Origin of the sequence: Cupriavidus sp. DF5525 (assembly GCF_040149425.2) — a bacterium.
GTDB lineage: Bacteria > Pseudomonadota > Gammaproteobacteria > Burkholderiales > Burkholderiaceae > Cupriavidus > Cupriavidus pickettii_A.
The window spans coordinates 2,609,126-2,720,960 of sequence record NZ_CP168266.1 but is presented as its reverse complement, the minus strand read 5'-3'; the positions used below and the strand labels follow the sequence as shown (position 1 = coordinate 2,720,960).

Here is a 111,835-nt window from a genome sequence, read left to right as displayed (position 1 = left end):
GCCACTGTCCGGGCGACGCAAAAAGGCGGTGGCGCCAGCACTGCCAACGGCTTCGGGGCCGACTACGGCACGCCTGCCTGTTCAATCCACGTGCGGGAAAGCGCATAAATCTGCTCGCGGATCGAGCAGGCGCCCAAATCATGGCCTAGTCAAAAACTAGAAACATGCACCTGTTGACCGTGTCATCGGTCAGCTACATTGAAGCCTGCACAAACCAGCATTGATCGGCACCATGGCAAACAACCTGATTCTCAGACATGCGGAGACGGAGGCGGACATCCGTGCCTGTTTCCCTGTCATGCGGCAACTGCGTCCCCAACTGCAAACCCCGGAAGACCTCCTGGCCAATGTCACGCTGCAGGGCGAGCAAGGATATCGGCTGCTCGCGGTCTGGGACGATGGCAAACCTGTTGCGCTGGCCGGATATCGCCGTCTCGACAACATGATCCACGGGCGCTTCCTGTACGTCGACGATCTGGTCACCGACGCCGAAGGCCGGGGCCAGCGCCACGGCGAACGTCTGCTGCAAGCGCTCGGCGAGCTTGGACGCGCCGAAGGCTGCCAGCAACTTGTCCTGGATACCGCGCTCGCGAACGCGCTGGCCCAGCGTTTCTATTTCCGTTCAGGCCTGCTCGCCCGGGGCCTGCACTTCAGCATGGATCTGCAATGATCCCCCTCAACCTGCTGCTGCTCGATTGCAGCCCGCGCCGTGACTATTCCACGAGCCGGCACCTGACCGAGCAACTGCTGCCTGCGTTGTCCGCGCATTTCGGGCGCGAGATCCATGTCAGGAGACGCAACCTTGGTACCGAGCCGCTACCGGCCATCACCGCTGAATACGCGGAGGCGCTGCTGCTGTCCGCCGCCGAGGCAAAGGAACGCCATGGCGCAGCGCTTGCCGTGTCGGACGCGTTGATCCGGGAGCTCGAACAGGCCGATCTGCTCTGGATTTCCACTCCGGTGCACAACTTCACGGTGCCGGCCGTCCTCAAGCACTGGATCGATCTCGTGGTTCGACGCGAGGTGACCTTCACCAACACGCCCACAGGAAAAGTTGGATTGTTGCGTGATCGCCCGACCTTCGTGGCGGTAACATCCGGCGGCGCCATGTTCCGCGATCCGCCGGTCCAGCCCGATTTCTTTCGCCCGTACCTGACGGCAGTGCTTGGCATCATCGGACTCAAGGACGTCCGGTTTACGCACGCGACGGGTCTGGCCTCTGCGGAAGTGCCTCGATCCGTCATCGAGGCCCTGGCCACGCAATCGTTGCGCAGCGGCGCGCTGACTGCTTGACGTGCATGTCGAGGCAGGACGCGCATCCTGCCAGGCGGCCGGCGACCGCCGGCCCCTGGCACATCCGCGTCAGGCAGGTACGGCTTCCCGTTCGGGATGCAAGGCCAGCGCAACGGACGTCACCCGGCGGCCCTGGAATCGCGCCACGGCAAGGTGGTCTTCATCCGGCTTGTCGGCGTCGCGGTTCGAGACGTGCGTGGCGCCGTATGGCGTGCCGGCCTTGAACATCACCGCATCGGCATAGCCGAGCGGCACGATGATCAGCCCGAGATGCGCCATCGGGGTATAGATGGAAAGCAGCGTCGACTCATTGCCCCCGTGCAGGGAGGACGTCGATCCGAATACGGAGCCGACCTTGCCGTTCAGCTTGCCCTGGAACCAGAGGCCGCCGAGACCATCGATATAAGCCTTCAGCTCCGTGGAAATCGAGCCGAACCGTGTCGGCGTACCGAACACGATGGCATCCGCCCATTCGGCGTCCGCCTCCGTCGGCGCTTCGTAGCGCGCGTTCATTGCGTTGGCGTTCTCCAGCCAGCCCGGCGCCTGGCGCATGACCTCCGGGCCCACCACCTCCCGTGCGCGCCGCAGGCGCACTTCCGCACCAAGCTCCATGGCGCCTTCGGCAACGGCTTTGGCCAACAACTCCGTCGAGCGATTACGGGAGTAGAAGGCAACCAGAATTTTAGGTTTTGACATTGTGTGTGACTTTCGTTTTCAGGTTGTGTCGGGGGCTTACACGGCGATCGGCTCAAGCCGGCCGAGCAACTCGTCCTTGCGGCTTTTCAGCCAGGGCGGCACCTGGAACTCCTCGCCAAAGTGTCCGGGCTCCTCATCGATCGCGAAGCCGATGTCGGTCGTTGTCGCTTCGAACATCACACCGCCTGGCATCTTGAAGTACATGGAGCGGAAGTAGTTCCGATGGACCGACTCGGACGTATCGATATGGCCCATTGCCATGAACCGCTCCTTCAGGATCATCTGCTGGTCCATATTGTCGACGGCAAAGGCCACGTGATGGACGGTACCCTCGCCATAGATGGACGAGCCCTGGTGACGCTCGGGCTCATGCAGAAACTCAACCACCATGCCCGGGCCACCCGTGCTGGTCTCGAAACGATGGTATGGACCGGCGTCACCGACATGGCGAAAATCGAGTGCATCGGTCATGAAGATGATCGATTCGGCGACCTCGCGCAGCGACAGCGTGACGCTGTGCACGCCGCGAATCGCCACCCCATCGGGAATATCGTCTGCCGCACAGGCGGGCCGCGCATCCTGATCCGTTTCCACGAGGTCGAATTCAATGCCGCAGGGGTGGAAGAACCGCTGCCGCCTTTCGCCAAAGCGCTCGGTCACGTCCTGGGCATACGACACCCCATGCGCACGGAACCGGTCTCGCCAGAAATCCAGCGAGTCACGCGGTACCGAGTAGTTGATGACGCGAACCTGTCCGGATCCGGGCCTGGCCTTCACGCCCTTTTGCCTGAAGGGAAACGAGGTCACCAGGGTACCGGGATCGCCATTGGCGTTGCCGTAGTAGAGGTGGTAGATCGGGTCTTCGCCATCGAGCAGCACGGTCTTCTTCACCAGGCTCTGTCCGAGCAGCTTGACATAGAAATCCACGTCTTCCTGCGCGCCGCTGACACCGGCCGTCAGGTGATGAAATCCTTTGATAATCGACATTTAAATCTCCCGCTCAAGGTTGAGGGATGTGAAAAGACACGGCATCTGCCGTCAGGGAATGCATCGGCACTTCTGTCGCATCACGCTTCGACGACCGATACGAATTCATCAAGCTCGAGCTTGTGCATGCGCATGTTGTTCTCTGGCAGGCTGTCGTCGGCGTAGCCGAGCGACATCCCTGCGATGACCATCTCGGTTTCAGGGATGTCCAGATGCTCCCGCAGCACGGGGAACTGCAGCGACCAGATCTGCTGTGGACAGGTATCCAGGCCCCTGGCCCGGGCGGCCAGCATGATGCTCTGCAGGAAGCAGCCGTAGCAGATGAAGCTGGCCCGCTCCAGGCGCCGGTCCATCGTGAAGATGATGCCGATGGGCGCGTCAAAGAACCTGAACTGGCGCTCCACATCGCGCCTGCGTCCGACCTTGTCGCTCCTGTGGACACCCTGTGCATCGCCGAGTTGGCCACGGAAGGTGTTAAAGCGTTCCGCGTAAGGCTCGTGCAGTGGGTTGGGAAAGAAGGGGTATTCGGGCGCCAGGTCTTCCGGGTCGGCCCGGTATGCCTCGACCGCGGCCTCGACGATCCGGTCCCTGGCCTTGCCGACGACGATGTAGCAGCGCCAGGGCTGGGTATTGCTCGAACTCGGCGCGTACTTCGCCACGGAAAGAATCTCGCGCACGGTGTCGAGGGGCACCGCCTGATCGAGAAAACCGCGTTTGGTCTGGCGCCCGCGGATCAGCGCGTCGACAACAACAGCTGCATCCATCTTCATGTCTCCTCTTTTAATGGAACAGAGCTTAGTCGCTCCATTTCATTTGAGAAGGCCTGGTGCTTGTACGCTGGGTTCAAGGGACGCGAACGATCGGCTGGCCCAGGCGCGCGGAACGGGCGCACTGTCTTCTGTACGGCCGAGGGGTGCGCTGGCGGAAGGCATGGCAATGGCGGTCGATGGCGGTGCCGGACCATGGCACCGCGCGTACCCCATGCAGTACCATGCGATGGACACACACGATCGGACCAACCGCTACCAAGGCCGCCTGATGCTGGACCTGAAAGACATTTATTACTTCGTGCAAGTGGTCGACCGCGGTGGCTTCACCTCTGCCGGTAACAGCCTGGGAATGCCCAAGTCGACGTTGAGTCACAGGGTCAAAGAACTGGAGGCGTCGCTGGGCGTGCGCCTGATCAACCGGACCTCGCGACAGTTCGCCGTGACCGACGTGGGCGCGGAGTTCTACCAGTACGCTGTCGCCGTGTTGCAGAGCGCCGATGTCGCGGAACAGGCGATGCGCCAGAGGCTTGTGGAACCCAGCGGCATCATTCGCGTGACGGTAGCGGTCGAGCTTGCGCAGTTTGCGCTGCGCGAGATCCTGCCGACGTTCCTGAGCAGCAATCCCAAGGTCAGCATCGTGGAATTTGCCACGGACAGGCTCGTCGACGTCGTCGGCGAGGGCTTCGACCTGGCAATCCGCGGGCATACCTCGGCACTGCAGGATTCCAACCTGGTGCAACGGCCCATTGCCAGGGCGCCGTGGTGCCTGTTTGCGGGTGCCGACTACCTCGAACGGATGCCACCCCTGGAGGAACCGGAGCAACTGGCAACCCATGCCATCATCTCGGCGGTGCGCAAAGGGCCGCCGCAGTGGCAATTGCACGGCCCCGACGGCAGGCTCGTCACCATCCCGATCGAGCCACGATTCCAGAGCAACAGCATGATGTCCGTGAAGGAGGCTGCCTGCGCCAACATTGGCGTAGCAGCCCTGCCCGGGTATATCTGCCGCGCCGAGCTGCAGTCCGGCATGCTGCGGCAAATACTGCCGGGCTGGATCGCCGCGGATGCGCGCATCTCCGCCCTGATTCCCTATCGGACCGGCCTGCTTCCCGCGGTGCGGTCGCTGGTCGATTTCCTCGCCATAGAGCTGCCCAAGGTCATCGCGTTCGACGGCCGCTGACCCGGCACGACCTCCTTCCCCTCCAACGGTACGCGGGCCATGCCCGCTGTGGCCCGCCGCGGCGTTCCATATTCATGGACGCTGCGTTCGGCGCCAGCCAGCTTCCAATGCCGGGCAGATCAACTATCGTTTCCAACCAGGGATAAGCCAACCGCAACGTCACCCTGGAGTGGAATACATGAACCAGCTGAACTGCCTGCCACAAGACGCGATCTTCTGGGGCCACGACATACTTCCGACGGCTGTCGCGTCGCTCGACCAGCACGGCATCCGGCGCCCGCTGACCTTTACCGTCGAGCCGCTGCGGGACTTCCACGCGCAACACCTGCAGGCGCACGTGAAGGGAGGCGTCGGCGTCTTTACCGACCTGCCGCCGCATGCGCCGGATTTCGGGGTGCGTCGCGCGCTGGGGGCGTGCCTGCATGCCGGTGCGGACTCGATCATCGCCCTGGGCGGCGGCTCCGTGATTGACGCCGCGAAGGCTGTCTCCCATCTCCACCATCAGGAGACCGGCCGCCACCTGGCCATCGCCGCCTTTCCGACCACGTTGTCGGGCTCCGAGTTCTCGCACTATTTCGGCATCACCGAGACCACGGGACCCCAGCCGTTCAAGCGAAGCTATGCCGTGCGGGAGACGGTGCCGAAAGTCGTTGTGCTCGACCCGAAGCTCCTGCTCAACACCCCGCGTGAATTGCTGCTGTCCTCGGCAATCAAGGGCATCGATCATGCCGTGGAAGGCATGCGCCAGGTCACCGTGGACCACCCGCACGCCATCCTGGCGGCGGCTGGCGTGGAGCGCTTCTTTGCCGTGCTGGAGAAATGGCCGCAGCAACTCGATACGCAGCGGGCGCTGCGCGAAGGGCATGCCAGCACCGATGACCTGCTGCAACTCCAGCTTGCCGCCTGGCAGTCCTACTTCTTTCCCGCATCGGTCATCTATGGCCTGAGCCACCGCATCGGGCACATCCTGGGTGGAACCTTCGGCCTGCCACACAGCATCACCTCCTGCATTACCCTCGCCCCGGTCCTGCGGGCCTGCGCGGAATGCTACGGCGACAAGCTCCAGGTTTTCTGCCGCGGCTACGCCACCAGCAACGCTGCGGCACTGCTGGCCGACAGGATCTCCAATGTGGTGGAGCACCTCGGACTTCCAGACCGGCTTCGCGCGCTGGACTTCGACCGCGCACAGCTGCCGCAAGTCGCCGCTTTGCTGCAGCAAAACTATAGGAACGAAGTCGGCGATCTGGGCGATGGCCATGGCGCGACGCTCCATGGCTTCCTGGAGAGCCTGTGGTGATGGAAAAAGACTACGGACCGTCCAGCGCATCGGCGCCAGCCGTGGGGCTTCGCGAGACGCTCGCGAACCTTGGCAGGGGACGTACGACGGCCTATGCACTGACGGAACTGGCGCTTGCCCGGGCCGAAGCCAGCAAGAAGGATTTCAATGCCTTCTCGGTCATTGACTGGGACCGCGCCCTCAAGGCTGCCGCGGAAAGCGACAGGCGCTACGCGGCAGGCCGGCCGAGGCCGTTGGAAGGCCTGCCGGTAGCGGTCAAGGACCTGATCGATACCAGAGGCATCGAGACACGCTACGGCTCCCTGGCCTACATGGGTCACGTTCCGAACGCCGACGCCGACGTTGTCAAGGCGCTCGTGGACAAGGGCGCGATCATTATCGGCAAGACCACGACCCATGAGTTCGCCTGGGGGGTAACAACTTCCAGTGTCGCCTTCGGAGACACCCTGAATCCCCTGGACAAGCGACTGATTCCGGGCGGATCCAGCGGCGGTGCCGCCGCGGCCATCGCCGCCGGCGTGGTTGCGGCAGGGCTTGGCACCGATACCGGCGGCTCGGTGCGGATTCCCGCCGCCCTTTGCGGGGTCGCGGGCTTCAAGCCGACACTGGGCACACTTTCCACGCGCGGCATCTTTCCGCTGGCGCCCTCGCTGGACCATCCGGGCATCCTCGGACAGGGCGTCGACGACATCACGGTGCTTGCCGAGGCCTTCGACATTGCCATTCCCGAAAGCGACGTCTGGCTGTCAGCGCGGCTCGGCGTCATGGAGGGCATTCCGCCGGTGCCGGCCGAACCGGCGGTTTCCGCGGCATTCGCCAATGCCATCGAGACACTCCGGAAGATATTCGCGTGCGAGTCCGTAGACTCGGCGGACCTGTTTGATGGTGTCTACGACGCGTTCGCATCCATCGTCCTGACCGAAGGCAGCATCGAACACTTCAGGCGAAACGACGAGGCCCGCATTGCCGGACACTACAGCCAGGAGACCCGGCAGCGCCTGGACCTGGCAAAGGGCATGGTGGTGCGGGACTATGCCGGCGCCCAGCAAACGCGGCACGGGCTGAGACGCCGGCTCGAGGCGAGGATGGCAACGCTGGACTACCTGGTGTTGCCCACCTGCCCGTGCCTGGCACCGGCGCTGGACGCCAGCGACATTGCCATCGACGGGTGGTCCGGTACGGTCCGCCAGGCACTGATGAGCTATACCTCGCCGTTCAATATCGCGGGCTTTCCTGCCATCTCCATCCCCTTGTTCTCCACCAGGGGCATGCTGCCCGCGGCCATGCAGATCGTTGCCCACCCCGGTGACGACGGCGCGCTTTTGAAAATCGCCCTGGAAATGGAGCGCATGCTCCAGCCCGATGCCAGTTCCGTCACCAACAACGCCTGAAGAGCATTGCCAACCCGGAGGAGTACAACATGCAACAAGCACAAGCGACAGCAAACGACCCGTCCATCGAAAGCGCGACCGGACACACGCCGTACAGTTCCTGGCTGCAGACCGAAGCGCTGCACACACTGCAGCGCCCGGTCAGCGACCATCCCGGCGAGTATGGATTCATCGTCGTCGCCCAGATCTCTGAACTCTGCTGGATGCTGATCATCCGGGAGATCCAGGCGGCGCAGGCCCACTTGCGCGCGAACAATCTCATCGAAGCGCAGCGCGCGCTGCTGCGTGTCGTTGCCCACCATGAACCGCTCAATGCCACATGGCGCTCGATCGCCTGGATGACGCCAACCGATCTGCTTTCCATCCTGTCGCGTGTCGGCGCCCGGCATGGCCAGGACACGGCGCTCCAGGGCTGGACATACCGGCACATGGTGTACTTGCTGGGGATCAAGCAGGCCGAGCATCTCCAGCACTTTGTCCCCCAGCCGGAGCGCCGGGCCCTGCTGAACAATGCATTGTCCGAGCCGAGTCTTTACGACGACGTGCTGGCGTACTTGTCCCGCGCAGGCATGAAGCTTCCGGAGACGTTGCTGACCCGAAGCCTGAGCGAGCCATACGTGCCGCAAGAGGAAGTCGAACAGGTATGGCGAACCATCTACGCCGACCAGGCAGGCAATGCCGGGTTGGTCCAACTCGGCGAAACGCTGGCGGATATCGCCGAAGCCTTTACGACCTGGAAGTTCCGTCATCTGATGGCCACTCGCCGTACCTTCGGCGCCCGACCTGCCTACTTTGGCACCGAAGGCATTGCCTGGCTGAAGCCAACGCTGGACGAACTCCCGTTTCCCGAGTTGTGGTCGGCCAGGGGGTTCATCGGCGAACCGCCCGCAGGCTGCCCGCACCATATCAAAAAGGAAGGCTGATTCCTGCTAAGCCAGCCTTCTCACGGCTATGAAGGAGCCCGCCGGAAACGTTGCATTGATTACCGGCGGGCGGGATCACGCCCGTTGCCTTCGCGGAGCGCTTGAAAACGCTGCCACCAACAGCGGTAAGCCGTGGCGATGCCGGCGAACTCGCCTTGCGCGATCCCGGAAAGCATGTACTTTCGCCCTGGCGAGCGCTAACAGCGTCTTGATGCCTACCCATGGATTCCATAAGCACTGGCGTACCTGCTCGCTCCGCCCGACACCTGACACACACCATGTGCAAAAGTGTTCGCAGTTATTGGTCAGGAACTGATATTGGTCTTCGCCAAGGCGGGCCTTCGCCCTCTCCACCACATCGATTCCGGCATAAACGGCATCCGGCTCGGACTTGATTTTTATAACCCTTCCTGCCGCGAAGGCGCGCAACGCTATGTATTCTATGGGGCGCCGTTTTGCCGAATGATCAAAGCCCCCGTAGTGAATGACCTGCCCATCTCCCACATAAATGCCGTGGTGGGTGTAGCCATCCCGCTCGCTAATAAGATGGGCACCAGCTTCGATCGTACGTTCCGTGCTGTCCAACTCTGGCGAAGTCGTGTGCCAATCAATAAACAGAGTTTCCATGGCGTGCCACTATTCTTAAAAGCGATGTAAGTACCGCTGGTGAACCTCATGGATAAACCCATCGGCGCGGAAATGATCCTTCCCCCTGTCTGAAGGCAAAACGAGTGCCTCCGAGGAGGTTCCTCCCAGGAAAAGTGCTCACTGCATCACGGTTGGCTTACGTTCACCCGCCGGCGCCGACTAAATGACAGTCAGGCACGGATTCGCTGGCAAAAATGGATCGCGATTTGGGGGCGGATATTGGATTTCAGATCAAGCCGCTGAGCGCGGCTGCCATGGCAAGCCCGACATTGGCCGCTACCAGCATGATCCAGCTTGCTAACCAGAACAGAGGTCCGAGACGAAACATGATTGCTCTCCCATAACGGACTCAACGACTCGTCAACTCATTCGGTCGAGCTGCGTTGCTTGTCGGCATAGTAGGTCCCGGGTCCCTGGCGGAGTAGATATGCATCCGACCACTCGCCGTTTCCGTCGCGACAACAATGCGCACGGCCATCGCCAGTCGTGAATCCACACCTCCGAGCGTCATGGATACTCCAGCTTCATCCGCCTTCTGGATTGGTGCAAAACCGGAAACACCCTGAGTCCTTCCCCGGCGCTACCGCCACGATCCGCAGTGGCCTAATATTAACTTGGGTTATCCCGAAGTCTCCTCAACGTTCGAGGTGCATGATGGACAACGAGAAGCTGCAAGCTCCGCCGGTTTCCCTCCTCGACAGGTATCGGGGCCGGGATTTCGAGCCCTTGTACACAACGACGGTCACCGTTTCCGGCGGCCAGACGGGACACGGCCGCGCGTCTGGCGTGGCCCGTTCGGATGACGGAAATCTCGATGTGGATCTGCGCCTGCCCACGGAACTCGGAGGACCTGGCAGCGGGACCAATCCCGAGCAGTTGTTCGCCGCGGCCTTTGCGGCTTGCTTTCACGGGGCGCTGAATTTGCTCGGAAAGCGTATCAACAGGGAGATCAACGACACCACTGTCGAGGCAGAGGTTGCGTTTGGCCGTGATCCAATGGATGGAGGCTACGCATTGATCATCGATATCCGGGTCCGGATGCCGGGCGTTGAGCGAAACGTGGCAGAAGAGCTGGTTCGAAATGCGGAGCGCCTATGTCCGTATGCGAAGATGGCCAGGCAAGGGACTGTCAATATCGTGGCTGTTGTCGACTAGGGAAGGCTACTTTGGCGAGAACGTGCGGATCGGAGTGGTCAAGCGCTGTCAGTTCCCTTTTTGTCCTGGAAGTCGCTCAGACACTGCAAATCGAGGGTGCGGATCTCCTCCGTCATGAAGTCAATGAAGACGCGAATGCGGGTCGGCAGGTGTTGCCGGCTCAGGTAGCAGATGTAGTGCCCGCGATCGTCTGGGGCATGCTTCGCCAGAGCCACAACAAGCTCATCGGCCGCGATGTGGTCGCAGATCTGATAGCCGGGCATCTGCGCGATGCCCCGTCCCTGCAGCACCGCCCGCAAGACCAGGTCCGAGTCGTTGAACGCGAGCCGGGCCTTCGGATGGTATTTCCGTACCTGACCGTCGACCTTGAACTCCCATTCGAATACCCGGCCGTTCGGAATGCGGAAGTTGATGCACTCATGCAGGCTCAGGTCCTCCAGCGTTTGCGGCAGGCCATGCGCTTCCACATAGGACGGGGCAGCGCAAAGTGCCATTTGCATCGGAATCAGCTGCTTGGCAATGATGCTGGAATCCTCGATGCGGCCATTGCGGAACGCGACGTCGATCTGCTCGGTAGTAAAGTCAGTCAGCCGGTCGTCGAGCAGCAGATCGACGTCGATGTCGGGGTAGGCTTCCACGAACTTTGCCAGCAAAGGCGCAACGACCTTCCTGCCGAAGCCTACCGTCGCGCTGATGCGGACCAGGCCGCGTGGCGGGCCCTGGCGAAGCTCGAGCATGTCGTTCATGGCCTCCACCAGATGCGTGACACCCTGGTGGCAGTTCTCGAAGAAGCGTTCACCTTCGCGGGTCAGTTGCGTGGTGCGCGTAGTGCGCAGCAGCAGCCGGGTACTCAGCTGCGCTTCGAGCTTCTGGACATTCCTGCTCACCGCCGAACGGCCGATGCCAAGGCGCTCGCCGGCCTTGGCGAAGCTGCGCTCGCTGGCAACGGCCATGAACGCCATGATCCCTGCATAGCTTGCTGCAAAGCTCGTAGACAACGCATCAGCGCGATTCGGCAAGGTGAGACGGAAGCCATTCTCCGATGTGTCCGATTGATCCATTTCTGGTGTTCCCACAGATTTCCGATGTTCGACCGGGTTTCCTCCGCTGCGTACGCAGCACAGGCCGTCGCGCGCCCTCCTGACTACTACGGGCGTCTCCTTGTGGGTGAATGAGCTTCGGAGACGAGGCTGCTGCGCTGCAGTGCAGGATCAACATCGACATTCGCAGCCATGGTGTTTACCGGGGCCAGGCCGAATGCCTGTTGGTTGCGCAGCTGTCACGTTGAGTCAGACGAAAGGGGGTTCGTGCTCACAGGCCGGCCTGCCGAGAGCCACTTCGGCAAAATGCGTGCCTGGCATCTCGCAATTGACTGACGCCGGCCCCAACCGCTCACCCACTTGCCGACGAGTCTTGGATGTTAATAACGCCCTCATGCGTCGTAAATGACAGCGTTCCCAAATTTTCTGCCAGACTGCCAGCCCCGCTCTGCGCGCCCTCGCGGATCTGATCGGCGATTGGTGCGTAAATGGAAACGCAGCCGCCCACCCTGCCGTCTTGACCCCTTGTATCGGGGGTATCTAGACTCACTCCCTACGCCCTGTCGCGACGGCGACTTCCGGCAGAGCACGATGCAGCTTGCCAGGCGCATGCCTTGATCATGCGCGGAAGCACCGGATTCGATCCATGACCTCATTGTCTTCCATACTCTCTCGCAGTCCGGCGAGCGCCCGAACCGATGGTGCGCGTCGGCCGGCCCGGTCCCGGCGGGGTGACCATCGCGCGGCATCGCGCCGTGCCGAGGCCAGTCATGCCACGTAATATTCTCTTCGTGGCCTATCCAGATGTGAGCCTGCTCGATCTCGCTGGCCCCCAGACGGTGTTCTGGGCTGCGTCGAACTACGCGCGGGAGCGAGGCATGCCCGGCTACCGCTGTCATACCGCCAGCCTGTCTGGCGGCACGGTCGCGGCGATGGAAGGGACGACGCTGCAGACCGCGGCCATAGCATCCTTCGACATGCGAAGCATCGACACGGTCGTTGTCCCGGGCTCCGCGAACATCATCCAGGTCGCGAAGAACTCCGCGTCGCTGATCGAGTGGCTGCGCACCGTTCCCCGCGAAGTCCGGCGCGTCGCCTCGGTATGCAGCGGTGCATTCCTGCTGGCCTACGCGGGATTGCTCGACGGCAAGCGCGCTACGACCCATTGGCAGATGCAAGACCATTTTCGCGCACTGTTTCCCACGGTAGACCTGGACCCAGAAGCCATCTTCGTGCAGCAAGAGAATCTCTGGACCTCGGCCGGCGTCACCACTGGCATCGATCTCGCGCTTGCCATGGTGGAGGCCGACTATGGCCACGAGGTTGCGCTGAGTACAGCGAAGGAACTTGCGGTCTTTATGAAGCGGCCCGGGGCGCAGCCCCAGCTCAGCGAGATCCTCATCACGCAAAGCCGGCAGGTGCCGGTCTTCGAGACGCTGCATCTCTGGATCATCCAGAACCTGTCCAGGGAAGAGCTTTCCGTCGAGCAGCTTGCGGACCACGTAGGCATGAGCCCGCGGAACTTTGCGCGGGTCTACAAGCAGAAGACCGGGCGCACGCCCGCCAAAGGCGTCGAGCATTTCCGGGTGGAAGCCGCCCGCCGATTGTTGCAGGACCAGACCCGGCCGGTCGACCAGATCGCGCGTGAGTGCGGCTTTGGCAGCGAAGAGCGGATGCGGGTGACATTTCAAAGACACTTTGGGCTTTCTCCCAGCGAATACCGGTTGAAGGTGAATCGCTAGGTCCACGGCTTCCCGCCACACAGCCTTACCCACTCGCATTCTCCCCATCGACGACAAGCAGGCAGCTGCCCCGCATCCGGATTGATGCCAAACAGGAAACACCGTGCGTTCCGAGTCGATCTGGCGCGGGGACACCACTTTACCTACCATGGTCTCGTGGATTCTTCCACCTTCCACCTGGAGAGGCATCATGAAGATTGTTGTCATTGGCGGTACCGGTCTGATCGGCAAGAAGGTTGTGGCGCGACTCGCCGCACAGGGCCATGACGTGGTCGCCGCCGCACCGCAAACCGGCGTCAACGCGTTGACGGGCGAAGGCCTGGCGGGAGCGCTGGCCGGCGCGCAGGTCGTGGTGGATGTCGCGAACTCCCCTTCGTTTGAAGACAACGCCGTCCTGAACTTCTTCGAGACGTCGGGCCGCAACCTGGCGGCAGCCGAGAAGGAGGCGGGCGTCTCCCACCATGTCGCGTTGTCCGTTGTCGGCACCGACAAGCTCTCGCAGAGCGGCTACTTCCGCGCCAAGATTGCCCAGGAGGCGCTGATCCGGAATGCCGGCATTCCCTATACGATCGTCCGCTCGACGCAGTTCATGGAATTTCTCGGCGGCATCACGCAATCCGCTGCGGAAGGCGACACCGTACGACTCTCTCCCGCAATGATCCAGCCGATCGCTTCGGATGACGTCGCGCACGCCGTGGCCGACAGCGCGGTTGCCGATCCGGTCAACGGCATCGTCGAGATCGCCGGGCCGGAGAAATTCCAGATGAGCGCCCTCGTTCAACGTTATCTCAAGGCGATTGGCGACTCCCGGACCGTAGCGGCCGATCCTTCTACGCGCTACTTCGGTGCCGAGCTTCAGGAGAATACGCTCGTACCGGAAGGCAAGGCGCGCCTCGGGCGCATCGGCTTCGAGGCATGGCTGAGTCAATCGCAACAAAAATAGTCCGGTGCCCAGCCACGGCGATGCATGACGCGGCGATTGGTGCCGACGTGACAACAACGTGGGCACCTTGGCGGTACTACCGGCATGCCGTACCGAAGTCTAGGATTCACCCCAAGCCGTTCCTGCGGCAAGCACTGCAGCGCAGGTTCGGTGAACACCACCCCGATCAGCCCATCAGGAGATGTCATGACGCAACGCGTAAACTACTTTCAGCAATCCCCGGAACTGGTCAAGAAGCTCGTAGAGTTCGGCGGGCTGTTCCAGAAGACCACCATTGAGGAGCCCATTCGCGAACTCGTCGAGATTCGCGCATCGCAGCTCAACGGCTGCGCGTTCTGCGTCGACATGCATATCAAGACGGCAAAGATCCACGGCGAGCGCGAATTGCGCCTGCACCACGTGGCGATCTGGCGCGAGTCGACGCTGTTCTCGCCGCGCGAACGCGCCGCGCTGGCCTGGACCGAGGTGCTGACCAACCTTCCCGGCCATGGCGTGCCCGACGACATCTATGAGCGCGTGCGCACCCAGTACAGCGAGAAGGAGCTGTCGGATCTCACGTTCCTCGTGGGGGCGATCAATACCTGGAACCGCCTGAACGTGGCGTTCCGCACGGTGCCTGGTTCCTTGGACAAGATGTTCGGGCTCGACAAGGCCAATCTGGAGTGATGCCATGAAGACGGTCGTTTCCATTGCAGCAACCCTGATCGTGTCGTGCCTGATGGTTGCACCGCCGGCAGTCGCCTCACCGGATGTGAGTGTCAAGCAGCTGCGCACGGAGCCGTTGCCCGAGTATCCGGGGAAGGAAGCCGAGATGATCGTCGTGGAGTACGCGCCGGGCGCTGCCGATCCCGTGCATCGCCATGACGCGCACGCCCTGGTCTATGTGCTCGAGGGCAGCATCATCATGGGCCTCAAGGGCGGAAAGGAAGTGACGCTCAAACCGGGCGATACCTTCCACGAAGGCCCCAACGATATCCACACCGTCGGGCGCAATGCCAGCAAGACGCAGCCGGCAAAGTTTGTCGTGTTCCTGATCAAGAACAAGGGCGCACCGATCCTGACGCCGGTGAAGTAGCCGCGGCCCATTCAGGCACCGGCAACGCCGGTGCCCGCCATCCTGCCGGCAAGAACGGCGCCACTGCATGTTCTTGCCGCGCCCGCTGTTTTCCAGAGTTGCGATCCATCGGTCCGCGCGTGACCCGCGGCCGGCGGCCGCCCTCTGCCAGTCGAAATCGGCTGCCGCGCCTCTGAGGCCGGCAGTATCCAGCGTAAGAAGAGAGGTAACCACTATGAAACGAAATATCCTGATTGTTGGCGGCGGCTTTGCCGGGCTTTGGGCAGCGCTCGGTGCGGCGCGTGTCATCGATATGGAGCGCGAAGCCGGCTCGGATGTCGAAATCACGCTGGTGTCGCCCTACCCCGAGCTTCACGTACGGCCGCGCCTGTATGAAGTCAATCCCGAGCAGATGGCGGTGCCGTTCCTGCCGTTGCTGGATGCCGTCAACGTGAACTTCATTGAAGGCACGGTCGAGCGTATCCATCCCGCGGACCACTGCGTGGATGTCACCACGGCGGGCGGCGAGACGAAATCCGTCAACTACGACCGTCTGGTCCTGACCAGCGGCAGCCGCCTGTTCCGTCCGCCACTGCCCGGCCTGGCCGAGCATGCATTGGCCGTGGACCAGCTCGGCGACGCCGTCGAGCTGCGCGAGCACCTGGAAAGCCTGGCTTCGAAGCCGGACACTGCGGCCCGCAATACCTTCGTTGTCGTGGGCGGTGGATTCACGGGGCTTGAAGCGGCAACGGAACTGCCGGAGCATCTCCGTACCGTCCTCGGCGAAAACGTCCGCCCGCGCATCATCATCGTGGAGCGCTCGGACGCCGTCGCTCCGGATCTGGGCGCCGGTCCGCGGCCGGCGGTCATCGAGGCACTGAATCATCTCGGCATCGAAACCCGCGTAGGCGCGGGCGTGGTGTCGGTGGATGCCGGCGGGGTCGTCACAGCTACCGGCGAGCGCATCGACGCCAACACCGTCATCTGGACGGGCGGCATGGTGGCCAGCGGATTGACCGCGCAGGTATCGCCGAACGTTGATCGCCAGGGCCGCATGGAAGTGACTGGCGATCTTCGCGTGACCGGTGCGAAGGACATCTTTGCCGCAGGCGACGTGGTGCGGGCACTTACCGACGACGAGGAGCACTACTCGCTGATGTCGTGCCAGCACGCGCTGTTCATGGGCCGATTCGCCGGCTATAACGTTGCCGCCGACCTGCTTGGCATCCCGACCATCGAGTACCGCCAGCCTTTCTATGCCACCTGCCTGGATCTGGGCGCGTGGGGCGCGGTCTATACCGAAGGCTGGGACCGGCACGTCAAGCTGACCCACGCGGAAGGCAAGGCGCGCAAGCAGATGATCAACACACAATGGATCTACCCGCCTGCTCCCGATCGCGAGCAGGCGCTTGCGGCAGGCAATCCCCATATCAGCTACGAATAAGACGTTCTACTTTCTCCCTGTTGGCCGACGCCTTCCCCTCCGGGGCGTCGGTTTTTTCTTGCCCTCCGTCTGGCATCGAGGCAATCGCCGTTCGCGTACCGCTGAAAGGGCCGTGGATCGGCAAGCCGCTTTACCGGATCGTCACATGTCAGCAGCCCGGGCGGCGTACTCCCACCACCCGGGGCACCGGCCAGGTTACAGCAGGCAGATCCCCAACTTCCCGTATTACCTCGTTGCCATACGGGCGCAAGCCAGCCGCCCGTGAGAGCGCGTTCGTCCCTGCGTCCTGAAGTCATCTGTCAGGCGTTGGCCGCGTGCGCGCTGTTTCCGGGCCAATCAGTTTTGCCACCGTGATGGGCGCACGCAAGAAGTACTAAGGAAGCACAGCCCCTCTCATGCAGTTCGAATTGGCAATAAGCGCGGGCGTAGAATCTCACCTGAAGACGCCATCGAGAGACGTCACGTCATCGACAATCATTTGAGGAGATTCCATTGAAGCCGTCGAGGAACCACTTGGTTGCGCTGCTGCTGGCCATGTCCAGCACCGCCCACGCCAGCTATCCGGACCGCCCCATCAAGCTGATCGTGCCGTTCCCGCCCGGACAGGCCACTGACATCTTTGCACGCGCCCTGGCCGAGAAGCTTGGCAAGCAGCTCGGTCAGTCAATCGTGGTGGAAAACCGCGCCGGTGCCGGCGGCAACATCGGCATGGAAGTGGCTGCGAAAGCCCCGGCCGATGGCTACACGCTTGTCATGGGCGGCAGCGCAATGGCCATCAACCAGACGCTTTACAAGAAGGTTAACTACGATCCACGCCAGGACTTCGCGCCGATCTCGGGTGTGTTCTCGGTGCCGTTGATCTTCCTGGCCACGCCGCAATCGGGCTTCACGTCATTGCGCGACCTGATCGCCAAAGCCAAAGCCGCGCCGGGCAAGTACAGCTACGCCAGCGCCGGCATCGGCGGCACTCAGCACCTCTCTGCAGAAATGCTCAAGGCACAGACCGGCGTGTTTATCGTGCATATTCCCTACAAGGGCAGCGGCCCCGCGCAGGCGGACTTCCTGGGCAACCAGATTCCGCTGATGGTCGATTCCGTCACCGCCGCGATGCCGCTGATCCAGACCAACAAGGCCGTGCCGCTGGCCGTAACAACGTCAAAGCGTGTGCCGCAGTTGCAGTCGGTGCCGACTGTGCGTGAAGAAGGCGTACCGGGTTTCGAAGCGCTTGGATGGGCGGTGATAATGGCGCCCGCGGGCACGCCGCCGGCTATCGTCAAGCAACTCAATGCGGAGACGGTGAAGGCGCTGCAATCGCCTGATCTGCACAAGTTCATTACCGACCGAGGTTCGGAGCCGATGCCGATGACGCCGGTTGAGACGGGAAAGTTTGTGGATAGCGAGATTCGGAAATGGGCGACGGTAGTGAAGCGGTCGGGAGCAACGGCCGATTGAGGGCCCATTGGTTCAGAGCGCGGCGGCGATTACGCCGAAGGCATAGACGAGCTGGTGTTCATGGCTGCCTTTCTTGAGAGCGAGAGCCTCGTGCTACCCGGCGGCGCTGGCACGCTTGCACGCATGAACCATCGCGGGCCCGGCAGGCCGCCGATCGGTTGCAGCGACTGCTTTCAGAAAGGACCCAGCGACGAGGCCGCGACCAAGGTGCTTGGCACTCAGAAGTTCGCCTCGATGGCCATCCTGGCGCCCTCGGGCACCTCGTTCGGAATGACCCGGTGCGCAAGAATCGCGTAGCTTCGAGCAGCCGCCACTGCCGTGGGATTCACCAGCCGCTTCGGGCCTCCCAACCACGCAAAATGATCTCTCCCGTCGTCACTACTGAACCAGGCAAAGTCGCCGATGCAGTCAAGGCCGCGCTTCACCATCTTCAGCAGCGCCAGTGCTTCCTCTGAAACACCTAGGTGCCGTCCTGTGTCATGAATGACCGTGGCCAGATTGCGGAGCTTGTTGGTCGAGGTGCCTTCCCCGTTCGCCTGGCCAGGTAACAGCTCGACGACCAGAATCCCCCTGTGCGCAGTGATGCGTGCATGCTGCATAGATCCTCCCAACGGATGCCTGTCGCCTTACGACCTTCTGCATTGACCTAGCAAGTTTTCGGCCAGGCCTTGCCAAATGTGCAGCTTACAGTCCCTGCATGACATTACGACGCGGCGTTGACATGCGGACGCGGCATGGGGCGCGGCGATCGACGGCCGGCGGGCCCCGCCAGGCCAAGCCGATTGCTGACGCCGGTGTGGCGGGATTGGTGCGGTGTTGGTACCGGCCCGGCAGTTTCCGCTGACCGTTGGACTGCAGGCGACTCGCCCTGCTGGCCGGGAGCGAATGGATCTCGTTGTTTGCCGTCGTCGTGACGGCAAAGCAGGCACGAAATTGGTGCACTCATTCAATGCAGCTGGGAGAAGTCCCAGCATCGAATGCGCCCGCCCTCGCAGCCGACTTGGTGCACAAGACGTGCGCCAAGGCGGCCCGCAAATCACACCAGCGCAACCCGTCACTCCTATGGCAAGGCACTGCCCTATCCTTGCTATTGGAGGCTGCGCGCGGCAATCCTGCCGTCGGGCATAGGAATAGGCTGTTAATCAGGATCGCGTCAAGAAAGCGAGGGAAATCGGCCCTTTGCCGATTTCCCCGAGTCTTGCCGCCAGGCCCGCAGGCGAGCCGGTTCGCTCGCCACCCGACCCTTCCTGGAGGATTCGAATGACAATCGCTAGCGCAGTTTCCGCTCCGCTAGCCGGGGCGTTGATGTGCCTGTGCATCGGCAACGCCAACGCCATCGGCATGCAGGTGTCGTCCACTTCGTACGCCGAGGGAGCCACGATCGCTTCGCTGTATGCGCATGATGGCATTGGCGGCGACCAGAAGCCCTGCGGTGGCAAGGGCGTGTCGCCGCAGGTCTCGTGGTCGAAGCTTCCCGCGGGCGCAAAGTCCGTCGCCATCCTGATGTATGACATGGACGGCGCCGCCGGTCTCGGGGTCTCGCATTGGGTCGCCTACAACATTGCCGCGAATCGCGGTCAGCTGAAGGAAGGCGAAGGCAAGGCGGACGGGCCTGGCATCGCAGTCGGCAAGAACGTGCGTGGCGAGGCGGCGTACCGCGGTCCCTGCGCGCCAACCGGCGAGACGCCCCACCATTACGTCGTTACGGTCATCGCGACGGATCTGGAGCCGAACCTGCCTCCTGGCATGACGCGCGACGAACTGATGGCTCTGCTCAAGGGGCATGCCCTGGAGGCCCAGAGCTTTGTCGGACGGTTTGGGCGGTGAAGGGCCCGGAGCTTCCGCTTCGGCCGAACTTCAGTCGCGCATGGAAGTATGTGCGAACGTCTGTAAATCGATAGCAGGCGGCAGGTGTGCTGCTGGTCAGCTAACGTCATTTTCTACCGACGAGATACTGCACCCCTTCCAGGCCAGATCGCTCTGAGTGCCGGACGGTGGCAACGGGACCACTTGCCGTCTGCTGCGCCACCATGGGGCGACATACGAGCTTTATGTTTGAAAATTCTACGGCACCGTGTTCATTGGCATGCGCCTATGGCAAACGATGCTATCGCCGCTGCCATGGCGCCATTGGGCTAGCGCCGGATCGCCTTGCACGTTGACCCCCAGGGCCACCACGGCCAGGTCGCCAGCCATTGCGCGCATCGGGGCCGGCGCAATGCCCGCCGCCAGGGCATCGCCGAGTTGATGCACCCATGGCTCCCGAACTCTCCCCCTGGCTGCCGGCGACCAGGAGCAGGCCCGTCGGTTGCGATACTGCCGCGCAGCCATCAGTTGCCACGCAGTGGGGTTCAGCATATCGTGGAAAACCGATATCTCGACGCCGGCACTATCGAAATCGACTGCGGTTCGCGCTGACAGCGCGACTGACTCGCCGTTCAAAGGAGATATCCATCACCGCCCCTTGCGTGAAGCGCTCCCGGGGATAGTGTTCAAGTGCGACACGCGTCGCACTTGAACACTAGTTGCCTTCAGGGTCGACGCTGGCATTATGTTTGCCACTGGATTTCCTCACCACCTCAGTCTTTGCGTCGTTCTGGCACGAGGCATCCTGCAACGTGACATGCCCCGTGGCGCTTCGACATTAATAGATGGCCTGGCCCGCGGCATTTGTGGCCATGACGAACATCGCGATTATCAGATGTCTCAGAGCGCGAACCCCTCGTCAGCCATCGCGACCCGATATGGCCATCTCGCTTGAATGGTCTAGAGGACAATACCGTGCTCGGCCGTTGGCGCGGGGAAATCGCGCTTCTCGCCAAGCATGTCCATGAGTTCGTGTTCGATCTTCCGGCAGATCTGTGCCATGGGCACATCATTGGCGTTTCCTTCGAACGGGTTCTCCGTGCTTTCGCCCACTTGCTCCAGCGCGAGGCACATCCACGAGATCATCGTGCTGAATGGAATGACCAGCCAGATCATGTTGCCATGCATGATGCCTGAAACGTTGGCATTGAGCTTTTCGAACTCCGTAAGAATGCCAAAAGGCAGCAGCAGGCAAAAGGTACGGACAAAGAGCTTATTGATGACCGCATATTGCCTGGGATACGGAAAGTCCTTGATACGCTCCGCCCGTCCTTGCTGCGCGAAGAAGCCCCTGAGCGATCCTGCCAGCTCCAAATAGAAGGCATTGCCGATTTCGCCGGCGTCAAGCAACCACTTGATCCTCGCTGACTGCGTTCCGAGCAACCGGGTTGTCTTGATCTCGGCGTGCAAAACCGAGTCGAGCTCGGCCTGGGGCAGATACCGCGCAAGCGCCTGTTCCAATGGAGTCTCCCATTCTGGGACCCGGTAGTACTTCCGGTACTCCAAGTTGGATACCTTGCCCGCATTTTCCCAGATCCTTGGGGTTCTCAGTTGATAGCGGAGCGCCGTCAGCCACGCGCAATGCCGGAGAATCAGTTCCCGCCCGGCCGCCTGCCCTGCCAGAAGGTCCCGGCTCATCACACCCAGAAACCGGCTGCCATTCAGGATATCAGTCCAGATCTGCTGTGCCTCCAAGGCCCTGCTGTAGGTCTGCACGTTCCGGAAACCCACGATGAATGACGTGGCGGTGCCCAGCAGCACCACAACCGAGACCGGGATCGACAGCCATTTCAGCCCGAAGAACTGATAAAGGACAACGGGCAGCGAACCGCATGCCAGCGAAGCATAAAGTTGCCGTCTCGACCAGAACGTGAACTCGGATAATGTGTACGATTTTCCCAGGTGCATGGTGCGCATCTCGCGGCGGTGTGGCAAGTCGCAGGGAAAACGGCCGAACCGTCTCAGTCAGCGGACCTCGTTCACCGACGCCGAAATGGAGCGTCGCGAGCGTTCTCTGATCTCATGTTGGCAGACAAGGTGTCAATCAAGGGGCAAGAAGCCTCATTGCCATTGGCGTGGCATTGCCCAATGAGATTCTTCAGTTCCGCTCGCAATCGTCGCAAATCCTTCAATCTTTCCTCCACAAGACTGAGCTTTTGCTCGGCCAGTGCGCGGGCTGTGCTGCACGTGCCGCCATCGTTCTGTCGCAGCAGTACTCGGACTTCATCCAGGGTGAACCCGAGCGACTGGGCCTGGCGAATGAAATGAAGCCGCTGCAAGCTCTGTTGCGAATACTGGCGAATGGCGCCATAGGCACGCTCTGGCACCGGCAGCAGCCCGCACCGATGGTAGTAGCGTACCGTCTCCACGCCAACACCAGCCGCCTTGGCCAGCTTCCCGATTGTCAGTGTGTGCTCCATCGCTTGACTCCGTACCTTGGTACGGACCTAGGCTATTCCTAAACCGCACATAAGGGAAGGGCGAATTGCATTTCGATGGGCAACGCCGGGGATCAGGTCGCCAGGCACGGTGACCGTCTACTGCCCATCGGCAGTGATGGCAAAGGAAAATGATGAGCGCCGTCAAGCTGCAGTCAATCATCACCTGCCCCAAGTGCGCGCATGCAAAAGAAGAAACTATGCCCATTGATGCCTGCCAGTGGTGCTATGAGTGCGAGCGCTGCCACGCGGTACTAAGGCCCAAGGCCGGTGATTGCTGCGTCTTCTGCTCGTATGGCACCGAAAGGTGCCCGCCCATGCAGCAACAGTCTTGCTCGTGCTGTTCGCCGACGTCTGGGACTTCTCGCTGAATCGCATCACTCACGCAGGCCATTGCTGTTCCAGGCCAGAATTCGACGGGCGCGATCAACGAGATCAGTGGACGAAATGGTAGCTCTTCTGTTGCCGGCGCAGGCACAGCGATGCATGACGTACCCTCGATGCGGCTTCTCCCGGATGACCAGCTCTTACCCAGCCACGCTTGTCCGCGGGAACGTGTTTTTGCTCGACAGTACGCGGCGACGCCCGTTACACGTCGCGGGAAAAATTTAGAGAGGGGTCATTATGCAATCGCGGATCATTCGCGTTCTGCCCGCAGAACATGGTTGGGCATTGGAGTTCGGCGAACTCAATATAATGGCCCAGAGATTTCCGACCATGGAAGCGGCAATCGCTGCGGGTTGGGACGTGGCCAGGCGAGAGAACGCCGAATTGCACATACATCGTCACGACGGGGATGTGCACTTGCACAACGCGTGCGGCGACAAGCAACGGGAGCCGCAGCGGTGACGCCGCACTAGCCCGCCGGAAAAATTCCGCCAATCAGTCCAAAATTGGCCAATGGCCGCGTTGACCGAAGCTTCGGTCGTTCGCAGAGTGGGCGTGCGAACGTCCGTAGGGGTCGGGAAGCGCCGACCGGCGCCCTCCACTCAGTTGGCCGCAGTCGGCCCCCATCGCTCTCACCGCCGCCGCTATTCTGAAAAGCAACCCGCCGGATTTTTGCAAGTGGGTGCCGGGACTCGTTCGCCGATGGTGTCCGCCCTGCTGGCCGGCACCGTCCGGACCCGCGCGGGCGCAACTGGCAACGTGGCTCGGGAAGTACTATCCTCCCATGGGCTCAGGTAAGGAGGCCAGATGTCGCAAAGTTCTCGGCATTTTCGCAAAGCGAATCTCACTGTTCTCTGCGTGGCAGGCTTGCTCGTTTCGTGTACCACACCGAGGCTATCGGCTCCGCCCGAACTCCAACCCGCCGACGCGCGTGGAACGATCGCGGTGCTGCACGCATCCGGTGTACAGATTTATCAGTGCAAGCGCGCGAGCGACGGCCGGTTGCTATGGACCTTTTCGGCCCCGGAAGCAACCCTGAAGGACGACACCGGACAACTCGTCGTCAAACACTACTCTGGGCCGACCTGGGAAGCGCCTGACGGCAGCAAGGTGACCGGCAAGGTGCTGCGACAGACGCCCAATGCGCAGGAGCCGGACAGCATTCCACTCTTGTTGTTGCAGGCAACGAGCACCGGCGGGGCTGGCCTGCTTGCGAGGACGCGTTACGTGCAACGGCTGAATACGCAAGGCGGACAGGCCCTCCCTCAGGCCTGCACCCAGGAGGGACAGGAGAATCGCATGCCGTATCGGTCGGACTACGTCTTCCTGGAATAGGCAAGGTGAGGCTGGCAGGTGCCGTGCCGGTTAGGTGCTGCCCGCTGGCAGTGGCCTGCTGGTTGTACAGTTTGGTGACACCGCAAGTCCCGTAGTATTGAATCAACCAGGGCACTGTCGCTACGTTCAGAATCGCATCCTTTCAATAAAGACGAGAAACCCGCGCCCGGCTAGGCGGCGCGGATATCGTCAACGCATGGGCTTGGGAGGCTCAGAAGGGCTGGTGTTCAGAGGACGAACTAGATTGGCTCATCCGACGGCTCGGCGTGCTGCTGCAGGCAAAAGCAGATGGCTAGGAGGGAAGCGTGCCGCTTCAACTGAAGGATGCCATCGACAAGCTGTACCGCCCGCCGAAGGACGGTACACGCCAGGTGTTGGCTGTGTCGAGGGATGTGGCGGAGAGGCTGCCGCGATTGGGGTCGGTTGCAGTCATCTCCGTGACTGCGCCTGGAAGGCCACCGGCTAGCCTAGGTGGTTTCGAGCGCGTCCTACGGCAAAGTTTCGCGGACGTAGACTTCATGAACCCGGACCTTTCGGCTAGGGCCAAGGAGAAGCTCGCATATGCCTTCCGGCCGGAGCATGCAGAAGCGATTCGGGAGTTCGTGCAGGAGCTACCGGCGCAGGTGACAACTATCGTCGTGCACTGTGAAGGCGGGTATTCGAGGTCGTGCGCAATCGCGCTGGCACTGAACCGGCTATATGGCTACTCCACCGAGATAGAACGCACTGCCCATGCGAATCAGTCAGTCGCGAATCTGCTCATGCAGATCCACACCCGCCGTGGCGACTGACCTCACCTTTTTGCCGCGTGGGTCCGATGGTGGTATATATTGAAAAAGACGCATTGAGGTTTGGCTACCTCTCGACTCGTCCGACGGGAGCGCGTCCGTAATGACGGCGCAAGGGTCGAGAAGGTAAGCGGAAGCCACATTTCGGAGCCGTATCAGTCGACTTCCAAAATGTGCCTAAAGGTTGAGAAGCCCATACGCGGCGCGGGTTTCCGGGCGATTTTGGCCTCCCCTCTCAACCTTTAATAGGTTGCTTCTCAACCTTTAATACTCCGGCACAACGGTTGCCGGCTATGAGATAAGCCGCAACCTACAGAAACTTAAATAAATTCATCCCCTGAATCTGCATAAACGACTGCTGCGCCCCCTGCAGCGCCATCTGCCGCTGGTAGTACTCGGTAATCGCCGCCGCATAGTCCAGGTCCTGGATACCAGATAGCGTCTGCGAATATGTCAGGTCGCGGTTGGTCCCCACATCATCCAGCGCATCCAGCTCCTGCATGCGCGAGCCCACCGACGAACGCACCGTCAGCACATTGTCGAGCGAGTTGGAGAACTGGCGCGTGGCGGTGGCCAGCACGTTGTTGAGGTTGGCCTGGCTGCTGGCGGTGGAGTTGGGCTGGCGCAGCGTGTCGATCACGGTCTGCAGGTTGGCGAACATGTCGGTGCCGGCCTCGCTGGCGGGCTGCATGGTCAGGGTGTCGCCGTTCTTGGGATCGCCTGTGACGTTGAAGCTGACACCGCCCACTTCGATATGTGCCGGCGAGTTGTAGGCGAGAGGGCCCGCCACCACTGGCGGCGGAGCCGGCACTGACAGGTCGGTGACGCTGTATTCCATCTGGCCGGCGGCGTTGGCCTGGAAGGTGACCTGCAGCGAATGGCCGTACAGCGCATTGCTCGGATCGGTGGTGGATACCGTGCCAAAGCTGGCGCTGCCGGTATTGGCGCTGTTGCCCTTGACCACGTAGCCGGCGCCGCCAGTCACGCTCATGAAGACCTCGCGGCCGTTGTTGCCGGCCGGCATCTGGCGGGCCACGTCGACCTGCAACAGTTGCTGGCCGGTGTCGCCGATGTAGTTGCCGGCACCAGTGCTCTGCGTGAACGGCGCATTGCCGGAGCGGGTGCCGCCGAACAGGTACTGCCCGTTGCCGTCGTCGGAGTTGGCCAGGCCGAGCAGCTGGTTGTACAGGCCTTCGAGCGAGGTTGCCACCGAGGCACGGTCGCTGTCGCTCATGGTGCCGTTGCCGGCCTGCACCAGCAGCGTCTGGATATTCTGCGTGATGGTGGTGACCGACTGCAGCGCGTTCTCCTCTGCGCTCAGGGCGATATTGGCCTGGTTGCGCGAGGTGGCGTACTGGCCGTTGACGGCCTGCGCCTGGCTAACGCCCAGCGCGCGCGTGGCGCCGACCGGGTCGTCGGAGGGCGTGAGGATGCGGCGGCCGGTGCCGAGCTGCTGCTGGATATGCAGCAGCGAGCCCTGCTGGTAGTTCATCGACGCCAGGCCTTGCTGGTACAGGGTGGAGCTTGCAACGCGCATGGTGATTTACCTCTCGAATCCGTAGGGCTTGAACGATTCAGACGCCGATGCCGATGATGGTGTCGAACAGCGAGCTGGCGGTCTGGATGACCCGCGCGTTGGCCTGGTACAGCTGCTGGAAGCGCAGCATCGACACGGTTTCCTCGTCCATATTGACGCCGGACACCGACTGCTGCGCGGTCTTGATCTGGGTGGTGATGCTGTCCTGCGAGGCCGAGGCGATCTTGACCGACTTGGCCCGCGTGCCGACGTCGTTGACCAGCTGCGCATAGGCTTCGCTGAAGCTGGACACGCCGCCGATGGTCTTGGCGTTCTGCAGCTTGGCCAGCGTCAGCATGTTGCCGTTGTCCTTCACCCCGCCGGCATTGCTGCCCAGCGTGAACGAGTCGCCCGCCTTGGGCGCGCCGCCGAAGCTGAACGTCAGGCCATTGATGGTGTAGTCGGTATTGCTGCCGTTGGGCACGCCGACCGGCGCCGGCACCAGCGGCGCACCGCCGGCGTCGGTGAAGACGTAGTTGGTGCCATCGAAGGTGGCGGTGATCTTGCCGGCCGGCAGCGTAAAGCCCGGGGCGACATTGCTCAGGCTGGCGGTGCCGCTGCCCTTGTTGGTGGCCGCCGCATCGGCGCGTGCCGGCGAGGCCGCGGCGATCTTGGCCGGGTCGGTAATCGCCATGTCGAAGCCAGTGGCGGCGTTGCGCGTGGGCTGGATCGTGAACGAATCGTTGGTGCCCATCGCCGCGTTGATCTGCACGGAGAAGCCGTCGGCGGTGAACGCCAGCGGATAGGTCGCGCCGCCCCCCGGTACCGGCGTGACCACCTGCTTGTTGTCTGACAGCCGCGTCAGCGTGTAGTTGGTGCCGTCGAAGTGCAGGGAGTAGTCGCTGGTGGTCAGCGCCGAGGCGTTGTTGATCGTGGCCGTTGCGACCGTGGTAATGGCGGTGTTGTTAGCGTTGGGCAGCACGGTGGCGGTGCCCAGCTTGAACATGTCGGTGCCGACGGCGCCGTTCAGGTCCATGCCCAGCTTGTGCTGCGCGTTGAAGCTCTCGCCGATCGCCAGCGACAGGCGGCCGATCGCGCTCTGCGCAGCATCCAGGGTCTCGGTGCGGAACTGCAGCAGGCCGCCCAGCGAGCCGCCCTTGATCGCGCCCGCCTCGCTTTCATACACGCTGCCGTTGGGCAGGGTGTAGGCGACGACGGTGCGGTTTGGATCGGCTGCCGAGGGCACGGCCTTGAGGTCGTACGAGTCGCTGCCCATCACCAGCGGCTGGCCGTTGCCGACGAACACGTTGTAGGTGCCGCCGTCCTGCACCACCACCTTGGCGCCGACCAGCTTGGTCAGCTCGGCCACGGCCTGGTCGCGCTGGTCGAGCAGGTCGTTGGGCGGCTGGCCGCCGGAAGCGGCCTTCAGGCGCGTGATTTCCTGGTTCAGGTTGGCGATCTGCTTGGTGTAGGCATTGACCTGTGAGACCGCGGTGCCGACCTGGTCGTTGACACCGGACTGCAGCTGCTTGAAGTAGTTGCTGGCCGAACGAACCTGCCCCACCAGCGCCTGGCCGGCCGAGAGCATGCCCTGGCGCGCGGCCGGATCGGCCGGCGTGTCGGCCACGGCCTGCACCGCCGCGAAGAATTTCTGCATCAGCGGTGCCAGGCCGCCCTTCTGGTCGGCCAGCAAGTTGTCGATCTGCGCGATCTGGTCCGAGTACGCCGCCAGCGATGCGCTGGCCGAGGTGGCGCCGCGCAGCTGGCCGGTCAGGAACTCGTCATAGACGCGGATCACCGTGGTGGTGTTGGAGCCGTAGCCGTAGAAGCCCTGGCTGGTGTACTGGCCGCCGGCCGAGGCCACGATGGTGTTCTGGCGCGAGTAGCCCTCAGTCGCCGAGTTGGCGAAGTTGTGGCCGGTCGTCGTCAGCGCGTTCTGCGCGGTGTTCAGGCCGGAAAGACCAATACTGAAGAGAGACATTGTGCAATGACCCTGGTTTTGTTGGACTGCCGCGGCGTGGGCCGGCGGTGGTGGATGTGGGAGATATCGGCTGGTTGGGGGCGGGACTTTAGTGGGGCGAGTGGAAGATTGGGCATGTTTGCTTAGCTGCAAACGGCGGCGCGTGGCAGGCGCTCGGCCAGGACGCCATCACGTCGCGCCCTGCAAGTTTGCCCCCCTCTCCCGCAGCTTGCCTTTACCCACATCTCGACAGGAAAGGTTGTAAACCGGATTGGACGGTGTTAACTTCGGGTGAAGTTGACAATCAGTGGTGGCAATTTTGCCTGATACGGAAGATCTGGAAGACTGGGCCAGCGACGAATTCGGTGGCGCTCAATTGGGCGATGCACGTCGCACGCAGCGCCTTGTGGCATTGGCGCGCGGACTGGCGCAAAAAGCCCATGTTTCGTTCCCGCAGGCCTTGAGTGGTGCCCAACTCAAGGCAGCATATCGCTTCTTTGATAATGAGGCGGTTGACCCGGACGGAATACTGGCGAGCCACGTCACTCAAACCGTGGGTCGCATGCAGCAGGTACCTGTCGTATTGGCGGTGCAGGACACCACGGAATTCAATCTGGCAAATTTGCCCGCGACTGAGGGACTTGGTCACGGCACGGGCGGCAATTTGCACGGATTCATGTTGCACAGCGTGCTGGCGGTGACGCCTGAGGGCCTGCCACTGGGCGTGTTGAGCATGAAGACGTGGGTGCGTGCGCCGCAAGCATCGGGCAAGGCCAGGCAGCGCCGGGCGCTGTCCATTCGTGACAAGGAAAGCGTGAAGTGGCTGGAGGGGCTGGAATGCCTTGAGCCGCTCAAGATGCAGTGTCCGGACACGCACCTTGTTGCCGTCAGCGATCGCGAGGGCGATGTGTATGACGTGTTCCTGGCGCCGCGCCCAGCGGGGGTGGACTGGTTGGTGCGGGCCGCCTGGAATCGGGGCGTGGACCACCCAGAGAAGTATCTGTGGGAGACGGTTGCTGCGGCTCCTGTACTTGGGGAGACCGTACTGCACGTGCCCAGGAGCGGCGCCAGGCAGGCGCGTAGCGCCCGACTGGCTTTGCGCTGTGTGCCCGTCCAACTGCGACCGCCGCGCAGCCGCGGTGCAGAGGCCCTACCGAGTCTCGAAGTATTTGCCATTCACGCGCTGGAACTCGACCCGCCCGAAGGCGTTGAGCCGCTCGAATGGATGTTGCTCAGTTCAATGCCCACCCAAACGCTGGAAGATGTGCTCGAACGGCTGAGCTGGTACGCCCGTCGCTGGACCATTGAATCCTGGCATCGTGTCCTGAAAAGTGGCTGCCAGATCGAAGCCCGGCAGTTCGGGACGCTGGAGCGGTTCCTGCGGGCCACGGCGCTGTTCGCCGTAATCGGCTGGCGCATCTTGTACGCAACTATGCTGGGCCGGCTCGAAGCCGATATCCCTTGCTCGGTGCTACTGCAATCGCTCGAATGGCAGGCCTTGTACTGCCGCACGCACGGCACAACCAAGCCACCAGAGCAGGCACCCAAACTCAGCGAAGCGGTCCTTTGGGTCGCCAAGCTCGGTGGCTACCTGGGTCGCAAAAACGACGATCCCCCCGGTGCTACTGTCCTCTGGCGCGGCTTCCTCGTTTTGCACGAAATCACCGAAATGTATCGGATCTTCCAGAAAAACGAGTAAGCCGCCGGAAGTTGTGGGTAAAGGCAAGCTCCCGCAGGGCGGGAGTGGGGTGGCCTTGTTCAGGCGGTGTCAGCAACGGCTGGCGCTGGAGCTATGGCCCAGCCCTCAGACCGCCACCTTCTTCATGATCTTCACCAGCTTGTGCCCATACGCCGGATCCGTGGCATAACCCGCGCGTTGCAGCCCATGTGCCGCTTCCTCGGCCGATGCCGCGCTCACCACCCCCGCATAGCGCGGGTTGGTGGTCAGCAGGCGCGCGTAGTCGGCACAGGCTTCGTCATACGAGCCATAGGCCCGGAACTTGGCCCGCACCTTCTGCGGCTGGCCGTCGACATATTCCGTGGTGGTGATCTCCGCCACACGCCCCTTCCAGTTCGCGCCAGCCTTGATGCCGAAGACGTTGAACGTGGTGGAGCCGTCCGCGTGCGTGATCTCGCGCTGGCCCCAGCCGGATTCCAGCGCGGCCTGGCCGACGATCAGCCGTGCCGGCACGCCGCTGGCGCGCGCGGCAGCCTCCGCCGGTGCGGCCATGCGAGCCACGAAGGCGCTGACATGCGCCGGCGCGTCGTCCGGGAGCCGGCCAAGCGAGTCTTCACCCTGGCCGCGGTCGGCATAGGACTGCGGCTGGTACTGGCGCAGGCCCGCCATGGGATTCCAGTTCTGCCCCGGCACGATGGTGCCGATGGCCGGAAGGTCGGCGAGTTCTCCGTTGTCGGAAGGCATGGCACCGGCGCCGCGGCTGTCCAGCAGGCGCGCCATCTCGGCATCCGCGGCCTTGCCCGACTCGGCCGGGCTCATCGCATTCATGCCGGCCGGCATCGGCGTGCCGGCCGCGCGCGCCAGCTGGCGCACCATCACCTCGGCCAGCCCGATCCCGCGCGACGACATCTGCTGCGCGAGCTGCTGGTCCATCATGGACATGTAGAGCTTGCTCTGCTCGTTGTCGAAGATGCCGTCCTGCGGCGTGGCGTCGCGCATGCTCTTGAGCACCATCTGCGTGAACACCGCCTCGAACTGCCTGGCCGCGGCCCGCAGCGTGCTGGCATCCGCGCCATTGCGGGCGCTGTGCTTGAGCGCCTCGAAGCCCTGCGTATCCAGCGCGAAGCGCTGCGTCAGCTCCGCCTGCGGAGGTAGTGCCGTGCTCATGTCAGATCACTTCGAGCTCTGCGCGCAGCGCACCGGCCGCGCGCATGGCTTCCAGGATGGTCTGAAGGTCGGCCGGGGTCGCGCCCAGCGCGTTCAGGCCTTTGACCACGGCGGCCAGCGACGCGCCCGCCTTGACCACCTGCAGCGAGCCACCCTGCTGCCGCATGTCGATCTGCGACACCGGCGCCACCACCGTCTGCCCGCCGCTGAATGGCGCGGGCTGGCTAATCACCGGCTGCGTGTTGATCACCACCGACAGGCTGCCGTGCGCCACCGCGCAGTCTTCCACCGTCACCGCCTGGTTCATCACGATCGAACCGGTGCGGGCGTTCAGGATGACCTTGGCGGCCGCCTTGGCGGGGGTCACGTCGAGATTCTCGATGCGGGCCAGGAAGCCCACGCGGGCCGCTGCCGAGGCCGGCGCGCGCACCTGCACCACGCGGCCGTCCAGCGCCGCGGCGACACCGCCGCCCATCGAACGGTTGATGGCTTCGACCACTCGCTCGGCGGTGCCGAAGTCGGTGTCCTTCAGTTCGAGGTTGAGCACGCCGCCGTCCGGCTGGAACGCCGCGACCGCGCGCTCGACGATGGCGCCGTTGGCGATGCGTCCCACCGCCAGCTGGTTGACCTGCACCTTGCTGCCGTTGGCCGACGCGCCCGCGCCGCCCACCAGCATATTCCCTTGCGCGATGGCATAGACCTGGCCGTCGGCGCCCTTGAGCGGCGTCATCAGCAGCGTGCCGCCGCGCAGGCTCTTGGCATTGCCCATCGACGACACCACCACGTCAAGCTGGCTGCCGGGCTGCGCAAAGGCCGGCAGCGAAGCCGTGACCATCACCGCGGCCACGTTCTTGAGCTGCATGTTCTTGCCGGCCGGCAGCGTGATCCCCAACTGCGAGAGCATGTTGGTCAGGCTCTGCGTAGTGAACGGCGTCTGCATGGTCTGGTCGCCGGTGTTGTCCAGGCCGACCACCAGGCCGTAGCCCACCAGCGGGTTCTCGCGTACGCCCTGGAAGGTGGCCAGGTTCTTCAGGCGCTCGGCCTTGGCGCCGGTGGCGAAGGCGCCGAACGCCACGCCGAGTGCCAGGCTGACCACGCTCACGCGCAGCAGGCGGGACAGGATATAGGCGAGCATGGAAGCGGACATGGCGCGGTCAGAACGGAGAAACATTGAGGAAGAAGCGCTGCAGCCAGCCCATGTTCTGCGCTTCGTCGATCACGCCCTTGGCGGTGTATTCGATGCGCGCATCGGCCACTTGCGTGGACAGCACGGCGTTGTCGCCGGTGATCGTGCGCGGGTTGACCACGCCCGAGAAGCGGATGAATTCGGCGCCCTGGTTGATGGCGAGCTGCTTCTCGCCCGAGACCACCAGGTTGCCGTTGGTCAGCACTTCCAGCACCGTCACGGTAATGGTGCCGTTGAAGGTATTGGCCGCGCTGGCGCCGCCGCTTGCCTTCATCGAATTGGCGCCGCTCATGTTGGCGTTCTGGCTCGCACCGAACAGCCCGCCGAGCGCGCGCGGCACCGCGTCGAACGCCAGCGCGCCGCTGCCGGTGCGGCTGGCGTTGGTGCCGGAATTCTTGCTGGCGTTGACGTTCTCGGTGATCAGGATCGTCAGGATATCGCCCACGTTGCGGGGACGGCGGTCCTCGAACAGCGGATTGCCAGCGTACGACGACTGGTAGATCGACCCGGAGGCCGGCCCCATCGGGCGCGGCTCGGCGCGCGCACTGGTGGGCAGTTGCACCAGCGGCTCGCGCGGCACCAGCGCGCAGCCGCCGCTGGCCAGCAATGCCACGCCGGCCAGGCAATACAGCGCACGCGCGCCCAGGCGGGAAAGCAAGGTGGCCATGTTCACTCCAATCAACCGAGCTGCGCCAGGCGCTGCAGCATCTGGTCGGACGACTGCACGGCCTTGCTGTTGATCTCGTACGCGCGCTGCGTCTGGATCATGCTGACCAGTTCTTCCACGACGTTGACGTTGGAGGACTCGACGTAGTTCTGCTGGACCGTGCCGGCGCCGTTCAGGCCGGGCACGGTGGTATTGGGCGCGCCCGAGGCGTCGGTCTGCACATACAGGTTCTCGCCCATGCTTTCCAGGCCGGCCGGGTTCATGAAGGTGGCCAGCTGCAGCTGCCCCACCTGCACGTTGGCGCTCGAGCCCGGCTGCGTCACCGACACCGTGCCGTCGCGCGCAACGGTTATCGTCTGCGTATTGGCCGGGAGGGTGATGGCGGGCTGGATCACGAAGCCGCTGGAGGTCACCAGCTGGCCGTTCTGGTCGACCTGGAACGAGCCGTCGCGGGTGTAGGCGGTGGTGCCGTCGGGCAGCGCCACCTGGAAGAAGCCCTGGCCGATGATGGCCACGTCCTTGGAATTGCCGGTCTGCTGCGGGTTGCCTTGCGTGTGGATGCGCTCGGTCGCGACCGGGCGCACGCCGGTGCCCAGCTGCATGCCCGAGGGCAGCGTGGTCTGGTCCGACGACAGCGCGCCGGGCTGGCGGATGGTCTGGTACATCAGTTCCTCGAACACCGCGCGGCCGCGCTTGAAGCCGTTGGTCGACACGTTGGCCAGGTTGTTCGAGATCACGTCCATCTGCGTCTGCTGCGCATCTAGGCCGGTCTTGGCAATCCAGAGAGAGCGGATCATGTTGGTCCTTGCTGGGGTCTTGTAAGGGCTTTGCTGGCCCGCTTGTCCGGGCCGCTGCGTCAGGCCATCAGTTGGTCGACAGCAGCTGGTTGGCGCGCTGGTCGTTGCTGTCCGCGCCCTGGATCATCTTCATCTGCATCTCGAAGCGGCGGGCATTGGCGATCATCTCGACCATTGCTTCGGTCGGATTGACGTTGCTGCCTTCCAGCGCGCCCGAGATCACGCGCACGGTGGGATCGGCTTCCAGCGCCTGCGCGCCGGCGCGCAGGCGGAACAGGCCGTCATCGCCGCGCGCGATGGCCTCGTTGGGCGGGTTGACCACGCGCAACCGGCCCACTTGCGCGAGACCTGCCGAGGCTTCGCCCGGGCCGCGCGCGGTGATGGTGCCATCGGTGCCGATGCTCACCTGCGAGCCCGGCGGCACCGCCAGCGGACCGCCATCGCCCATCACGGGCAGCCCGGTGATGGTCTGCACCTGCCCGTCCTGCGACACCTGCAGCGCGCCGGCGCGGGTGTAGGCCTCGCCGCCGTCGGGCGTCTGCACCACCAGCCAGCCGTTGCCCTGCAGCGCCACGTCGAGCGCGCGGCCGGTGTAGGTCAGCGGGCCGGCGCGCATGTCGGCGCCCGGCGTCGACGCCAGCGTGAAGGCGCGCGTGCCGGCCTCCGGCCCGACCACCGGCACCGCGCGGTACAGGTTGACCTGCGCGCGGAAGGCCGGGGTCGAGACGTTGGCCAGGTTGTTCGATACCGCCGCTTGCTGGTCGAGTATCTGCTTGGCGCCCGACAGGGCGGTGTAGATCATGCGGTCCATGGCGGCGGCTCAGCTCAGCGTGGCGATCACAGGTTGACCAGGGTCTGCATGACCGTGTCCTGCGCCTTGATGGTCTGCGCGTTGGCCTGGTAGTTGCGCTGCGCCACGATCAGGTTGACCAGCTGGCCGGACAGGTCCACGTTGGAGGCTTCCACCGCGTTCGAGCGCAGCGTGCCCATGCTGCCGCCGGCCACGCCCAGCAGGGCCTGGCCCGAGGAGCCGGTAGCGGACCAGACGTTGTCGCCTTCCGGCTTCAGGCCTTCGACGTTGCCGAACGCGGCCATCACGATCTGGCCCAGCTTCTGGGTCTGCTCGTTGGAGTAGCTGCCGATGATGGTGCCGTCCGAATCCACGGAGTAGCCCAGCAGGCTGCCCGAGGTGTAGCCGTTCTGGACCAGCTGCTTGACGTCGTTGTCGGCGCCGAACTGCGTAGTGCCGGTCAGGTCCAGCTTCATGGCCATCGGTTGCGCGCCACCGGCGGCCGGCTGCGTCAGCGTGATGGCGCCGGCCGCGGGCGCTTGCAGTGCGCCGGCGTTGTCGAACGCCATCGTGAACGGCGCGCCACCGACCATATTGCCGTTGGCATCGGTCACGTACATGTTCCAGTCGGTGCCACCGGGAACCGTCGGGTGCGGCGGGACCGCGGGCGGGGGTGCGTCCGCGACCTTGGCGAAGTACGCCGTCAGCTGCTGCTTGTTGCCCAGCGAGTCATAGACGTTGATCGCCGTGCTGTAGTTGAACATGCTGGTGGTCGGCGGCGTGCCCGGCGCGCTGGCAAAGGGCGTGGCCGGCACCGTGCTGCGCGAATCCAGCTGGAACTTGGCCGTGATGGTGCTGGTGGCCTGCGGCGCCATCTGCGCGTTGCTGATCACCAGCGGCTGGGGCTGCACGCCAGCGCCGGCGGTCACGCCCGCCGGGTAGCCGGTGACCTGCAGGCCCTGCATGTTGGTGATGCGGCCGTCGTCCTGGCGCTGGAACTGGCCGTTGCGCGAGTAATAGATCGCGCCGTCCGGGCTGGTCATGCGGAAGAAGCCGTTGCCGTTGGTGATGGCGACGTCCAGCGAGCGGCCGGAGGCCTCGATATTGCCCTGGTTGAACGACTGCACCACCGAGTTCACGCGCACGCCCAGGCCGATCTTGCTGCCGGCGTAGACGTCGGCGAACTGCGCGGTGGACTGCTTGTAGCCAACCGTGTTCGCGTTGGCGATGTTGTTGCCAATCACATCCAGATTGGACGCGGCGGCGTTCAGGCCGCTTACCCCTTGACCGAAACCCATGGAAACCTTCCTTTGACTTAGCTGTCGTTGAAGCCGGCCCCGCGCTCGCGCGCGACCGGCGCCTGCGATTAGAGAATGCGGCGCACGTCGTCGACGTTGGCGGTCTGGCCATCGCCGAGATTGACCAGCACGCCGGTCGAGTCGCCGCTGATGCTCTGCACCTTGCCGTAGACCAGTGCCACCGGCTGCACCGAGGCGCCGTTGGCGGTGGCGGTGACCTTGAAGGTGTAGTCGCCGTCGGCCACGGCCACGCCCGCATTGTTCTTGCCGTCCCAGGGGATGTCGTGCACGCCCGCGGTCTGGCCCTTCATGTCGATGGTGCGCACCACGTTGCCATCCTTGTCCAGCACGTCGACGGTGACCGATTCGGCGGTCGACGGCAGGTCCACGCCGATCTTGCCCGGCACGCCGCCCTCGACCGAAACCTGCTTGCCCGGCACCATCACGGTGTGGCCGATCAGCGCGGCGGAGTCCATCGCGCGGCTGGCGCTGACCTGTGCCAGCAGCTGCGACAGCGTGGCGTTCATGGTCTGCATGCTGCTCACCGTGCTGATCTGCGCCAGCTGCGAGGTCAGCTGCGAGTTGTCCATCGGGTTGAGCGGATCCTGATTGTTCATCTGCGTGACGAGCATCTTCAGGAAATTTTCCTGCAGCTCGGAAGCGCTGGCGCTCCCGCTCTTGAGGGCGTCATTGATGCCCTGGGTGTTGCTGCTGACCGAGGAGGTGGTTGTCATGTGGCGGTCCGGCCCTTGCGTTCTGTACGATCTGTTGGAGGCAATCGGATGGAGAGGCTCGTCACTGGCCGATCGTCAGCGTCTTGAGCATCATGTTCTTGGCGGTGTTGAGCACTTCGACGTTAGCCTGGTAGGAGCGCGAGGCCGAGATCATGTTGACCATCTCTTCCACCGGGTTGACGTTGGGCATCACCACGTAGCCCTGGGCGTTGGCCATCGGGTGCGTAGGGTTGTGCACCATGCGCGGCGGCGACGGGTCTTCGGTGACGCCGGCTACCTGCACGCCGCCCACGTCGGTCTGGCCGGGTGTCGGCGCCATGCCGAACACGACCTGCTTGGCACGGTAGGCCTGCCCGTCTGGGCTGACCACGCTGTCGGCGTTGGCCAGGTTGGACGCGGTCACGTTCATGCGCTGCGACTGCGCGGCCATGGCCGAACCCGCGACGTCGAAGATGTTCATTGCCGGCATGCGCTCTCTCCTGACTGCTCGATTTATTGTTGGATGGCGGCCAGCATGGTCTTGATCCTGGAGTTCATCACCGTCAGGCCGGACTCGAAGTGCACGGCGTTGTCGGCGAAGGCCACGCGCTCGGTATCCATTTCCACGGTGTTGCCGTCCGCGCTGGACTGCAGCGGGATGCGGTAGGCCAGGTCGAACGCTTCGCGGCCCGGCGCCTGCGCGGGCAGGTGGCGCACCGAGGTGGTCGACAGCGACATCCCTTCGTTGCGATGACCGCGTTCGACGCTCTGCGCCAGCGTGCTCGAGAAATCGAAGTCGCGCGCCTTGTAGCCGGGCGTGTCCGCGTGCGCGATGTTGGAGGCAATCACCGACTGCCGCTGGTTGCGCAGGCTCAGCGCTTCCTGCTGGAAGCGTAGCGCTGCGTCGAGTCTGTCAATCATCCTGGCATCTCCCTGCTTACGGAACGTAAGCGAACACCAAACTAGCGAATAGCGAAGGGACGACCTTCTTCAGGGTTGCCATCTTAGGCGGGGCCTTGTCACGCCAATCGGATGAATAAGGACGGGAAATCCGTGCATTTCGGCCCGCCCTCGCGCGAGGGGCTGCCTACAATCGGAACCCGATGACTGATGTAGACGGGGTGTGCGGCCAATCACGGGGCAGCGCGCCAGGCATGCCAGCGCAGGCCGTGCCGTCCTTGCCGGGAAGTACAGATGAACCCCAACCGCCGCACTCTCCGCCGCTATCTCCGCCGCCATGGCCGCAGCAAGATGCAAGCCCTGCTGACGGCCTGCCTGCTGTGCACCGCCGCGGCCACCGGCGCCGCGCCGGCGCAGGTGACGCCTGTCGCCATGCAGGCGCCGGCCGGCCAGGCCGCCGGCGCTGCCAGCCCCTTTACCGAGGACCCGGCGCGCGTCGCCGTCGAACGCTTCCTGCTGCAGCAGACCGCCGGCCTGCCGGGCAAGGTCAGTGTGCAGGTGGCGCCGCCTTCGGGCGGCCGCGCGCCGGATTGCGTCGCGCCCGATCCCTTCCTGCCCGCCGGCGCATCGCCTTGGGGCCGGGTCTCGGTGGGCGTGCGCTGCGGCGGCGAGCGGCCGTGGGTGCGCTACATGCAGGCGCGCGTCTCGGTGCTGACCGACTATTACGTCGCCGCGCGCGCACTGGGCCCGGGCGAACCGGTCGGCCACGCCGATATCGAAGTGCGCCAGGGCGACCTGGCCACGCTGCCGCGCGCGGTGATCACCGATCCGGCGCAGCTCGCCGGCGCGATCACCACCAACCGCATCGCCGCCGGCTCGCCGCTGCGCGCCGACCTGCTGCGCAAGGCCATCGCCGTGCGCCAGGGCCAGACCGTTACCGTGGCCGTGGAGGGCGACGCCTTCCAGATCACCAGCGAAGGCAAGGTGCTGGCCGACGCTGCCACCGGCAACACCGTGCAGGTGCGCCTGCGCAACGGGCAGGTGGTCAACGGCCTGGTGCGCAGCGGCGACACGGTCGTGCTGCAGTAGCCCCTAGGAAAGTGCCTTAATCGTGGCCAACAGGCTGGAACCAGGCGGCGCCCGGCGTGCGAAAATGCCGCCGGCCCTGCCGCAGCGCGAATCCGGGGCACCAGCCCCTAAAGATTTCGCAGCCGCGGCCGTAATGCCATAGGAAACCAGCAAGGAACGCCCGTGAAGATCAACCACTCCACCTCGTCCCGGCCCGCCGACGCTCCCGCGGGCGACGCCGCCGCCCGGCCCCAGGCCGCGCCGGCCAGCGCCGCCGCGCCGTCCGCCGGCCTGAGCGTCAGCCCGCTGGCCGCCCAGGTGCGCGAGATCAGCGCCCGCCTGACGCAGGAAACCGACGACGATATCGATACCGCCAAGGTCGAAGAGATCCGCCAGGCCATTGCCGAAGGCCGGATCAAGATCGACCCGGGCAAGATTGCCGACGGCCTGCTCGCCACCCTGCGCGAGCTCGGCCAGGCCGACCCGACCTAGTCCACTGAATCATTGAAATGGTCGGTGAAGGACATGTCAGGCGGGATTCAGCGCTAAGGGCAAAGCGCAGCAATAGCACAGCTATTGCGAGCATTTGCAACGACGCGAGGTGCCCGCCTGACATGGCAGGCACCGACCAATTTCAGTGATTTAGTGGACCTACCCATCATGAGCCAGAGCCTGATCCAGTCCCTGCAGCGCGAAACCGAAGCCATCCAGGCCTTCGGCCAACTCCTCACCGAAGAACGCGACGCTCTCAAGCGCGGCGACTTCCAGTCCCTCAGCGAACTGCTGACGCGCAAGGTAGAACTGGGCCAGGCCCTCTCCCGCCAAGTCAGGGCCCGCGAAGCCCAGATGGGCGCGCACGGCCTGCGCGCCGGCCCCGAAGGCCAGTTGCTCGGCCGCCAGATCGACCCGGCAGTCGCCGCCGCCTGGCGCAAGCTCATCTTCGCCGCACGCGCCACGCGCGACGGCAATGCCCTGAACGGCGCCGTCATCAGCGCGCATCTCGACTTCACCCGCGAAGCGATCCAGGCACTGCGCCAGCATGGCGGTGGTGATGCGGGGTTGTATGGGAAGGATGGGAAGGCGGCGGCGGGGGTTGGTGGGGTCAGTCTGGCGGCAGGCTAGCGTCAAAAGCAGGTTGTGGCTTTGGGTGCTCCAGCAGCACCCGAGCTAGCCTAAGCAAGGTGTTCTCCCTCTCCCCTCAGGGCTTGCCTTTACCCACAACTTCCGGCGGCTTACTCGTTTTTCTGGAAGATCCGATACATTTCGGTGATTTCGTGCAGGGCGAGGAAGCCGCGCCACAGGACGGTGGCTCCCGGGGGATCGTCGTTTTTGCGACCCAGGTAGCCACCGAGCTTGGCGATCCAAAGGACAGCTTCGCTGAGTTTGGGCGCCTGCTCCGGTGGCTTGGTGGTGCCGTGCGTGCGGCAGTACAAAGCCCGCCATTCGAGCGATTGCAGTAGCACCGAGCAAGGGATATCGGCTTCGAGCCGGCCCAGCATGGTCGCGTACATAATGCGCCAGCCGATCACGGCGAACAGCGCCGTGGCCCGCAGGAACCGCTCCAGCGTCCCGAACTGCCGGGCCTCGATCTGGCAGCCACTTTTCAGGACACGATGCCAGGATTCAATGGTCCAGCGCCGGGCGTACCAGCTCAGCCGTTCGAGCACATCTTCCAGCGTTTGGGTGGGCATCGAACTGAGCAACATCCATTCGAGCGGCTCAACGCCTTCGGGCGGCTCGATTTCCAGCGCGTGAATGGCAAACACTTCGAGACTCGGTAGCCCCTCTGCACCGCGGCTGCGCGGCGCTCGCAGTTGGACCGGCACACAGCGCAAAGCCAGTCGGGCACTACGTGCCTGCCTGGCGCCGGACCTGGGCACGTGCAGTACGGTCTCCCCAAGTACAGGAGCCGCGGCAACCGTCTCCCACAGATACTTCTCTGGGTGGTCCACGCCCCGATTCCAGGCGGCCCGCACCAACCAGTCCACCCCCGCTGGGCGCGGCGCCAGAAACACGTCATACACATCGCCCTCGCGATCGCTGACGGCAACAAGGTGCGTGTCCGGACACTGCATCTTGAGCGGCTCAAGGCATTCCAGCCCCTCCAGCCACTTCACGCTTTCCTTCTCGCGAATGGACAGCGCCCGGCGCTGCCTGGCCTTGCCCGATGCTTGCGGCGCACGCACCCACGTCTTCATGCTCAACACGCCCAGTGGCAGGCCCTCAGGCGTCACCGCCAGCACGCTGTGCAACATGAATCCGTGCAAATTGCCGCCCGTGCCGTGACCAAGTCCCTCAGTCGCGGGCAAATTTGCCAGATTGAATTCCGTGGTGTCCTGCACCGTCAGGACGACAGGCACCTGCTGCATGCGACCCACGGTTTGAACGACGTGGCTCGCCAGTATTCCGTCCGGGTCGACCGCCTCATTATCAAAGAAGCGATATGCCGCCTTGAGTTGGGCACCACTCAAGGCCTGCGGGAACGAAACATGGGCTTTTTGCGCCAGTCCGCGCGCCAATGCCACAAGGCGCTGCGTGCGACGTGCATCGCCCAACTGAGCGCCACCGAATTCGTCGCTGGCCCAGTCTTCCAGATCTTCCGTATCAGGCAAAATTGCCACCACTGATTGTCAACTTCACCCGAAGTTAACACCGTCCAATCCGGTTTACAACCTTTCCTATCGAGATGTGGGTAAAGGCAAGCCCCTCAGGGGGAGAGGGGAGTCCCACAACGGCAAAATTGACGCCGCACTTCGGTATCAAGGTCTACCGAAACCCCACCACGACCTCATTACTCTTGCCCTGCAACACCGGCACCAGGCCCCCCTGCCCCGGCACCCGGAACGCAAACACAAAACCCTTGGTCGCGTCATCCCCGGAGAACGCATCCGTCTTCCCTTCGGCCTGCGGCAGCAACACGCAGCGCTGCGCATTGCAGAGATACGCCTGCAGTTCCACAGGTGGCGTCTTGGCAAAGCTGTAGCGCCAGCGCACGGAAGTAATGACGCCTTCGGACTGGGGTAACACCCCGGTGGGTTGGATCGGCGGCGACACTACACGCTGCCCGCGGCCGTATAGCGCGGGGCCATTGACCGAACCGATCCACGCATGACGGGTTCCGCCATCCTGCGCAGCCCATGCGCAACACGACACTGCGGCAAGCATCAAGCAAGCGCCGCGCACGGCGCCGACCAACACCCGCATCACAACATCCCGCGCAACTGGTTCCGCAACCGCGTAATCGCCTGCCCGCGGATCTGGCACACGCGCGACTCGGTCACATCGAGCACCGCGCCGATCTCGCGCAGGTTCAGCTCCTGGTCGTAACACAGCGACAGCACCAGCTTCTCGCGCTCAGGCAGGCGATCGATGGCGCGGATCAGCGCTTCGCGCATGCCGCTTTCCATCAGCACGGTCAGCGGGTTGCCGTCATCGCTGCCGCCGAGATGGCGATCGAGGAAGTCTTCTTCGCCAGAGCGTTCGAAATCCTCGTAATGCAACAACTGGCAACCATAGACTTCGTTGAGCAGTTGCTGGTATTCGTTTAGCCCCATCTCCATGGCCTCGGCCACTTCGGAGTCCAGCGGCGTGCGCCCGAGCTTCTGCTCCAGCCCGCGCTGGTTGCGTTCGATGCGGCGCGTGAACTGGCGCAGGCTGCGCGACTGCCAGTCGTTGGCGCGCACCTCGTCGAGCATGGCACCGCGGATGCGCTGGCTGGCATAGGTCTCGAAGCGCGCGCCGTGCGTGTCTTCATAGCGCTTGGCAGCGTCGAGCAGGCCGATCATGCCGGCCTGGATCAGGTCGTCGATCTGCACGCTGGCGGGCAGCTTGGCGGCGAGTTGCAGGGCGATGCGCCGCACCAGCTGTGCGTGCGCCTTGACCACATCGGCCTGTTCGAGCTTTCCCTGGATCGTGTACATGGTGCAATTCTCGTGGATGCTGGATTGCTGGACCGGCACGCCATATGGCGGCCGGCTGGCTCAGGGTCCGGTTCGGTTGGTTGGCATGGGGCGGGCTCAGGCCATCGCGGGCGCCGCGGCAGGTGCGGGCGTATCGGCGCGCAGCGGCCAGCCGCCGATACTGCCGGCGGTGCGGCGCAGCGCGGTGGTGGCGGGCGCGGCCGGAAAGGCTTCGACCACGCAGCGCCCCAGTTGCAAGCCACGGGCCACCAGCGGATCGGCCGGCAGCCAGCCCGCGCAGATCGCCTCTACGCCCAGGTACTGGCCGGCGGTGCGCGCCAGGTTGCGCATGATCGCCTGCACGGCGGCTTCGGTCGCCGCCATGTTGACGATCAGGTGGAAGCGCCGCCATGCGTACAGGTGATGCAGGCGCTTGATGCAGGCGTACGCGGCGGTGATCGACGCCAGCTCCGGGCGCATCACGATCAGCACGTTGTGCGCACCGCCCGCGAATGGCGACAGCCCACCGTCGGCATCGGCTGCCGCATCGACCAGCACGCTGCGAAAGGCGGCCAGCGCCGACGCCGGCAAGTCCAGGCTGGCGCGCTGCCGGCCCGCCGGCAGCAGCGATACTGCAGCGCTGGTACCCGCGCCCGCGGCGGCTTCCAGCGGCATGCGCCCGTCCTGCACGTCGGCGAGGGTCCCTGCCGGGGCGGCGCCGGCCAAGCGCGTCGCGCGCGCCGTAGCCGGGTCTTCGTCGAGCAGCAGCACGCGTTCGCCCTGCATCGCCAGCGCATGCGACAGCCCCAGTGCCACCGTGGTGGCACCGGCGCCGCGCTCGCTGGCGACCACGGCGATGCGGCGGGTCGTGCGCGGGGCCAGCATCCGGCGCAGGCTTTCAGCCTGGTCCATGGCGAGTGCGCTCACTGCAGGACCCCCATCGCGTCGGCGTTCGTGTTGATACCAGCGGCCGACGTGGCAGCGCCGCGGCCCGGGTAGTTCTCCAGCACGTCGAGCAGCGCCAGCATGCGGCCCATGCCTTCGTTGAGCACCGTGCCGGCCACCGGCGCACCCTGGCGCGCGGTGCGGCCCGCCAGGCGTGCGAGGAAGGCGGGTGCGGTGGCGGTCGGCGCGTGTTCCAGGCGCAGCACCGACAGGCCCAGTTGCAGCGCCGCCAGCGCGGCGCCGGCGGCGTGGCCGGCTTCCGCATCCTGCGCGAAGTGGTCGGCGGCATGGCGCAGCGTGCGCAGGCGCGCATCGGCGGTATCGGTCCACGGCGCCCAGCGCGCGACCTGTGCGGCGTCTTGCGCCAGCGCCGGATCGCACAGCAGGTAGCGGGTCTCGAGCAGTTCGCCGGCCGCGCGGTCGACCAGGCGCGCTACCACCAGGCAGGCGTCGATGCCGCCTTCGGGCGCGCCCTTGCCGCGTACCGGGCTTTCCGGCAGGCGCACGTCGGCGCTGGCCAGCCAGCGCACGGCATCGCGCTCGCGCACGGTGGCATCGCCCACGGCGTGGAAGGTGAGCGTGTCGGCCAGTGCATCGAGCTTCCACGCGGCGCCGGCGCTGATTACGCGCGCGGTCTTGCGCGCATTGGCGACCCAACGCTCGCCGGCTTGCTGCCAGCGCGCCAGCGTGGCGGCGGACGGTACCGCTTCAAGCAGGTTGACGACCTTGCGCGCGGCACTCATGGCGGCGCGCAGGTTGGCGGCTTCCGCATCGGCTTCGCCGAGCGGCTGGCCGGCGCGGCCCGTGGCCGTCACCGTGGCCGCCAGCGGCGTGCCGTCGCGGTCAGCCAGCCACAGCGTGTGCTGCATCGGCTGGGGCGCGCGGCGGCCCGGAACATTCACTTGCAGCGTGGTGGCGAGCGCCAGCACGTACTGGTCGCACAGGCGGTTGACGTCGCGGCACACCGCTTCGCGCACCTGCTGCGCCATCGTGCGCAGGGCCGGTGCATCGGCGCCGCGCTGTTGCCACAGCGAGCGGGCGAGGTCGAAGCCGAGGCCCGAGCTGTTGAGTTCAGTCACGCACTGGCCGAGCGCGTCGGCGCTGTCGGTCAGCGAGCGCAGCACATCGTCGGCGCCGCCCTTCGACTGCACGGCATCATCGCCAGCGGCCTGGCGGCGGCGCGCCGCATCGGCATCGGCAAACACCGAGCCGCGGCGCGGCGTGAGGAAAGCGCGCTCCACCAGTGCGGTGCTGCTGGCGAGTTCCAGGTGCTCCGGCACGCGCTGGCCGGTAGAGGCATAGAACACCGGCAGGCGGTGGCGGATCACCACGTCCAGCACCGAGCCCAGGTGCGTGGCTTCATCGAGCTTGCTGATGATGCAGCCGTCGATGCCACCGCTTTCCGGCGCGGTGTCATGACGGTAGGCGTGCACCACTTCATTGAGGGTATCGCCGTGGCTGGCGCCATTGAGCAGCAGCACGCGCTGCACCGGCGCGGGCACGCCGGCCAGCATGGCGATCTGCTCGGACAGGCTGCGGTCGCGCTGGCTCATGCCGACGGTGTCGATGATGACCAGGTGCTTGTCCTTCATCGCCGCCAGCGCAAAGCGCAGGTCGGCGGCGTCCTTCACCGCATGCACCGGCACGCCCAGGATGTCGCCGTAGATGCGCAGCTGTTCGTGCGCGCCGATGCGGAAGCTGTCGGTCGTCAGCAGCGCCAGCTTGTCGGCGCCGTGGCGCAGCACGAAGCGCGCTGCCAGCTTGGCGGTGGTGGTGGTCTTGCCCACGCCGGTGGGTCCGATCAGCGCCAGCACGCCGCCTTGCGCAAACAGGCTGTCTTCATCGCCCACCACCGGCACCTTGCTGGCCAGTTCAGTGCGGATCCACGTCATCGCTGCCGGCCGGTCGTAGCCGAGCGGCAGCCGTGCCAGCAGCATGCGCGCCAGTTGCCCGGAGAAGCCGGCGCCGACCATCCACTCGAACAGCGACTCGCGCAGCGGGTCGCTGGCGGCAACGCCGTGGGCGGCCGCGCCCGCGGCAGGGCTGATGCCGGCCAGCTGTCGCTCGAGCATCGCGCGCATCGACTGCAGTTCGCCGCGCAGGTCGCCGATGGCGACGGGCTCGACCACCGGTGCGGGCGGCACATAGACCTGCGCCGTGGCGGACACACTGCCAAGATCGGTATCGCGCATGGCGACGATCTCGACGCCGCCTTCCACGGTGCGGTTGGACAGCACCACGGCATCCGGGCCCATGGCTTCGCGCACCTTGCGCATGGCTTCACGGCCGTTGGCCGCGACGAATTTGGCTACGCTCATCTCTTGCTCCTCACGCGCCGATCATTGCGGTGATGCGGATATTGCGGTTGTCAGGCACTTCGGAATGCGACAACACCCTCAGCTGCGGCATCGTGCGGCGCAGGAAGCGCGCCATCAGCGGACGCAGTTGCGACGGCACCAGCAGCACCGGGTCCAGCCCCATCTGTTCCTGCCGCGTGACCGCGCCCTGGGTCTGCTGCAGCAGTGCGTCGGCCAGGCCCGGCTCGATGCCGCCGCCGTTGGTCAGCGCCTGCGACAGCACGCGCTCCAGGCCGGCATCCAGGCCGATCACCTGCAGGTCGGCGTTGTTCGGGAACAGCTGCTGCGTGATCGCGCGGCCCAGCGCCACGCGCACCATCGCGGTCAGCTCGTTGGGATCGCTGACCTTGGGGGCGTGCTCGGCCACCACGTCGAGGATGGTGCGCATGTCTCGGATGGGCACGCCTTCGTCCAGCAGGTTCTGCAGGATCTTCTGCAGAGCCGTCAGCGTGATGGTCTTGGGCACCAGGTCTTCGGTGAGCTTGGGCGAGTCCTTGGCGATGCGGTCCAGCAGCGCCTGCACTTCCTGGCGGCCCAGTAGTTCGGCCGCATGCATGTGGATCAGGTGGTTCAGGTGCGTGGCCACCACCGTGCTGGCATCGACCACGGTGTAGCCGTACGACTGCGCCTGTTCCTTGATGCCCGCGTCGATCCATACCGCCGGCAGGCCGAAGGCCGGGTCGCGCGTGGCCGCGCCCGGCAGCATGCCACTGACCTGGCCGGGGTTGATCGCCATCCACTGGCCCGGCATGGCTTCGCCGCGGCCGATCTCCACGCCCTTGAGCGTAATGCGGTAGGCGTTGGGCTTGAGTTCCAGGTTGTCGCGGATATGCACTACCGGCACCAGGAAGCCGATTTCCTGCGCCACCTTCTTGCGGATGCTCTTGATGCGGCCCAGCAGCTCGCCGTCCTGCGCGCGGTCCACCAGCGTGATCAGGCGGTAGCCCACTTCCATGCCGAGCGGATCGACCAGCGTGACGTCGTCCCAGCTTGCCTCGGTCGATTCCTGCGCCACTGCCGGCGCGCGTTCCTCGCGCTGCTTGAGCTGTTCCTGCGTGGCTGCGCGGCGCGACATATAGCGGCCCATCCACACCAGCACGCCCGCCAGCAGCAGGAAGGCGAAGTGCGGCATGCCGGGGATGATGCCCATCAGGCCGATGATGCCGGCGGTCAGGTACAGCACGCGCGGGTTGGCGAAGAGCTGGCCGGTGAGCTGCTCGCCCACGTCCTGCTCGTTCGAGACGCGCGACACGATCACGCCGGCGGCGGTGGAGATCACCAGCGCCGGGATCTGCGCCACCAGGCCGTCGCCGATGGTCAGCAGCGTGTAGTTGTGCACGGCGGTGCCGAAGTCCAGGTCGTGCTGCACCATGCCCACCACCATGCCGGCGGCGACGTTGATGAACATGATCAGCAGGCCCGCCACGGCGTCGCCGCGCACAAACTTGCTGGCACCGTCCATGGCACCGTAGAAGTCGGATTCCTGCGCCACTTCCGCTCGGCGCTTCTTGGCGGCCGCTTCGTCGATCAGGCCGGCGTTCAGGTCGGCATCGATCGACATCTGCTTGCCGGGCATCGAGTCCAGCATGAAGCGCGCGCCGACTTCGGCGATACGGCCCGCGCCCTTGGTGATCACCATGAAGTTGATCACCACCAGAATCGCGAACACGACGATACCTACCGCAAAGTTGCCGCCCACCAGGAAGTGGCCGAAGGCCTCCACCACCTTGCCGGCGGCGTCCGGGCCGGTATGGCCTTCGAGCAGCACCACGCGCGTGGAGGCCACGTTCAGCGACAGGCGCAGCAGCGTGGTGAACAGCAGCACCGCCGGGAAGGCGGCAAAGTCCAGCGGCTTCTGCGTGTACATGCTGACCAGCAGCACCATGATCGCCAGCGCGATATTGAAGGTGAACAGCAGGTCCAGCACAACGGCCGGCAGCGGCAGGATCATCATCCCGAGGATCATGATGATCAGCAGCGGCCCGGTCATGGCCTTGAGCTGGCCGGCCGAGCGCAGGCCTGGCAGGTTGAACAAAGCGTTCAGAGCGTTCATGCGCGACTTTCCGGTACGGCGAGTTCATCGGGCACCGGCAGGTCCGCCGGCGCCTGCGGCTGCGGGCCTTGCGAGTGGTGCCAGTGCTTCAGTTGATAGACCCAGGCCAGCACTTCGGCCACGGCGGTATAGAGTCCGGCCGGGATTTCCTGGCCGAGTTCGACATGGCGGTGCAGCGCGCGCGCCAGCGGCGGCGCCGACATCAGCGGCACACGGTGCTCGGCAGCCACGGCGCGGATGCGCGCAGCGACCTCGCCGGTGCCCTTGGCCACCACGCGCGGCGCGCTCATGCGCCCTTCCTCATAGCGCAGCGCCACGGCAAAGTGCGTGGGGTTGGTCACCACCACGTCGGCCTTGGGCACCTCGGTCATCATGCGGCGGCGCGCCATGGCGCGCTGCTGCTGGCGGATGCGGCCCTTGATATGCGGGTCGCCCTCGCTTTCCTTGAATTCCTGCTTGACCTCTTCCTTGGTCATGCGCAGCTTCTTGAAGAACTCCCAGTACTGCCACGGCACGTCGATGGCCGCCACCACCAGCAGCGACAGCGACACCACCAGGCAGCAGTACATCACCAGGTCGACCATGTGCAGCAGCGCTTCCTGCACCGGCGCGTTCATCAGCGCGATGGCCTCCGGCAGTCGTCGCCACAAGACCCAGGCGCCGACGCTGCCGACCAGCAGCGACTTGGCCACGGCCTTGAGCAGTTCCACCAGCGAATGGGCGGAGAACATCCGGCCCAGCCCCACTATCGGCGACATGCGCGAGAACTGCGGCGCGAACGACTTGGCCGAGAACACCCAGCCGCCCAGCAGCAGCGGCGCGGCCAGGGCGGCCACGCCGAACAGCAGCAGCAGGGGCAGGAAGGCGAGCAGGCTGTCCCACACCATGACGCCGAAGCGCGACAGCATGCGCGAGGTGTCGAACGCCGTATCGCGCTCGAAGCGCAGCGCGCCCTGCATGACCTGGTTCAGGCTGCGGCCCATATGGCCGCCCAGCGTCCACAGGCCGGTGACGCCCGCAATCAGCATGATGAACGTGGCGAGCTCGCGCGAACGCACCACCTGCCCCTCCTCGCGCGCCTTTTCCAGGCGCCGGGGTGAGGCGGGTTCGGTTTTCTCGAGATCGCTTTCTTCGGACATCCACGCTCCGTGCGAAGCGGCAAGCCGCTATTCGTCAGGAGGGATTATCGAAGCGGGGTGGGATTCCCATTCGCGCGAAAAGGCGGGGGAATTGGGTGTTGTTTGGGAAATGGGGGGGCGGTGGAGTTAACGGCGCCCCGGGGATGGACTTTAGTGGAACAGCCCCTCGGGGCAGGCTTGCGCCGCGCGAAGTCGATGGAGCCACCACAGGCCGGTCCCCTCTCCCGCAGGCGGGAGAGGGGAGCAAACCGGCAGCGGGAGAGCCGCCTGCGTCAGCAGGCCTGCCTCGCCTCAGAACCCCAAACTCGCCAACAGATCATCCACCTGCGACTGATCCGACACCACATCCGGCTTGCCCTCCGGGTTGATCTGCGGCCCGTTCATCAGCGTGCCAGCCGACTGCGTCTCCACCCGCCGCTCGGACGGAACATTGTCGATAAGCACCTGCAGCAGCTCCTGCTCCAGCGCGCGGATCATGTCCATCATCTTCTTGATGACCTGGCCGGTCAGGTCCTGGAAGTCCTGCGCCATCATGATGTCGAGCAGGTGGCTGTTGGTGGCGCGCGCCTGGCCGGGCACCCCGGACAGGAAGGCGCGGGTGTCGAGCACCAGCGTGCGGGCGTCGGCCAGCTCCTCCGGTTTCTCGAACCAGGCCTCCCAGCGCTTGTCCAGCGTTTCGGCCTGCTGCTCGATGTCGGACTGGATCGGCTGCGCGAGTTCGACCGCGTTGAGCGTGCGCTCGGCCGCCTGCTCGGTCATGGCGGCGATGTAATTCAGCCGGTCGCGCGCATCGGGGATGGCCTGCGCGGCGCGCTCGATCTCCTTGTCCAGGCCGAGCTCACGCATGTTGTCGCGCAGCATCCGCGTCAGGTTGCCGATGCGCAGGATCAGTTGCTCGGCGGAATCGTTGCTCAGGGTTGGAGTCATGGAAACGCTCCCCTGGCTCAGCCGCCGAGCTTTTCGAAGATCTTGGTGATCTTCTCGTCCAGCGTGGCCGCCGTGAACGGCTTGACCACATAGCCGTTGGCGCCCGCCTGGGCTGCTGCAATGATGTTCTCCTTCTTGGCCTCGGCCGTCACCATCAGCACCGGGGTCTTGCCGATATTGGCATCGGCGCGGATCGCCTGCAGCATGGACAGGCCGTCCATATTGGGCATGTTCCAGTCCGAGATCACGAACTGGAAGCTGCCGTCCCTGGCCTTCTCCAGGCCGGCGGCGCCGTCCTCGGCTTCCTCGACGTTGACGAAACCCAGCTCCTTGAGCAGGTTGCGGATGATCCGGCGCATGGTCGGGAAATCATCCACGACCAGGATCTTGATGCTCTTGTCCACTTTGACGGCTCCAAGTAAATACAGTTATGGCTTGTTGCCAGGGCGGGCGCCGCATGCCGGCATGCATGCGCGCCCTCCCCGATTCATTTACACCCGCTGCGCGCGCGTGCCGTAGGTGGCCAGGCGCGCCATCACGCGCTGGGTCATCGCCGGCAAGGGCACGACTTCATGCACGCCGCCGGCGGCAATCGCCTCCTTCGGCATGCCAAACACGATGCATGTGTGCTCGTCCTGGGCCAGGTTGTAGGCGCCGGCTTCGCGCATGCGCAGCATGCCGCGCGCGCCGTCCTTGCCCATCCCGGTCAGGATTACGCCGATCACGTTCTTGCCGCCATGCTCGGCGGCCGAATCGAACAGCACGTCCACGGACGGGCGGTGGCGATTCACCGGCGCTTCCTGCGACAGGTGCGCGACGTAGTTGGCGCCGCTGCGCGCCAGGCGCAGGTGCGAGTCGCCCGGCGCGATATACGCATGGCCCGGCAGCACGCGCTCGCCGTGCACCGCCTCCTTGACAGTGATGCGGCACAGCCCGTCCAGGCGCTGCGCGAACGAACGCGTGAAGCCGGCCGGCATATGCTGGACGATCATCACCGCCGGGCTGTCCGGCGGCAGCGGCATCAGGAATTCCTTGATGGCCTCGGTGCCGCCGGTGGAGGCGCCCAGGATGATCAGCTTCTCGGTCGACAGCAGCGGGCTGCGCAGCATCGGTGCGGCTTCCGCCGCGGCCGTGGGCTGCGCAGCCGCGCGCACGCGCGCACGCGCGGCGGCGCGCAGCTTGTCGGCGATGGTGTCGGTGTATTCCAGCAGCCCGTCGCGGATGCCCAGCTTGGGCTTGGTGACGAAGTCCACCGCGCCCAGCTCCAGCGCGCGCATGGTGATCTCGGAGCCGCGCTCGGTCAGCGACGACACCATCAGCACGGGCATGGGCCGCAGCCGCATCAGCCGCTCGAGAAAGTCCAGGCCGTCCATGCGCGGCATTTCGACGTCCAGCGTCAGCACGTCCGGGTTCAGGCGCTTGATCAGGTCGCGCGCCACCAGCGGGTCGGGCGCGGTGCCCACCACTTCCATGTCCGGCTGGCTGTTGATGATCTCCGTCATCAGGCTGCGGATCAGCGCGGAGTCGTCCACGCAGAGCACCTTGATCTTGGCGGCAGTCATATAAGGTCGTGCTTGGTTGGGTCCAGGGAAGCCTGCCGCGCAAACAGTTCGGGCGTGCGCGGCGGTGCCTTGGCCGAGGTGGCGATGGCGCGCGCCAGCGCGCTTTCTTCGCGCGCCACCGAGACCTGGTCGTCCTGCCGCGTCAGGCGGCGCACCAGCGCCAGCCCGCCGCTCGGGAAATAGCTGACGCGGCGCGCATGCGGGCCGCGCAGGTCCTGCGCCGCGACGCGGATCTCCTCGGCCTTCAGGTAGCGCAGCACGAAGTCCGCGTTGCGGTCGCCGATATTCAGCGTGGTCATGTTGGCCAGCACTGCGCCGCCGCCGAAGACCTTGGCCTCCAGCCGCTCCCGGCGCGCGCCCATCTTGAGCAGCTCGTTGATCAGCACTTCCAGCGCGTAGCTGCCGTAGCGCATCGACGCCGACAGCATGCGGTCGGCGCCGCCGCCGTCATCGTCGGGCAGCATGAAGTGGTTCATGCCGCCGACGCCCGCGGTCTCGTCGCGGATGCACGCGGCCACGCACGATCCGAGCACGGTGGTCAGCACCATGTCCTCGCGGGTCACGTAGTACTCGTTGGGCAGCAGCTTGACCGCCTGCTTGCCGAACTCGCGGTCGAAGTACGTGCGCGTGGCCAGCGCTTCGGGAAGTTGGGGCGTGCGCATCACGGCCTTCCCGCCCTGGCGGCATCCGACGCCAGCTCGTAGACCGTCTGCCCGCGCAGCTGGAAGGCGCGCGTGACGTAGGAAAAGTTCTCCGAGTGGCCGGCAAACAGCAGCCCGTGCGGCTTGAGCAGCGGCACGAAGCGCTCCAGGATGCGTCCCTGGGTCGGCTTGTCGAAGTAGATCATCACGTTGCGGCAGAAGATCGCATCGAACTGCTCGCGGATGCCCCAGTCTGGCGCGAGCAGGTTGAGCGGCTCGAACGCGATGGTGGCGGCCAGTTCCGGCTTGACCCTGACCGAGCCGGCGCGCGGGCCGGTGCCCTTCAGGAAGAATCGCTTCAGGCGCTCGGGCGAGAGCCGCGCGACCTGGTCGGCCGAATACACGGCGCTGCGGGCCTTGGCCAGCACCTGCGTGTCGATGTCGGTGGCCAGCACAGTGGCGGCGCGGTCGCCCAGCGCCTCGGCCAGCGTGATGGCGATCGAGTACGGTTCCTCGCCGGTCGATGCCGCGGAACACCAGACGCTGTACGGGCGGCCGATCTTCTTCGCGTGCTCAGCCAGCAGCGGGAAGTGGTGCGCCTCGCGGAAGAACGAGGTCAGGTTGGTCGTCAGCGCGTTGGTGAAGAACTCCCACTCGGGCGAGCGGTCGTCCGCGTCCAGCAGCGCCAGGTAGGAGGCGAAGTCCGACAGCTGCAGCGTGCGCAGGCGCCGCGCCAGACGGCTGTAGACCATCTCGCGCTTGTGGCTGCCCAGCGAGATGCCGGCGCGCCGGTGGATCAGCGCGCGGATCTTCTCGAAGTCGCGCTCGGTCAGCAGGAAGTCCCGCATCTCATCGCGCCGCAGGGTAGCGGCCGGCGCGGAGACGGCGCCCGGGAAGCCGGTAAGGCTGCCGGGAGCGCTGGCGGCATTGCGGAACGGCGTCATGGCTTCGCTTGGTATTGCAGGTTACGGCGGGGGCGTTGGGAGCGCGGCCGGGATCAGGCCAGTTCGGCCTCGACCAGCTCCATCTCGGCGCTGGTCATCAGCTTCTCGATATCGATCAGCACCAGCATGCGGCCGTCGACGGTGCCCAGGCCGGTCAGGTGCTCGGTCGAGACCGACACGCCGAATTCCGGCGCCGGCTTGATCGCATCGCCGGTCAGCGTCAGCACGTCCGACACGCCATCCACCACGATGCCGACCACGCGACCGGCCACGTTCAGGATGATGACCACGGTCTGGTGGTCGTAGCGCACGTTGCCCAGGCGGAACTTCAGGCGCAGGTCGACGATCGGCACGATCACGCCGCGCAGGTTGGTCACGCCCTTGATGAAATCCGGCGCGCTGGCGATGCGCGTAACGGTCTCGTAGCTGCGGATCTCCTGCACCTTGAGGATGTCGATGCCGTATTCCTCCGACCCCAGCGTGAAGACCAGGAACTCCTGGCCCGAAGCGTCGCTCCCGGGGGTATCGATGTGTCCGATGCCGGCCATGATGTCTTGTTCTCCTGTGATTGGACGATGGGTGTTGGCCGCTTATTGCGCCAGCGCCGGTTCCTGCCGGCGCACGCCGGTGCGCTGCAGCGCGCCGACATCGACGATCAGCGCCACGCTGCCGTCGCCAAGGATGGTCGCCGCGGAAATGCACGGCACCTTGCGGTAGTTGGTCTCGAGGTTCTTCAGCACCACCTGGTGCTGGCCGATCAGCTGGTCCACCAGCAGCGCAAAGCGCTTGCCCTCGGCCTGCAGGATCACGGCGATGCCCTGCGTGGGTTCCTGCAGCGCGTCGGCGACGTTGAAGACGCGGTGCATCTCCAGCAGCGGCAGGTATTCGCCGCGCACGTGCATCACGCGGTCGGAGTTGGCGGCGGTGTGCACGTCCTCGGCCTTGGGCTGCAGCGATTCCATCACGCAGTTCAGCGGCAGGATGAAGGTCTCTTCGCCGACCTTGACCGACATCCCATCCAGGATCGCCAGCGTCAGCGGCAGCACGATGCGGATGGTGGTGCCCAGGCCCGGGCGCGAGCTGATCTCGACATGGCCGCCCATCTCCTGGATGTTGCGCTTGACCACGTCCATGCCCACGCCGCGGCCGGAAACATCGGTGATGACCTCGGCGGTGGAGAAGCCTGGCGCGAAGATCAGCTGCCAGACTTCCTCGTCGCTGATGTTCTCGGACACCGGCAGGCCGTTCTGGATGGCCTTGGCCAGGATGCGCTCGCGGTTCAGGCCACCACCGTCGTCGCTCACTTCGATCACGATATTGCCGCCGTGGTGCTGCGCGGACAGGATCAGCTGGCCGGTCGCATCCTTGCCTGCGGCGATGCGCTTGTCGGGCGTCTCGATGCCGTGGTCCAGGCTGTTGCGCACCAGGTGGGTGAGCGGGTCGATGATGCGTTCGATCAGGCTCTTGTCGAGCTCGGTGGCCTTGCCGAACGTGACCAGGTCGATCTGCTTGCCGAGCTTGCTGGCGAGGTCGCGCACCAGGCGCGGGAAGCGCGAGAACACATAGTCCATCGGCATCATGCGGATCGACATCACCGCTTCCTGCAGGTCGCGCGCATTGCGCTCGAGCTGGCCCATGCCGGAGAACAGGCGGTCGAACAGCACCGGGTCCAGCGACGAGGCGGTCTGCGCCAGCATCGACTGGGTGATCACCAGTTCGCCAACCAGGTTGATGATCTGGTCGACCTTCTCGGTCGGCACGCGGATCGAGCCTTCACCGTGCGCGTGCGCGGCGGCCGGGGCCGGCTTGGCCTTCTCGCGCGCGGCAGCGGCAGGTGCCGGCGCGGGTGCAGCCGCTGCGGGAGCGGCGACCGGAGCCGGGGCCGGGGCCTGGGCCGGTGCGGCAATGGGCGCGTCGCTGGCGGCTTCGATCACGATCTGGTCCATGTCGATCACGAAGCAGCACACCGCAATGATGTCGTCGGCGCTGCATTGCGTGTTGAGCCATACCACCAGCTCGCCGTTGACCTCCTGCTGGCCGGTGATCTCGCCCAGGTTGGCGAGTTCTTCGCGCAGCAGCGCCTGGTCGGCGGCGGAGACCTTGATCAGGCGGATCTTCAGTCCGCCGCCTGCCGGGGCAGCGGCTGGTGCGGCGGCAGCGACAGGCGCCGCTGCGGGAACGGGTGCGGCAACTGCAGCGCCAGCATGCCCTGCGGCTTCCTGCGCCAGCTGCTGCAGCACGGCGCAGATGCGCACCAGCGTTTCCGGATCGGGTTCGGTGCCGTTGCGGTAGGCGTTGAGCTGATCTTGCAACACGTCCTTGGTTTCCAGAAAGGTGTCGATGATGGTCCGGGTCAACGCCAGTTCCTGCCGGCGCGTGCGGTCCAGCAGGTTCTCGAAGATGTGCGTGGTCTCGGTCAGCGCCGCGAACCCGAAGGTGGCGGCCCCGCCCTTGATCGAGTGCGCCGCCCGGAAGATCGCGTTCAGATGTTCGGGATCGGGCGACTCGATGTCCAGGCCGAGCAGCAGCTGCTCCATTTCCACGAGCAGTTCTTCCGCTTCCTCGAAGAAGGTCTGGTAAAACTGTGTGATATCGATATCGACAGACATGGCGTCCTGACTCACTAAATTACTGCGCTAGGCGCGGGCGCCGCCGGGCGGCCGCGCTTCATGGGTTGCTGCTTGGTTTCCTGCATCGATTGCCTGGTCATGGCTTGCTGCTCTTTGGCTCAGGCGTGGCCGCGGGTGAGGATGCGGCCGCCAGGCCGGCCTGCATTTCCTGCGCCGCCTTGCCGGCCTGCGCCGCCACCGAAACTTCAGCGGCGCTGGCGTTCTCGGCCTCGAAGCGCGCCTGGGCCTTCTGGTTGAGCACGACGATGCTGATGCGGCGGTTGACCGGCGCCAGCAGGTCTTCCTTGTCCAGCGGCATGGTCGCGGCCAGGCCCAGCACGCGCAGCACCTTGCCTTCCTGCATGCCGCCGGCGATCAGTTCGCGGCGCGAGGCATTGGCGCGGTCGCCGGACAGCTCCCAGTTGCTGTAGGTGCGCTCGCCGTTGGAATAGTTGGCCGCGTCGGTATGGCCCGACAGGCTGACCTTGTTCGGCAGCTCGTTCAGCACCGGGCCGATCTCGCGCAGGATGGTGCGCATATAGCTTTCGACGGTGGCGCTGCCGGTGCGGAACATCGGGCGGTTCTGCGTATCCAGGATCTGGATGCGCAGGCCCTCGCTGGTGATGTCCAGCAGCAATTGCGGACGGAACTGGCGCAGCATCGGGTTGTTCTCGATGATCTGCTCCAGCCGCTGCTTGAGCGCGCGCAGGCGCTGCGCTTCCTGCTGTTCGTTGCGGCGCTGCTCGTCGCTGGGATCGTTGTCGCGGGCGCGCATGATCTCGCCGTCCTTGCGCATTGCGTCCATGCCGCCGCCCGGTATCACGCTGGGCGACTGGCTGCTTTTCTCGCCGCCGACGATGGCCACCTTCAGCGGCATGCGGAAATACTCGGCAATGCCTTCCAGCGTCTTCTTGTTGGCGCTGGAGAGCAGCCACAGCACCAGGAACAGCGCCATCATCGCCGTCATGAAGTCGGCGTAGGCGATCTTCCAGCTATGGTTGCCGTGCGGCCTGGCGTGCGCCTTCGTCCGGCGGACGATGATCGGACGCATGTCGTGTGCGCTGCTCATGGCGGTGCCCCTTGCTGCTTGCGCGACTTAGTTCAGGCTCTTGACTTCACGCACGTGGTCGTCGAGCTCAAGGAACGACGGCCGCACCGTGGAGTACAGCACCTTGCGGCCGAATTCCACCGCCACCAGCGGCGCGTAGCCGTTCAGGGAGGCGAGCAGCACGACCTTGATGCATTCGTAGACCTTGACGTTCTCGGAGACCTGCAGCTCGATGCGCGCGGCCAGCGGCGAAACAAAACCGTAGGCCAGCAGGATGCCCAGGAAGGTACCGACCATGGCGTGCGCGATCAGCGCGCCCAGCTCGGCCGGCGGCAGGTCGGCCGAACCCAGCGCATGCACCACGCCCATCACCGCGGCGACGATGCCGAAGGCGGGCAGCGCATCGCCGACGCGCGACAGCGCATGGGCGGGGATCTCGGCTTCGTGACGGAAGGTCTCGATCTCGTGGTCCATCAGGGCCTCGATCTCGAAGGCGTTCATGTTGCCGTTGACCATCATGCGCAGGTAGTCGGTGAGGAATTCCATCACCACCGGATCCGACAGAATGCGCGGGTACTGGCTGAAGACGCTGCTGGCGGCGGGGTCCGCGATTTCCTTTTCCAGGAACAGGATGCCCTCGCGCCGTGCCTTGGACAGCAGCACGTACAGCAGCGACATGACGTCCAGGTACAGCTCTTTCTTGTACTTGGAGCTCTTGAACAGGCCCGGCAGGGCCTTGGCGGTGGCCTTGATGGCCTTGCCCGTATTGGTGGCGATGAAGGCGCCGAAGGCGGCGCCTCCGATGATCACAAATTCCGCCGGTTGATATAGCGCGCCCATGTGGCCGCCGGTCATGGCATAACCGCCAAGCACCGCCACTACCACGACGACATAGCCAAGAACTACTAGCACGATCGGATCCCCGTCAAAAAACGCGCGTCAACCACGCACAGTTGCCCGTCGCACGGGCGCACGGAGAGGCCTCCGTCCGCCAGCGCTGCAAGCTTGCCAGCCGGCGGACCTTGACCAGGATCAGGCGTTGGTCTGCTCGGCGGCGGCGTCTTTCGAGAGCTTCTTCACTTTCCCTGCGCGTGAGGGCGGACGGCACAGGCTGCACACGAAGTTCGCGTGCGGCTCATACGCGTGCGTGACGAACTGTCCGCCGCAACACGTGCAGCTGGACAGCTGCAGCATGTTGCTCTCGAAGAACCGTACTAACGTCCAGGCACGCGTGAAACTTAAGACAATTTCGCCGCCCAGCAGCGAAACATGCTCAAGGTACAGGCGGTATGCCGCCACCACCGCACGGATGCCCACGGTCTCGCCTTCCTGCACCATGAACTGGTAGGCAGAGAAGAACAGCGAAGAGTGGATATTCGGCAGCCAGGTGGTGAACCAGTCCGTCGAGAAGGGAAGCATGCCCTTGGGGGGCGAGACGCCGCGCAGTTCCTTGTACAGGCGGATGAGCCGGTCACGCGACAGCGTGGTCTCGGCTTCAAGCACCTGCAGGCGCGCACCCAGGCCGATCAGCTCGATGGCGAGCTGGGTCTGGTTGGCATCCTGGAGAACGCTCTTGCGGGGGGCGGCTGCGGAGGTGGCCGTGAAGCTCCGTGTGGGTTCGGCCTTCAGCAGCGCGGTCAATTGAGGGACTCCACAGGCTGACGTGCCAGCAGGATCGCGGCGTGGATCTGCTGCATGTCATGGCTCTTGGCCGTGTGGGTGAGAGTGGACAGAAGCGCATGGTCGTCGAAGCGGAACCTGCACAGCACCATGTTGGATGCCGCCAGCTTGACGAGTTGCGCGGACGTCAGCTTGCCAAGGATATCGGCGATTTCCTTGCTGACCCCGAGCCGGAACATGGCTTCGACTTGGTTTTCGCGCACCAGGCGTTGCGCGAGCAGCAGATAGGCGAGATTGACCTCCCTGATCTCCTGGAGAACTTCACTGCTTTCCAATTTTTCCCCGCTACCAAAAAACCTGCCATGGCCGCTTGTCCAGCGCTTACCGGAGCCCGAAGGCGCCGGCGACCGGATCGTTTGTATGCGGCTGGGCGGGTACAACGTACGACAAAAGGAACTTCGCCCGTGTCTTACTGTTATCGACTCCGTTACAACTGTTACAGAGTGTAAGTGAGACTGTTACGTTTATATCGGCAATTTGCCTGGAATGCCAATCCCTACTTACGCGGGGGGCAAGCAAATGTCGTGCGAAACAGACATGGAGCGCGTGCATTTTGTAACAAGTCACACGCCTGTCACTTGATTTCGCGCAACGCTGTTCAGCAAAGGTCATATCCGCCAACGCGCCACACCCGTTCCCGGGTGACTGCTGGATTCCTCTATTGACGAGTGGCGCGCATGATGCTCACGGCGCGTGTTTCCGAAATCGCCGTCCAAAAATCACCGCACATCACGATCCGAACATCCGGCGCAGCCACGCCGCCAGCCGGGTAAACACATCGTCAGGCGCCTCACGGAACAACGCCGGGCGCGTGCGCTCCACCTGCTCCAGCACGCGCGACGCTTCTTCGGGCTGCACCGAGCCATACTCCAGCGCCAGCCCCAGCATGCCGCGCAGCTCGCCCACGCGCGCGCGGCCGGCGGCCTCATTCTCTTCGGTCTGCAGTGCGTACATCAGGTCATAGGCGCGCTGGCGCAGGCTTTCCGCCAGCCGCCACGCGGGCGTGCGCATGCGCTCCTCCAGCACGCGAACATCTTCGGCCGAGGCCGCCACCTGGGTCGCCAGCGCTTCAGTAAAGGCGGCGTCGGCGCCGCATTCGGTCAGCACCTGCGCGGCCCATTCGCGCGCATGCGCAAGGCGCTGCTCCGCCGTCCATTCAGGCTGCACCGCCAGGCCAAAGCCGAAGCGCTGTGCATCGCGCATCAGCGCGGCCAGGGCATTGGGCAACTGCTTGTCGAACACGCGCCGCGCCCAGCCATACTCGCCGCCGGCCAACAGCCGCGTCACCGCGCGCTCGGTCAGCGGGCCGTCATGCTGCAGCAGCCGGGCGCGCAGGAAGTCGTTGAACTCGGGCGGCAGGAACTCCCGGTCCAGGCCGGTGGAAACCCCGATGAACTGGTCGAATTCCTTGCGTAGCCGGGCGGCATCGTCATGCGGCAGGGCCAGGGTGATCTCGGTCGTCATTGCATTGCCATCCCGGGCCGCCGCGCGGCCGCTGTTGCCGGTTCTCTGGGTGGATCAGAACGCGCTCCAGTCGCCGTTGTCGGCACCGGCCAGCGCGGGGCGCGGCGTGCGTGCGGCAGCGGGACGCAGGGGCTCGGCGGCGGCATCGACCACGTCGTTGGCTTCGCCCCCGGCGGCTGCGGCCGTTGCCACGGCCGGCACGGCGGCGGTGCGCTTGCGCGAGGCGACCGCACGCACGGCGCCGACCTTGCCCTGCGACGAGGACGACGACGAGGATGAGTGCGAAGACGACAGCGAGAACGAAGCCTGCGCATCCTCGGCCGCCAGGCGGAACATCGACACCGCGCCCTGCAGGCGGCTGGCCTGCTCTTCCAGCGCGCCGGCCGCTGCGGCGGCTTCTTCCACCAGTGCGGCGTTCTGCTGCGTCACCTCATCCATCTGCGCCACGGCCTGGTTGACCTGCTCGATGCCGGAACTCTGCTCGGCGGAGGCTGCGCTGATCTCGCCCATGATGTCGGTCACGCGCTTCACCGCCTGCACGATCTCGTCCATGGTCTTGCCGGCCTGGCCCACCAGTGCCGAGCCGTTGTCGACGCGCTCGACCGTATCCCCGATCAGGCCCTTGATTTCCTTGGCCGCATTGGCGCTGCGTTGCGCCAGGCTGCGCACTTCGCCTGCGACTACCGCGAAGCCACGGCCCTGTTCGCCGGCACGCGCGGCTTCCACCGCCGCGTTCAGCGCAAGGATGTTGGTCTGGAAGGCAATGCCTTCGATCACGCCGATGATGTCGACAATCTTCTTCGAGGCGTCGTTGATCTCGTCCATGGTCTGCACCACGCGCCCCACCACTTCGCCGCCGCGCAGCGCGGTTTCCGACGCATTGGCAGCCAGGCCGCTGGCCTGGCGCGCGTTGTCCGCGTTCTGGCGCACGGTGCTGGTCAGCTCTTCCATGCTGGAAGCGGTTTCCTCCAGCGACGCGGCCTGCTGCTCGGTGCGTTGCGACAGGTCGTTGTTGCCCGCTGCGATTTCACGCGAGGCCGTGCCGATCGACTCCGCCGACTCCTTGAAATCGCGCACCATGTGCGAGAGCTGCTGCTGCATCTGCTGCATTGCATAGACCAGGCTGCTCTTGTCGCCGGCGCGCGTGGCCACCGGCGACGAGAAATCACCCTCGGCGATACGCGAGGCGATCTCCGCCGCATAGCCCGGCTCGCCGCCCAGCTGGCGCGACAGCGCGCGCGCCAGGAACACGCCCAGCAGCACCGACAGCGCCAGGCCACCCAGCACCAGCCCCAGCATCCAGATGCGCGTGGCGTCATAGACGCGGCGCGCTTCTTCCATGTTGCTGCGGGCGCGGTCGTCGCGGCGCTTCACCATCTTGAACATAACCTCTTCCAGCGCATGGCTGTCCTTGAGCAGGTCGGCGCTCTCGGAGAACACCTGGCTCTCGAACTGCGAGGTGTCCAGCGGCTGCTTGCTGACCAGCTCCACGTACTTGTTCATGCGCTCGCGGAAAACCGGCGACAGCTGCTGGTACTGCTTGACCAACGCCTTGCCCTCGGCCTGCTCGAAAGCGCCCACCACCTGGCGGATGCGCTCGTCCATCAACGCGAGCGACTTGGCGATCTGTTCCTTCTCGGTCGCGCGCTCGCCCATGGTCGATGCGGACAGCAGCCCGATCTGCGAGCGGCTGGCATAGACCAGGTTGATGTTGGCGTCCTGCACCGCCTTCAGCGCCTGCAGGTCGCCGTTGTAGATCTTGCCGGTCCAGTCGGCCATGCGCCCCATGTTGATGACGCCCAGCAGCCCCATCACGGCGCCGATCACGGCAACGACCAGGAATCCGGCAACCAGCCTGGTCGTGACGCGCAATTGATTGAACCAATGCATAGCAACTCCCCCTTATTACTGAAAGCCCCGGGCACGGCATGCCGCGCCCGCTTTATGCGCATGCGGGTCATTGCCCGCACCTGCGGATCGGACTGGCCTGGCGCAACGCACTAGGCCCGTGCCAGTGATTGAACGGCGTCGGCGCGCTCGATGCTCTTCTTACGCTGCGGCCTCACCTCGGCCTGCATGCTGACGCGGAACGTGGCGATGGCATCGCGCAGGCGCAGCGATTGCTCTTCGAGCGAACCTGCGGCGGCGGCAGTCTCTTCCACCAGCGCCGCGTTCTGCTGCGTGCCCTCGTCCATCTGCGCCACGGCCTGGTTGACCTGTTCGATGCCGGAACTCTGCTCGGCCGAGGCCGCGCTGATCTCGCCCATGATGTCGGTCACGGACTTCACGGCCTGCACGATCTCGTCCATGGTCTTGCCGGCCTGGCCCACCAGCGCCGACCCGTTGTCCACGCGCTCCACGGTATCGCCGATCAGGCCCTTGATTTCCTTGGCGGCGTTGGCGCTGCGCTGCGCCAGGCCGCGCACCTCGCCCGCGACCACGGCAAAGCCACGGCCCTGCTCGCCGGCACGCGCGGCTTCCACCGCGGCGTTCAGCGCCAGGATATTGGTCTGGAAGGCGATGCCTTCGATCACGCCGATGATGTCGACGATCTTCTTCGAGGCATCGTTGATCTCGTCCATGGTGTGCACCACGCGGCCTACCACTTCGCCACCGCGCAGCGCGGTTTCCGAAGCGTTGGCAGCGAGGCCGCTGGCCTGCCGCGCGTTGTCCGCGTTCTGGCGCACCGTGCTGGTCAGCTCTTCCATGCTCGAAGCGGTCTGCTCCAGCGAAGCCGCCTGCTGCTCCGTGCGTTGCGACAAGTCGTTATTGCCCGCGGCCACCTGGCGCGTCGCCGTGGCAATGCTCGCCATGCCTTCCTGGATCTCGTGCACCACCGACAGCAGGCTGCGCTGCATGGTCTGCATGGCCTGCGCCAGCGCACCGATCTCGTCCTTGCTGCGGTGCTCGAAGCGGGTGGTCAGGTCGCCCGCGCCCATGCGCAGCGCAAAGTCCAGCATGTCGCGCACCGGCCGGTTCACGCGTGCCAGCAGCATGGTGCCGGCCGCGAACGACGTCGCCAGCGCCAGCGCAAAGCCGCTCCACAGCCACGGGCGCAGCACTGCAGCGCCTTCCTTGTCGAGGATCTCAACCGCTGCCAATGCCGCCAGGAACCACACCAGCCCGCCGGCCTGCGCCCACAGGATGCGGCGCTTCAGGTTCATGCGCAGCAGTCGCTGCACCAGCCCGGCCAGGCCGGTGCGCACCACCGCGCCGTCGCGGATCGCCAGCCCCGCCGCGCGGCCCGCGCGAAAACGCGCATACGCGGCGCCTGCGGCCTCGACCTGCTCGCGCGTCGCCATCGAGCGCACCGAGGTGTAGCCCACCACGCGGCCGTCCACGCGCGTGGGCGTGACGGTCGCGCTGACCCAGTAGAAGTCGCCGTTCTTGCGGCGGTTCTTGACCACGCCCATCCAGCTGCGGCCGGCTTCCAGGTTCTGCCACAGGTCGGCGAACGCTTCCGGCGGCATGTCGGGGTGGCGCACCAGGTTGTGCGGCGCGCCCAGCAGTTCCTCGGCCGGATAGCCGCTGGCCTCGATGAAGGCGCGGTTGGCAAAGGTGATACGGCCCTTGAGGTCCGTGCGCGAGATCAGGTAGTCCGACGGGGAGAGCTGGTGTTCGCGCTGCGTGACGGGTTGGTTGTTTCGCATCTATGACAGTACTGCTTGCCCGGGAGCAGCCATGCACGGTGGGATGGCGCGCCAGGCCCCGGGCGGTTTCGATCCGGCTGGCGTGGTTCGGCGGCCGGACGGCGGGGGCGGAGAAAGCGGTAAGACAGGAATCAGGACACGGCTTCGAGCGCCGCCAGTTCTTCGGTATTGAGCAGCTTCTCGATATCGACCAGGATCAGCATGCGTTGCTCGACCGAGCCGAGCCCGCGGATGTAATCGGTGGCCAGTTCGCCGGAGAAGTGCGGCGTGGGCTTGATCTGCGCGGCCGTGAGCGTCAGCACGTCGGACACGCCGTCCACTACGATGCCGGTGGTGCGGTCGTTGAGGTCGACGATGATGACCACGGTGTACTGGTCGTAGCTGACCTTCTGCTGGCGGAACTTGATGCGCAGGTCGATGATCGGCACGATGATGCCGCGCAGGTTGATCACGCCCTTGATGTAGTCCGGCGCATTGGCAATCTGGGTGACGGACTCGTAGCCGCGGATTTCCTGGACCTTCAGGATGTCGATGCCGTATTCCTCCCGCCCGAGCGTAAAGGCCAGGAATTCTTCCACCGCGCCGTCTGCCTTGTCGATGTGCTTCATCGTCTAGCCCCCAAATTTGGCTGATGCTGGTTTTCTGGCGCTGCGGCGGCAGTGGCCGCTGGCGGGCGCCGGGGCGTGACTTCGCCCACCAGTGTTTACGGCAGCCAGGCGGGGTGACTGAAGGGCGACGCCGCGCTTTCCTTACCCTTCCGTGGAGGGGTGCGGGGGCGCCAGCAGCGCGGCCACGGCCTGCATCAGTTCATCCGGATCGAAGGGCTTGGGCAGGAAGCCCGAGGCGCCGGCGGCGCGCGCCTGTGCGCGGATGCTGCCGTCATGCTCGGTGGTCAGCATCAGGATCGGGATGCGCGCGTAGCGTTCGGTGGCGCGCAGGCTGCGGATCAGCGTGAGGCCGTCCATCCCCGGCATGACCTGGTCGGTGACCAGCATGCCGAAGCTGGCGCCGGCAGCGAGCGCATGCGCCTGGTCGCCATCGGCGGCCTCGGTGACATCGAACCCGCCGGCGCGCAGGCACGCGCCGATCATGCGGCGAAGCGAAGGGGAATCGTCGACGACGAGGATGCTGGGCGATGACATGGGACGCCTCCGGTTTGCAGGGCTCGGTTGATCCGCCTGGAAGTTTGGCAGCGTGGACGGCGCGGACGGCGACGGACGGGCCGGCCCGAGAACCAGTCCTCAGGGCTGAGCCGCTGCCAGCGTCGTTATCGGCAGCGCGGCCGGCGTTCTTTAGCCCGAAGTTCACCAGCCGCCTGGGCGAGTTTCCCCTTTTGCGACAACCACTTGTCGTGATTCCCGTGTTCCAGTTTCTGTCTACACGCGGATTTGCTGAAGCAATTCCAGAGCCTGCTTCTGTTTCGCGTTGGCCGTGGTGACGAGTTCGAACGTCGGCACTTCAGCGCCAGCGCTGGGTGTGCGGCAGGTGTTACGCACGATCGTGGCGAGTTCGGCCATCAAGCTCGAGAAGCTGTGCACGGGCGTGCCGTCGTCAAGTGTGTGGCGCGCCGCCTTGGCCAGCGCTGCCGCAGAGCGCACGGCAGGCGCCACCGGATCACGCGTGGCCTTGGCGGCCTGATCCGGGTCGGCGAACATCAGTTCGCGCCAAGCCTCACGCATGTGCCATTCGACGTAGTAGGCCAGCATGCACAGCAGGATATGCGCACGCACCCGATCGGCCGTGCGGTGATGGATTGGCCGCACCTTCAGGTCCACCGTTTTTAGCGAACGGAACGCGCGCTCCACGTTGGCCAGCGCCTTGTAGTTGCGCACGCACTCGGCCGAGTCCATCTGCGCCGCACTCACCGAAGTGCGGATGATGTAGAGGCCGTCGAGCGCCGCCTCGCGGGCGATGCCCTCGCTGTTGCGGCTGAACGTGAAGGCCGCGTCGTCGATACTCAGCGCAAAGTGCTTGGCCACCTTGTACTTGTCGATCACCTTGCCCACGCGCAGGCCGATCTGATCGCGCCCGGCAAGCTTGCCCGCCTGCACGCGGGCAACGATCGGCTGCAGGCACGCCTCGGTGGCCGCCAGCAACTCTTCTCGCTTGTGGGCACGTAGCCTGGCCAGTTCCGGATTGCGGCACGCCACCAGCCGCTCGCCCGGATAGTCCGGTGAACTCAGCTCCAGCAGATTGCGCTCGTCGAACAGGCCAAGCTGCAGTTGCCCTTGCTCGAGCAGCGGGCGGATCGAGGCGCTCTTGAGCGCGGTGATCCAGCCCAGGTCACCGCCTTCACGCATCTGGTCGATGGCCTTGCTGGAGATCATGCCGCGATCGCCCACCATGACCAATCGGGAGAGACCAAATTCCTCTTGCAGGCGCCGCACCTCGGGCATGAAGGTCTGGCTGTCGGCCACGTTGCCCTCATGCACCGACACCGCCACTGGGCAGCCGCGCGCATCGGTGAGCAAGCCGTAGTTGACCTGTAGCAGCCCCTTCTTGCCATCGCGGCTGTAGCCAAGCTTGGCCAGCGGGCAGGTGCTGCCCTCGAAGTAGCTGGAGCTCAGGTCATACAGCACCAGGCCACCGGCGCTCAAGTGGCGCGCGGCGAGCTTCTTCTGGATTGTGCCCTGGCGCGCGAGCAGCCAGTCCATTGCCGCGTACAGGTCGTTCTCGTTGGCCTCGGTCACGCCGAAGTCCTCCGCCAGGGTGCTGGTGTGCCACCAGCGCGTGGTGGCCAGCTTCGTGTGCGGCGCCGCGATGCGCGCGGCCACCATCGCCAGCACCAGGTCGCGCTCGCGCGAAGGCTTGGAGGCGATCAGCGAGGCAAAGCCCAGACGCTGCATGGCCGTGGCCACCGCCTGCACGTGGCCGTGAGCGCGCGAGCGTGTCACCTCGAACGCCTCGCCCAGCGGCACGAAGGTCTCGCCCTTGAGTGAGCGGCGGATGATCTCGATCAGTGCCTCGGGCAAGTGGGACAGGTTGCCCAGCGTCTCGTTCTTGACCACGCCGTCCTCGCGGTAACTGCGCCGCAACAGGTGGGTGCGATAGATCTGGTCCTTGTACTTGCGGGTCGTCGTAACGACGTGAGCGGTTCCGTTTCGTGCTGGCATAGCCAGCAGAATAGGAGAAAACCCGCCAATGTCAAGAACTTTTAGTGACTACAAAATGAGGGCATCGAACGCCCCCCGATGAGCCGATTCCTCAATCGGGAAAAGGGCTTCGCGACGCCGCAGCCGCAGCGTCACCATGGAACTTCGGTTTAGCCGGCGCCGCCCGCCTCACTCCCCCTTCAGCGCGCGCAGCGCATCGGCAAACCCGGCGGTATCCAGCGGCAGCGACAGCAGGTAGCCCTGCACCTCGTCGCAACCCATCTCGTTGAGGATCTCCAGCTGCGAGGCCGACTCCACGCCCTCGGCCACCACCTTCATGCGCAGCTCGTGCGCCAGCGCCACCATCGAGCCGACGATGGCGCGGCCCTGCGCATCGGTATCGAGCCCGCCGATCAGCGTGCGGTCGATCTTGAGCGTGCCCACGCGCAGGCGCTTGAGGTAGCCCAGGCTCGAATAGCCGCTGCCGAAGTCGTCCAGCGCCACCTGGATGCCGAGCGACTGCAGCTCGGCCAGGGTCTCCAGCGACTTGCCGATGTCCTTCATCGCCGCGGTCTCAGTGATCTCCAGCGTGATCGCCGAGGGCGGGATGTCGTGCTGGTGGATCTGCTCGAGCAGGTACTGCGGGAAGTTGCGGCTGGCAAAGCGCAGCCCCGAGACGTTGATCGCCACCGGCACCGTGGGCAGGCCGGCGTCCTGCCACAGGCGCACCTGGCGGCAGACGCTGGTCAACACCCAGTCGTCGAGCTTGTCGATCTGGCCGGACTGCTCGGCCACGGTGATGAACTCGGCCGGGCTGACCTGGCCGAGCGCCGGATGGCGCCAGCGGCACAGCGCCTCGGCGCCGACCAGCGTGCGGCGGCGGGCGTCGTATTTGGGCTGGAACTGCAGCGACAGCGCATCGTCCTGGATCGCCAGCCACAGGTCGCGCCGGATCACGCGGGTGCGGCGCGCGCGCTCGCCGGCGGCGCTGTTGAACAGGCGCACCTGGTTCGAACCGCTTTCGCGCGCCTCGGCCAGGCTGACGCGGGCGGCCTGCATCAGCGCCTCGGAGGTCTGCGCGTCGCGCGGGTAGATGGCGATGCCGATATTGACGCCGATCTGCATCTGCAGGCCGCGCGCGGCAATGAACTCGGCCAGCGAGCCCAGCATGCGCGAGCCCAGCTCCTGCGCGCGGCCGTGGTGGACCAGCTCGGGCACGCCCACGGCAAACTCGTCGCGCGCCAGCCGGGCCAGGAAGTCATGCGGCTCGAGCACGGCCTGCGCCAGCGCGCCGGCGTCCTGGGCCAGGATATCGTCGGCGCGGATCTCGAAGACCTCGTCGACCTCGCGGTAGTCGGCAATATGGATCAGCAGCACCGCGCAACCGGTCTCGGCCAGCCGCGCCTGCGCGATGGCCTGGTCCAGCCAACGGCCGAAGGCGACCCGGTCAGGCATCACCGTGGCGACGCTGTACTCGCCCACCGTGCCCTGCCCGCGCGCGGCGGCCCGCACCGTGAGCCGGCCCGGGATGCGCGCGCCGCGGCGCACCTGGCGCGGCTCGGCCAGCCGGTGCACGGGGAGTTCGTCGGGGGCCTCCGCGGCCAGGTCGGCTTCACTACGCGCCGGTGCCGGCAACCAGCCGCGCGACTGGGCCCGGTGGATGACGAACATCAGCGCGCACAGCGCGGTCAGCGCGCCGGCCAGCCAGGCCGGGTGCGGCAGGCCGGCGGCGTCGATGCAGTGGCGCGCCGTGACCGTGCCGGCGCCGCAGGCACGGCCCAGGTGCGTGCCGGCCGCCGCCACCAGGCCGGCGCCGGCCACCACGGCCATGACCGCAGCGCCGCGCCACAGCCGGGTGCCCTGGCGCAGCCACTGCGCCAGCAGCTTGACGGCGGTGGTGGCCGCGGCGGCGGCGGCAAAGCTGACGGCCAGTTGCGCGGTGTCGTTGGCGACTGGCAGGCTGCCGGAAAACACCACCACCACCACGGGCAGGCTGATGGTCAGCTGCGACAGAAGCGCCGCCGACCAGCTCAGCGCGCGCAGCGACCGGCTTCCGGCTCCCTGGTCCGCCCGCCCGGCGCGGACACCGAGGGCGGCGGCCACGCCCAGCAGGGCGGCAAGCAGCAACAGGACGGAACTCAGGACAATCATTGGGCTGCGCGGTGGAGAAAAGTATGCGCGAAGACGAACCGGACGCGGGGCAAACCCCGCATCATGGCATCTTGCGGTCGTCGTGTGAACAAGACAATACTCAGGACGACGCGATCAGAACGCGCTCCAGTCGTCGGCGCCACCTGCCGTGGCGGCTGCCGGGCGGACTGCGGGTCGGGCAACGGGCGCCTGGCGGGCGCTGGCGGCGCGCGATGCGGCGGCCGCGGGAGCAGCCACCATGGCGGCCGCCGGGCCGAGCGCCGGCGCGGTGCGCGCTGCCGCGGCCGAGGTCCGGCTGCTGGCGGCAACCCGGCCGCCAACCGCGCCAGCCCCCGCACCGAGGGTGAACACCGATACCACGTTCTTCAGCTTCCGGGCTTGCTCTTCCAGCGCCCCGGCCGCCGCGGCGGCCTCTTCCACCAGCGCGGCGTTCTGCTGCGTGACCTCGTCCATCTGGTTCACCGCCTGGTTGACCTGCTCGATGCCGGTGGTCTGCTCCAGCGAAGCGGCGCCGATCTCGTTCATGATGTCAGTCACGCGGCGCACCGCCTGGACGATCTCGCCCATGGTCTGCCCGGCTTCGGCCACCAGTCTGGTGCCGCTCTCCACGCGCTGGCCCGACTCGCCGATCAGCGCCTCGATCTCCTTGGCTGCCGACGCCGAGCGCTGCGCCAGGCTGCGCACCTCGCCCGCCACCACGGCAAAGCCGCGGCCCTGCTCGCCGGCGCGGGCGGCTTCCACCGCCGCGTTCAGCGCCAGGATATTGGTCTGGAAGGCAATGCCCTCGATCACGCTGATGATCTCGACCACCTTGCGCGAGGCGCCGTTGATCTCGTTCATGGTATCGACCACGCGGCCCACCACGTCGCCGCCCTTGAGCGCGATCTGCGAGGCCTCGTTGGCCAGCACGCCGGCCTGGCGCGCGTTGTCGGCGTTCTGGCGCACCACCGTGGTCAGCTCTTCCATGCTGGCGGCGGTCTGCTCCAGCGACGAGGCCTGTTCCTCGGTGCGCTGCGACAGGTCCAGGTTGCCGGTGGAAATCTGCTGCGTGGCCGACGCCATCGAATCGGCGCCGGTGCGCACCTCGGCGACGATGCCCGACAGGCTCGCCTGCATCGCGGCCAGCGCCTGCATCATGCGGCCGACCTCGTTCTTCGAGATGCTGGTGATGCGCGAGGTCAGGTCGCCACGGGCGATGCGCTCGAATACGGCGAGCGCTTCCGCCACCGGCGTGACGATGGCACGGTTGAGCGTGAAGGTGCACAGCGCCGCCACCACCAGCCCCAGCACGATCAGCGCGACCGCGAGCATGCGGATGCGCTCGTAGCTGGCCTGTGCGGCGTCGAAATTGGCCTGGCCGGTTTCCATCAGGAATTTCTGCAGCTTCTCGTGCGCGGCCGACATGCTGCGCTGCAGGTCAGGCAGCACCTTCTTCGCCAGCCGTACCGCCTCTTCCTGGTTGCCTGCGAGCGCGGCCGCCTGCAGCGGCAGCACGCCCTGCTCCATGAAGGCCTGGCGACGCTTGTCCAGTTCGGCGGCCAGCGGCTTCTCCTGGTCGTGCTGCGGCAGGCTGGTGTAGCGCTTCCAGGCCGCTTCCGAGGCTTCCACGAATACCTTGGAGCGGTCTACGTTGACCTTGGGGTCATCCTGCTCGCCCTGCATGACGTTGCGGTCCAGCGCCAGCCGCATGCGCGTGGTAGCCAGCATGGCGTCGCTCAGCGCGGCGGTCGATGCCAGCTGGATCGAATAAGTCTCCCTGAGCGCTTCGTTGCTTTGCGATATCCCGTGCAGCCCCGCCCCCCCGACCAGCAGCAGCAGCAACGACAGCATTCCCATGGCGCCCCGTAGCAGGGTCTTGATCTGGATATTGTTTTGGAAAGACATGATGAAAGGAGACTGTGAGCAATCCACAAGGCCGACCCCTGGCCCCGGTACGGCAGGACCGACACTCCGACGATCCGCCCTGCCCGGATAACGGCGAAGCCCTTCTCATCCTTGAGCAAACGCACCGGCCACCGGGCAAAATCCGCGGGAATTGCTCCCATGTCGGTTATCCGGCACAGTGTTTTTGCTGCAGTGCGGGCGGAAACGCGCTTTCTGCCGTGGGGCTGTCGATTATGGCGATTTGATTTTAGCGTGGGGCTCCGTGGCGGTCTCCGGCATGGCTCGCACTTGGCTCAGACACAAAGCACTCTTTATGTGCAGAGGTTTCGCTGCCGCACCGAAGGCATGGCAGCGCGACGGAAAAACGGCGACCCACATTGACACCGAAAGTTCACACCAATATCGGCATCAAGATTTTTCGCAAAAACGGCGCCGGATAAGCGGAGCGGGATTTGCAGGGCGTCCCTACCCCGTTATAATTGTTTTCGGCATTTCACCGACCGCATACCCTTCGCAGTACCGCTGCACCATAGCAGCATCATCACCGCATTCCACCCTACCGGAAACCGAGGACGCAATGGCGACTTATCAGGAAATCGTTCAGAAAATCAGTGAACTGCAGAAGCAAGCCGAGGAAATCAAGGCACGCGAACAATCCGCGGTGATCGCCGATATTCGCGAGAAAATCGAGCAATATGGCCTGACCGCGGAAGACCTCGGTTTTGGCACCAAGGCACCGGCCGGCAAGAAGGCCGTCAACCGCAAGGTGCCGGTGCGCTACCGCGACAGCGCCGGCAATACCTGGACCGGCCGTGGCAAGCGCCCGGGCTGGCTGACCCAGGCCCTGGCCCAGGGCAAATCGGTCGAAGACTTCCTGATCCGCTGAGCGCACGCTCCGGCAGATGGCAAAACGCCACGGAATTAATCCGTGGCGTTTTTGCTTGGGCGGCCGCAAGGCAGGTTTTGCAGGGTGCCAGGCCCCTCCGGGGGCGCCGCAGAAACGGGTACGCCCGCCTGTTGGCGGGCGCCGACCATCAGGCATCGAACCCCTGCGGGTTCATCGACTGCCAGCGCCACGAGTCCTGGCACATCCGGTCGATGTCGTGCTGCGCGCGCCAGCCCAGCAGCTGGTTGGCCAGCGCCGGATCGGCATAGCACGAGGCGATATCGCCTGGGCGCCGGGCCACGATCTCATACGGCACCGGCTTGCCGCTGGCGCGCTGGTAGGCATTGACCACCTCCAGCACGCTGTAGCCGCGGCCCGTGCCCAGGTTCACGGTCATGCCCTTGCCCTGGCCGCGCAGGTAGCCCAGCGCCGCCAGGTGGCCGTCAGCCAGGTCGCACACGTGGATATAGTCGCGCACGCCGGTACCGTCCGGCGTTGGATAGTCGCCGCCGAATACCATCAGTTTCTCGCGGCGCCCGCCGGCGACCTGCGCCACATAAGGCATCAGGTTATTCGGAATACCGCGCGGATCCTCGCCGATCAGGCCGCTTTCATGTGCGCCGACCGGATTGAAATAGCGCAGGTAGGCAATGCGCCATGACGGATCGGATTTTTCCAGGTCGCGCAGGATTTGCTCGCCCATCAGCTTGGTCTGGCCGTACGGATTGGTTGCCGACAGCGGGAAATCCTCCAGGATCGGCACCGCATGCGGATTGCCATAAACCGTGGCCGAGGAACTGAACACCAGCTCTTTCACGCCGGCAGTGCGCATCGCCGCGCATACCGTCAGCAGTCCGTCCAGGTTGTTGCTGTAATACTCCAGCGGCTGGCTTACGGATTCGCCCACTGCCTTGAGCGCGGCAAAATGAATCACCGCGCTGATGCGGTGTTCGGCAAACAGCCGGTCCAGCAGCGCGCGGTCGCGCACGTCACCCTGCACAAAATGCGGGACCTGGCCGGTAATGGTGGCCAGCCGCTCGACCACCACCGGACTGCTGTTGCACAGATTATCCAGGCCGATCACGTTGTAGCCGGCATTGAGCAGCGAGACCCAGGTATGTGAGGCGATATAGCCGGTGGCGCCGGTAAGGAGCAATGTTTCGGACATGGAAATTGGCGTGGGTGTCGATTTCAGGGCCGGAAGTCGCAGGCCGGCCGATTCAGGAAATGGCGCAGGCGCCGCTTGCCGCCACGGCGGGGCCGGACGAAGTCACATATTATCCACGATGCGCCGCGGCGGCCCGGGCGGCTGACCCATACATGCCGGCGGCAGCAGGCGCGCTAGGGTTGCGCTTCGGCCGTCGCGGACACCAGCCCGGCACGCGCCTGCCAGGCTTCATAGGCGGCGCGCAGGCGCCAGCCCGATTCCAGGTCGCGCATGCCGAGGCATTGCGCCACCTCGGCCGGCGCCGTGCCCGCCTCGAAATGCATCGCGGCGCAAGTATTGCGCAGCGTCTGCGGCGAGGCTCGTTCGCTGCGGCCCGCCAGCACGCCGGCCTCGTCCAGCAGGATCTCCACGCGCCGATAGACCGAAGCGGCATGCATCGGCCGCCCGGCTGGCAGCGCCGGAAACACCAGGCCGCCCAGCGTGCCAGAGACCTCGCGCAGCGCCAGCCATGCCCGCAGCGGCGCATGGGCCAGGGGAAACAGCGGCACCGTATAGGCCCGGCCGTTGTCCGCGCGGACCATGCGCAGCGCCATCCTGCCCGGCGCGCCATCGTCCACCGCATCCACCCGCAGCGCCCGGGCTTCTGCCACCTTCAGCCCGCCACCGAGCAGCACAGCCAGCAGCGCCGTGTCGCGGGCGCGCTTCCATTGGGTAGGCGAGGCCGCCCCGCGCTCGTCACCGGGCGGAGGCAGGCTGGCCGGGCCGAGGATGCGCGCGACCAGCAGGTCGCGCTCGCCGGGCAGCAGGAAGGCGGTGGGGTCGTTCTCACCATCGGCCAGGTGCGCGCGTACCGCCTGGCTGCCGGGGTTGTGCATGCCTTCGCGCAGCCGCGCCAGGTGGTGGAAGACCCGCTCGATCAGTCGCGTGTATCGGTAGCGGTGCGACTTGTGCAGCTGCTGCGCGTCCAGGAATTCGCCGATCTGCTCCGCCGACCAGCTCAGCGGTGGCAGGCCGCGCTCGGCCGACCAGCGCAGCAGCTTGCCCCACATGGCGCGGTACACCACGCTGGTGCCGTGCCGAAAGCCGTGCCGCGCCAGCCACCCGTCGAAGGCACGCTCCGGATGCTCGCGCCAGGCGGCCAGGTCGGCATCGAACAAGGCCGCCTGTTCAGGGTGGGCGGCGCTGGGCTTAGTGGTCACTGACTCTCCTGCTGGGGCCGGCCGGCGGCGGGTTGCGATGCGCCTATTGTAGACAACCCGTCACTGCGCTGGAGGTGGGCGGCGGCGCCTGCCGTCCGTCGCTTGCACGGTGCCACAGACCGTGCTACCTTTCGACTCACTATGCAACTGGTTGCATATAACCCAGACCCGCAGATCCGAAGAGACGCCGCGCACCGACGCCAGCCAAGGAGACCTCCGTGACCACCGCCAACCTGATTCCCGCCGCGCAGGCTTCGCTCGACGCCTGGCACCAGATGATCGCCACCAACTCGATGGCCGGGCTGGACGCCATCGTCGCCGACGAGGTCGTGTTCCGCTCGCCGGTCGCGCACACGCCGTATCCCGGCCGCGCCGCGATCGCGCTGGTGCTGACCACGGTGAACCAGGTGTTCCAGGACTTCCGCTACCACCGCGGCTTTGTCAGCGAGGATGGCCACAGCGTGGTGCTCGAGTTCAGCGCCGCGGTGGAGGGCAAGGCGCTCAAGGGCATCGACATGATCCGCTTCGACGACGCCGGGCGCATCGTCGAATTCGAAGTCATGGTCCGGCCGCGGTCGGGCCTGGACGCGCTTGCCGCCGCCATGGGCGCGCGGCTTGGCAGCCAGAAGGACGTGCTGACCGGCGCGGCCTGAGCCGTCGCCACATCGGCCCAAACCCGCACAGATTTCCGTATCACCGTACCACCCAGGAGACATCTCAAATGGCCCTTCCCGCCCTGCTGCAGAACCGGCTGTCGCTGCCGGTGGTCTGCTCGCCGCTGTTCATCATTTCCAACCCCGACCTGGTGATCGCCCAGTGCAAGGCCGGCGTGGTGGGTTCGTTCCCGGCGCTGAACGCGCGTCCGGCGCCCAAGCTGGAGGAATGGCTGGACCGCATCACCACCGAGCTGGCCGAGCATGACGCCAGGCATCCCGATCGCCCGTCGGCACCGTTCGCGGTCAACCAGATCGTGCACAAGTCCAACGACCGGCTCGAGCATGACCTGGAGCTGTGCGTGCGCTACAAGGTGCCGATTGTGATCACCTCGCTGGGCGCGCGCACCGAAGTCAATGAAGCGGTGCATTCGTACGGCGGCATCGTGCTGCACGACGTGATCAACAACACGTTCGCGCGCAAGGCCATCGAGAAGGGCGCCGACGGGCTGGTGGCGGTGGCTGCCGGCGCGGGCGGCCATGCCGGCACGCTGTCGCCGTTTGCGCTGCTGCACGAGATCCGCGAATGGTTCGACGGCCCGCTGCTGCTGTCGGGCGCGATTTCCAGCGGCGACGCCATCCTAGCCGCGCAGGCCGCGGGCGCCGACCTGGCCTATATCGGCTCGGCCTTCATTGCCACGCAGGAAGCCAATGCGCACGACGGCTACAAGCAGATGATCGTCGACAGCAGCGCCAACGACATCGTCTATTCGAACCTGTTCACCGGCGTGCACGGCAACTACCTGCGCGGCAGCATCGAGCGCGCGGGACTGGATCCGGCCGCGCTGCCGCAATCCGATCCGTCGAAGATGAATTTCGGCTCGGCCAGCGCGAAGGCGTGGAAGGATATCTGGGGCGCCGGCCAGGGCGTGGGCGCGATCAAGCGCGTGGTGCCGGCGGCCGAACTGGTGCGCCGCTTTGCCGAGGAGTATGCGCTGGCGCGGCGCCGGCTGGGCCTGGGCGAGGCCAGCGCGGCGGGTGCGCGCGCGGTGGACGTCGCCTGAGGCGTCGCGACATTTGCAGCAAGCGCCGGCTCGCGAGCCGGCGTTTTACTTTGCGGCGGCAGATTGCCCCAGGGACTTCTCCAGCAAGGGCAGCAGTTCCTCGCCCCAGGCCACCCAGTCCTGCTCGAAGCGGATCCCCCGCCGCAGCAACGCATAGCGCAACTGCTGCGCGCGATCCATGTCCGGCGCCGAGAAATCGCGCCGCTCGATCGCAAGGTAGGTCTCCAGCCGCGCCTGGTGCAGCGCGAGCAGCCGGCGCATCTCGTCGCCCAGGCCAAGCGGCCCGATCACGGCATCGGCGCGCAGCTTGACCAGGATTTCCTCGCGCTGGTCCAGCCCTGCGCCGGGGGCCAGCACCCAGCGCGCCAGCTCGTCGCGTCCGGCGGGCAATACCCGGTAGACCTTCTTGCGGTTCTTGCGATCGGCCGCGGGCCCGTCGCCATCCGCCGCGTCGCTCTCGTCGGCAACGATCCAGCCGCTGTCCGCCATCCGTCCCAGCTCGCGATAGATCTGCTGGTGGGTGGCATGCCAGAAATAGCCGATGGAACGGTCAAAGCGCCGCGCCAGGTCATAGCCGGACGACGGCTTCTCGATCAGGGAAATCAACAAGGCGTGCTGGGTCGACATGCAGCTTGGCAGTGGCCCGTCGGGGACGGTTAATGATTTTTGGATGTGGATGCGGCCGCCAGACACACGCGCCGGCGGTCCGCACTCCGCAAGACAGGCGTAATGTTATCGCACTGGCAGGCGCCCCCGGCAGGTTGCCGGCTGGCTCGCCCGATTTCGGCGGTGAAGTTGAATTTGTCAGTTTCGAAGTTTCCTGGCAGACAGAATTAAAAAACACTGAATAGCATTTTTCTGCCAGCTGCCATACATTCGATACATTGAATCCAGTGCGAGCTAAAAAAACAGCCTCCCGGCCGCACCATGCGCCAACCGTGGACTATGACCATGACCGGAAGACCCATGCTTGCTGAAGACCGCGACGTCGCCTGGGAAGCCGACGCCCAGCGTCCGCTCGGCTTCCTGCCGCCCATGCGCGACAAGGCGCCCATCTATTACCGGCTGCCCGATACGCCGGACGGCCACCATATCAAGGAATTCGCCAGCGGCCTGCGCCAGCTGGTGCGTTTTGTCGGTGTCGAGGAACAGGTCGTCAAATACAACCTGGGATAGACCGCCGCGCGACCCTTTTTCCTGTGGTTGTCTCCTCCGAGCCCGATCCTGCGGGCAGGGACTTGAACCCGCGAAGCTCGCGGGTTTTTTTCTTCAGGCTGAAAAGTCCAGCGGGAACCCGTAGCTATCCCAGCCGTGACCGCACCTGCCCGATCACCTCCCGCCACATCTCCCGTTGCGCCGCGAGGTAGGCCGCCGCCGCGGCGCCGCTCAGCGCCAGCGGCTCCGCACCGTCCTGCCTCAGGCGCTGGCGCAACGCAGGCTGGCCTTGCAGCAGCCGTTGCAGGCGTTCGGCCAGGTCTGCATAGTGCGAGCGCGGCATGCCCGGCGCTGCCAGCAGGCCGTACCACGCCGACTGGACCATGCCGCCGATGCCGGCCTCGGCAAACGTAGGGGTGGACGGTGCCAGCGGGCTGCGCCGTTCGCCGGTCACCGCCAGCGCCCGCACCCTGCCCTGTCGCAACAGTGGCAGCGCAGCCTGCAACGTGCTGACCAGCATGGCGATATGCCCGCCCTGCAGGTCGGTCAGCGCGCGGGCGCTGCCGGGATAAGGGATATGCGCCATGTCGGCGCCCGCCTGCCGGCACATCAGCTCGCCGACCAGGTGAGCGCTGGAATGGATGCCGAGCGAGGCAAAGGCCAGTTGCCCCGGCTGTTGCCGCGCATGTTCGAGCCACGCATGCAGCTCGGCGACCGGCGCAACACCCGCTGGTGCGGCACCGCTGGTCAGCAGCACATGCGGCGTACTGGCGATCACCGCGACCGGATGCAGGCGCTCAGCGCCGGCTGCCTGCTGCGACAGCAGCGGCGCGATGCTGACCGAGCCCACCGTACCCAGCAACAGCATGGGGCGCCCGGCCGGCGCGCGCAGCACTGCTTGCAAGGCGAGCAGGCCAGCGGCACCGGGGCGGTTCTCGACCAGCACGGGATAGCCGTCGGCGGCGAGGCTGTCGGCGACAAGCCGCGCGATATGGTCGGCGCCGCCGCCGGCGCCATAGCCGACCACCAGGCGCGGCAGGTCAGCTGCCGACGCGAGCCGCGGCAATACCAGTCTGGCGGTTGCCGCCAGCATGCCAGCCGCGGCCAGGCGCAGGCATTGTCGCCGGCGCATCGGACCATGGGCGAGGGCGTTGTCGGGATCGCGACCCCGCCGCGCCGCAGCGCGCCGGGCGTCGCGCTGGAACTTGGGCTGGAACAAGCTAAGGGCGAAGGCGCAATTGGCATTGGGACCGGCCAGCGCATCGGCGCGGGCGTCCGCCAGAGGCGGCGGACCGCTGGATGGTAGCACCGCATCGCCGCGCTGGCCGCCCGGGCAAACCCCGCGCTTCGCGCCTCAGAGCTGCGGTGCCCGGCAGGCCGCGCCGTCCTTGTTGGCCGATTCCGGCAGGCCGAACACGGCCTTTGCCCCGCACTGCGAGCCGAACATGTGCGCCTGGTCATGGCCGACGCCCACCACTTCAAAGGCCTGGTGGCGAATCACCAGGCCCGGGCTGGCCAGGTAGCGCTCATAGCGCAGATAGCCGCGCGCGCGCTGCAGTCGCGTGGGGCCTTCAGCCTCGGCGCCGCAGGCCTTGTCGAGCACGCTGTGGTTGGGGTCGTTGTCTTCCGTGCCGGCCAGGTACGTCATCTGCCGTGCGGCGTAGCGCTTGTACAGCGACAGGCCGTTGGCGCCCTGCGCATATGGCACGATGTCCTGCATGCCGTAGCGGTACTTGTCGTAGTCGGGGCAGACGGCCTTGTCATACGGGGCGAACGACTTGCGGTCCGGGCCGGCCGGGCGCACCGGCGTGAAGTAGAGATAGGACGAGGGGTTCGCCACCACGTAGCGCAGGTCGATGCCGCGCGCGCGGATGCGCTCGTCAACATTGTTCAGCACCGCGTAGCGATGCACGATCTGTGCACCGCCCGAGTGCCCCGCCACCGTCACCTTCGCCACCTGCGGCAGGCGCGACTTGTCGGTGACGAAGGCGACCAGGTCGTCCAGCACCTGCAGCGAACTGACCGAGAACGGCGCGTTCACCGCATTCTCGCCGCTCATCCAGCCCTGCACCGACCATTGCGGCATGCCATCGAAGCCCTTGCGCTGGTCGGGCGTGCCGGGGAAGTTGGGCGCGACCAGCAGCACTTCTTCCGGATTGCGGCCGCTTGCCTTCAGCAGCGCGGCGCCGGCGGCGTAGTAATCGTCGCCGTTGCGCTGCAGGCCGTGCTGCATGAAGACGACCTCGCGGATGCGCGACAGGTCGCCATCGAGCGGGTGGTTGGCATACACCGGGAAGTCATAGCCGCCACCCGCGCCAAGATGCACTCGCTGCCAGTGGGGCTTGGCGGCGGCGGCAGCGGCCGGCTTGCCGGCGGCGGGCGGCGCCTCGGGCACACTGGCGCAACCGGCCAGCGCGGCGACAGCGATGGCGGCGCAGGCCAGGCGCCGGGCTGGCTGTCGTTGCACGATGAGAGCGATGGCATCAAGCATGGGATAGCGTCTCCTGTGGAATTCTGCCGATGGTAGGCCAGTTGTAGCGCCTTGAAAAATATATACTTCCTCTCACATTCATATCTATTGCATATACCAGCGTGGAACTCCGGCACTTGCGTTACTTCCTGGCCGTGGCCGAGCATGGCTCGGTCACCCGCGCCGCCGAGCAGCTCGGCATCCAGCAGCCGCCGCTGTCGCAGCAACTCAAGGCGCTCGAGACCGAACTGGGCGTGTCCCTGTTCGAGCGCCAGCCGCGCGGCGTGGCGCTCACGCCGGCCGGCACCGCCCTGCGCGACGATGCCGAGGACCTGATCGACCGCATCCACCAGATGCGCGCGCGCATGCAGCGCCTGGCGCGCGGCGACGAGGGTTCGCTGGCAATTGGCTTCACCAGTTCCGCCGCGGCGCACCGCCTCACGCCGGAAGTGCTGCGCGAGTGCCGGCGCCGCTTTCCACGCGTGGCGCTGTCGCTGACCGAATGCAATGCCGCCGAGGCGATCGAGCGCCTGGCCAACGGCACGCTCAGCGCCGCTTTGCTGCGCGCGCCGGTGCAGCATCCGGAAGGCGTGCGCTTCGACCTGCTCCTGGAAGAGGACATGGTGATCGCGCTGCCGCTGGACCATCCGCTGCTGCGCAAGCGCCAGGCCGCAGGCGCGGCCCCGGCGGCGCCAGTGTCGCTGCGCGAGCTGGCCGGCGATCCCTTCATCCTGGTGCGCCGCCCGGGCGCGCCAGGCATGTACCACGACCTGCTGCGGGAATGCGAGGCGCTCGGCTTCACGCCGCGCGTGGGCGCGGAAGTCGAACGCATGCTGACTAACCTGAACCTGGTGGCCGCCGGGGCCGGCGTCAGCGTGGTGCCGGCATCGATGGCGAGCCTGAACCGGCACGGCGTGGCCTACTGCCGCATGCAGGAAGCCGACCGCCTGCGCGCGCCACTGACGTTGGGCTATCGGGAGGATGCTGCGCAAGGCGGCGACCCCGCGCTGGCCGCGCTGGTGGCACTGACGCACCGGCTGGCGGCTCGCCACCGGCGCCGGCCGGCGAAGACGCTGGCCGACGCCTGAGCCGCCGCGCGGTCAATACATCAGGCCCAGTTCGAAACGCGTGCCCGCGGTACCCGCCAGCACGCCACCGTTGGCCGTATAGAATCCGCTCACGCCACCGCTCGCCGCGATCACGCCCGCCACCGGCTGGTTGTAGGCCAGCGTGCCGCCGGCGCCGGCGCGCGTGACGGTGGTGCCCGCCAGGTCCGCATCGGCCAGCACGCCATCCGTGCCCTGCAGGCGATAGGTGCCATCGGCCGAGCCCGCCGGCAGCGTCGCTGGCTGCGGCGTATAGACGCTCATGCCATAGGCGGTCGCGGAACGCGTCAGCACCAGCGGCACCGGCTTGCCGTTGACAATGCCGCTGATCAGCGACCCGGACAGCGTGCCGTCGTTGGCCGCGATGGTGCCGCCGACCAGATAGTCGAAGGCCTGGCGCGCGGCGTTCCACACGATATAGCCCTTGGTTGTCGCGGTGCATGCCGCGTCATAGACGATAAAGCCGCCGGTGGACGGATCCTGGCAGGTCTGCCACGTGGCCGCCGACGAGCGCAGCCGTGCGGCCCCGTTGCGCACCGTGGCAGTGTTGCCCGCCACCGCGTACTGGATGCCGTTGACGTTGTAGATATCGGCCACCGCCTTGTAGTCGGACGAGACGTCCTGGAACGCCAGCAGCGGCGCAAAGCCCGCGCCCGATGCCGGTACCACGCCACCCGTCACCGCGCCGCCACCGCCGAAGGTGAAGCGCGCGCCGTTCTCGTCGCTGGCATAGGTGCAGCCGCCCTGCGCCACCAGCCGCCCGGTTCGTTTCGTGCTGGCCGGACGCTGCAGGCTGGCATCGATCGTCACCGTGTATTGCAGCGTGGCGGGGTCCACCGTCAGGGTCAGTTCTTCACCCAGCGTGTTGCCACCCTTGAACGCCGTCACTACGGCAGGCAGGTTCAGGCACGCTTGCACGGTGCCGGTCTCGCCTTCGCAGGTGTAGTTGATCGCCGCATCCGCGCTGCCGCTGCCCTTGTACTTTGGCCACGACGGGTACTGGCACAGCGGGCGCGTGCGGCCATAGGTCTGCGCATTGGTATCCATCACCGTGCGCGTGCCCGGCGCCGCGCCGAGCTCGACCCAGTTCTCCAGCGCCGTCAGCGAATTCCACGCCGGCAGGAAGCTGCCGGTGCCGTGGCCCATGCCGGGCACCGTGTAGAAGCGGATGCCCTGGTCCACCGCCCCCTGCCCCACCGTGGCCGTCACCGCCTGGAACCACGCGATGGTGGAATTGGGGCTGATGACCTCGTCGGCCAGCCCGTGCAGCAGGATCAGCCGCCCGCCGTGCGCGAGGAAGGCCGAGATATCCGGATTGGTTGCATCGGTCAGCGCGGACACCGCCTGCGCGCGCGCGGCCCAGCTGCCGGGGTTGGCCGGATCGAAGGTCAGCGCGTCGAAGCCCGCATCGCGCGTGACGAAGTACTTCACCCACTGGTCGCCGGTGACGTACATGTTGGCGTCGGCGGTGGTCGCGGGATTGCCCGGCAGCGGCCGCGTGCCGAGATCGCGCGAGGTGAACGGACCGGCCACCAGCGCGCCTTCCAGCAGGTTGTAGCCGCCCGCCACCGTCACGCCATTGGCCAGCGGATAGGTGAGCTGCAGGGGTGCTTCGATGGTCTTGACCGTGGCGATCTGCGCATCCGACAGGCAGGTGTCGCCGGCGTCCGTGCCGCCCGCACAGCGCAGGCTGGCCAGCACCTGCTGCGCGCCGGCCCGGCAGCCTTCCACATTGCTGACGATCTTGTCGGCCACGCCGTCGAGCCGGTCGCATGCCGCCATCGCGGCATCCTGCACCAGCAGTGTCTTGTTCAGGTTGAGCCACCCCGCGCCGTTGTTCAGGTAGAGCGTGCGTCCCACCGCCACGTTGGAGAGCCGCGTTCCGGTGTAGTTGAGCGCCGGCTCGTTGGCGATCACGCCGTCGTAGTCCGCCGGCCAGCGCTGGATGTAGGTCAGCGCATCGCGCCCGCCGGTAGACGTGCCGAGGAAGTACGCGCGCTGTGGCGCCTTGCCGTAGCGCGCCTGGATCAGCGCCAGCGCCACGTCATGGGTTTTCTTCAGCGTGTCGCCGCCGTAGTTGCGCAGCGCTTCATCGTTGGTGGCAAAGCGCCCGTCGGTGATGCTGCTGCTCTGGTGGCCGGAATCGTCGCCCCAGGTGGCATAGCCGCGCGCCAGCGGCGCGGGATCGTCGGGCATGGCAAAGCGCACGGTCTCGGTGCCGTCGATCAGCTTGCCGTCAAACCCGCCGCCGCCGAACTGGATGCCCTTGTTGTTCCACTGCGTCGGCAGGTTCACCGCAAACAGGATCGACGGCGCCGCCGGGTCGACCGGCGCGATCGCACCGCGCACCTGGCAATACTCGCCCGGCGTATTGCCCGGCGCCGCCGCGGCGATCAGCTTAGCGCCGGTCACGGTGGCGCCGCCCGAGGCCAGCGCGAGTTGCGCGGCCGGGATGGTCATGCCGTTCAGCGCGTTGCACGCGTCCAGCGCCGACAGTGCCGGTGGGTTGCCGCCACTGCTGCCGCCAGCATCGCCGCCATCCTGCGTACCGTTGGACGCGCCGGGGTCTTGCGCCAACGGCGCGTCATCGCCCCCGCCGCAGCCCGCGGACAGCATCACCGCGATCAGGACGGCAGCGAACAGCCGCGGCCCGGTGCGGGCGCGGCGCGAGTCTTGTATTGCCATGCTTGTCTCCTCCGTATGCATTCGCGTCGTGCCATGTGGCCGGGAATGCTGGAGCGAGACGGTATCACCGGGGTCTGCGCGCGTAAAATATATGCTTCACGGCTTATTCATACTTTATAAATATGGATTAAGGCCGTGCAAATCCTTGCAACCCGCATCGGAAGGGATTGCAATCGGAAAGCGATACAAGCCACCCTGATGCCGGGAACGAAGGTTGCAGCGATGCTGCAAGCCACTACCCAGCGCAAGCAAAAGGACGTTCTATGTACATGGTCTACTGGTCCGAGGCCCACGGCGCCGGGCTCAGTCCCCACGCGCAGTCATTCCCCAGCGACGCGATGCGCGAGGCGCTGCACTTTACGGAAGCGCTGCGCCAGCGCCAGCATGCGGGCGAGCCGGTGAGCTTTGTCACGCTGTGCTCGGAGAATCCCAACTCGGTGGGTTGGCCCGGCGTGGCCGACCCACCGCCGGATTACGAGTGGAGGAAAAGGCGGCCTTGAGCCAGCGGTTGGGCGTCATGCGCGCACTGGCACTGCGGCAGGCCGCAGCGCGGCGCGCTACCCTGGCTTGCGCGTGCCCTATGGCGCCCAGTAAGCGCCCACCGGTCAATCACCCGTGGCCGGTCTGGCGCGACGCGATCCGGCGTGTCACGGTCTCGTCGAACCAGCGGTCCATCATCGCCTTCTCGTAGCGCAGCCTGTCTGTGGCATCGTAGATGTTGACGCCTATATTGAAGGTCTGGTCGGCGATACGCTGCTCGCCGCTACCGATCACGGCACCGTCGCTGCCGCGCAGTTCGTAGCGCAGCGTCATGTGCGGCCAGGTGACATCGCGCACGATGCGCACGTTATAGGCCTGGGAACGCCACGGTTCAAAATGTCCGGCCAGGTCGACATCGAGCACTTCAATGCTCAGCGCATAGCCCGGCGGCAGATAGCGTGCCACCAGTTTGTCGAAATGGCGGCGGATATCGTTCATCACCTGCGCTCTTTCCTTGTCGCTGCCGTAGTCGCTGCGGTAGGTGGCGTCGGTGTAAGTCTCCGGATGAACGAAGGTAAGTGTCAGGGTTCCGGCGGGCGGCGCGGCGAGAGCACTCAGGGCACCGAGGACACTAATGGCACTCAGCGCCAAGGGTGCCGCGCAGGCGGCCAGCAGACGGCGGGATCTGGCCATGGCGAACTCCAGGACAAGAGCATTACGCCTCTTGATTGTAGTGCGCCAATGCCCGGCAGGCGGCCGCAGCGGTGTGAGCGGCGCGCGGTATCTTCCGCGCTGCCGCGTTGGCTGGTGCGTTTAGCCGATGATGTTGAACTCGCTGAAGTATTCCTCGTTGAACTCCAGCCCCAGCCCCGGCAGGTTGTCGTCGAGCTGCAGGTAGCCGTTGTCGGGCGCGGGATCGCCCTTGAAGATGTAGTAGAACAGCTCGTTGCCCACCTCGACGTCATGCACCGGGAAGTACTCGGCCATCGGCGACGCGGTCGACGCCATGGTCAGGTGGTAGTTATGCATCTGGCCGGCGTGCGGGATCACGGGCACCGACCAGGCCTCGGCCATGGCGTTGATCTTCTGCGCCGCGGTGATGCCGCCGACGCGGTTGGTGTCGTACTGGATTACGTCCACCGCGCGGCGCTCCAGCAGATCCTTGAAGCCGTGCGAGGTGAACTCATGCTCGCCGCCGGATATCGGGAACGGGCTTGCCTTCTTCAGTTCGACATAGCCTTCGATATCGTCGGCGATCACCGGCTCTTCCAGCCAGCGCGGGTTGAACTCGGCCAGGCGCGGCAGCATGCGGCGCGCGTATTCCAGTGTCCAGCCCATGTAGCACTCCAGCATGATGTCGACGCCGTCGCCCACCAGCTCGCGCAGCAGGCGCACCTGCTCGATGTTCTTCTGCATGCCGGCGGGGCCATCCTTGGGGCCGTAGCCGAAGCGCATCTTCATCGCGGAGAAGCCCTGGTCGAGGTAGCCCTGCGCCTCGGCCAGGAAGGCATCGCGGTCATCGTTGTTGTAGAGCTTGGAGGCGTAGCACCAGATCTTCTCCTTGGTGCGCCCACCCAGCAGCTTGAACACCGGCTTGCCGACGGCCTTGCCCATCAGGTCCCACAGCGCGATATCCACCGCCGAGATCGCCGCCATGCCAATGCCCTTGCGGCCCCAGGCATGGGTGCGGCGGTACATCTTTTGCCACAGGTATTCGTTGTCGAAGGGATCCTGGCCGATCACCACCGGCGCCAGGTACTGGTCGACGATCTCCTTGGCCACGCGCGGGGCAAGCGCGCAGTTGCCGATACCGACCAGGCCTGTGTCGGTCTCGATCTCGACCACCATCCAGCCGTGGAAGCGGAACGAGCCCATGGCGTCGCCGCGTTCGAACAGGATGTCGGTGGCATTGGTGCAGAAATGCGCCTGCGGCGGCACGGTCTTGCCCTTCCATTCGAAGACGCGGGCACGGACGTTGGTGATCTTCATGTTGAGCTCCTGATGGCTTTGCTTTGGCGCGAACGCTCCCCGGCCGCGCCGGGGGCGGTCATGCTGGTTTCGGTGTCGGGTAGACCGCGCCGGCGCGAACCGGCGCGAGCGGGATCGTCAGTCTCTGGCGGCGGCGCGTCGTTGCGCACCCATGCGGCAGGCAATCTGGAAGGCCTGCTGCGTGGCGCCCGGATCGGCGCGGCCCTGCTGCGTGATGTCGAACGCGGTGCCGTGCGCGGGCGTGGCGATCGGCACCGGCAGGCCGCCCTGCACCGTCACGCCGCGCGAGAAGCCCATCAGCTTGATGCCGATCTGGCCCTGGTCGTGGTACATGGTGACGATGGCGTCGAACTGCCGCTGCGCCGGGCCTCCCTGCACCTTCAGGAAGATGGTGTCGGCCGGGAACGGGCCTTGCGCGTTCACACCGCGCTCGCGGGCGGCGGCCACGGCCGGGGCGATCACGTCGATCTCCTCTCGGCCGAAGGCGCCATTGTCGCCGTTGTGCGGATTGAGACCACACACGGCGATACGCGGGCGTTCCATCCCGGCGCGGCGCAGGGCCTGGTCGATCAGGTCGATGGCGGCGCCCACGCTCGGCTGCGTGATCATCGCCGGCACATCCTTGAGCGCGACGTGCGAGGTGACGCGCGAGGTCCACAGGCCGTCGAGCACGTTGAACTCGCAGAAGTTGCCGTGGTAGTCCAGTTGCTCGGCAAACCAGTGCAGCTCGTCGTTATGCGCCATGCCGGCAGCGTGCAGCGAACTCTTGTTGAGCGGCCCGAACAGGATCGCATCGGCCTGGCCCGCCTGCGCCAGCTCCAGCGCCAGTGCCAGCGTGCCCAGGCTGTAGCACCCGCCTTCGGCGGTGGCCACGCCGCGCTGGAACGCCGGCTTCTCCGGCAATTGCCATTGGTACAGGCGCGGCGCGCCTTCGGCAAACGCGGCCACATCGGTCTCCTCAAGGGAGAGTTCGACGCCGGCCACCTGCATGCCGCGGCGCCATTCGTCGCGATCGGCGATCAGCAGGATGTCGGCCTGCTCGCAGGTGGCGGGATCGGCCAGCAGCCTGGCGATCAGTTCGGGGCCGATGCCGGCGGGGTCGCCCAGCACCATGGCAATTCGTGGACGGAGATTCATGAGTCTTCCGGGAAATAGACCTTAATCGAGCTTGACGCCCAGTTCGGCAATCAGCTTGCCATAGCGCGCATACTCGGCGCGCGAGAACGCGTCGAACTGCCCCGCGGTGAGCGCGCCGGGCACGGCACCGACATCGGCCAGGCGGCGCACAGTGTCAGGATCCTTGATGACATTGGTCAGCGCGGTGCCCAGTTTTTGCAGCGTGGCGGGCGGCGTACCGGCCGGCGCATAGACGCCGTACCAGGCGCTCATCTGGATGCCGGGCACACCGGCTTCGGCCAGCGTGGGCACATTGGGCAGCTGCGCCGAGCGCTTGTCCGCGGTCACCGCCAGCGCGCGCAGCTTGCCGGCCTTGATATGGCTGATGACCGACGGCATGGTCTCGAAACTCATGTCCACCTGGCCGCCCATCAGGTCGACCAGCGCGCTGCTGCTGCTCTTGTACGGCACGTGCAGCAGCTTGCCCTGGATCTGCCGCGCAAACGCCGCGCCAGCCAGATGCTGGGTGCTGCCGACGCCCGACGAGCTGTAGCGGAACTTGTCCGGGCTGGCTTGGATCTGCGCCACCAGCGCCTTGACGTCGCGCGCCGACACCTGGTTGTTGACCACCAGCACATTGGGCACCGTCGACACCAGCGCCACCGGCGCCAGGTCCTTTAGCGGATCGAACTGCAGCTTGAGCAGGTGCGGCGCGATCGCCTGCGAGGTCACCACGCCCATCAGCAGCGTGTTGCCGTCCGGGGCGGCCTTGGCGGTGATGTCGGCGGCGATGGTGTTGGATGCGCCGGGGCGGTTGTCCACTACGACGGGCTGCTTCAACTGTGCGGCAAGCTTGTCGGAGACGATGCGCGCCATCACGTCGGTGCCGCCGCCCGGCGCTGCGCCCACCAGCAGCCGCACCGGCCGGGTGTCCTGCGCCAACGCACTGGTCGTCACTGCAGCTGCCACCGTAGCCATGCCGGCAAGCGCGCCGGCGATCCATGTCTTCATCGCTGTCTCCATTTTGCTGTCCGCCTCTGTGGTGCGGATGGGCAGACTATATGGGCATCAGCGATTCGCTACTACTGAGCATTTTTGAACTGGCGATCACCTGGCGTTATACCTCAGGCGCGGCATTCACTGACGTGCGCGGCACTGCCTTCAGGATAGCCACCAGTTGCCGCGCCGAGGCGGACAAGGCGCCGCCGCGCCGCGTGACAATGCCGAAGGTCTCTTGCCGCGACTGCAGCCGCACCGGCAGGATGCGCAGCATCTTCTGGCGCACGAACAACGCCGCCACGCCGGTCGGCAGCAGCGACACCAGGCCGGGGTCGCGCTGCAGCATGGTCACGGTCACGAAGGCCGATGAGGTCGAGATCGCATTGGCGGGGAAGCCGACGCCGGCCAGGTCGAGTTCGCGCTGCAGCAGCGCATGCATTGGCATATGGCCGGCATAGGTGATCCAGCGATAACCCGCCAGGTCGGCAAACCCCATCGATCGCGCACGCGGCGCGGGATGCGAATGGCCCACCACGACCGCGACCTGCTCATCGCCGAGCGGGTGGTAGTGGTACTTGGCCGGTTCGTCGCTGACCAGCGAGCGGCCGATCACCAGGTCCACGTGCCCGTCGTCGAGCAGCCCGAGCAGGCGCAGGCTGGTGTCCTCGATGATGTCCAGCGACAGGTCCGGCTGCGCCTGCCGCAGTTGTTCGAGCGCCGGCACCAGCACCTCGGGCACGGCGCCCATGATCACGCCGATGGCCACGCGCCCGCCGCTGCCGGCGCGGATGCCGGCCACCTCCTCGCACATCGCGCCCAGGTCCGCCACGAGTTGCCGGGCATGCCGGATCACGCAATGGCCGAAGGCGTTTGGGCGCATGCCGCGCCTGGAGCGCTCGAACAATGGCGCTTCCAGCATGCCTTCCAGCTCCTGCAGTGACTTGCTCGCCGCCGACTGGGTCATCGCCATCGCCGCGGCCGCCTGGTGCAGCGACTGGTGTTCGTCCAGCGCAAGCAGCAATTGCAGTTGCTTCATGCGAAGGCGGCCGGTCAAGGTGTCGAGGGTGGATTTCATGGCGGAGATGGTGATTCCTAAAAGCGATCACCAGATGGAAAGGTTTCAATATACAGCCCTCCGGCACGGCCCGTATATTGGCCCGGCGCATTCCGACCCAACACAGCGCCGCGGCCAGGCCGCCGGCACGCAAGGAGGAGACCATGACCCAATCCGCATCCCGCCCGGTGTATCGCGGCGTATTCCCGGTGGCACCGACCATCTTCGACGAACAAGGCGGCCTCGATCTCGACGGCCAGCGCCGCTGCATCGACTTCATGATCGATGCCGGCTCGCACGGCATCTGCATCCTCGCCAACTTCTCCGAGCAGTTCGTGCTGACCGACGACGAGCGCAACGTGCTGATGAAGACCGTGCTGGAGCACGTGGACGGCCGCGTGCCGGTGATCGTCACCACCACGCATTTCAGTTCGCGCATCTGCGCCGAGCGCAGCCGCGCCGCGCAGGACGCCGGCGCCGCCATGGTGATGGTGATGCCGCCCTATCACGGCGCCACCATCCGCGTGCCCGAGCGCGGCATCTACGATTTCTTCGCCACGGTCTCGGATGCCATCGACATCCCGATCATGATCCAGGATGCGCCGGTCAGCGGCACCACACTGAGCGCACCGTTGCTGGCGCGCATGGCGCGCGACCTCGCCAACGTCTCGTACTTCAAGATCGAAGTGCCGCAGGCCGCGGCCAAGCTGCGCGAGCTGATCGAACTGGGCGGCGACGCCATCGTCGGCCCGTGGGACGGTGAAGAAGCCATCACGCTGATGGCGGACCTGGAAGCGGGCGCCACTGGTGCGATGACCGGCGCGGGCTTCCCGGACGGCATCCGCAAGATCCTGGATGCATGGCAAGCCGGCGATGCCGAACTGGCCGCGCAGCACTACCAGCAATGGTTGCCGCTGATCAACTACGAGAACCGGCAAGGGTGGCTCGCGACCAGCAAGGTGCTGATGAAGGAAGGCGGCGTGATTGCGTCGGACGCGGTGCGCCATCCGCTGCAGCCGATGCATCCGGCCACGCGCGAAGGGCTGCTGAAGATCGCGCGCCGGCTGGATCCGCTGGTGCTGCGCTGGGCGCGCTGAGCGGTCAAGCATCCCACATCTCAAGGACAAGGCATGAATATCTCAGGGGAACTGCTGATCGGCCGCCAGGCAGTACATGGCGGCGCAGGCACCATCCACGCCATCGACGCCGCCACCGGCGCCACGCTCGAACCGGCCTTCGGCGGCGCCACGCCGGAACAGCTCGACCAGGCCTGCGCACTGGCCTGGCAAGCGTTCGACACCTATCGCGAAATCTCACCCGAGCGGCGCGCCGATTTCCTCGAAGCGATCGCCGCCAATATCCTGGCGCTGGGCGATGCGCTGGTCGAGCGCTGCGTCAGTGAGAGCGGCCTGCCGCGCGCACGCATCGAAGGCGAACGCGGCCGCACCGTGGGCCAGCTGCGCCTGTTTGCCAGCATGCTGCGCCAGGGCGATTTCCTCGAGCTGCGCGTCGACCCGGCCCAGCCCGAGCGCAAGCCGCTGCCGCGCCCCGACCTGCGCCTGCGCCATATCCCGCTGGGCCCGGTGGCGGTGTTCGGCGCCAGCAACTTCCCGCTGGCGTTCTCGGTCGCCGGCGGCGACACCGCGTCTGCACTGGCCGCGGGCTGCCCCGTCATTGTCAAGGCGCATCCGGCGCACCCCGGCACTTCGGAACTGGTCGGCCGCGCCATCCAGCAAGCCGTGCAGGCGCTGGACCTGCCCGAGGGCACCTTCTCGCTGCTGTTCGATGCCGGGCTCGCCGTCGGCCAAGGGCTGGTGGCGGACCGGCGCATCAAGGCGGTCGGCTTTACCGGTTCCCGCGCCGGCGGCATGGCGCTGATGGCGATCGCCGCCGCACGCGCGGAGCCGATCCCGGTCTTTGCCGAGATGAGCAGCATCAACCCGGTGCTGCTGTTCCCCCACGCGCTGGCGCATCGCGCCACCGCCATCGGCGAGGCCTTTGCCGGCTCGCTGACGCTGGGCGCCGGACAGTTCTGCACCAACCCCGGCCTGGTCCTTGCCGTGGCCGGCGAAGGCCTGGACCGCTTCATGGAGTCCGCGGCGGCAAGCCTGGTTCGCATCGGCGCGCAAAGCATGCTCACCCCCGGCATCCTGCGCGCCTACTGCAACGGCGTCGGCACGCTGGCGCAGCACCCGCGCGTGCAGGCCGTGGCGCGCGGGCAAGCCGGCAACGACTTGCAGGGCCAGGCGGCCTTGTTCTGCACCGATGCCGAGGCCTTCCTGGCAGACGAAACGCTGCGCCACGAGGTTTTCGGGGCATCGTCGCTGGTGGTGCGCTGTCGCGACCTGGCGGAGATTCGACGCGTGGTCGAGTCGCTGGAAGGCCAGCTCACCGCGGCGCTGCATCTCGATGCCGGCGACCATGACGCGGCGCGCACGCTGCTGCCGTCGCTGGAACGCCTGGCGGGCCGGATCCTGCTCAATGGCTTCGGCACGGGCGTGGAAGTGGGCCATGCGATGGTGCACGGCGGCCCGTGGCCTGCCACGTCTGACGGCCGCACCACCTCGGTGGGCAGCCTGGCGATCGCGCGCTTCGTGCGCCCGATCAGCTACCAGGACATGCCGGAAGAGCTGCTGCCGCCCTCGCTGCGCCCAGACAGCCCCCAGCGCCACACCTGGCGCCTGGACGGCAAGCTGCAAGGCCAGGCGGACTGAGGCCTACTTCGACAGCGCCCGCAACGTATCGATCAGCAGGCTCATCGATGCGGTCGGCGGGCGCCCGCGCCGCGTCACGATGCCGTAGGGCCCGAGCTTGCGCGGCAGGGGCAGCGGCAGCACGGCCAGCGCGCCAAGGCGGCCATAAAACGCGGCCACCGATTCCGGCAGCACCGCAATCAGTTCGCTGTCGGCCAGCAGCGAGGTGGTCATCAGCACCGCCGCGGTCTCGATGGTCGACGGCGGCGCCGGCACGCCCGCATCCTCGAACGAGCGGTCGATCAGCGCGCGCATCGGGCTCGGGCGCGGCTGCATGATCCACGGGTAGCCGGTCAGTTCCTCGAACGACAGCTTGCGGCGCCGCGCCAGCGGATGCTGCAGTCCCACCACGATGGCCAGGCCCTCGTCGCCGAGCTGCTCGAACTCCAACCCGCTGCTATCCCAGCCATCCGGCACGCGGCCCAGCACGATGTCGAGCTGGTCGCGCTCCAGCAGCGGCACCAGCAGGTCGCTGGTTTCTACCTGTACCGCCACTTCCAGCCGCGGATGATCGCGATTGAGCTGGCGGATCACATCGGCCAGCAGTCCCGGCGCAGGCGCCATCACCGCCCCGACTCGCACACGACCGATCTTGCCGGACTCCAGCGCCACCAGCTCGTCGCGCAGCCCGCCCATGTCGGCAAATACCAGCCGCGCGTAGCGCGTGGCCGCCAGCCCGAAACGCGTCGCCCGCAGCCCGCGCGCGTGGCGCTCGAACAGTGGCACGCCGAGCAGCTCCTCCATGTCCTGCAGCATCTTGCTGACGGCAGGCTGCGTCAGCGTCAGCGCCTCGGCGGCCTGGCGCAGCGAGCCGCGCTCCTCGACCGCCAGCAGCAGGCGCAGGTGCTGCATCTTCAGGCGGCCGTGGAGGGTACTGACGGGTGGGATCATGGGCGGGATGAAGCGTAGATAAGCGGGAAGGCAGGCTTTCGCCCGCGATCACAAATTCTTATCGCTTCGCCCCGGATGGTCAAGGCGGAGATATCACTGTCAGGCCGTCGGCGCCCGGCACCGGATTACTGCTTGGGCGAATCCACCGAGACTTTCGATGGGGTGATGTCCCCGACATCCTCCCACGCCTTCGTGTCGAAACCGAATTTGGCGACGGCGCAGGTAGGCATGTCGGTGATTTCGTCCGACAAGCGATGCGCGAAGTCAGTGAACTCGGGGTTGTGACCGAACAGCATCACGCAATCGAGCTTCTTGTCGAGCGCACGAACGACGGCCAGCAGCGCCTCCGCGCTGGTGGCATACAGCCGGTCATCGAGCGCGATGTCCTTGCGTGCATAGCCGAGCTCGTCGGCGATCAGTTGCGCTGTCGTCAACGCACGCAGGGCCGGACTCGACAGGAGCAGGTCGGGCTTCAGCTTGCGCTCGGCCAGGCGCTTGCCCATTTCCGGGGCGTCGTGCCGGCCCCGGTCATTCAGGGGGCGCTCACGGTCGGGCAAGGAGGGATCATCTTTACTTGACTTGGCATGCCGGACGAGAAACAAAGTCTTCATAGTCCCTCCTGATCCATCGGGATTGTTGTCGATTCCGCGCATCAGCAGACCGGCAGACTGCGGCTGGCCGCGCCGCTACGTCCGCCCTATAGTGGACTTGGGTGGGGCCAATTGCAACGCGATGAACGGCAAAGCGCCCATCTCTCGGAGGGAAGCGCCATGCGGAGCCATTCAGATGCCATCGAGGTTGTGATCCGCGCCGGCGGCGTGGACCTGCAAGGCATCCTCACCTTGCCCCCGGGCGCCAGCGCATTGGTATTGTTTGCGCACGGCACGGGGAGTTCCCGGCATAGTCCGCGCAATCGCTACGTGGCCGCCGAACTTAATCGCTGCGGCATGGGAACGCTGCTGATGGACCTGCTCCTGCCGGAGGAAGACCAGGTGCAGGCCATCCGCTTCGACGTCGAGCTCCTCGCTGCACGGCTCGCACACGCGACAAACTGGGTGGCGCAGCAGCAAGCCATGCCACGGCGGTTTGGCTACTTCGGCGCCAGCGTTGGTGGCGCCGCGTCGATCCGTGCCGCGTACCAGTCGCCAATCCCGATACACGCCATCGTTTCGCGCGGGGGCCGGGTCGACCTGGCGGGTCCGGACGCCCTTGCGAAACTGCTTGTGCCCACCATGCTGATCATCGGCGGGCTGGATGCGAGCGTCCTGGAACGCAATGAGTCGGCCTTTGCCCAGCTGACCTGCACGAAGAAACTGGTGATCGTGCCCGGCGCCTCCCATTTGTTCGAGGAGCCCGGCGCACTGGAGTCAGTTGCCCGCCTTGCGGCGCAGTGGTTCGAGAGATATCTCTGCCAAGCCTCGCCCTGACCAGGGCTGCCAATCTGCTCCTTTCGTCGACGGTACAATGCCCGGGCCCGGCCTGACGGCCAACCGGGCACTGGCACTTTCGCAAACCTCTCAGGGAACAGGACACCATCCATGCGCGACCCCAGCCGGGCGTTCCTCCTCGGTCCGCTGCTCAAAGGCGTCTCGCGTTCGTTCTACCTCACGCTGCGCGTGCTGCCCGCCCGGATGCGCGATCCGGTCGGCCTGGCCTATCTGCTGGCGCGTGCCGCGGACACGATTGCCGATACCTCGCTGATCCCGCCGGAAAGGCGGCTGGCGTTGCTCCTGTCGTTGCGCGACCAGGTCAACGGCGCGACAGACGGCGGCGAGCTGGTCCGGCGCATCGCAGGGGAGGTCGCTGGCCAGCAACAACAGTCGGATGAGCGCATCCTGCTCGAGTCGCTAGGTCCCGCGCTGGCGGTGCTGGCGCAGCTGGCCCCGGACGACCGGGAGGCGGTACGGCAGATCGTGTCGACCCTGACCGAAGGCATGGAATTCGACCTGCGCACGTTCCCCGATGAATGCGCGGGCCGCCTCGTCGCGCTGCGCGAACCGGAAGAGCTTGACCGTTACACCTACCTGGTCGCCGGCTGCGTGGGCGAATTCTGGACCAGCATGACTGCCTCCCACATGCCCGGCGCGATCGGCGGCGAGCCCGGCACCATGCTGCGCCGCGGCGTTCGCTTCGGCAAGGCACTGCAGATGACCAATGTCCTGCGCGACTGCGGCAAGGACCTGCGGATCGGCCGCTGCTACCTGCCGGCCACGATGCTGCATCGGCATGGCCTGAGTCCGCAGGAGCTGCTGCTCCCGGACGCCTCGACGCGCGCGCGGGCCATGATGCTCGAACTCGTGCGCAAGACGCTGGACCACTTTCGCGAGGCCATGGCCTACACGCTTGCCATTCCCCCGCGCTTTATCCGGCTGCGGCTGGCTTGCCTGTGGCCCGTCCTGATCGGCATGGAGACCCTGCTGCTGCTGGTGCGCAACGACGACTGGCTGGACCCGGCAAAGGCGTCCAGGCTGCAGCGCGGCAAGGTGTATCGCATCCTGGCGTATTCGCTGCCAATGGTCCTGTCGAACAGCCTGTTGCGCATCTGGTTTGCGCGCCAGATGCGCAACATCGATGCTGTCATTGGCTGATTCATTGGCTGGTGAAAACAGTCAGCACCCCCGTGTAGCCGTAGAGGTGATCCCTTGCGATCTCGCCGCCGGCAAAGAAACCGGCCAGCGGCAGGTCGCCCAGCGCGCGGCGCACGGTCTGCAGTTCGGCATGCGGCGCGCCGAAATGCGGCCCGCCCCTGCCTGAGCAGCTGATGTAGAGCGCGCCCCGTGCGCGGCCGTGGCCGCCGTCCTCGATCTCGGTGCGGATCTCGGTGGCGACGCGCACCAGGTCCGCGCGCGCCGCAGTGGCATTGCGCGTGCAGAATGCCAGCCGCATGCCGGGCTCGACCATGTCGGCCAGCGCCAGCACGCGATGCTGTACGTCCAGGCCGATCAGGTGGCGCACCAGCGTATCCGAGCCGAACCTGCCGGGCAGGACCGGGGCATCATCGGTGGCTGAGTTCAGGCCGGCGAGCGTTCCCGAAAGTGCCTCCGCCATGGTCTCCAGCGGGGCGTCGCGTTCGACGCCCAGGTCCTGCAGGATGCAATCCAGGGCCGGCTTGCCATCCAGCGCGAACAGGAGGTTGTGATCGCTGCGGGTCACGGCGCGCACCGGCCCGATCGGCTGGCAGCCCTGCGTGACGCGGGAGACCAGCCCGATTTCGGGGCCGAACAGCACGCCCGACAGCCCGCCGGAGAAGACGCCATCGGCAATGTGCAGGGTACGGTTGCGGGCCGAGGACAAGCCGCCGAAGAGGTAGCCGGTGGCCGTTCGCGCGCTCAGCTCGTGCAGCAGGTCCTGGACATCCGGCGTACTGCCCTCGGCATGCACCAGCGCGGTATGGGGAACGAAGCCGGAAGACGGGGCCGGCAAGGGCTGGCGCCCCGAAAACAGCTGGAAGCTGTCGCGCGGGAACGGCGCCGCCATCAGCACCATGGCCGGCTCGTCGAAGTACTCGACGCCGCTGGCGGATACTCCCAGGCCGACCGTGCCTACCCAGGACACGCCGGGCCAGTTCTGCTGCAGCGCGGCAAGGATCGCCTCGGCGGCCAGCGCGTAGTAGTCGCTCAGGTAGCACCAGCCGAGCGTCAGCGGCGGCGGGCTGTCCGACTTCGCCTGGCGCAGGAAATCCTGCGTGTCCAGCTGGCGCTGGCAGTCGGCCAGCGCGACCTGCCACTCGACGTGGGCCGCGTCAGCGTGAACGAAGGCAAGGTCATGCATGATGGTTCCTCCGTATTCAGGCTGACGACATCCATTGGACCCCGGCCGGCAAGGGGTGTTCAGGTGACGTTATGGCGGCCGATCAGAGGGCGCAGGCGCGTTTCACAATGATCTGGTGTAATGCCAGCGCCGCTTCCCGTGAGCGCGGCCGTTATTCCGCCTTCGCCCCCGAATCCCGCGCCACCTTGCCCCACTTGTCTGTTTCGGCGCGGATAAAGGCGGCAAGCTGCGCCGGCGTCAGGTCGCCGGCGGTCACGCCCTGCTCGTCGAACCGCTTCTGCACATCGGGCGCCTTCAGCAGCTTGCCCAACTCCGCCGCCACGCGCTGCTCGACCGCGGCAGGCGTGCCGCGCGGTGCCATCAGCGCGAACCAGGTGGTGACCTCGTAGCCCTTGATGCCGCTCTCGGCCAGCGTCGGCACGCCGGGATAGGCGCCCGAGCGCTTCGCCGTGGTCACGGCCAGCGCCTTGACCTTGCCGCTGCGTACGTGCGGTGCCGCCGACGGGCTGGTCTCGATCGCCATCTGGATCTGGCCGGCGATCAGGTCAGTCATCATCGGCGCGCCGCCCTTGTACGGCACGTGGGAGATATCGGTGCCGGTCATGGCGCGGAACAGCTCGCCCGACAGGTGCTCGGTGCTGCCGATGCCGGCCGAGCCGTAGTTGACCTTGCCCGGATGCGCCTTGATATAGGCGATCAGTTCGGGCACCGACTTTACCGGGATGGCGGGGTTGACCAGCAGCACGTTGGGGGTCAGCGCGACCAGGCCGACGGGATCGAGGTCGCGCGTGAACTCGTACGGCAGGCTCTTGTAGATGGCCGGCGCCATGGTGTGCGCCACGGTGGCCAGCAGGAAGGTGTAGCCGTCGGCCTGCGCGCGCGCCACGTTGGCCGCGCCGATGGTGCCGCCGGCGCCGGGGCGGTTGTCGACTACCACCGGCTGATGCAGCGCCTCGCCGAGCTTCTGGCCGATGGTGCGGGCGAGGATATCGGTGGTACCGCCGCTGGCGAACGGCACCACCAGCGTGATCGGTTTGGTGGGCCAGTTGTCGGCGGCGATGGCGGTGCCGGTGGCCAGCATGGCGGCGCCGGTAATGCAGGCGGCAAGCGCGCCAACGATGCGCGATACGGGCTTCATGCAGTCTCCTGTGAGGATAAGTCGCGTAGTTCCGGGACAGCGGGCGCCTGCCCGCTTGTTGTGGCCGCGACTCTACGTAGCGCATGGCAAGCCCGCCAGTCGGCATCCGTTAACGGGTCTTCAGGATCTGTGAACCGTCTGGCGGATTTCCGCTACGATGCGGGCAATTCAGGCCAGGCGGCAACAGCGGAGACAAGAGATGGAACTGAGGCAACTGCGCTACTTCGTCAGCGTCATCGAGCACGGCAGCATGGGCAAGGCCGCGCTGGAGCTGGGCGTGGTCACGTCGGCGCTGAGCCAGCAGATCAGCCGGCTGGAGAGCGAGCTGTCCACGCGGCTGCTGCAGCGCACCTCCACCGGCGTGGTCGCCACCGACGCCGGGCTGGCCTTCTGGCGCCAGGCCCAGCTGGCGCTGCGCCATATCGACGACGCCGCACTCGCCGCGCGCCAGGCGCGCCTGTCCGGCCACGTCAGCGTGGGCCTGCCGCCAAGCACCGCAGCGGTGCTGGCGCTGCCGTTCATGCAGGCCATGCGCGAGCGCTATCCCGATGTGCGCCTGCGCATGGTCGAAAGCCTGTCGGGCTACCTCGGCACCATGCTGGGCGCTCGCCAGATCGACCTGGCGGTGCTGTTCAGCGAGGAATCGGCGCAGCGCCGGACCGTACTGCCGCTGCTGGATGAAAGGCTGTTCGTGATCGGCGCCAGCGGGCTGGCCGGCATGCCGCGCGGCAACCGCACCTCGGTAGCCGCACTCGGCAAGCTGCCGCTGATCCTGCCGAGCGGCTCGCACGGGCTGCGCGCGCTGGTGTCGGCGTGCTTCCAGCACGCCGGGCGCGAGCCCCGCGTGGTCGCGGAGATCGACGGCCTGGCAATCCTGATGGACGCGGTGCAGGGCGGCCTGGGCGCCACCATCCAGCCCGGCGCCGCGCTGGCGCGCAGCCAGGGCGCGCCCTACCGCAGCGTGCTGCTCACCGATCCCGACGCGACCCGGCCGAACCTGCTGGTAAGCCTGTCGGACGATGAACTGTCGCCCGCGGCGCTGGCCGCGCGCGTGGTGCTGGCCGACGTGGCCGCCACGCTCGTGCGCGACGGCCGCTGGCCGGGCGCGACGCTGCGGCCGCGCTAGTGGCGGCGGCGTTCATGAAAGCTGAAGCCCTCGCCATTGTGCAGCAGCCTGCTGAAAAATTCGGCGAGGTTCCAGGCTCTCGCCAGCGCGCGCATGAACTCGCGGTTGCGCAGCTCAGGAAACCTCGCACGTTCATCGGAGCAAAAAAGAAAAAAGCCCCCGTGCCGCGAGGCAAGAGGGCTTCCACACGCGGTACATCGCACCGCTGCGACGCGCCGCCGGGCATGCGTCGGATGAAACTCAGTCCACCGTAGCGCCCGAAGCCTTCACCACCTTCGACCACTTGGCCGTTTCCGACTTCATGAACGCAGCCAGCTGCGCCGGCTTTTCGGGGTTGGGCTCGGCACCCTGGTCGGCCATCTGCTTCTTCACTTCCGGCATGGCGAGGATCTTCACCACTTCGGCGTTGAGGCGGTCGATGATCGGTTGCGGCGTGCCGGCGGTGGCGTACAGCGCGAACCACGAGGTGGCTTCATAGCCGGTCACGCCGGACTCGGCCACGGTCGGCACGTTCGGCAGCGCCGGCGAGCGCTTGGCCGAGGTCACGGCGATGGCGCGCAGCTTGCCCGCCTTCACGTGCGGGTACGACGACGGCATGTTGTCGAACATCAGGCCGATCTGGTTGCCCAGCAGGTCATTCACGGCAGGCGCGCTGCCCTTGTACGGGATGTGCTGGATATGCAGGCCGGTCATCGAGTTGAACAGCTCGCCCGACAGGTGCATCGACGAGCCGCTGCCCGACGAGCCGTACGACAGCTTGTCCGGGTTGGCCTTGACGTAGGCGATCAGTTCCTTGACGTTGTTGACCGGCACCTTGGGGTTCACGACCACCAGGTTCGGCACCATCGCCACGCGGGTGATCGGCGCGAAGTCCTTGACCGGGTCGTACGGCAGCTTGGAGTACAGCGACTGGTTGATCGCGTGCGTGCCGATGGTGCCCATGAACAGCGTGTAGCCGTCGCCAGGCGCCTTGGCTGCCAGCGAGGCGCCGATATTGCCGCCCGCGCCCGGACGGTTGTCGATCACGACCGGCTGGCCGAGCGCCTTGCCCAGCTGCAGGCCGACGATGCGGGCCAGGATGTCGGTGGTGCCACCGGCCGAGAACGGCACGATCATGGTGATCGGCTTGGTCGGGTAGCCGCCCTGTGCGTGGGCAGCGCCGGCAAAGCCGATGATGGTGGTGGCCAGCACCACGCCTGCGGCGAGCAGGCGGCGGCGGGTGGTGGAGGTCTGGGAATCGAGTCTCATCGGTATTACTCCGGTGTATGGCTGTCCGGCGGCGATTGGGGGCCGCGCGGGACGTTGTGCTGAAAAGGCGTGATTGCCGTTCCCGAACGGATGCTGCGCACACGCGCGCATCCGGTGGGCGACCCGGCCACGGGCCGCCATGCTGCGTGACGTTTGGTTAACGTCTCTTCTTGTTCAATGCTTGAATACCCGGATCTGGCGCGCTTACACCGGCGCAACACCCAGCGTGGTGCCGCCGCAAACGTACAGCACCTGGCCGGTGACAAAGCCGTTGTCGGGTGACAGGAAGAACAGCGCGGCGCGCGCGACGTCTTCCGGGGTGCCCATGCGCTTGACGGTGATGCTGGCGAGGATGCGTTTGGTCTGTTCGGCGCCTTCCGGGTTGCTCTTGCGGAACAGTTCGGTGGCGATCGGGCCCGGGGCGACGGCGTTGACGGTCACGCCGTCGCCGCCCAGTTCCATCGCGAGCGTGCGGGTCATGCCGATCAGGCCGGCCTTGGTGGCCGAGTACACCACGCGTTCGGGCTTGCCCAGCGCGGCGCGCGAGGCCATGTTGACGATGCGGCCGAAGCCGGCGGCGCGCATCGCGGGCAGGCAGGCTTGCGTGAGCAGCAGCGGGGCCTGCAGGTGCAGGCCGGTCACGTAGTCCAGGTCGGCGACGGTGGCGGTGGCGGCGGTGCCGGGCCGGGTGGCGCCGGCATTGTTCACCAGGCGCGTGACCGCAAAGCGCGAGGTCACCTGTTCCGCCACGGCGCGGGTCGCGTCGGCGTCGGTCAGGTCGGCCTGGAAGAAGGTCATGTTCGGGTGCGACCAGGCCGGTTCGGCATAGTCGACATTGACCACCTGGGTCACGCCATCGGCCAGCAGCATTTCACAGATGGCGCGGCCGATACCGGAACTTGCGCCGGTCACGAGCGTGGCTACGGGAAGGGACATCTTTCACTCCACTACCGGCAACGCAGCGCGCGGCCGGGACATGCAAATGCGAAAAAACGATGGTCGTACGGATTCTTGAATCAGGGTGTCACCCTGACAACTACCGCTAACCGGCTCCCTCTCCCGCTAGCGGGAGAGGGAGCAAACCCTCGGCAATGCAACCTGCTACCTTCAGACGCGCTCGATCACCATCGCGATACCCTGGCCCACGCCGATGCACATCGTGCACAGCGCAAAGCGGCCGCCGGTGCGGTGCAGCTGGTACATCGCAGTCGTGACCAGGCGCGCGCCGCTCATGCCCAGCGGGTGGCCCAGCGCGATCGCGCCGCCGTTCGGGTTGACGCGCTTGTCGTCGTCGGCCACGCCCAGTTCACGCAGCACCGCCAGGCCTTGCGCGGCGAACGCTTCGTTCAGTTCGATCACGTCGATCTGGTCCATGGTCATGCCGAGCTGCTTGAGCAGCTTTTGCGACGCCGGTGCCGGGCCGATGCCCATCACGCGCGGCGCCACGCCGGCGGTTGCCATGCCGACGATGCGTGCGCGCGGGGTCAGGCCGTGTTGCTTGATGCCGGCTTCACTGGCCAGCAGCAGCGCGCAGGCGCCGTCGTTCACGCCCGAGGCATTGCCAGCGGTCACGGTGCCGTCAGCACGGACCACGCCGCGCAGCTTGGCCAGCGCTTCCATGCTGGTGGCGCGCGGGTGCTCGTCGCGCTCGACCACGATCGGGTCGCCCTTCTTCTGGGCGATGGTGACCGGGGTGATTTCCTGGGCCAGGGTGCCGTCGGCCTGCGCGCGCGACGCCTTTTCCTGGCTGCGCAGCGCCATCAGGTCCTGATCTTCGCGGCTGATCTTGTAGTCGGTGGCGACGTTCTCGGCGGTCTCGGGCATCGAGTCCACGCCGTAGGCAGCACGCATGGCCGGGTTGATAAAGCGCCAGCCGATGGTGGTGTCGAAGATCTGCGCATCGCGCGAGAAGGCGCTGGTGGCCTTGCCCATCACGAACGGAGCGCGGCTCATGCTTTCCACGCCGCCGGCGATCATCAGCTGCGCCTCGCCCGACTTGATGGCGCGCGCGGCGGTGCCGGTGGCGTCCATGCCCGAACCGCACAGGCGGTTGATGGTGGCGCCCGGCACGCTTTGCGGCAGGCCGGCCAGCAGCAGCGACATGCGCGCCACGTTGCGGTTGTCTTCGCCGGCCTGGTTGGCGTTGCCATAGATCACGTCTTCAATGGCCGACCAGTCCAGGTTCGGGTTGCGGGCCATCAGCGCCTTCAGCGGCACCGCGCCGAGATCGTCCGGGCGCACCGCGGACAGGCTGCCGCCGTAGCGGCCGATGGGGGTGCGGATGGCGTCGCAGATAAAGGCTTCGGTCATGGTGTGTCTCTCTCGTCTTGGTGTGTGTATCGGTGCGGGCACTAATGCGTACTTATGCGGCCTGCTTCAGCGGAACGCCGGTCAGGCGCTGCAGCTCTTCAAAGCTCAGCCCTTCGACAAGGTCGCGTGCGACCAGCCCGTCGGCGGTCACGTCGATCGTAGCAAGATCCGTATAGATGCGGGTCACGCAGCCGATGCCGGTGAGCGGATAGGTGCACTGCGGCACGACCTTGCTCTCGCCCTGCTTGGTGTGGTGCTCCATCATCACGAACACCTGCTTGGCGCCGATCGCCAGGTCCATCGCGCCGCCCACGGCGGGGATCGCGCCGGGTGCGCCGGTATGCCAGTTGGCGAGGTCGCCCTTCTCCGACACCTGGAACGCGCCCAGCACGCAGAAGTCGAGGTGGCCGCCACGCATCATCGCGAACGAATCGGCGTGGTGAAAGTAGGAGCCGCCCGCCTTGATCGTCACCGGCTGCTTGCCGGCGTTGATCAGGTCGCCGTCTTCCTCGCCCGGTGCGGGCGCGGGGCCCATGCCGAGCAGGCCGTTCTCGCTGTGCAGCAGGATTTCCTTGTCTGCGGGCAGGTGGTTGCCGACGAGCGTCGGCAGGCCGATGCCGAGATTGACCACGGCACCTTCGGGAATGTCTTTGGCCACGCGGGCGGCCATCTGATCGCGGGTCAGGCGTTGCATGTTGGTTCTCCTGTTGCCTGTCGCACTCACGCGACCTTGACGACGCGCTTGACGAAAAGGCCCGGCGTCACGATGTGTTCGGGGTCCATCTCGCCCAGCTCGACCACGCGGCTGACCTGCACGATGGCGCATTTGGCGGCCATCGCCATGATCGGGCCGAAGTTGCGCGCGGTCTTGCGATAGGTGAGGTTGCCCCAGCGGTCGGCGGTGTCGGCCTTGATCAGCGCGAAGTCAGCATGGATCGGGGTCTCGAACACGTAGCCCTGGCCGTCGATGATGCGCGTTTCCTTGCCTTCTGCCAGCGGCGTGCCATAGGCGGTGCGGGTGAAGAAGCCGCCGATGCCCGCGCCGGCTGCGCGGATGCGCTCGGCCAGGTTGCCCTGCGGCACCAGTTCCAGCTCGATCTCGCCTGCATGGTAGAGCGAGTCGAACACGTACGAATCCGACTGGCGCGGGAACGAGCACACGATCTTGCGTACGCGCTTGGCCTTGAGCAGCGCCGCCAGCCCGGTGTCGCCGTTGCCGGCATTGTTGTTGACGATGGTCAGGTCGCGCGCGCCTTGCTCGATCAGCGCGTCGATCAGTTCCGCGGGCATGCCTGCGAGACCGAAGCCGCCGATCAGGATGGTGGCGCCGTCGTGGATGCCGGCTACTGCCGCTTCCACCGTGTCGTATAGCTTGTTGATCACTTGCGTTCCAGGTCGGAAGATCCGCCAGGCCACCGGAGCGGGCCGCAAGGCGCGGCGCATGAAGGACTGTCTCCGGTAGTCCTGCCGGAAAGGATGTTCGTCTCGGCCCCGCGGCTCTTGTGCCGCGTTTGCCGCCCGTTGAACGGTCCAGCAGACTGCGTGGTGTTGTTGCGACTTGTGCGCGCCGCTCGCTCGATACTCGCGAGATGTTCGCAATTCGAACTTGAATTCGCAGAATGAACAGGTTACACCTGCGCGATGGAGAGGGTCAAGCGAGGGCTGAGGGCGAAGATAACGCGGTGGGCGATAAACGCGCAGGGTGATGCAGGCGCCCCGTGTAGGACAGGGCCGACAGGACAATCGGCTCGCACTCGATATGGGCTGAGGGCGGCGCGGGCTATCGTTGAATCAGAGCAAAGGCAGCATCGCAAAGCAGCCACCGGACCACCCGGCTGAGCGCGGTGCCGCAAAGCTGGAAACAAGTCGAGAGCACAAGACAAGGACGAGGAGCCCGCCATGGCAACCGCCAACGTCCCGATTCAATCCACGCATCATGCCGCGCTTGCGCGCATCCTGCATGTCACGGAGCAGGCGTGGGGACTGGGTCAGCAGAAGGATCAACAGAGCGCGATCGCTGCGCAGGACACACGCAAATTGATGCCGTCTTTGTCGCGCCGTGCGCGGCTGGCTCGCGCCGCGGCGCGAGCGCTTGAAGCGCAGGTGATGGCGATTCGTTGCCGGCAGGTGTTTGTGGTGTGATGGGCGTTGTCGCGGGGAAGAGCGCCTGCCCTCTCCCCCGGCCGCTCTCCCGCAAGCGGGAGAGGGGAGCAAACCGAGCGTATAGCGTTTTCTGCGAGCGTCAGCTTTATAACGCTGCGGCAGTTGCGCCCGTCAACACCGTCCGGCTCCCACCCACACCCGGCCTCACTTCCAGCCGCACGTCAATGCGTTCCCGCAGTTCGGTAACGTGAGAAATGATCCCCACCAGCCGCCCCGCCTGCTGCAAGTCCAGCAACGTGCGGATCGCAAAGTCCAGGCTCTCGGGATCGAGCGTGCCGAAACCCTCATCCACAAACAACGTATCGAGCTGGATGCCGCCCGCGCGCGACTGCACCACGTCGGCCAACCCCAGCGCCAGCGACAGCGAAGCCAGGAAACCTTCGCCGCCCGACAACGTGTTGGCCGGGCGCGGTGCGCCGGTGTCGTAGTCGAACACTTCGATATCGAGCCCGCCCGCGCTGCGCTGGTCGCCCAGTTCGCGCACGCGCTGCAGCACATAGCGGCCGCGGCTCATCGCCAGCAGCCGCGCCGACGCGGCTTCGAGCACCTCGTCGAGCAGCGTCGCCAGCACGAAGCGCTGGAACGTCATGCGGCGCGGGTTGTTGCCGTTGGCGACTTCGGCCAGCCGGCCCAGGACCGCATAGCGGGCCTCGATGTCGCGGCCCTGCGCGTCTAGCTGCTGCAGGCGCTGGTGGCATTGCTGCAAGGCGTCGCGCGAACGGCCGCGCTCGGCTTGCTGGCGGACCAGTGCTTCCACTGCCGCGGCTGCCGCCTCCCTCGCCTCACGCAGGCCATCGAGGTCCGGCGCATCGAGCGATTGCGCCGCGGCCTCGGCGCGCTCGCGCCGGTCCGCGGCGGCGGCAAGCTGGGCGTCGAAGGTGCGCAGCGTGGCGTCAATCGCCTGCATCGCATCGTCGGGCAGGCTGTTGGCGGCATGCGCCTGCACGTCGGCAAAGGCTTCCTGTGCCAGCGCTTGCGCCAGCACGCTGTCGGCATCGGCGAGCCGGGTCGCGGCCTGCGACTGCACCTGACGGGCCGACGCCAGCGCTGCCTGCGCACCCGCGGCATCGGCGGCGGCCTGGCGCTCGGCCGCCTGCGCGGCGGCCAGCGCGCGTTCCAGCGTGGCGAGCATGGCCTGGGCCTGGCGCAAGGCCTCAACGAGCGCCGCCGGGTCGCGCGAATCTTCCGGGACTTGCGCGCTGGCGGCCTGCCATTCGCCCTGGCAGCGGGCCAGCGCCTGTGCGGCGGCTTCGGCTGCCGTGGCGGCATCACGGCTGGCGGCTTCCGCGGCATCGCGTGCGCTGCGGGTGGCAACGATGGCGGCTTCGCGTTGCGCCACGCTTGCCGCGGCCTGTTTGCCTTCGGCCAGCGCGCCTTCCAGGGCGGCGATCTCCGACTTCAGGTGGCGCGCGGCCTCGTCCGACACATCGCCCAATGCCTGCGCGATGTCGTCCAGCCGCTCGCGCGCCTGCGCGATGGCTGCCTGCGCGGCCTGATGCTGGCCGGCGCAGCGCACCGCCCGGGACTCGGCTTCCAGCGCGGCCTGGCGGGTCTGTTCCAGCGCTTCGTCCGATAGCGGCGCGGCCACATGCAGCGCCGGCGTCGGATGCGCAGTGCTGCCGCATACCGGACAGGCATCGCCCGACGCCAGGCTAGCGGCGAGGCGCGCGGCCTGTCCGGCGCGCCAGAGGGATTCCGCTTCCGCGAGCGTGCCGCGGCTGCGGTCGCGGGCGCGCAGCGCCTGCTGCGCCGCCGCTTCGGTATCGGCCGCCTGGTTCATCGCGGCGGTCAGCACCCCGGCGGCCTGCGCGTGGCGGCTGAACTGCCGCGCCCGTTCCTGCAGCGCGGCCAACTGAAGCTGCGTCGCCTGCGCCTGCGCGCCGGCAAGCTGCGCCTGGGCGAGCGCGGACTCGGCGGCGACGGCGTCGGCCTGGCGTGCGGCAAGCTGTGCCGTAGCCCGTTCCCGCGCGGTAGCCGTGGCGGCCTGTTTGCCTTCGGCGGCCTGCAATGCGGCCCGCAAGGCGCCGAGCTGCTGCGCGCGCGGCAACATGGCTTCCAGTTGCGAGACGCGCCGCTGCGCGGCCTGGCGCTCGCCGGCACGCGCCGTTTCCGCCTGCAACGCGGCTGCGACCTGTTCCGCCTGTTGCGCGGTACGGGCCGCCTGTTCGCCGGCCTGTGCCAGCGCCGCGCCGGCCGCCGTCTGGTCACGCTGCGCCGTCTGCCATTGCTGCAGCGCCGGCCTGACGCGCGCGGCACGTTGGGCGGCATGCAGGCGTGCGCGCTCGTCTTCGATCGACGGCTGGCGTGCCAGCAGCGCCGCATGCGCGGCCTGCGCCTGCTGGCGCTCCTGCAGGCGCGCCGCCACCTGCTCGGCGGCACCCAGCGTCGTCTGCGCGGTGGCCAGCACAGTGCGCGCGCCCTGCTCCTGCCCGTGCAGCGCCAGCAGTTCCGCCTGCAGCGCGGCGATGCCATCGGTCAGCGCCTGCGCGGACTCCACGCCGGCCTGTCGCAGTGCTTCCTCGCGCTGGATGCCGATGCGTTCGGCATCGCGGCGGATCTCGGCGGCTTGCGCCTTCAGCAACTCTTCTACGCGGCGATACAGCTCGGTGCGGAACAAGCGCTCCAGGATCGCCTGCCGTGCCTGCGAACTGGCCGTCAGCAGTTCACGGAAACGCCCTTGCGGCAGCACGATCACCTGGCGGAACTGCGCGCTGTCGAAGCCCAGAAGATCGCGGATCGCGTCGCTGACCTTGCCCGGCTGGCTGGCCTTGCTGACCCAGCCATTGCCGTCATGCAGGTCCAGCTGCGCCTTGGCGGCCTCGGTCACCCAGCCTTCGCCGCGCTGCTTGGGCCGCTCCTGCGCGGGCGAACGGACCACGCGCCAGCGCTGCGCGCCGAGGCTGAACTCCAGCGTGACCTCGGTCCGCAATCCTGGCGCCGCATTGGCGCTGCGCATCGCCTGCGCGCTGCGTTCGCCGCCGGAGGTATCGCCGTACAGCGCAAAGCAAATCGCGTCGAGCAGCGTGGTCTTGCCGGCGCCGGTGGGACCGTGGATCAGGAAGAAGGCCTGGTCGCCCAGCCGCGTGAAGTCAACCTGCTCGGTCGCGGCAAAAGGCCCGAAGGCCTGCAGGGTCAGATGCAGCGGTCTCATGCCGACTCCCGTTCCGCGGCGGCCATGCCCGCCAGCACCTGGTCCAGCACCTCGCGCTGGCCCGGCTCCAGCTCGGCATTGGCCACCTCGCGGAAGAAGCTGGCGAACAGTTCGCCGGTGCCGAGCTGCCGCAGCTTGCGCCCGGCCTCCGAGGCCGTGCCGCTGCGCGCCAGCACCGTACGCTCGATGGCCAGCGCGTTGGGATAGACCTGGCGCAGCTTCGCCATCGGGTCCAGCAGCGCGCCGGTATCGGTCAGCCGCGCGTGGATGTAGTCGTCGCGTTGCGGATCGGTAGTGCCCGCGTCCAGCAGCGCGGCCAGTTCGCCTTCGACCACGCGCACATCGCGCAGCGGCTGCAGCGGCACGGGCGTGATGGTCACCGCGCCGTCCGCGCCCAGTTCGATGCGCGACACGGATTTGTCATGCGCGCACTCGGACAGCGAGTATTTCAGCAGCGAGCCCGCATAGTGGACGCGCCCGCCGCCCAGCGTCTGCGGCCGGTGCAGGTGGCCCAGCGCCACCAGGTCGAAGCCGGCGAACAGGTCGGCGGCCACGGCGCCGCTGCCGCCGACCGACAGCGGCCGTTCGGATTCGCTGGCCGCGCCGCCCACCACGAAGGCATGGCCCACCACCACGGCGCGCACGCCGGGCGGGTGCACGGCGCGGATGGCATCCAGCTGCGCGCGCAGCGCGGCTTCATGCGAAGGCAGTTCGGTGCCCATCGCATCGCGCACCACGGCTGGCTCCGCATAAGGCAACGCGTAGAGGCGCACTTCGCCATGGGCATCGTGCAGCGTCACGCAGGCGGCCTCGGCCAGCGTGCGGCCGGCCACGTGCAGGCCCTGCGCACGCATCAGGCGCGCGCCGAATTCGAGCCGCTGGGCGCTGTCGTGGTTGCCGGCGATCATTACCACCGGCACGCCGGCATCGACGACGATGCGGCCCAGCACGTCGTCGAGCAGCGCCACCGCCTCGGGCGGCGGCACGGCGCGGTCATAGACGTCGCCGGCGACCAGCACGGCGTCGGGGCGTTCGGTGCGGACCAGTTCGACAAACTGGTCGAGGAGATGGGCCTGGTCTTCCAGCAGGCTGCGGGCATGGAAGAGGCGGCCGAGATGCCAGTCGGCGGTGTGGAGGAAACGCAATCTGGGACCCGATCAGTGAAGGCGCGAAGGCAGCATCATAAAGCGTCGCGCCCCGCGAGCCCGTTCAGCAACGGTTCAGGCGTGCCGGCGCATCATGCATGCCATCGCCCCCGTGATCCCAACCTCAACGGAGAACGCACATGAAACACATCCTGACCGCCACCGCCCTGACCCTTGCATTTGGCCTCGCCGCCGCCGGCGCCAGCGCCCAGTACACCGGCCCCTCGGCCATCCCCGTGATGACCGTCAAGGCCCTGCAGGCCGACGGCAAGGACGACCAGAACGCCGTGCTGCGCGGCAAGATCGTCAGCAGCGTCGGCGACGAGCGCTACCTGTTCTCGGACGGCACCGGCCAGATGAAGGTGAATATCAAGTCTAAGCTGTGGCCCGCACAGAAGCCCGTGGACGCGCAGACCACGGTGGAGCTCGTCGGGGAGTACGACAAGGAGCTGATCGGCGAGTCGCACTTCGACGTGAAGGAGATCCGCCTGCCCTGAGGCGACGAAACCCCGCGCGCGGCGCAATCCGGGTGCGCGCCGCGCGGTGGTGCGGCGGTGTAACGACGGGCGGCGCGGTATGCGCTGCGCCGCGATCAGGTCACGCGGAAACCCACTTTCAGCGTGACCTGGTAATGCGCGATCTTGCCATTCTGGATATGGCCGCGCGTTTCCACCACTTCGAACCAGTCGATGTTCTTGATGGTTTCGCCAGCCTTGGTAATGGCGCTCTGGATGGCCTGGTCGCAACCATCGGGCGAAGAGCCGACGATCTCGACCAGCTTGTAGGTATGGTTGGTCATGTCCCTCTCCTTGGCGGGCGCACCCGCGGGGGTTCCATCCATCATAGGCGCCGCGCGCGGATAGCCCCAAGGCCCGCGCCACGCCACGCAGCGCGCACAGATCCTGTTACACAATCCCCCTTTGCCAGTGGCGTATGCGGCTGCTACGCTGCGGACCCGTCCTGACCGCATGCGGCGCGCGGCGCGCGCACGCTGTCATCCACTGAAGCAAAGATCCGCCGTGACTGTCAGATTCATTCGCCGGGCCGTGCTGGGCCTGGGCCTTGCCGCAGCCGTATCCGCCTTTACTTCTTTCGGCTCGTTCGGCTCGCTGCGTTCATACTTCAACTCGCTCAGCCCGTTCAGCCACCTGATCGCGCAAGCGCACGCCCGTTCGACTTCCACGTTCGACCAGGTCACCGAGACCATCGCCGGCAGTATCAGCGATACCTTCAACGAAGCCGTTACCAAACACTTCCCGGCGCGCAACGGCAATCCCGCACAGCCGCCGGACGCGAAGCCGGTGCCGAGCAAAGCCTTTGCCCAGGGCAGCGGCTATACGCTGTGCTTCGTGCCCGATGGCGCGAGCTGCCAGGCGCTGCTGATCAACGCCATCCGCAGCACGCGCCGGCAGTTGCTGATCCAGGCCTACTCCTTCACCAGCGCGCCGATCGCCGAAGCAGTGGCGCAGGCGCACAAGCGCGGCGTGGACGTGCGCGTGATCCTGGACAAGAGCCAGCAATCGGAACGCTATACCAGCGCCACCTACCTGAAGCACGCTGGCGTGCCGGTGGTGATCGACAGCAAGCCCGCGATCGCGCACAACAAGGTGATGGTGTTCGACGACCAGGCGGTCTTTACCGGGTCGTTCAACTTCACCAAGTCGGCACAGGAGCGCAACGCCGAGAATGGCATGCTGATCCGCGGCGACGCGGCAGTGGTCAAGGCCTACACCGACAACTGGAACACGCGCTATCGGCAGTCAAAGGCGTACTGACGCGTACTGAGGGGCCAGCGCCTGCACGAAGCGGCGCCCGGTGGCACACTTGCGGCTGGCGTGCGGCCAGCGCCGCGCATCCTGCCTACCTGTTAAGAGCCATTCCGGAGAGCCTCCCCATGACAGCCATTCCCGACAGCCAATGGATCCGCGTCGACAGCGCCGCGGGCAGCTTCGACGCCTATCTGAGCCTGCCGCCCGCCGGCGTGCGTCCCGGTGCGCCCGCCATCGTGCTGCTGCAGGAGATCTTCGGCGTGAACGAGCATATCCGCGCCGTGGCCGACCAGTACGCCGCCGACGGCTATGTGGTGCTGGCACCCGACGTGTTCTGGCGCCAGGCGCCGCGCGTGGAACTGGGCTATGACGGCGACGACATGGCGCGTGCGATGACGCTGCGCAAGGCGGTGGACGTGCCAGCCGCGCTGGAGGATATCGCCGCCACCGTGCAGGCGCTGCGCCAGCGCACCGGCGCCGGCAAGGTCGCCGCGGTGGGCTACTGCTTTGGCGGCCTGCTGGCGTACCTGAGCGCGGCGCGCGGCCTGGTCGACGCGGCCGTGCCGTACTACGGCGGCGGCATCCAGAACCAGCTGGAGGAAGCCGTGAACATCCGCGTGCCGGTGCAGTTCCACTACGGCGCGCTCGACACGCATATCCCGCCCGGGGCCGTGCAGGGCGTGCGCGAGGCGACGGCGGGCAAACCCGGCACCGAGATCCACGTCTACCCCAACGCCGACCACGGCTTCAATTGCTGGGCGCGCGCTTCCTACCACCAGCCCAGTGCCGCGCTGGCACACGGGCGCGCGCTGGCGTTCCTGGCGCAATCGCTGTAGGTAGCGGCGCGCGCAGCGCGCCCCCCGCCGCCGCCTTGCCACGGCCGGGCGGCAGCCCTTATGCTCGCCGCTGAGCTTCAAGACCTGCTGGACCCCAAACCATAACGACGGAGACCACCATGCAGTCAGAGCAGCAGCGCGCCCTGCGCAACACCATCCCCGACGCCATCGCCCGCGCCGTGCGGCGCAGCCCGGACAAGACCGCGATCCGCTTCGGCGAACGGGCCTGGACCTACCGGCAGCTCGACGATGGCGCGGCCCGCGTGGCCGGCGCGCTGGCGCAATGGGGGCTGCGGCCGGGCGATCGCGTCGCTGCCTTCGGCAAGAACTCCGACGCCTATGTGCTGCTGTGGCTGGCCTGCCTGCGCAGCGGGCTGATCCATGTGCCGGTCAATTTCTCGATGACGCGCGCCGAGGCCGAGTACATCGTGACGCAGTCGGGCGCCAGCGCGATCTTTGCCGATCCGGCGCTGGCCGAGCGCGTGGATGGGCTGCCGTGCAAGGTCAGCGGCACGCTGCATGGCGGCAATGCGCGCGATATCCTGGCCACCGCGGCCGACGGACCCGCGGCACCGGTTTCCGATGCGCTCACCGACGCCACGCCCGCGCAGATCCTGTACACCTCGGGCACCACCTCCGCGCCCAAGGGCGCCGTGCTGACGCACCGCGCGCTGCTCGCCGAATACGGCAGCACCATTGCCGCCTGCGATATCCGCGAGTCGGACTATTCGCTGGCCGCGCTGCCGCTGTACCACTCGGCGCAGATGCATGTGTTCCTGATGCCGCTGCTGCTGTGCGGCGGCACCACGCTGATCGCCGACAGCCCGGAAGCCGGCTATTGCCTGCGCACCATCCACGGCGAAGGCATCACCAGTTTCTTTGCCCCGCCGACGGTG

General features: G+C 66.2%; 108 protein-coding genes (1 of these 108 only partly in view). 39 read left to right on the top strand and 69 right to left on the bottom strand.

All coding sequences use genetic code 11. The features are described from left to right. Positions 1-232 precede the first annotated feature (232 nt). Both ABNX08_RS33640 and ABNX08_RS33635 read left to right on the top strand, forming a co-directional pair. Complete coding sequence (locus tag ABNX08_RS33640) at positions 233-670, top strand: GNAT family N-acetyltransferase (RefSeq protein WP_041681908.1); 438 nt, start codon at positions 233-235, stop codon at positions 668-670. Then, complete coding sequence (locus ABNX08_RS33635) at positions 667-1,293, top strand: FMN-dependent NADH-azoreductase (protein ID WP_022537513.1); 627 nt, start codon at positions 667-669, stop codon at positions 1,291-1,293. Before ABNX08_RS33640 ends, ABNX08_RS33635 begins: the two co-directional genes overlap by 4 nt. Before the next feature lie 69 nt (positions 1,294-1,362). Here the strand turns inward: ABNX08_RS33635 and wrbA are convergent, their stop codons facing one another. From wrbA to ABNX08_RS33620, 3 genes are all read right to left on the bottom strand, one after another. Continuing rightward, entirely contained in the window at positions 1,363-1,989 is a 627-nt protein-coding gene (gene wrbA, locus ABNX08_RS33630) for an NAD(P)H:quinone oxidoreductase (RefSeq protein WP_022537512.1), read from the bottom strand. Positions 1,990-2,025: 36 nt separating this feature from the next. Next, on the bottom strand, positions 2,026-2,976 hold the full coding sequence (locus ABNX08_RS33625; RefSeq protein WP_022537511.1) for a ring-cleaving dioxygenase: 951 nt from the start codon (positions 2,974-2,976) through the stop codon (positions 2,026-2,028). Between the two features lie 80 nt (positions 2,977-3,056). Next, the gene (locus ABNX08_RS33620; RefSeq protein ID WP_022537510.1) at positions 3,057-3,740 is read right to left on the bottom strand and encodes a nitroreductase; all 684 of its coding nucleotides are present in this window, start codon (positions 3,738-3,740) and stop codon (positions 3,057-3,059) included. A 274-nt stretch (positions 3,741-4,014) separates the two neighbouring features. On the opposite strand from ABNX08_RS33620, the gene ABNX08_RS33615 reads away from it, so the two are divergent. The 4 genes from ABNX08_RS33615 to ABNX08_RS33600 all read left to right on the top strand — a co-directional run bounded on the left by ABNX08_RS33615 (position 4,015) and on the right by ABNX08_RS33600 (position 8,537). Beyond that, a complete protein-coding gene (locus tag ABNX08_RS33615) occupies positions 4,015-4,926 on the top strand; it encodes a LysR substrate-binding domain-containing protein (protein WP_022537509.1) in 912 nt (303 codons plus the stop codon). A 178-nt stretch (positions 4,927-5,104) separates the two neighbouring features. Beyond that, positions 5,105-6,223 (top strand): iron-containing alcohol dehydrogenase, encoded by a 1,119-nt coding sequence (locus tag ABNX08_RS33610; RefSeq protein WP_022537508.1) that lies wholly within the window; start codon positions 5,105-5,107, stop codon positions 6,221-6,223. Continuing rightward, positions 6,223-7,614, top strand: a complete 1,392-nt coding sequence (locus tag ABNX08_RS33605) for an amidase (RefSeq protein WP_041681667.1) — start codon at positions 6,223-6,225, stop codon at positions 7,612-7,614. The genes ABNX08_RS33610 and ABNX08_RS33605 overlap by 1 nt, the downstream gene beginning before the upstream one ends. 29 nt (positions 7,615-7,643) lie before the next feature. Then, on the top strand, positions 7,644-8,537 hold the full coding sequence (locus ABNX08_RS33600; protein WP_022537506.1) for a tryptophan 2,3-dioxygenase: 894 nt from the start codon (positions 7,644-7,646) through the stop codon (positions 8,535-8,537). A 75-nt stretch (positions 8,538-8,612) separates the two neighbouring features. Here the strand turns inward: ABNX08_RS33600 and ABNX08_RS33595 are convergent, their stop codons facing one another. After that, complete coding sequence (locus ABNX08_RS33595; RefSeq protein WP_022537505.1) at positions 8,613-9,164, bottom strand: lecithin retinol acyltransferase family protein; 552 nt, start codon at positions 9,162-9,164, stop codon at positions 8,613-8,615. A 675-nt stretch (positions 9,165-9,839) separates the two neighbouring features. Here ABNX08_RS33595 and ABNX08_RS33590 point away from each other — a divergent pair. Beyond that, complete coding sequence (locus tag ABNX08_RS33590) at positions 9,840-10,340, top strand: Ohr family peroxiredoxin (RefSeq protein ID WP_022537504.1); 501 nt, start codon at positions 9,840-9,842, stop codon at positions 10,338-10,340. A gap of 38 nt (positions 10,341-10,378) precedes the next feature. Here ABNX08_RS33590 and ABNX08_RS33585 read toward each other — a convergent pair whose 3' ends face one another. Then, positions 10,379-11,401, bottom strand: a complete 1,023-nt coding sequence (locus ABNX08_RS33585) for a LysR family transcriptional regulator (protein ID WP_022537503.1) — start codon at positions 11,399-11,401, stop codon at positions 10,379-10,381. A 749-nt stretch (positions 11,402-12,150) separates the two neighbouring features. Between ABNX08_RS33585 and ABNX08_RS33580 the strand changes: the two genes are divergently transcribed. The 6 genes from ABNX08_RS33580 (at position 12,151) to ABNX08_RS33555 (ending at position 18,015) form a co-directional block, all read left to right on the top strand. Further along, positions 12,151-13,122, top strand: coding sequence for a GlxA family transcriptional regulator (locus ABNX08_RS33580; RefSeq protein ID WP_051369994.1), 972 nt, complete (start codon positions 12,151-12,153; stop codon positions 13,120-13,122). A 190-nt stretch (positions 13,123-13,312) separates the two neighbouring features. Further along, on the top strand, positions 13,313-14,065 hold the full coding sequence (locus tag ABNX08_RS33575; protein ID WP_022537501.1) for an SDR family oxidoreductase: 753 nt from the start codon (positions 13,313-13,315) through the stop codon (positions 14,063-14,065). A 186-nt stretch (positions 14,066-14,251) separates the two neighbouring features. Further along, complete coding sequence (locus ABNX08_RS33570; protein WP_022537500.1) at positions 14,252-14,731, top strand: carboxymuconolactone decarboxylase family protein; 480 nt, start codon at positions 14,252-14,254, stop codon at positions 14,729-14,731. A 4-nt stretch (positions 14,732-14,735) separates the two neighbouring features. Next, positions 14,736-15,140: a cupin domain-containing protein gene (locus ABNX08_RS33565; protein WP_022537499.1), complete on the top strand. Its 405-nt coding sequence runs from the start codon at positions 14,736-14,738 to the stop codon at positions 15,138-15,140. A 214-nt stretch (positions 15,141-15,354) separates the two neighbouring features. Next, entirely contained in the window at positions 15,355-16,563 is a 1,209-nt protein-coding gene (locus ABNX08_RS33560) for an NAD(P)/FAD-dependent oxidoreductase (RefSeq protein WP_022537498.1), read from the top strand. Positions 16,564-17,097: 534 nt separating this feature from the next. Then, positions 17,098-18,015: a tripartite tricarboxylate transporter substrate binding protein gene (locus tag ABNX08_RS33555; RefSeq protein ID WP_051369993.1), complete on the top strand. Its 918-nt coding sequence runs from the start codon at positions 17,098-17,100 to the stop codon at positions 18,013-18,015. Between the two features lie 218 nt (positions 18,016-18,233). Here ABNX08_RS33555 and ABNX08_RS33550 read toward each other — a convergent pair whose 3' ends face one another. Continuing rightward, entirely contained in the window at positions 18,234-18,614 is a 381-nt protein-coding gene (locus tag ABNX08_RS33550) for a hypothetical protein (protein WP_041681665.1), read from the bottom strand. Positions 18,615-19,275: 661 nt separating this feature from the next. Here ABNX08_RS33550 and ABNX08_RS33545 point away from each other — a divergent pair. Then, entirely contained in the window at positions 19,276-19,842 is a 567-nt protein-coding gene (locus ABNX08_RS33545; RefSeq protein WP_022537494.1) for a YbhB/YbcL family Raf kinase inhibitor-like protein, read from the top strand. Between the two features lie 237 nt (positions 19,843-20,079). On the opposite strand, the gene ABNX08_RS33540 is transcribed toward ABNX08_RS33545, so the two are convergent. The 3 genes from ABNX08_RS33540 to ABNX08_RS33530 all read right to left on the bottom strand — a co-directional run bounded on the left by ABNX08_RS33540 (position 20,080) and on the right by ABNX08_RS33530 (position 22,301). After that, positions 20,080-20,268, bottom strand: coding sequence for a hypothetical protein (locus ABNX08_RS33540; RefSeq protein ID WP_349607053.1), 189 nt, complete (start codon positions 20,266-20,268; stop codon positions 20,080-20,082). 513 nt (positions 20,269-20,781) lie between these two features. Continuing rightward, a complete protein-coding gene (locus ABNX08_RS33535) occupies positions 20,782-21,789 on the bottom strand; it encodes a bestrophin family protein (protein WP_022537492.1) in 1,008 nt (335 codons plus the stop codon). 71 nt (positions 21,790-21,860) lie between these two features. Next, positions 21,861-22,301, bottom strand: a complete 441-nt coding sequence (locus tag ABNX08_RS33530; protein WP_022537491.1) for a MerR family DNA-binding protein — start codon at positions 22,299-22,301, stop codon at positions 21,861-21,863. Positions 22,302-22,453: 152 nt separating this feature from the next. Here ABNX08_RS33530 and ABNX08_RS33525 point away from each other — a divergent pair, with 152 nt between their 5' ends. From ABNX08_RS33525 to ABNX08_RS33510, 4 genes are all read left to right on the top strand, one after another. Further along, positions 22,454-22,690, top strand: a complete 237-nt coding sequence (locus ABNX08_RS33525; RefSeq protein WP_349607052.1) for a GDCCVxC domain-containing (seleno)protein — start codon at positions 22,454-22,456, stop codon at positions 22,688-22,690. 253 nt (positions 22,691-22,943) lie between these two features. Continuing rightward, positions 22,944-23,168, top strand: coding sequence for a DUF2188 domain-containing protein (locus ABNX08_RS33520; protein ID WP_022537490.1), 225 nt, complete (start codon positions 22,944-22,946; stop codon positions 23,166-23,168). Positions 23,169-23,513: 345 nt separating this feature from the next. Then, positions 23,514-24,041, top strand: a complete 528-nt coding sequence (locus ABNX08_RS33515; protein WP_022537489.1) for a DUF3455 domain-containing protein — start codon at positions 23,514-23,516, stop codon at positions 24,039-24,041. 305 nt (positions 24,042-24,346) lie between these two features. Then, entirely contained in the window at positions 24,347-24,832 is a 486-nt protein-coding gene (locus ABNX08_RS33510) for a hypothetical protein (protein ID WP_022537488.1), read from the top strand. A 307-nt stretch (positions 24,833-25,139) separates the two neighbouring features. Here the strand turns inward: ABNX08_RS33510 and flgL are convergent, their stop codons facing one another. Then, positions 25,140-26,366, bottom strand: a complete 1,227-nt coding sequence (gene flgL, locus ABNX08_RS33505) for a flagellar hook-associated protein FlgL (RefSeq protein WP_022537487.1) — start codon at positions 26,364-26,366, stop codon at positions 25,140-25,142. A gap of 37 nt (positions 26,367-26,403) precedes the next feature. After that, entirely contained in the window at positions 26,404-28,326 is a 1,923-nt protein-coding gene (gene flgK / locus ABNX08_RS33500) for a flagellar hook-associated protein FlgK (protein ID WP_022537486.1), read from the bottom strand. Positions 28,327-28,612: 286 nt separating this feature from the next. Here flgK and ABNX08_RS33495 point away from each other — a divergent pair, with 286 nt between their 5' ends. Beyond that, entirely contained in the window at positions 28,613-30,004 is a 1,392-nt protein-coding gene (locus ABNX08_RS33495) for an IS4 family transposase (RefSeq protein ID WP_374063698.1), read from the top strand. Positions 30,005-30,109: 105 nt separating this feature from the next. Here ABNX08_RS33495 and flgJ read toward each other — a convergent pair whose 3' ends face one another. The 9 genes from flgJ to flgB all read right to left on the bottom strand — a co-directional run bounded on the left by flgJ (position 30,110) and on the right by flgB (position 37,522). Beyond that, entirely contained in the window at positions 30,110-31,150 is a 1,041-nt protein-coding gene (gene flgJ / locus ABNX08_RS33490; protein ID WP_022537484.1) for a flagellar assembly peptidoglycan hydrolase FlgJ, read from the bottom strand. Position 31,151: 1 nt separating this feature from the next. Then, positions 31,152-32,297, bottom strand: coding sequence for a flagellar basal body P-ring protein FlgI (locus tag ABNX08_RS33485; RefSeq protein ID WP_022537483.1), 1,146 nt, complete (start codon positions 32,295-32,297; stop codon positions 31,152-31,154). A 7-nt stretch (positions 32,298-32,304) separates the two neighbouring features. Continuing rightward, positions 32,305-33,003, bottom strand: coding sequence for a flagellar basal body L-ring protein FlgH (gene flgH / locus ABNX08_RS33480; protein WP_022537482.1), 699 nt, complete (start codon positions 33,001-33,003; stop codon positions 32,305-32,307). Between the two features lie 11 nt (positions 33,004-33,014). Next, positions 33,015-33,800, bottom strand: a complete 786-nt coding sequence (flgG, locus tag ABNX08_RS33475; RefSeq protein WP_022537481.1) for a flagellar basal-body rod protein FlgG — start codon at positions 33,798-33,800, stop codon at positions 33,015-33,017. Between the two features lie 67 nt (positions 33,801-33,867). Then, complete coding sequence (gene flgF, locus ABNX08_RS33470) at positions 33,868-34,611, bottom strand: flagellar basal-body rod protein FlgF (protein WP_022537480.1); 744 nt, start codon at positions 34,609-34,611, stop codon at positions 33,868-33,870. Positions 34,612-34,637: 26 nt separating this feature from the next. Then, positions 34,638-35,888, bottom strand: a complete 1,251-nt coding sequence (gene flgE, locus ABNX08_RS33465; protein ID WP_022537479.1) for a flagellar hook protein FlgE — start codon at positions 35,886-35,888, stop codon at positions 34,638-34,640. Between the two features lie 68 nt (positions 35,889-35,956). After that, a complete protein-coding gene (gene flgD / locus ABNX08_RS33460; RefSeq protein ID WP_022537478.1) occupies positions 35,957-36,622 on the bottom strand; it encodes a flagellar hook assembly protein FlgD in 666 nt (221 codons plus the stop codon). A 61-nt stretch (positions 36,623-36,683) separates the two neighbouring features. After that, entirely contained in the window at positions 36,684-37,091 is a 408-nt protein-coding gene (gene flgC, locus ABNX08_RS33455) for a flagellar basal body rod protein FlgC (RefSeq protein WP_022537477.1), read from the bottom strand. 23 nt (positions 37,092-37,114) lie between these two features. Then, positions 37,115-37,522: a flagellar basal body rod protein FlgB gene (flgB, locus tag ABNX08_RS33450; protein ID WP_022537476.1), complete on the bottom strand. Its 408-nt coding sequence runs from the start codon at positions 37,520-37,522 to the stop codon at positions 37,115-37,117. Positions 37,523-37,852: 330 nt separating this feature from the next. Between flgB and flgA the strand changes: the two genes are divergently transcribed. From flgA to ABNX08_RS33435, 3 genes are all read left to right on the top strand, one after another. Beyond that, positions 37,853-38,590, top strand: coding sequence for a flagellar basal body P-ring formation chaperone FlgA (gene flgA, locus ABNX08_RS33445; protein ID WP_051369991.1), 738 nt, complete (start codon positions 37,853-37,855; stop codon positions 38,588-38,590). Positions 38,591-38,752: 162 nt separating this feature from the next. Continuing rightward, positions 38,753-39,061, top strand: a complete 309-nt coding sequence (gene flgM, locus ABNX08_RS33440; RefSeq protein WP_022537474.1) for a flagellar biosynthesis anti-sigma factor FlgM — start codon at positions 38,753-38,755, stop codon at positions 39,059-39,061. 168 nt (positions 39,062-39,229) lie between these two features. Further along, the gene (locus ABNX08_RS33435; RefSeq protein WP_022537473.1) at positions 39,230-39,691 is read left to right on the top strand and encodes a flagella synthesis protein FlgN; all 462 of its coding nucleotides are present in this window, start codon (positions 39,230-39,232) and stop codon (positions 39,689-39,691) included. A 110-nt stretch (positions 39,692-39,801) separates the two neighbouring features. Here ABNX08_RS33435 and ABNX08_RS33430 read toward each other — a convergent pair whose 3' ends face one another. The 26 genes from ABNX08_RS33430 to ABNX08_RS33305 form a co-directional block, all read right to left on the bottom strand. Next, positions 39,802-41,190: an IS4 family transposase gene (locus ABNX08_RS33430; RefSeq protein WP_374063693.1), complete on the bottom strand. Its 1,389-nt coding sequence runs from the start codon at positions 41,188-41,190 to the stop codon at positions 39,802-39,804. Between the two features lie 145 nt (positions 41,191-41,335). Beyond that, a complete protein-coding gene (locus tag ABNX08_RS33425; protein WP_374063734.1) occupies positions 41,336-41,734 on the bottom strand; it encodes a flagellar protein FlhE in 399 nt (132 codons plus the stop codon). A gap of 38 nt (positions 41,735-41,772) precedes the next feature. Next, complete coding sequence (locus ABNX08_RS33420; RefSeq protein ID WP_022537470.1) at positions 41,773-42,489, bottom strand: RNA polymerase sigma factor FliA; 717 nt, start codon at positions 42,487-42,489, stop codon at positions 41,773-41,775. A 96-nt stretch (positions 42,490-42,585) separates the two neighbouring features. Further along, entirely contained in the window at positions 42,586-43,380 is a 795-nt protein-coding gene (locus ABNX08_RS33415) for a flagellar synthesis regulator MotR (RefSeq protein ID WP_022537469.1), read from the bottom strand. Positions 43,381-43,391: 11 nt separating this feature from the next. Further along, on the bottom strand, positions 43,392-45,731 hold the full coding sequence (flhF, locus tag ABNX08_RS33410; protein WP_022537468.1) for a flagellar biosynthesis protein FlhF: 2,340 nt from the start codon (positions 45,729-45,731) through the stop codon (positions 43,392-43,394). Between the two features lie 10 nt (positions 45,732-45,741). After that, the gene (gene flhA / locus ABNX08_RS33405) at positions 45,742-47,823 is read right to left on the bottom strand and encodes a flagellar biosynthesis protein FlhA (RefSeq protein ID WP_022537467.1); all 2,082 of its coding nucleotides are present in this window, start codon (positions 47,821-47,823) and stop codon (positions 45,742-45,744) included. Continuing rightward, positions 47,820-48,962 carry a flagellar biosynthesis protein FlhB gene (flhB, locus tag ABNX08_RS33400; protein WP_022537466.1) on the bottom strand — a complete coding sequence of 381 codons (1,143 nt, stop codon included), beginning with the start codon at positions 48,960-48,962 and terminating at the stop codon, positions 47,820-47,822. The genes flhA and flhB overlap by 4 nt, the downstream gene beginning before the upstream one ends. Positions 48,963-49,253: 291 nt before the next feature. Beyond that, complete coding sequence (gene cheZ / locus ABNX08_RS33395; protein WP_022537465.1) at positions 49,254-49,889, bottom strand: protein phosphatase CheZ; 636 nt, start codon at positions 49,887-49,889, stop codon at positions 49,254-49,256. Between the two features lie 17 nt (positions 49,890-49,906). After that, on the bottom strand, positions 49,907-50,293 hold the full coding sequence (gene cheY / locus ABNX08_RS33390; protein ID WP_022537464.1) for a chemotaxis response regulator CheY: 387 nt from the start codon (positions 50,291-50,293) through the stop codon (positions 49,907-49,909). A gap of 87 nt (positions 50,294-50,380) precedes the next feature. Beyond that, positions 50,381-51,451 (bottom strand): chemotaxis response regulator protein-glutamate methylesterase, encoded by a 1,071-nt coding sequence (locus ABNX08_RS33385; RefSeq protein WP_022537463.1) that lies wholly within the window; start codon positions 51,449-51,451, stop codon positions 50,381-50,383. Further along, on the bottom strand, positions 51,448-52,113 hold the full coding sequence (gene cheD / locus ABNX08_RS33380) for a chemoreceptor glutamine deamidase CheD (protein WP_022537462.1): 666 nt from the start codon (positions 52,111-52,113) through the stop codon (positions 51,448-51,450). The genes ABNX08_RS33385 and cheD overlap by 4 nt, the downstream gene beginning before the upstream one ends. Further along, positions 52,113-53,036: a CheR family methyltransferase gene (locus ABNX08_RS33375; RefSeq protein ID WP_022537461.1), complete on the bottom strand. Its 924-nt coding sequence runs from the start codon at positions 53,034-53,036 to the stop codon at positions 52,113-52,115. Before ABNX08_RS33375 ends, cheD begins: the two co-directional genes overlap by 1 nt. 53 nt (positions 53,037-53,089) lie before the next feature. Continuing rightward, positions 53,090-53,584: a chemotaxis protein CheW gene (locus tag ABNX08_RS33370; RefSeq protein ID WP_022537460.1), complete on the bottom strand. Its 495-nt coding sequence runs from the start codon at positions 53,582-53,584 to the stop codon at positions 53,090-53,092. Between the two features lie 42 nt (positions 53,585-53,626). Beyond that, entirely contained in the window at positions 53,627-55,645 is a 2,019-nt protein-coding gene (cheA, locus tag ABNX08_RS33365; protein WP_022537459.1) for a chemotaxis protein CheA, read from the bottom strand. Between the two features lie 97 nt (positions 55,646-55,742). Continuing rightward, positions 55,743-56,714, bottom strand: a complete 972-nt coding sequence (gene motB, locus ABNX08_RS33360) for a flagellar motor protein MotB (RefSeq protein WP_022537458.1) — start codon at positions 56,712-56,714, stop codon at positions 55,743-55,745. Positions 56,715-56,741: 27 nt separating this feature from the next. Next, positions 56,742-57,605: a flagellar motor stator protein MotA gene (motA, locus tag ABNX08_RS33355; protein ID WP_022537457.1), complete on the bottom strand. Its 864-nt coding sequence runs from the start codon at positions 57,603-57,605 to the stop codon at positions 56,742-56,744. A gap of 120 nt (positions 57,606-57,725) precedes the next feature. Then, positions 57,726-58,334, bottom strand: a complete 609-nt coding sequence (flhC, locus tag ABNX08_RS33350) for a flagellar transcriptional regulator FlhC (protein WP_022537456.1) — start codon at positions 58,332-58,334, stop codon at positions 57,726-57,728. Then, positions 58,331-58,648, bottom strand: coding sequence for a flagellar transcriptional regulator FlhD (gene flhD / locus ABNX08_RS33345; protein ID WP_022537455.1), 318 nt, complete (start codon positions 58,646-58,648; stop codon positions 58,331-58,333). Before flhD ends, flhC begins: the two co-directional genes overlap by 4 nt. Positions 58,649-59,102: 454 nt before the next feature. Continuing rightward, the gene (locus tag ABNX08_RS33340) at positions 59,103-59,837 is read right to left on the bottom strand and encodes a DUF4088 family protein (RefSeq protein WP_022537454.1); all 735 of its coding nucleotides are present in this window, start codon (positions 59,835-59,837) and stop codon (positions 59,103-59,105) included. A gap of 54 nt (positions 59,838-59,891) precedes the next feature. After that, positions 59,892-61,727, bottom strand: coding sequence for a methyl-accepting chemotaxis protein (locus tag ABNX08_RS33335; RefSeq protein WP_022537453.1), 1,836 nt, complete (start codon positions 61,725-61,727; stop codon positions 59,892-59,894). 110 nt (positions 61,728-61,837) lie between these two features. Further along, entirely contained in the window at positions 61,838-63,487 is a 1,650-nt protein-coding gene (locus tag ABNX08_RS33330; RefSeq protein WP_022537452.1) for a PAS domain-containing methyl-accepting chemotaxis protein, read from the bottom strand. 131 nt (positions 63,488-63,618) lie between these two features. Further along, positions 63,619-64,095, bottom strand: coding sequence for a chemotaxis protein CheW (locus ABNX08_RS33325; RefSeq protein WP_022537451.1), 477 nt, complete (start codon positions 64,093-64,095; stop codon positions 63,619-63,621). 141 nt (positions 64,096-64,236) lie between these two features. Beyond that, positions 64,237-64,629, bottom strand: a complete 393-nt coding sequence (locus tag ABNX08_RS33320; RefSeq protein WP_022537450.1) for a response regulator — start codon at positions 64,627-64,629, stop codon at positions 64,237-64,239. 234 nt (positions 64,630-64,863) lie between these two features. Continuing rightward, complete coding sequence (locus ABNX08_RS33315) at positions 64,864-66,600, bottom strand: IS1634 family transposase (protein WP_022534593.1); 1,737 nt, start codon at positions 66,598-66,600, stop codon at positions 64,864-64,866. Positions 66,601-66,768: 168 nt separating this feature from the next. Then, positions 66,769-68,730 carry a bifunctional diguanylate cyclase/phosphodiesterase gene (locus ABNX08_RS33310; protein ID WP_022537449.1) on the bottom strand — a complete coding sequence of 654 codons (1,962 nt, stop codon included), beginning with the start codon at positions 68,728-68,730 and terminating at the stop codon, positions 66,769-66,771. Positions 68,731-68,844: 114 nt separating this feature from the next. Beyond that, positions 68,845-70,614 carry a methyl-accepting chemotaxis protein gene (locus tag ABNX08_RS33305; RefSeq protein ID WP_022537448.1) on the bottom strand — a complete coding sequence of 590 codons (1,770 nt, stop codon included), beginning with the start codon at positions 70,612-70,614 and terminating at the stop codon, positions 68,845-68,847. A 577-nt stretch (positions 70,615-71,191) separates the two neighbouring features. Here ABNX08_RS33305 and ABNX08_RS33300 point away from each other — a divergent pair. After that, a complete protein-coding gene (locus ABNX08_RS33300; RefSeq protein ID WP_022537447.1) occupies positions 71,192-71,500 on the top strand; it encodes an H-NS family nucleoid-associated regulatory protein in 309 nt (102 codons plus the stop codon). A gap of 148 nt (positions 71,501-71,648) precedes the next feature. Here ABNX08_RS33300 and galE read toward each other — a convergent pair whose 3' ends face one another. Together galE and ABNX08_RS33290 are read right to left on the bottom strand one after the other, a co-directional pair. Beyond that, complete coding sequence (gene galE, locus ABNX08_RS33295; RefSeq protein WP_022537446.1) at positions 71,649-72,668, bottom strand: UDP-glucose 4-epimerase GalE; 1,020 nt, start codon at positions 72,666-72,668, stop codon at positions 71,649-71,651. A gap of 173 nt (positions 72,669-72,841) precedes the next feature. Continuing rightward, positions 72,842-73,867, bottom strand: coding sequence for a tyrosine-type recombinase/integrase (locus ABNX08_RS33290; RefSeq protein ID WP_022537445.1), 1,026 nt, complete (start codon positions 73,865-73,867; stop codon positions 72,842-72,844). A 218-nt stretch (positions 73,868-74,085) separates the two neighbouring features. On the opposite strand from ABNX08_RS33290, the gene ABNX08_RS33285 reads away from it, so the two are divergent. Both ABNX08_RS33285 and ABNX08_RS33280 read left to right on the top strand, forming a co-directional pair. Next, positions 74,086-74,520 carry a nuclear transport factor 2 family protein gene (locus tag ABNX08_RS33285; protein WP_022537444.1) on the top strand — a complete coding sequence of 145 codons (435 nt, stop codon included), beginning with the start codon at positions 74,086-74,088 and terminating at the stop codon, positions 74,518-74,520. Between the two features lie 68 nt (positions 74,521-74,588). Then, positions 74,589-75,584, top strand: coding sequence for a nitronate monooxygenase family protein (locus tag ABNX08_RS33280; RefSeq protein ID WP_022537443.1), 996 nt, complete (start codon positions 74,589-74,591; stop codon positions 75,582-75,584). Between the two features lie 45 nt (positions 75,585-75,629). Here the strand turns inward: ABNX08_RS33280 and ABNX08_RS33275 are convergent, their stop codons facing one another. Beyond that, positions 75,630-76,211 carry a PadR family transcriptional regulator gene (locus ABNX08_RS33275; protein ID WP_022537442.1) on the bottom strand — a complete coding sequence of 194 codons (582 nt, stop codon included), beginning with the start codon at positions 76,209-76,211 and terminating at the stop codon, positions 75,630-75,632. 324 nt (positions 76,212-76,535) lie between these two features. Between ABNX08_RS33275 and ABNX08_RS33270 the strand changes: the two genes are divergently transcribed. After that, a complete protein-coding gene (locus tag ABNX08_RS33270; RefSeq protein WP_022537441.1) occupies positions 76,536-76,760 on the top strand; it encodes a hypothetical protein in 225 nt (74 codons plus the stop codon). Between the two features lie 124 nt (positions 76,761-76,884). Here ABNX08_RS33270 and ABNX08_RS33265 read toward each other — a convergent pair whose 3' ends face one another. Together ABNX08_RS33265 and ABNX08_RS33260 are read right to left on the bottom strand one after the other, a co-directional pair. Next, positions 76,885-78,048 carry a tripartite tricarboxylate transporter substrate binding protein gene (locus ABNX08_RS33265; protein WP_022537440.1) on the bottom strand — a complete coding sequence of 388 codons (1,164 nt, stop codon included), beginning with the start codon at positions 78,046-78,048 and terminating at the stop codon, positions 76,885-76,887. A 45-nt stretch (positions 78,049-78,093) separates the two neighbouring features. Beyond that, positions 78,094-79,230, bottom strand: coding sequence for a hypothetical protein (locus ABNX08_RS33260; protein WP_022537439.1), 1,137 nt, complete (start codon positions 79,228-79,230; stop codon positions 78,094-78,096). 101 nt (positions 79,231-79,331) lie between these two features. On the opposite strand from ABNX08_RS33260, the gene ABNX08_RS33255 reads away from it, so the two are divergent. Further along, the gene (locus tag ABNX08_RS33255) at positions 79,332-80,297 is read left to right on the top strand and encodes a LysR family transcriptional regulator (RefSeq protein ID WP_022537438.1); all 966 of its coding nucleotides are present in this window, start codon (positions 79,332-79,334) and stop codon (positions 80,295-80,297) included. Between the two features lie 12 nt (positions 80,298-80,309). Here the strand turns inward: ABNX08_RS33255 and ABNX08_RS33250 are convergent, their stop codons facing one another. Next, the gene (locus ABNX08_RS33250) at positions 80,310-83,000 is read right to left on the bottom strand and encodes a tannase/feruloyl esterase family alpha/beta hydrolase (RefSeq protein WP_022537437.1); all 2,691 of its coding nucleotides are present in this window, start codon (positions 82,998-83,000) and stop codon (positions 80,310-80,312) included. Between the two features lie 263 nt (positions 83,001-83,263). Here ABNX08_RS33250 and ABNX08_RS33245 point away from each other — a divergent pair, with 263 nt between their 5' ends. Next, positions 83,264-83,500: a hypothetical protein gene (locus ABNX08_RS33245; protein WP_022537436.1), complete on the top strand. Its 237-nt coding sequence runs from the start codon at positions 83,264-83,266 to the stop codon at positions 83,498-83,500. A gap of 109 nt (positions 83,501-83,609) precedes the next feature. On the opposite strand, the gene ABNX08_RS33240 is transcribed toward ABNX08_RS33245, so the two are convergent. The 5 genes from ABNX08_RS33240 to ABNX08_RS33220 form a co-directional block, all read right to left on the bottom strand. Beyond that, a complete protein-coding gene (locus ABNX08_RS33240) occupies positions 83,610-84,173 on the bottom strand; it encodes a DUF3016 domain-containing protein (protein ID WP_022537435.1) in 564 nt (187 codons plus the stop codon). A gap of 120 nt (positions 84,174-84,293) precedes the next feature. Continuing rightward, positions 84,294-85,469, bottom strand: coding sequence for an L-rhamnonate dehydratase (locus tag ABNX08_RS33235; protein WP_022537434.1), 1,176 nt, complete (start codon positions 85,467-85,469; stop codon positions 84,294-84,296). 117 nt (positions 85,470-85,586) lie between these two features. Next, positions 85,587-86,606: a 4-hydroxythreonine-4-phosphate dehydrogenase PdxA gene (locus ABNX08_RS33230; protein WP_022537433.1), complete on the bottom strand. Its 1,020-nt coding sequence runs from the start codon at positions 86,604-86,606 to the stop codon at positions 85,587-85,589. A gap of 21 nt (positions 86,607-86,627) precedes the next feature. Next, positions 86,628-87,596, bottom strand: coding sequence for a tripartite tricarboxylate transporter substrate binding protein (locus ABNX08_RS33225; RefSeq protein ID WP_022537432.1), 969 nt, complete (start codon positions 87,594-87,596; stop codon positions 86,628-86,630). Positions 87,597-87,702: 106 nt separating this feature from the next. Beyond that, positions 87,703-88,659 (bottom strand): LysR family transcriptional regulator, encoded by a 957-nt coding sequence (locus ABNX08_RS33220; protein ID WP_022537431.1) that lies wholly within the window; start codon positions 88,657-88,659, stop codon positions 87,703-87,705. Positions 88,660-88,802: 143 nt separating this feature from the next. Here ABNX08_RS33220 and ABNX08_RS33215 point away from each other — a divergent pair, with 143 nt between their 5' ends. Continuing rightward, positions 88,803-89,735: a dihydrodipicolinate synthase family protein gene (locus ABNX08_RS33215; RefSeq protein ID WP_022537430.1), complete on the top strand. Its 933-nt coding sequence runs from the start codon at positions 88,803-88,805 to the stop codon at positions 89,733-89,735. 33 nt (positions 89,736-89,768) lie between these two features. Continuing rightward, positions 89,769-91,352, top strand: coding sequence for an aldehyde dehydrogenase (NADP(+)) (locus ABNX08_RS33210; RefSeq protein WP_022537429.1), 1,584 nt, complete (start codon positions 89,769-89,771; stop codon positions 91,350-91,352). A gap of 3 nt (positions 91,353-91,355) precedes the next feature. Here ABNX08_RS33210 and ABNX08_RS33205 read toward each other — a convergent pair whose 3' ends face one another. Both ABNX08_RS33205 and ABNX08_RS33200 read right to left on the bottom strand, forming a co-directional pair. Continuing rightward, positions 91,356-92,282: a LysR family transcriptional regulator gene (locus ABNX08_RS33205; protein ID WP_022537428.1), complete on the bottom strand. Its 927-nt coding sequence runs from the start codon at positions 92,280-92,282 to the stop codon at positions 91,356-91,358. A gap of 125 nt (positions 92,283-92,407) precedes the next feature. After that, complete coding sequence (locus ABNX08_RS33200) at positions 92,408-92,893, bottom strand: histidine phosphatase family protein (RefSeq protein ID WP_022537427.1); 486 nt, start codon at positions 92,891-92,893, stop codon at positions 92,408-92,410. 159 nt (positions 92,894-93,052) lie between these two features. Between ABNX08_RS33200 and ABNX08_RS33195 the strand changes: the two genes are divergently transcribed. Together ABNX08_RS33195 and ABNX08_RS33190 are read left to right on the top strand one after the other, a co-directional pair. After that, on the top strand, positions 93,053-93,709 hold the full coding sequence (locus ABNX08_RS33195; protein WP_022537426.1) for a dienelactone hydrolase family protein: 657 nt from the start codon (positions 93,053-93,055) through the stop codon (positions 93,707-93,709). Positions 93,710-93,820: 111 nt separating this feature from the next. Beyond that, positions 93,821-94,870 (top strand): phytoene/squalene synthase family protein, encoded by a 1,050-nt coding sequence (locus ABNX08_RS33190; protein WP_022537425.1) that lies wholly within the window; start codon positions 93,821-93,823, stop codon positions 94,868-94,870. 1 nt (position 94,871) lies between these two features. On the opposite strand, the gene ABNX08_RS33185 is transcribed toward ABNX08_RS33190, so the two are convergent. Both ABNX08_RS33185 and ABNX08_RS33180 read right to left on the bottom strand, forming a co-directional pair. Then, complete coding sequence (locus ABNX08_RS33185) at positions 94,872-96,053, bottom strand: FIST N-terminal domain-containing protein (RefSeq protein WP_022537424.1); 1,182 nt, start codon at positions 96,051-96,053, stop codon at positions 94,872-94,874. A gap of 151 nt (positions 96,054-96,204) precedes the next feature. Next, positions 96,205-97,191: a tripartite tricarboxylate transporter substrate binding protein gene (locus ABNX08_RS33180; RefSeq protein WP_022537423.1), complete on the bottom strand. Its 987-nt coding sequence runs from the start codon at positions 97,189-97,191 to the stop codon at positions 96,205-96,207. Between the two features lie 199 nt (positions 97,192-97,390). On the opposite strand from ABNX08_RS33180, the gene ABNX08_RS33175 reads away from it, so the two are divergent. Next, positions 97,391-98,317, top strand: coding sequence for a LysR family transcriptional regulator (locus tag ABNX08_RS33175; RefSeq protein WP_022537422.1), 927 nt, complete (start codon positions 97,391-97,393; stop codon positions 98,315-98,317). Between the two features lie 14 nt (positions 98,318-98,331). Further along, the gene (locus ABNX08_RS33170; protein ID WP_349608692.1) at positions 98,332-98,571 is read left to right on the top strand and encodes a hypothetical protein; all 240 of its coding nucleotides are present in this window, start codon (positions 98,332-98,334) and stop codon (positions 98,569-98,571) included. Here the strand turns inward: ABNX08_RS33170 and ABNX08_RS33165 are convergent. The 5 genes from ABNX08_RS33165 to ABNX08_RS33145 all read right to left on the bottom strand — a co-directional run bounded on the left by ABNX08_RS33165 (position 98,558) and on the right by ABNX08_RS33145 (position 103,258). After that, entirely contained in the window at positions 98,558-99,565 is a 1,008-nt protein-coding gene (locus ABNX08_RS33165; RefSeq protein WP_022537420.1) for a tripartite tricarboxylate transporter substrate binding protein, read from the bottom strand. The genes ABNX08_RS33170 and ABNX08_RS33165 overlap by 14 nt on opposite strands. Before the next feature lie 204 nt (positions 99,566-99,769). Then, positions 99,770-100,501 (bottom strand): SDR family NAD(P)-dependent oxidoreductase, encoded by a 732-nt coding sequence (locus ABNX08_RS33160; protein WP_022537419.1) that lies wholly within the window; start codon positions 100,499-100,501, stop codon positions 99,770-99,772. A gap of 171 nt (positions 100,502-100,672) precedes the next feature. Continuing rightward, complete coding sequence (gene pcaF / locus ABNX08_RS33155) at positions 100,673-101,875, bottom strand: 3-oxoadipyl-CoA thiolase (protein WP_022537418.1); 1,203 nt, start codon at positions 101,873-101,875, stop codon at positions 100,673-100,675. A gap of 52 nt (positions 101,876-101,927) precedes the next feature. Then, entirely contained in the window at positions 101,928-102,569 is a 642-nt protein-coding gene (locus tag ABNX08_RS33150; RefSeq protein WP_022537417.1) for a 3-oxoacid CoA-transferase subunit B, read from the bottom strand. A gap of 26 nt (positions 102,570-102,595) precedes the next feature. Then, on the bottom strand, positions 102,596-103,258 hold the full coding sequence (locus ABNX08_RS33145) for a 3-oxoacid CoA-transferase subunit A (protein ID WP_041681662.1): 663 nt from the start codon (positions 103,256-103,258) through the stop codon (positions 102,596-102,598). Between the two features lie 516 nt (positions 103,259-103,774). Between ABNX08_RS33145 and ABNX08_RS33140 the strand changes: the two genes are divergently transcribed. Beyond that, positions 103,775-104,017 (top strand): hypothetical protein, encoded by a 243-nt coding sequence (locus tag ABNX08_RS33140; RefSeq protein ID WP_022537415.1) that lies wholly within the window; start codon positions 103,775-103,777, stop codon positions 104,015-104,017. A gap of 106 nt (positions 104,018-104,123) precedes the next feature. On the opposite strand, the gene ABNX08_RS33135 is transcribed toward ABNX08_RS33140, so the two are convergent. Both ABNX08_RS33135 and ABNX08_RS33130 read right to left on the bottom strand, forming a co-directional pair. Continuing rightward, a complete protein-coding gene (locus tag ABNX08_RS33135; RefSeq protein WP_022537414.1) occupies positions 104,124-107,189 on the bottom strand; it encodes an AAA family ATPase in 3,066 nt (1,021 codons plus the stop codon). Next, positions 107,186-108,334 carry an exonuclease SbcCD subunit D gene (locus ABNX08_RS33130; RefSeq protein WP_022537413.1) on the bottom strand — a complete coding sequence of 383 codons (1,149 nt, stop codon included), beginning with the start codon at positions 108,332-108,334 and terminating at the stop codon, positions 107,186-107,188. Before ABNX08_RS33130 ends, ABNX08_RS33135 begins: the two co-directional genes overlap by 4 nt. 140 nt (positions 108,335-108,474) lie before the next feature. Here ABNX08_RS33130 and ABNX08_RS33125 point away from each other — a divergent pair, with 140 nt between their 5' ends. Beyond that, positions 108,475-108,831, top strand: coding sequence for a YgiW/YdeI family stress tolerance OB fold protein (locus ABNX08_RS33125; protein WP_022537412.1), 357 nt, complete (start codon positions 108,475-108,477; stop codon positions 108,829-108,831). 95 nt (positions 108,832-108,926) lie between these two features. On the opposite strand, the gene ABNX08_RS33120 is transcribed toward ABNX08_RS33125, so the two are convergent. After that, positions 108,927-109,133 carry a dodecin gene (locus ABNX08_RS33120; protein WP_022537411.1) on the bottom strand — a complete coding sequence of 69 codons (207 nt, stop codon included), beginning with the start codon at positions 109,131-109,133 and terminating at the stop codon, positions 108,927-108,929. A gap of 220 nt (positions 109,134-109,353) precedes the next feature. Here ABNX08_RS33120 and ABNX08_RS33115 point away from each other — a divergent pair, with 220 nt between their 5' ends. The 3 genes from ABNX08_RS33115 to ABNX08_RS33105 all read left to right on the top strand — a co-directional run. Next, positions 109,354-110,109: a phospholipase D family protein gene (locus ABNX08_RS33115; protein WP_022537410.1), complete on the top strand. Its 756-nt coding sequence runs from the start codon at positions 109,354-109,356 to the stop codon at positions 110,107-110,109. Between the two features lie 119 nt (positions 110,110-110,228). Beyond that, positions 110,229-110,939 carry a dienelactone hydrolase family protein gene (locus tag ABNX08_RS33110; RefSeq protein ID WP_022537409.1) on the top strand — a complete coding sequence of 237 codons (711 nt, stop codon included), beginning with the start codon at positions 110,229-110,231 and terminating at the stop codon, positions 110,937-110,939. 119 nt (positions 110,940-111,058) lie between these two features. Continuing rightward, a protein-coding gene (locus tag ABNX08_RS33105; protein ID WP_022537408.1) for an acyl-CoA synthetase crosses the window boundary here: on the top strand, positions 111,059-111,835 show its 5' portion. 768 nt of this gene lie beyond the right edge of the window; 777 of the gene's 1,545 nt are visible here — the first part of the coding sequence; the start codon lies at positions 111,059-111,061; the stop codon falls past the right edge of the window.

Bases quoted from the DNA above. Each gene is read 5' to 3' on its own strand.
- ABNX08_RS33640 (WP_041681908.1), top strand. From the start codon at position 233: ATGGCAAACAACCTGATTCTCAGACATGCGGAGACGGAGGCGGACATC.
- ABNX08_RS33635 (WP_022537513.1), top strand. From the start codon at position 667: ATGATCCCCCTCAACCTGCTGCTGCTCGATTGCAGCCCGCGCCGTGAC.
- wrbA (WP_022537512.1), bottom strand. From the start codon at position 1,989: ATGTCAAAACCTAAAATTCTGGTTGCCTTCTACTCCCGTAATCGCTCG.
- ABNX08_RS33625 (WP_022537511.1), bottom strand. From the start codon at position 2,976: ATGTCGATTATCAAAGGATTTCATCACCTGACGGCCGGTGTCAGCGGC.
- ABNX08_RS33620 (WP_022537510.1), bottom strand. From the start codon at position 3,740: ATGGATGCAGCTGTTGTTGTCGACGCGCTGATCCGCGGGCGCCAGACC.
- ABNX08_RS33615 (WP_022537509.1), top strand. From the start codon at position 4,015: ATGCTGGACCTGAAAGACATTTATTACTTCGTGCAAGTGGTCGACCGC.
- ABNX08_RS33610 (WP_022537508.1), top strand. From the start codon at position 5,105: ATGAACCAGCTGAACTGCCTGCCACAAGACGCGATCTTCTGGGGCCAC.
- ABNX08_RS33605 (WP_041681667.1), top strand. From the start codon at position 6,223: ATGGAAAAAGACTACGGACCGTCCAGCGCATCGGCGCCAGCCGTGGGG.
- ABNX08_RS33600 (WP_022537506.1), top strand. From the start codon at position 7,644: ATGCAACAAGCACAAGCGACAGCAAACGACCCGTCCATCGAAAGCGCG.
- ABNX08_RS33595 (WP_022537505.1), bottom strand. From the start codon at position 9,164: ATGGAAACTCTGTTTATTGATTGGCACACGACTTCGCCAGAGTTGGAC.
- ABNX08_RS33590 (WP_022537504.1), top strand. From the start codon at position 9,840: ATGGACAACGAGAAGCTGCAAGCTCCGCCGGTTTCCCTCCTCGACAGG.
- ABNX08_RS33585 (WP_022537503.1), bottom strand. From the start codon at position 11,401: ATGGATCAATCGGACACATCGGAGAATGGCTTCCGTCTCACCTTGCCG.
- ABNX08_RS33580 (WP_051369994.1), top strand. From the start codon at position 12,151: ATGCCACGTAATATTCTCTTCGTGGCCTATCCAGATGTGAGCCTGCTC.
- ABNX08_RS33575 (WP_022537501.1), top strand. From the start codon at position 13,313: ATGAAGATTGTTGTCATTGGCGGTACCGGTCTGATCGGCAAGAAGGTT.
- ABNX08_RS33570 (WP_022537500.1), top strand. From the start codon at position 14,252: ATGACGCAACGCGTAAACTACTTTCAGCAATCCCCGGAACTGGTCAAG.
- ABNX08_RS33565 (WP_022537499.1), top strand. From the start codon at position 14,736: ATGAAGACGGTCGTTTCCATTGCAGCAACCCTGATCGTGTCGTGCCTG.
- ABNX08_RS33560 (WP_022537498.1), top strand. From the start codon at position 15,355: ATGAAACGAAATATCCTGATTGTTGGCGGCGGCTTTGCCGGGCTTTGG.
- ABNX08_RS33555 (WP_051369993.1), top strand. From the start codon at position 17,098: ATGTCCAGCACCGCCCACGCCAGCTATCCGGACCGCCCCATCAAGCTG.
- ABNX08_RS33550 (WP_041681665.1), bottom strand. From the start codon at position 18,614: ATGCAGCATGCACGCATCACTGCGCACAGGGGGATTCTGGTCGTCGAG.
- ABNX08_RS33545 (WP_022537494.1), top strand. From the start codon at position 19,276: ATGACAATCGCTAGCGCAGTTTCCGCTCCGCTAGCCGGGGCGTTGATG.
- ABNX08_RS33535 (WP_022537492.1), bottom strand. From the start codon at position 21,789: ATGCACCTGGGAAAATCGTACACATTATCCGAGTTCACGTTCTGGTCG.
- ABNX08_RS33530 (WP_022537491.1), bottom strand. From the start codon at position 22,301: ATGGAGCACACACTGACAATCGGGAAGCTGGCCAAGGCGGCTGGTGTT.
- ABNX08_RS33525 (WP_349607052.1), top strand. From the start codon at position 22,454: ATGAGCGCCGTCAAGCTGCAGTCAATCATCACCTGCCCCAAGTGCGCG.
- ABNX08_RS33520 (WP_022537490.1), top strand. From the start codon at position 22,944: ATGCAATCGCGGATCATTCGCGTTCTGCCCGCAGAACATGGTTGGGCA.
- ABNX08_RS33515 (WP_022537489.1), top strand. From the start codon at position 23,514: ATGTCGCAAAGTTCTCGGCATTTTCGCAAAGCGAATCTCACTGTTCTC.
- flgL (WP_022537487.1), bottom strand. From the start codon at position 26,366: ATGCGCGTTGCAAGCTCCACCCTGTACCAGCAAGGCCTGGCGTCGATG.
- flgK (WP_022537486.1), bottom strand. From the start codon at position 28,326: ATGTCTCTCTTCAGTATTGGTCTTTCCGGCCTGAACACCGCGCAGAAC.
- flgJ (WP_022537484.1), bottom strand. From the start codon at position 31,150: ATGAGCACGGCACTACCTCCGCAGGCGGAGCTGACGCAGCGCTTCGCG.
- ABNX08_RS33485 (WP_022537483.1), bottom strand. From the start codon at position 32,297: ATGTCCGCTTCCATGCTCGCCTATATCCTGTCCCGCCTGCTGCGCGTG.
- flgH (WP_022537482.1), bottom strand. From the start codon at position 33,003: ATGGCCACCTTGCTTTCCCGCCTGGGCGCGCGTGCGCTGTATTGCCTG.
- flgG (WP_022537481.1), bottom strand. From the start codon at position 33,800: ATGATCCGCTCTCTCTGGATTGCCAAGACCGGCCTAGATGCGCAGCAG.
- flgF (WP_022537480.1), bottom strand. From the start codon at position 34,611: ATGGACCGCATGATCTACACCGCCCTGTCGGGCGCCAAGCAGATACTC.
- flgE (WP_022537479.1), bottom strand. From the start codon at position 35,888: ATGGGTTTCGGTCAAGGGGTAAGCGGCCTGAACGCCGCCGCGTCCAAT.
- flgD (WP_022537478.1), bottom strand. From the start codon at position 36,622: ATGACAACCACCTCCTCGGTCAGCAGCAACACCCAGGGCATCAATGAC.
- flgC (WP_022537477.1), bottom strand. From the start codon at position 37,091: ATGCCGGCAATGAACATCTTCGACGTCGCGGGTTCGGCCATGGCCGCG.
- flgB (WP_022537476.1), bottom strand. From the start codon at position 37,522: ATGATTGACAGACTCGACGCAGCGCTACGCTTCCAGCAGGAAGCGCTG.
- flgA (WP_051369991.1), top strand. From the start codon at position 37,853: ATGCAAGCCCTGCTGACGGCCTGCCTGCTGTGCACCGCCGCGGCCACC.
- ABNX08_RS33435 (WP_022537473.1), top strand. From the start codon at position 39,230: ATGAGCCAGAGCCTGATCCAGTCCCTGCAGCGCGAAACCGAAGCCATC.
- ABNX08_RS33425 (WP_374063734.1), bottom strand. From the start codon at position 41,734: ATGCTTGCCGCAGTGTCGTGTTGCGCATGGGCTGCGCAGGATGGCGGA.
- ABNX08_RS33420 (WP_022537470.1), bottom strand. From the start codon at position 42,489: ATGTACACGATCCAGGGAAAGCTCGAACAGGCCGATGTGGTCAAGGCG.
- ABNX08_RS33415 (WP_022537469.1), bottom strand. From the start codon at position 43,380: ATGGACCAGGCTGAAAGCCTGCGCCGGATGCTGGCCCCGCGCACGACC.
- flhF (WP_022537468.1), bottom strand. From the start codon at position 45,731: ATGAGCGTAGCCAAATTCGTCGCGGCCAACGGCCGTGAAGCCATGCGC.
- flhA (WP_022537467.1), bottom strand. From the start codon at position 47,823: ATGAACGCTCTGAACGCTTTGTTCAACCTGCCAGGCCTGCGCTCGGCC.
- flhB (WP_022537466.1), bottom strand. From the start codon at position 48,962: ATGTCCGAAGAAAGCGATCTCGAGAAAACCGAACCCGCCTCACCCCGG.
- cheZ (WP_022537465.1), bottom strand. From the start codon at position 49,889: ATGACTCCAACCCTGAGCAACGATTCCGCCGAGCAACTGATCCTGCGC.
- ABNX08_RS33385 (WP_022537463.1), bottom strand. From the start codon at position 51,451: ATGACTGCCGCCAAGATCAAGGTGCTCTGCGTGGACGACTCCGCGCTG.
- cheD (WP_022537462.1), bottom strand. From the start codon at position 52,113: ATGCGCACGCCCCAACTTCCCGAAGCGCTGGCCACGCGCACGTACTTC.
- ABNX08_RS33375 (WP_022537461.1), bottom strand. From the start codon at position 53,036: ATGACGCCGTTCCGCAATGCCGCCAGCGCTCCCGGCAGCCTTACCGGC.
- ABNX08_RS33370 (WP_022537460.1), bottom strand. From the start codon at position 53,584: ATGGCCGGCATCGGACACATCGATACCCCCGGGAGCGACGCTTCGGGC.
- cheA (WP_022537459.1), bottom strand. From the start codon at position 55,645: ATGTCTGTCGATATCGATATCACACAGTTTTACCAGACCTTCTTCGAG.
- motB (WP_022537458.1), bottom strand. From the start codon at position 56,714: ATGAGCAGCGCACACGACATGCGTCCGATCATCGTCCGCCGGACGAAG.
- ABNX08_RS33340 (WP_022537454.1), bottom strand. From the start codon at position 59,837: ATGACGACCGAGATCACCCTGGCCCTGCCGCATGACGATGCCGCCCGG.
- ABNX08_RS33335 (WP_022537453.1), bottom strand. From the start codon at position 61,727: ATGCATTGGTTCAATCAATTGCGCGTCACGACCAGGCTGGTTGCCGGA.
- ABNX08_RS33330 (WP_022537452.1), bottom strand. From the start codon at position 63,487: ATGCGAAACAACCAACCCGTCACGCAGCGCGAACACCAGCTCTCCCCG.
- ABNX08_RS33325 (WP_022537451.1), bottom strand. From the start codon at position 64,095: ATGAAGCACATCGACAAGGCAGACGGCGCGGTGGAAGAATTCCTGGCC.
- ABNX08_RS33320 (WP_022537450.1), bottom strand. From the start codon at position 64,629: ATGTCATCGCCCAGCATCCTCGTCGTCGACGATTCCCCTTCGCTTCGC.
- ABNX08_RS33315 (WP_022534593.1), bottom strand. From the start codon at position 66,600: ATGCCAGCACGAAACGGAACCGCTCACGTCGTTACGACGACCCGCAAG.
- ABNX08_RS33310 (WP_022537449.1), bottom strand. From the start codon at position 68,730: ATGATTGTCCTGAGTTCCGTCCTGTTGCTGCTTGCCGCCCTGCTGGGC.
- ABNX08_RS33305 (WP_022537448.1), bottom strand. From the start codon at position 70,614: ATGTCTTTCCAAAACAATATCCAGATCAAGACCCTGCTACGGGGCGCC.
- ABNX08_RS33300 (WP_022537447.1), top strand. From the start codon at position 71,192: ATGGCGACTTATCAGGAAATCGTTCAGAAAATCAGTGAACTGCAGAAG.
- galE (WP_022537446.1), bottom strand. From the start codon at position 72,668: ATGTCCGAAACATTGCTCCTTACCGGCGCCACCGGCTATATCGCCTCA.
- ABNX08_RS33280 (WP_022537443.1), top strand. From the start codon at position 74,589: ATGGCCCTTCCCGCCCTGCTGCAGAACCGGCTGTCGCTGCCGGTGGTC.
- ABNX08_RS33275 (WP_022537442.1), bottom strand. From the start codon at position 76,211: ATGTCGACCCAGCACGCCTTGTTGATTTCCCTGATCGAGAAGCCGTCG.
- ABNX08_RS33270 (WP_022537441.1), top strand. From the start codon at position 76,536: ATGACCGGAAGACCCATGCTTGCTGAAGACCGCGACGTCGCCTGGGAA.
- ABNX08_RS33260 (WP_022537439.1), bottom strand. From the start codon at position 79,230: ATGCTTGATGCCATCGCTCTCATCGTGCAACGACAGCCAGCCCGGCGC.
- ABNX08_RS33250 (WP_022537437.1), bottom strand. From the start codon at position 83,000: ATGGCAATACAAGACTCGCGCCGCGCCCGCACCGGGCCGCGGCTGTTC.
- ABNX08_RS33245 (WP_022537436.1), top strand. From the start codon at position 83,264: ATGTACATGGTCTACTGGTCCGAGGCCCACGGCGCCGGGCTCAGTCCC.
- ABNX08_RS33240 (WP_022537435.1), bottom strand. From the start codon at position 84,173: ATGGCCAGATCCCGCCGTCTGCTGGCCGCCTGCGCGGCACCCTTGGCG.
- ABNX08_RS33235 (WP_022537434.1), bottom strand. From the start codon at position 85,469: ATGAAGATCACCAACGTCCGTGCCCGCGTCTTCGAATGGAAGGGCAAG.
- ABNX08_RS33230 (WP_022537433.1), bottom strand. From the start codon at position 86,606: ATGAATCTCCGTCCACGAATTGCCATGGTGCTGGGCGACCCCGCCGGC.
- ABNX08_RS33225 (WP_022537432.1), bottom strand. From the start codon at position 87,596: ATGAAGACATGGATCGCCGGCGCGCTTGCCGGCATGGCTACGGTGGCA.
- ABNX08_RS33220 (WP_022537431.1), bottom strand. From the start codon at position 88,659: ATGAAATCCACCCTCGACACCTTGACCGGCCGCCTTCGCATGAAGCAA.
- ABNX08_RS33215 (WP_022537430.1), top strand. From the start codon at position 88,803: ATGACCCAATCCGCATCCCGCCCGGTGTATCGCGGCGTATTCCCGGTG.
- ABNX08_RS33210 (WP_022537429.1), top strand. From the start codon at position 89,769: ATGAATATCTCAGGGGAACTGCTGATCGGCCGCCAGGCAGTACATGGC.
- ABNX08_RS33205 (WP_022537428.1), bottom strand. From the start codon at position 92,282: ATGATCCCACCCGTCAGTACCCTCCACGGCCGCCTGAAGATGCAGCAC.
- ABNX08_RS33200 (WP_022537427.1), bottom strand. From the start codon at position 92,893: ATGAAGACTTTGTTTCTCGTCCGGCATGCCAAGTCAAGTAAAGATGAT.
- ABNX08_RS33195 (WP_022537426.1), top strand. From the start codon at position 93,053: ATGCGGAGCCATTCAGATGCCATCGAGGTTGTGATCCGCGCCGGCGGC.
- ABNX08_RS33190 (WP_022537425.1), top strand. From the start codon at position 93,821: ATGCGCGACCCCAGCCGGGCGTTCCTCCTCGGTCCGCTGCTCAAAGGC.
- ABNX08_RS33185 (WP_022537424.1), bottom strand. From the start codon at position 96,053: ATGCATGACCTTGCCTTCGTTCACGCTGACGCGGCCCACGTCGAGTGG.
- ABNX08_RS33180 (WP_022537423.1), bottom strand. From the start codon at position 97,191: ATGAAGCCCGTATCGCGCATCGTTGGCGCGCTTGCCGCCTGCATTACC.
- ABNX08_RS33175 (WP_022537422.1), top strand. From the start codon at position 97,391: ATGGAACTGAGGCAACTGCGCTACTTCGTCAGCGTCATCGAGCACGGC.
- ABNX08_RS33170 (WP_349608692.1), top strand. From the start codon at position 98,332: ATGAAAGCTGAAGCCCTCGCCATTGTGCAGCAGCCTGCTGAAAAATTC.
- ABNX08_RS33165 (WP_022537420.1), bottom strand. From the start codon at position 99,565: ATGAGACTCGATTCCCAGACCTCCACCACCCGCCGCCGCCTGCTCGCC.
- ABNX08_RS33160 (WP_022537419.1), bottom strand. From the start codon at position 100,501: ATGTCCCTTCCCGTAGCCACGCTCGTGACCGGCGCAAGTTCCGGTATC.
- pcaF (WP_022537418.1), bottom strand. From the start codon at position 101,875: ATGACCGAAGCCTTTATCTGCGACGCCATCCGCACCCCCATCGGCCGC.
- ABNX08_RS33150 (WP_022537417.1), bottom strand. From the start codon at position 102,569: ATGCAACGCCTGACCCGCGATCAGATGGCCGCCCGCGTGGCCAAAGAC.
- ABNX08_RS33140 (WP_022537415.1), top strand. From the start codon at position 103,775: ATGGCAACCGCCAACGTCCCGATTCAATCCACGCATCATGCCGCGCTT.
- ABNX08_RS33135 (WP_022537414.1), bottom strand. From the start codon at position 107,189: ATGAGACCGCTGCATCTGACCCTGCAGGCCTTCGGGCCTTTTGCCGCG.
- ABNX08_RS33125 (WP_022537412.1), top strand. From the start codon at position 108,475: ATGAAACACATCCTGACCGCCACCGCCCTGACCCTTGCATTTGGCCTC.
- ABNX08_RS33120 (WP_022537411.1), bottom strand. From the start codon at position 109,133: ATGACCAACCATACCTACAAGCTGGTCGAGATCGTCGGCTCTTCGCCC.
- ABNX08_RS33110 (WP_022537409.1), top strand. From the start codon at position 110,229: ATGACAGCCATTCCCGACAGCCAATGGATCCGCGTCGACAGCGCCGCG.